105 protein-coding genes, 1 tRNA gene and 5 pseudogenes (1 of these 111 running past the window's edge) are annotated in these 113,948 nt (G+C 64.8%); 53 read left to right on the top strand and 58 right to left on the bottom strand.

Going from position 1 to position 113,948, the window contains the following annotated elements; all coding sequences use genetic code 11:
• A protein-coding gene (locus tag ACWPWO_RS03545) for an RrF2 family transcriptional regulator (protein ID WP_454004454.1) crosses the window boundary here: on the top strand, positions 1-230 show its 3' end. It extends 235 nt beyond the left edge of the window; 230 of the gene's 465 nt are visible here — the last part of the coding sequence; its start codon lies beyond the left edge, outside the window; it ends in the stop codon at positions 228-230.
• A gap of 37 nt (positions 231-267) precedes the next feature.
• Here the strand turns inward: ACWPWO_RS03545 and serA are convergent, their stop codons facing one another.
• The 7 genes from serA to ACWPWO_RS03510 form a co-directional block, all read right to left on the bottom strand.
• Entirely contained in the window at positions 268-1,476 is a 1,209-nt protein-coding gene (gene serA, locus ACWPWO_RS03540; protein ID WP_454004452.1) for a phosphoglycerate dehydrogenase, read from the bottom strand.
• A gap of 148 nt (positions 1,477-1,624) precedes the next feature.
• Positions 1,625-2,626, bottom strand: coding sequence for a cytochrome-c peroxidase (locus ACWPWO_RS03535; protein ID WP_394064132.1), 1,002 nt, complete (start codon positions 2,624-2,626; stop codon positions 1,625-1,627).
• Between the two features lie 261 nt (positions 2,627-2,887).
• Complete coding sequence (locus ACWPWO_RS03530; RefSeq protein WP_454004450.1) at positions 2,888-3,592, bottom strand: ABC transporter ATP-binding protein; 705 nt, start codon at positions 3,590-3,592, stop codon at positions 2,888-2,890.
• A gap of 6 nt (positions 3,593-3,598) precedes the next feature.
• Complete coding sequence (locus ACWPWO_RS03525) at positions 3,599-4,393, bottom strand: ABC transporter ATP-binding protein (RefSeq protein WP_454006261.1); 795 nt, start codon at positions 4,391-4,393, stop codon at positions 3,599-3,601.
• A gap of 5 nt (positions 4,394-4,398) precedes the next feature.
• Positions 4,399-5,370: a branched-chain amino acid ABC transporter permease gene (locus ACWPWO_RS03520; RefSeq protein ID WP_454004448.1), complete on the bottom strand. Its 972-nt coding sequence runs from the start codon at positions 5,368-5,370 to the stop codon at positions 4,399-4,401.
• Positions 5,371-5,374: 4 nt separating this feature from the next.
• On the bottom strand, positions 5,375-6,295 hold the full coding sequence (locus tag ACWPWO_RS03515) for a branched-chain amino acid ABC transporter permease (protein ID WP_394064126.1): 921 nt from the start codon (positions 6,293-6,295) through the stop codon (positions 5,375-5,377).
• A gap of 18 nt (positions 6,296-6,313) precedes the next feature.
• The gene (locus tag ACWPWO_RS03510) at positions 6,314-7,483 is read right to left on the bottom strand and encodes an ABC transporter substrate-binding protein (RefSeq protein ID WP_454004445.1); all 1,170 of its coding nucleotides are present in this window, start codon (positions 7,481-7,483) and stop codon (positions 6,314-6,316) included.
• A 326-nt stretch (positions 7,484-7,809) separates the two neighbouring features.
• Between ACWPWO_RS03510 and ACWPWO_RS03505 the strand changes: the two genes are divergently transcribed.
• The 4 genes from ACWPWO_RS03505 (at position 7,810) to ACWPWO_RS03490 (ending at position 10,369) form a co-directional block, all read left to right on the top strand.
• Positions 7,810-8,247 carry an Ivy family c-type lysozyme inhibitor gene (locus ACWPWO_RS03505; RefSeq protein WP_454004444.1) on the top strand — a complete coding sequence of 146 codons (438 nt, stop codon included), beginning with the start codon at positions 7,810-7,812 and terminating at the stop codon, positions 8,245-8,247.
• Between the two features lie 142 nt (positions 8,248-8,389).
• Entirely contained in the window at positions 8,390-9,475 is a 1,086-nt protein-coding gene (locus ACWPWO_RS03500) for a helix-turn-helix transcriptional regulator (protein ID WP_454004442.1), read from the top strand.
• 71 nt (positions 9,476-9,546) lie between these two features.
• Positions 9,547-9,741 (top strand): heavy-metal-associated domain-containing protein, encoded by a 195-nt coding sequence (locus tag ACWPWO_RS03495; protein ID WP_394064119.1) that lies wholly within the window; start codon positions 9,547-9,549, stop codon positions 9,739-9,741.
• A gap of 100 nt (positions 9,742-9,841) precedes the next feature.
• On the top strand, positions 9,842-10,369 hold the full coding sequence (locus ACWPWO_RS03490; RefSeq protein WP_454004439.1) for an ureidoglycolate lyase: 528 nt from the start codon (positions 9,842-9,844) through the stop codon (positions 10,367-10,369).
• An 8-nt stretch (positions 10,370-10,377) separates the two neighbouring features.
• On the opposite strand, the gene cynR is transcribed toward ACWPWO_RS03490, so the two are convergent.
• Positions 10,378-11,265: a transcriptional regulator CynR gene (gene cynR / locus ACWPWO_RS03485; protein ID WP_454004437.1), complete on the bottom strand. Its 888-nt coding sequence runs from the start codon at positions 11,263-11,265 to the stop codon at positions 10,378-10,380.
• A 108-nt stretch (positions 11,266-11,373) separates the two neighbouring features.
• Here cynR and ACWPWO_RS03480 point away from each other — a divergent pair, with 108 nt between their 5' ends.
• The 4 genes from ACWPWO_RS03480 (at position 11,374) to ACWPWO_RS03465 (ending at position 15,459) form a co-directional block, all read left to right on the top strand.
• Positions 11,374-12,021 (top strand): carbonic anhydrase, encoded by a 648-nt coding sequence (locus ACWPWO_RS03480; protein ID WP_454004435.1) that lies wholly within the window; start codon positions 11,374-11,376, stop codon positions 12,019-12,021.
• A gap of 568 nt (positions 12,022-12,589) precedes the next feature.
• Entirely contained in the window at positions 12,590-13,840 is a 1,251-nt protein-coding gene (locus tag ACWPWO_RS03475) for an SGNH/GDSL hydrolase family protein (RefSeq protein WP_454004433.1), read from the top strand.
• Positions 13,803-14,387: an autotransporter domain-containing protein gene (locus ACWPWO_RS03470; protein ID WP_454004431.1), complete on the top strand. Its 585-nt coding sequence runs from the start codon at positions 13,803-13,805 to the stop codon at positions 14,385-14,387. The genes ACWPWO_RS03475 and ACWPWO_RS03470 overlap by 38 nt, the downstream gene beginning before the upstream one ends.
• A gap of 151 nt (positions 14,388-14,538) precedes the next feature.
• Entirely contained in the window at positions 14,539-15,459 is a 921-nt protein-coding gene (locus ACWPWO_RS03465; protein WP_454004429.1) for a LysR family transcriptional regulator, read from the top strand.
• 28 nt (positions 15,460-15,487) lie between these two features.
• On the opposite strand, the gene ACWPWO_RS03460 is transcribed toward ACWPWO_RS03465, so the two are convergent.
• From ACWPWO_RS03460 to ACWPWO_RS03440, 5 genes are all read right to left on the bottom strand, one after another.
• Positions 15,488-16,447, bottom strand: coding sequence for a tripartite tricarboxylate transporter substrate binding protein (locus tag ACWPWO_RS03460; RefSeq protein ID WP_454004427.1), 960 nt, complete (start codon positions 16,445-16,447; stop codon positions 15,488-15,490).
• Positions 16,444-17,325, bottom strand: a complete 882-nt coding sequence (locus tag ACWPWO_RS03455) for a dihydrodipicolinate synthase family protein (RefSeq protein WP_454004425.1) — start codon at positions 17,323-17,325, stop codon at positions 16,444-16,446. The genes ACWPWO_RS03460 and ACWPWO_RS03455 overlap by 4 nt, the downstream gene beginning before the upstream one ends.
• Positions 17,326-17,402: 77 nt before the next feature.
• Positions 17,403-18,263 (bottom strand): GntR family transcriptional regulator, encoded by an 861-nt coding sequence (locus ACWPWO_RS03450; protein WP_454004423.1) that lies wholly within the window; start codon positions 18,261-18,263, stop codon positions 17,403-17,405.
• 42 nt (positions 18,264-18,305) lie between these two features.
• Positions 18,306-19,388, bottom strand: coding sequence for a Bug family tripartite tricarboxylate transporter substrate binding protein (locus ACWPWO_RS03445; protein ID WP_454004421.1), 1,083 nt, complete (start codon positions 19,386-19,388; stop codon positions 18,306-18,308).
• Between the two features lie 113 nt (positions 19,389-19,501).
• Entirely contained in the window at positions 19,502-19,948 is a 447-nt protein-coding gene (locus ACWPWO_RS03440; protein WP_454004419.1) for a cupin domain-containing protein, read from the bottom strand.
• A gap of 255 nt (positions 19,949-20,203) precedes the next feature.
• Here ACWPWO_RS03440 and ACWPWO_RS03435 point away from each other — a divergent pair.
• A pseudogene (locus ACWPWO_RS03435) lies at positions 20,204-21,330 on the top strand (cupin domain-containing protein).
• Between the two features lie 215 nt (positions 21,331-21,545).
• Positions 21,546-22,568 carry an AraC family transcriptional regulator gene (locus tag ACWPWO_RS03430; RefSeq protein ID WP_454004417.1) on the top strand — a complete coding sequence of 341 codons (1,023 nt, stop codon included), beginning with the start codon at positions 21,546-21,548 and terminating at the stop codon, positions 22,566-22,568.
• Positions 22,569-22,685: 117 nt separating this feature from the next.
• Here the strand turns inward: ACWPWO_RS03430 and bla are convergent, their stop codons facing one another.
• From bla to ACWPWO_RS03375, 11 genes are all read right to left on the bottom strand, one after another.
• Positions 22,686-23,612 (bottom strand): class A beta-lactamase, encoded by a 927-nt coding sequence (gene bla / locus ACWPWO_RS03425; RefSeq protein WP_454004415.1) that lies wholly within the window; start codon positions 23,610-23,612, stop codon positions 22,686-22,688.
• A gap of 202 nt (positions 23,613-23,814) precedes the next feature.
• Positions 23,815-23,970: a DUF711 family protein gene (locus ACWPWO_RS03420; protein WP_454006259.1), complete on the bottom strand. Its 156-nt coding sequence runs from the start codon at positions 23,968-23,970 to the stop codon at positions 23,815-23,817.
• 81 nt (positions 23,971-24,051) lie between these two features.
• Positions 24,052-25,143, bottom strand: a complete 1,092-nt coding sequence (gene ychF / locus ACWPWO_RS03415; protein WP_454004413.1) for a redox-regulated ATPase YchF — start codon at positions 25,141-25,143, stop codon at positions 24,052-24,054.
• A 175-nt stretch (positions 25,144-25,318) separates the two neighbouring features.
• On the bottom strand, positions 25,319-26,137 hold the full coding sequence (locus tag ACWPWO_RS03410; protein ID WP_454004411.1) for a CPBP family glutamic-type intramembrane protease: 819 nt from the start codon (positions 26,135-26,137) through the stop codon (positions 25,319-25,321).
• 3 nt (positions 26,138-26,140) lie between these two features.
• A complete protein-coding gene (gene pth, locus ACWPWO_RS03405; RefSeq protein WP_394064100.1) occupies positions 26,141-26,737 on the bottom strand; it encodes an aminoacyl-tRNA hydrolase in 597 nt (198 codons plus the stop codon).
• 107 nt (positions 26,738-26,844) lie between these two features.
• The gene (locus ACWPWO_RS03400) at positions 26,845-27,432 is read right to left on the bottom strand and encodes a 50S ribosomal protein L25/general stress protein Ctc (protein WP_454004408.1); all 588 of its coding nucleotides are present in this window, start codon (positions 27,430-27,432) and stop codon (positions 26,845-26,847) included.
• 91 nt (positions 27,433-27,523) lie between these two features.
• Positions 27,524-28,474, bottom strand: coding sequence for a ribose-phosphate pyrophosphokinase (locus tag ACWPWO_RS03395; protein ID WP_454004406.1), 951 nt, complete (start codon positions 28,472-28,474; stop codon positions 27,524-27,526).
• 105 nt (positions 28,475-28,579) lie between these two features.
• Positions 28,580-28,656: transfer RNA gene (locus tag ACWPWO_RS03390), tRNA-Gln, on the bottom strand.
• 5 nt (positions 28,657-28,661) lie between these two features.
• Positions 28,662-29,606 carry a 4-(cytidine 5'-diphospho)-2-C-methyl-D-erythritol kinase gene (ispE, locus tag ACWPWO_RS03385; protein WP_454004404.1) on the bottom strand — a complete coding sequence of 315 codons (945 nt, stop codon included), beginning with the start codon at positions 29,604-29,606 and terminating at the stop codon, positions 28,662-28,664.
• A gap of 21 nt (positions 29,607-29,627) precedes the next feature.
• A complete protein-coding gene (locus ACWPWO_RS03380) occupies positions 29,628-30,227 on the bottom strand; it encodes an outer membrane lipoprotein LolB (RefSeq protein WP_454004402.1) in 600 nt (199 codons plus the stop codon).
• Positions 30,224-32,005 carry a tetratricopeptide repeat protein gene (locus ACWPWO_RS03375; RefSeq protein WP_454004400.1) on the bottom strand — a complete coding sequence of 594 codons (1,782 nt, stop codon included), beginning with the start codon at positions 32,003-32,005 and terminating at the stop codon, positions 30,224-30,226. Before ACWPWO_RS03375 ends, ACWPWO_RS03380 begins: the two co-directional genes overlap by 4 nt.
• Positions 32,006-32,091: 86 nt before the next feature.
• Here ACWPWO_RS03375 and mutM point away from each other — a divergent pair, with 86 nt between their 5' ends.
• The 6 genes and pseudogenes from mutM to fahA all read left to right on the top strand — a co-directional run bounded on the left by mutM (position 32,092) and on the right by fahA (position 38,576).
• On the top strand, positions 32,092-32,919 hold the full coding sequence (gene mutM / locus ACWPWO_RS03370; RefSeq protein ID WP_454004398.1) for a bifunctional DNA-formamidopyrimidine glycosylase/DNA-(apurinic or apyrimidinic site) lyase: 828 nt from the start codon (positions 32,092-32,094) through the stop codon (positions 32,917-32,919).
• A gap of 163 nt (positions 32,920-33,082) precedes the next feature.
• Positions 33,083-34,039 carry an MBL fold metallo-hydrolase gene (locus ACWPWO_RS03365; protein ID WP_394064086.1) on the top strand — a complete coding sequence of 319 codons (957 nt, stop codon included), beginning with the start codon at positions 33,083-33,085 and terminating at the stop codon, positions 34,037-34,039.
• A 24-nt stretch (positions 34,040-34,063) separates the two neighbouring features.
• Positions 34,064-35,735: pseudogene (locus ACWPWO_RS03360) on the top strand (FAD-dependent oxidoreductase).
• Positions 35,723-35,932: a DUF2783 domain-containing protein gene (locus ACWPWO_RS03355; RefSeq protein WP_394064082.1), complete on the top strand. Its 210-nt coding sequence runs from the start codon at positions 35,723-35,725 to the stop codon at positions 35,930-35,932. The pseudogene ACWPWO_RS03360 and the gene ACWPWO_RS03355 overlap by 13 nt, the downstream one beginning before the upstream one ends.
• Positions 35,933-35,949: 17 nt before the next feature.
• Positions 35,950-37,254: a homogentisate 1,2-dioxygenase gene (hmgA, locus tag ACWPWO_RS03350; RefSeq protein WP_454004395.1), complete on the top strand. Its 1,305-nt coding sequence runs from the start codon at positions 35,950-35,952 to the stop codon at positions 37,252-37,254.
• Positions 37,251-38,576 (top strand): fumarylacetoacetase, encoded by a 1,326-nt coding sequence (fahA, locus tag ACWPWO_RS03345; protein ID WP_454004393.1) that lies wholly within the window; start codon positions 37,251-37,253, stop codon positions 38,574-38,576. Before hmgA ends, fahA begins: the two co-directional genes overlap by 4 nt.
• An 81-nt stretch (positions 38,577-38,657) precedes the next feature.
• Here fahA and ACWPWO_RS03340 read toward each other — a convergent pair whose 3' ends face one another.
• Together ACWPWO_RS03340 and ACWPWO_RS03335 are read right to left on the bottom strand one after the other, a co-directional pair.
• Entirely contained in the window at positions 38,658-39,344 is a 687-nt protein-coding gene (locus ACWPWO_RS03340; RefSeq protein ID WP_454004391.1) for a phosphatase PAP2 family protein, read from the bottom strand.
• A 17-nt stretch (positions 39,345-39,361) separates the two neighbouring features.
• Entirely contained in the window at positions 39,362-40,777 is a 1,416-nt protein-coding gene (locus tag ACWPWO_RS03335) for an FAD-binding oxidoreductase (protein WP_454004389.1), read from the bottom strand.
• A 126-nt stretch (positions 40,778-40,903) separates the two neighbouring features.
• On the opposite strand from ACWPWO_RS03335, the gene ACWPWO_RS03330 reads away from it, so the two are divergent.
• From ACWPWO_RS03330 to ACWPWO_RS03320, 3 genes and pseudogenes are all read left to right on the top strand, one after another.
• Positions 40,904-42,292, top strand: a complete 1,389-nt coding sequence (locus tag ACWPWO_RS03330; protein ID WP_454004387.1) for a phosphomannomutase/phosphoglucomutase — start codon at positions 40,904-40,906, stop codon at positions 42,290-42,292.
• 71 nt (positions 42,293-42,363) lie between these two features.
• Positions 42,364-42,540 (top strand): annotated as a pseudogene (locus ACWPWO_RS03325) (type II toxin-antitoxin system HigB family toxin); the annotation flags it as partial.
• A gap of 3 nt (positions 42,541-42,543) precedes the next feature.
• Positions 42,544-42,915: a helix-turn-helix domain-containing protein gene (locus ACWPWO_RS03320; protein WP_454004385.1), complete on the top strand. Its 372-nt coding sequence runs from the start codon at positions 42,544-42,546 to the stop codon at positions 42,913-42,915.
• Between the two features lie 240 nt (positions 42,916-43,155).
• On the opposite strand, the gene ACWPWO_RS03315 is transcribed toward ACWPWO_RS03320, so the two are convergent.
• The 9 genes and pseudogenes from ACWPWO_RS03315 to ACWPWO_RS03275 all read right to left on the bottom strand — a co-directional run bounded on the left by ACWPWO_RS03315 (position 43,156) and on the right by ACWPWO_RS03275 (position 53,835).
• Positions 43,156-44,265, bottom strand: a complete 1,110-nt coding sequence (locus tag ACWPWO_RS03315) for a glycosyltransferase family 4 protein (RefSeq protein WP_454006257.1) — start codon at positions 44,263-44,265, stop codon at positions 43,156-43,158.
• Between the two features lie 219 nt (positions 44,266-44,484).
• Positions 44,485-45,510: pseudogene (locus ACWPWO_RS03310) on the bottom strand (glycosyltransferase); the annotation flags it as partial.
• Positions 45,507-46,634, bottom strand: coding sequence for a glycosyltransferase family 4 protein (locus tag ACWPWO_RS03305; RefSeq protein ID WP_454004383.1), 1,128 nt, complete (start codon positions 46,632-46,634; stop codon positions 45,507-45,509). The gene ACWPWO_RS03305 and the pseudogene ACWPWO_RS03310, both read right to left, overlap by 4 nt.
• A 48-nt stretch (positions 46,635-46,682) precedes the next feature.
• Entirely contained in the window at positions 46,683-47,789 is a 1,107-nt protein-coding gene (locus ACWPWO_RS03300) for a glycosyltransferase family 4 protein (protein WP_454004381.1), read from the bottom strand.
• 39 nt (positions 47,790-47,828) lie between these two features.
• Positions 47,829-49,127 (bottom strand): murein biosynthesis integral membrane protein MurJ, encoded by a 1,299-nt coding sequence (gene murJ, locus ACWPWO_RS03295; protein ID WP_454006255.1) that lies wholly within the window; start codon positions 49,125-49,127, stop codon positions 47,829-47,831.
• A 59-nt stretch (positions 49,128-49,186) separates the two neighbouring features.
• A complete protein-coding gene (locus ACWPWO_RS03290; protein ID WP_454004379.1) occupies positions 49,187-50,212 on the bottom strand; it encodes an SDR family oxidoreductase in 1,026 nt (341 codons plus the stop codon).
• 12 nt (positions 50,213-50,224) lie between these two features.
• The gene (gene tviB / locus ACWPWO_RS03285) at positions 50,225-51,499 is read right to left on the bottom strand and encodes a Vi polysaccharide biosynthesis UDP-N-acetylglucosamine C-6 dehydrogenase TviB (protein WP_454006253.1); all 1,275 of its coding nucleotides are present in this window, start codon (positions 51,497-51,499) and stop codon (positions 50,225-50,227) included.
• Positions 51,500-51,552: 53 nt separating this feature from the next.
• Complete coding sequence (locus tag ACWPWO_RS03280) at positions 51,553-52,677, bottom strand: MraY family glycosyltransferase (protein WP_394065768.1); 1,125 nt, start codon at positions 52,675-52,677, stop codon at positions 51,553-51,555.
• Between the two features lie 201 nt (positions 52,678-52,878).
• A complete protein-coding gene (locus ACWPWO_RS03275) occupies positions 52,879-53,835 on the bottom strand; it encodes a LysR family transcriptional regulator (RefSeq protein ID WP_454004377.1) in 957 nt (318 codons plus the stop codon).
• Between the two features lie 294 nt (positions 53,836-54,129).
• Between ACWPWO_RS03275 and uraD the strand changes: the two genes are divergently transcribed.
• The 6 genes from uraD (at position 54,130) to ACWPWO_RS03245 (ending at position 59,377) form a co-directional block, all read left to right on the top strand.
• Positions 54,130-54,657, top strand: coding sequence for a 2-oxo-4-hydroxy-4-carboxy-5-ureidoimidazoline decarboxylase (gene uraD / locus ACWPWO_RS03270; RefSeq protein ID WP_394064063.1), 528 nt, complete (start codon positions 54,130-54,132; stop codon positions 54,655-54,657).
• Positions 54,658-54,811: 154 nt separating this feature from the next.
• Positions 54,812-55,324: an ureidoglycolate lyase gene (locus ACWPWO_RS03265; protein ID WP_394064061.1), complete on the top strand. Its 513-nt coding sequence runs from the start codon at positions 54,812-54,814 to the stop codon at positions 55,322-55,324.
• Complete coding sequence (locus ACWPWO_RS03260; RefSeq protein ID WP_454004374.1) at positions 55,321-56,112, top strand: class II aldolase/adducin family protein; 792 nt, start codon at positions 55,321-55,323, stop codon at positions 56,110-56,112. The genes ACWPWO_RS03265 and ACWPWO_RS03260 overlap by 4 nt, the downstream gene beginning before the upstream one ends.
• Before the next feature lie 31 nt (positions 56,113-56,143).
• A complete protein-coding gene (locus ACWPWO_RS03255) occupies positions 56,144-56,329 on the top strand; it encodes a 4-oxalocrotonate tautomerase (protein ID WP_394064057.1) in 186 nt (61 codons plus the stop codon).
• Positions 56,330-56,833: 504 nt separating this feature from the next.
• Positions 56,834-58,306, top strand: coding sequence for a nucleobase:cation symporter-2 family protein (locus ACWPWO_RS03250; RefSeq protein ID WP_454004372.1), 1,473 nt, complete (start codon positions 56,834-56,836; stop codon positions 58,304-58,306).
• 195 nt (positions 58,307-58,501) lie between these two features.
• Positions 58,502-59,377: a hypothetical protein gene (locus tag ACWPWO_RS03245; protein ID WP_454004371.1), complete on the top strand. Its 876-nt coding sequence runs from the start codon at positions 58,502-58,504 to the stop codon at positions 59,375-59,377.
• 66 nt (positions 59,378-59,443) lie between these two features.
• Here ACWPWO_RS03245 and ACWPWO_RS03240 read toward each other — a convergent pair whose 3' ends face one another.
• Positions 59,444-60,361, bottom strand: a complete 918-nt coding sequence (locus tag ACWPWO_RS03240; protein WP_394064051.1) for a LysR family transcriptional regulator — start codon at positions 60,359-60,361, stop codon at positions 59,444-59,446.
• 110 nt (positions 60,362-60,471) lie between these two features.
• On the opposite strand from ACWPWO_RS03240, the gene gcl reads away from it, so the two are divergent.
• From gcl to pyk, 6 genes are all read left to right on the top strand, one after another.
• Complete coding sequence (gcl, locus tag ACWPWO_RS03235; protein ID WP_454004370.1) at positions 60,472-62,247, top strand: glyoxylate carboligase; 1,776 nt, start codon at positions 60,472-60,474, stop codon at positions 62,245-62,247.
• Positions 62,248-62,273: 26 nt separating this feature from the next.
• Entirely contained in the window at positions 62,274-63,053 is a 780-nt protein-coding gene (hyi, locus tag ACWPWO_RS03230) for a hydroxypyruvate isomerase (RefSeq protein WP_454004369.1), read from the top strand.
• A gap of 41 nt (positions 63,054-63,094) precedes the next feature.
• A complete protein-coding gene (locus ACWPWO_RS03225) occupies positions 63,095-63,979 on the top strand; it encodes a 2-hydroxy-3-oxopropionate reductase (RefSeq protein WP_454004368.1) in 885 nt (294 codons plus the stop codon).
• 310 nt (positions 63,980-64,289) lie between these two features.
• The gene (locus ACWPWO_RS03220; RefSeq protein ID WP_454004366.1) at positions 64,290-65,567 is read left to right on the top strand and encodes a glycerate kinase type-2 family protein; all 1,278 of its coding nucleotides are present in this window, start codon (positions 64,290-64,292) and stop codon (positions 65,565-65,567) included.
• Positions 65,568-65,589: 22 nt separating this feature from the next.
• Positions 65,590-65,991 carry a GlcG/HbpS family heme-binding protein gene (locus ACWPWO_RS03215; RefSeq protein WP_394064041.1) on the top strand — a complete coding sequence of 134 codons (402 nt, stop codon included), beginning with the start codon at positions 65,590-65,592 and terminating at the stop codon, positions 65,989-65,991.
• An 18-nt stretch (positions 65,992-66,009) separates the two neighbouring features.
• Positions 66,010-67,437, top strand: a complete 1,428-nt coding sequence (pyk, locus tag ACWPWO_RS03210; RefSeq protein ID WP_454004365.1) for a pyruvate kinase — start codon at positions 66,010-66,012, stop codon at positions 67,435-67,437.
• 1,337 nt (positions 67,438-68,774) lie between these two features.
• Here the strand turns inward: pyk and coq7 are convergent.
• Genes coq7 through ACWPWO_RS03180 form a run of 6 tightly spaced genes read right to left on the bottom strand, consistent with a single transcriptional unit; the run spans position 68,775 to position 73,673 of the window.
• A complete protein-coding gene (coq7, locus tag ACWPWO_RS03205; RefSeq protein WP_454004363.1) occupies positions 68,775-69,443 on the bottom strand; it encodes a 2-polyprenyl-3-methyl-6-methoxy-1,4-benzoquinone monooxygenase in 669 nt (222 codons plus the stop codon).
• A 32-nt stretch (positions 69,444-69,475) separates the two neighbouring features.
• The gene (locus tag ACWPWO_RS03200; RefSeq protein ID WP_394064035.1) at positions 69,476-70,114 is read right to left on the bottom strand and encodes a hypothetical protein; all 639 of its coding nucleotides are present in this window, start codon (positions 70,112-70,114) and stop codon (positions 69,476-69,478) included.
• Complete coding sequence (locus ACWPWO_RS03195; protein ID WP_454004362.1) at positions 70,111-70,743, bottom strand: SCO family protein; 633 nt, start codon at positions 70,741-70,743, stop codon at positions 70,111-70,113. The genes ACWPWO_RS03200 and ACWPWO_RS03195 overlap by 4 nt, the downstream gene beginning before the upstream one ends.
• Positions 70,744-70,764: 21 nt before the next feature.
• Positions 70,765-71,364: a c-type cytochrome gene (locus ACWPWO_RS03190; RefSeq protein WP_454004360.1), complete on the bottom strand. Its 600-nt coding sequence runs from the start codon at positions 71,362-71,364 to the stop codon at positions 70,765-70,767.
• Positions 71,365-71,419: 55 nt separating this feature from the next.
• Positions 71,420-72,010: a cbb3-type cytochrome c oxidase subunit II gene (locus tag ACWPWO_RS03185; RefSeq protein WP_394064029.1), complete on the bottom strand. Its 591-nt coding sequence runs from the start codon at positions 72,008-72,010 to the stop codon at positions 71,420-71,422.
• Between the two features lie 7 nt (positions 72,011-72,017).
• Complete coding sequence (locus tag ACWPWO_RS03180) at positions 72,018-73,673, bottom strand: cbb3-type cytochrome c oxidase subunit I (RefSeq protein WP_454004358.1); 1,656 nt, start codon at positions 73,671-73,673, stop codon at positions 72,018-72,020.
• 550 nt (positions 73,674-74,223) lie between these two features.
• Between ACWPWO_RS03180 and ACWPWO_RS03175 the strand changes: the two genes are divergently transcribed.
• From ACWPWO_RS03175 to ACWPWO_RS03160, 4 genes are all read left to right on the top strand, one after another.
• Positions 74,224-74,646: an OsmC family protein gene (locus tag ACWPWO_RS03175; RefSeq protein WP_394064025.1), complete on the top strand. Its 423-nt coding sequence runs from the start codon at positions 74,224-74,226 to the stop codon at positions 74,644-74,646.
• A 7-nt stretch (positions 74,647-74,653) separates the two neighbouring features.
• The gene (locus ACWPWO_RS03170) at positions 74,654-75,454 is read left to right on the top strand and encodes a thymidylate synthase (protein WP_454004356.1); all 801 of its coding nucleotides are present in this window, start codon (positions 74,654-74,656) and stop codon (positions 75,452-75,454) included.
• Complete coding sequence (locus tag ACWPWO_RS03165; protein ID WP_454004354.1) at positions 75,451-75,945, top strand: dihydrofolate reductase; 495 nt, start codon at positions 75,451-75,453, stop codon at positions 75,943-75,945. The genes ACWPWO_RS03170 and ACWPWO_RS03165 overlap by 4 nt, the downstream gene beginning before the upstream one ends.
• A gap of 134 nt (positions 75,946-76,079) precedes the next feature.
• Complete coding sequence (locus ACWPWO_RS03160; protein ID WP_454004353.1) at positions 76,080-77,405, top strand: aminotransferase class III-fold pyridoxal phosphate-dependent enzyme; 1,326 nt, start codon at positions 76,080-76,082, stop codon at positions 77,403-77,405.
• Between the two features lie 264 nt (positions 77,406-77,669).
• Here the strand turns inward: ACWPWO_RS03160 and gcvH are convergent, their stop codons facing one another.
• From gcvH to apbC, 8 genes are all read right to left on the bottom strand, one after another.
• Positions 77,670-78,044: a glycine cleavage system protein GcvH gene (gcvH, locus tag ACWPWO_RS03155; RefSeq protein ID WP_454004351.1), complete on the bottom strand. Its 375-nt coding sequence runs from the start codon at positions 78,042-78,044 to the stop codon at positions 77,670-77,672.
• Positions 78,045-78,082: 38 nt separating this feature from the next.
• Complete coding sequence (locus ACWPWO_RS03150; protein WP_454004349.1) at positions 78,083-79,315, bottom strand: NAD(P)/FAD-dependent oxidoreductase; 1,233 nt, start codon at positions 79,313-79,315, stop codon at positions 78,083-78,085.
• Positions 79,316-79,321: 6 nt separating this feature from the next.
• Positions 79,322-81,595 (bottom strand): Orn/Lys/Arg family decarboxylase, encoded by a 2,274-nt coding sequence (locus tag ACWPWO_RS03145; RefSeq protein ID WP_394064014.1) that lies wholly within the window; start codon positions 81,593-81,595, stop codon positions 79,322-79,324.
• A 10-nt stretch (positions 81,596-81,605) separates the two neighbouring features.
• A complete protein-coding gene (gene dcd, locus ACWPWO_RS03140) occupies positions 81,606-82,169 on the bottom strand; it encodes a dCTP deaminase (protein WP_454004346.1) in 564 nt (187 codons plus the stop codon).
• Positions 82,170-82,313: 144 nt separating this feature from the next.
• A complete protein-coding gene (locus ACWPWO_RS03135; RefSeq protein WP_454006251.1) occupies positions 82,314-83,621 on the bottom strand; it encodes a translocation/assembly module TamB domain-containing protein in 1,308 nt (435 codons plus the stop codon).
• Between the two features lie 800 nt (positions 83,622-84,421).
• Positions 84,422-86,194 (bottom strand): hypothetical protein, encoded by a 1,773-nt coding sequence (locus tag ACWPWO_RS03130; RefSeq protein ID WP_454004344.1) that lies wholly within the window; start codon positions 86,192-86,194, stop codon positions 84,422-84,424.
• Positions 86,194-87,969 (bottom strand): autotransporter assembly complex protein TamA, encoded by a 1,776-nt coding sequence (locus ACWPWO_RS03125; protein WP_454004342.1) that lies wholly within the window; start codon positions 87,967-87,969, stop codon positions 86,194-86,196. The genes ACWPWO_RS03130 and ACWPWO_RS03125 overlap by 1 nt, the downstream gene beginning before the upstream one ends.
• Positions 87,970-87,975: 6 nt before the next feature.
• Positions 87,976-89,061: an iron-sulfur cluster carrier protein ApbC gene (apbC, locus tag ACWPWO_RS03120; RefSeq protein ID WP_394064006.1), complete on the bottom strand. Its 1,086-nt coding sequence runs from the start codon at positions 89,059-89,061 to the stop codon at positions 87,976-87,978.
• Between the two features lie 102 nt (positions 89,062-89,163).
• Between apbC and ACWPWO_RS03115 the strand changes: the two genes are divergently transcribed.
• Entirely contained in the window at positions 89,164-89,430 is a 267-nt protein-coding gene (locus ACWPWO_RS03115; RefSeq protein ID WP_454004340.1) for a hypothetical protein, read from the top strand.
• A 223-nt stretch (positions 89,431-89,653) separates the two neighbouring features.
• Positions 89,654-91,723 carry a methionine--tRNA ligase gene (gene metG, locus ACWPWO_RS03110; RefSeq protein WP_454004339.1) on the top strand — a complete coding sequence of 690 codons (2,070 nt, stop codon included), beginning with the start codon at positions 89,654-89,656 and terminating at the stop codon, positions 91,721-91,723.
• 94 nt (positions 91,724-91,817) lie between these two features.
• Here the strand turns inward: metG and rlmD are convergent, their stop codons facing one another.
• Positions 91,818-93,164, bottom strand: a complete 1,347-nt coding sequence (rlmD, locus tag ACWPWO_RS03105; protein ID WP_454006249.1) for a 23S rRNA (uracil(1939)-C(5))-methyltransferase RlmD — start codon at positions 93,162-93,164, stop codon at positions 91,818-91,820.
• Positions 93,165-93,190: 26 nt separating this feature from the next.
• On the bottom strand, positions 93,191-94,312 hold the full coding sequence (locus ACWPWO_RS03100) for a mechanosensitive ion channel family protein (RefSeq protein WP_454004337.1): 1,122 nt from the start codon (positions 94,310-94,312) through the stop codon (positions 93,191-93,193).
• A gap of 186 nt (positions 94,313-94,498) precedes the next feature.
• Between ACWPWO_RS03100 and ACWPWO_RS03095 the strand changes: the two genes are divergently transcribed.
• Genes ACWPWO_RS03095 through ACWPWO_RS03085 form a run of 3 tightly spaced genes read left to right on the top strand, consistent with a single transcriptional unit; the run spans position 94,499 to position 97,362 of the window.
• The gene (locus tag ACWPWO_RS03095) at positions 94,499-95,410 is read left to right on the top strand and encodes a cation diffusion facilitator family transporter (RefSeq protein ID WP_454004335.1); all 912 of its coding nucleotides are present in this window, start codon (positions 94,499-94,501) and stop codon (positions 95,408-95,410) included.
• A 52-nt stretch (positions 95,411-95,462) separates the two neighbouring features.
• Positions 95,463-96,317, top strand: a complete 855-nt coding sequence (locus tag ACWPWO_RS03090) for a class I SAM-dependent methyltransferase (RefSeq protein WP_454004333.1) — start codon at positions 95,463-95,465, stop codon at positions 96,315-96,317.
• A 13-nt stretch (positions 96,318-96,330) separates the two neighbouring features.
• A complete protein-coding gene (locus ACWPWO_RS03085) occupies positions 96,331-97,362 on the top strand; it encodes a MerR family transcriptional regulator (RefSeq protein ID WP_454004331.1) in 1,032 nt (343 codons plus the stop codon).
• Here ACWPWO_RS03085 and ACWPWO_RS03080 read toward each other — a convergent pair.
• A complete protein-coding gene (locus tag ACWPWO_RS03080; protein ID WP_454004329.1) occupies positions 97,351-98,253 on the bottom strand; it encodes a LysR family transcriptional regulator in 903 nt (300 codons plus the stop codon). The two genes, ACWPWO_RS03085 and ACWPWO_RS03080, sit on opposite strands and share 12 nt — an antisense overlap.
• Positions 98,254-98,619: 366 nt before the next feature.
• On the opposite strand from ACWPWO_RS03080, the gene ACWPWO_RS03075 reads away from it, so the two are divergent.
• Complete coding sequence (locus ACWPWO_RS03075; protein WP_454004327.1) at positions 98,620-99,456, top strand: bifunctional allantoicase/(S)-ureidoglycine aminohydrolase; 837 nt, start codon at positions 98,620-98,622, stop codon at positions 99,454-99,456.
• A gap of 61 nt (positions 99,457-99,517) precedes the next feature.
• Here ACWPWO_RS03075 and ACWPWO_RS03070 read toward each other — a convergent pair whose 3' ends face one another.
• Together ACWPWO_RS03070 and ACWPWO_RS03065 are read right to left on the bottom strand one after the other, a co-directional pair.
• Positions 99,518-100,285: an aspartate/glutamate racemase family protein gene (locus tag ACWPWO_RS03070; RefSeq protein ID WP_454004325.1), complete on the bottom strand. Its 768-nt coding sequence runs from the start codon at positions 100,283-100,285 to the stop codon at positions 99,518-99,520.
• Positions 100,286-101,074: a GntR family transcriptional regulator gene (locus ACWPWO_RS03065; RefSeq protein WP_394063982.1), complete on the bottom strand. Its 789-nt coding sequence runs from the start codon at positions 101,072-101,074 to the stop codon at positions 100,286-100,288. It lies immediately after the preceding gene.
• A 444-nt stretch (positions 101,075-101,518) separates the two neighbouring features.
• Between ACWPWO_RS03065 and ACWPWO_RS03060 the strand changes: the two genes are divergently transcribed.
• The 6 genes from ACWPWO_RS03060 (at position 101,519) to ACWPWO_RS03035 (ending at position 106,101) form a co-directional block, all read left to right on the top strand.
• The gene (locus tag ACWPWO_RS03060) at positions 101,519-101,647 is read left to right on the top strand and encodes a hypothetical protein (protein WP_394063980.1); all 129 of its coding nucleotides are present in this window, start codon (positions 101,519-101,521) and stop codon (positions 101,645-101,647) included.
• Between the two features lie 2 nt (positions 101,648-101,649).
• Entirely contained in the window at positions 101,650-103,083 is a 1,434-nt protein-coding gene (locus ACWPWO_RS03055) for a sodium:solute symporter family transporter (protein ID WP_454004322.1), read from the top strand.
• 18 nt (positions 103,084-103,101) lie between these two features.
• Complete coding sequence (locus ACWPWO_RS03050; protein WP_394063976.1) at positions 103,102-103,239, top strand: hypothetical protein; 138 nt, start codon at positions 103,102-103,104, stop codon at positions 103,237-103,239.
• 15 nt (positions 103,240-103,254) lie between these two features.
• Entirely contained in the window at positions 103,255-103,740 is a 486-nt protein-coding gene (locus tag ACWPWO_RS03045) for a nucleoside deaminase (RefSeq protein ID WP_394063974.1), read from the top strand.
• A gap of 177 nt (positions 103,741-103,917) precedes the next feature.
• Complete coding sequence (locus tag ACWPWO_RS03040; RefSeq protein ID WP_454004320.1) at positions 103,918-104,121, top strand: hypothetical protein; 204 nt, start codon at positions 103,918-103,920, stop codon at positions 104,119-104,121.
• Positions 104,122-106,101, top strand: coding sequence for a TonB-dependent siderophore receptor (locus ACWPWO_RS03035; protein WP_454006248.1), 1,980 nt, complete (start codon positions 104,122-104,124; stop codon positions 106,099-106,101). It begins immediately after the preceding gene.
• 281 nt (positions 106,102-106,382) lie between these two features.
• Here the strand turns inward: ACWPWO_RS03035 and ACWPWO_RS03030 are convergent, their stop codons facing one another.
• Positions 106,383-107,282: a LysR substrate-binding domain-containing protein gene (locus tag ACWPWO_RS03030; protein WP_454004318.1), complete on the bottom strand. Its 900-nt coding sequence runs from the start codon at positions 107,280-107,282 to the stop codon at positions 106,383-106,385.
• A 117-nt stretch (positions 107,283-107,399) separates the two neighbouring features.
• Between ACWPWO_RS03030 and ACWPWO_RS03025 the strand changes: the two genes are divergently transcribed.
• Together ACWPWO_RS03025 and ACWPWO_RS03020 are read left to right on the top strand one after the other, a co-directional pair.
• On the top strand, positions 107,400-108,581 hold the full coding sequence (locus ACWPWO_RS03025) for an MFS transporter (protein WP_454004316.1): 1,182 nt from the start codon (positions 107,400-107,402) through the stop codon (positions 108,579-108,581).
• Between the two features lie 215 nt (positions 108,582-108,796).
• A complete protein-coding gene (locus tag ACWPWO_RS03020; RefSeq protein WP_454004314.1) occupies positions 108,797-110,176 on the top strand; it encodes a GNAT family N-acetyltransferase in 1,380 nt (459 codons plus the stop codon).
• 343 nt (positions 110,177-110,519) lie between these two features.
• Here the strand turns inward: ACWPWO_RS03020 and ACWPWO_RS03015 are convergent, their stop codons facing one another.
• Complete coding sequence (locus ACWPWO_RS03015) at positions 110,520-111,125, bottom strand: GNAT family N-acetyltransferase (protein WP_454004312.1); 606 nt, start codon at positions 111,123-111,125, stop codon at positions 110,520-110,522.
• Positions 111,126-111,414: 289 nt separating this feature from the next.
• On the opposite strand from ACWPWO_RS03015, the gene ACWPWO_RS03010 reads away from it, so the two are divergent.
• From ACWPWO_RS03010 to ACWPWO_RS03000, 3 genes are all read left to right on the top strand, one after another.
• Entirely contained in the window at positions 111,415-111,759 is a 345-nt protein-coding gene (locus ACWPWO_RS03010) for a hypothetical protein (RefSeq protein ID WP_394063962.1), read from the top strand.
• A gap of 350 nt (positions 111,760-112,109) precedes the next feature.
• Complete coding sequence (locus ACWPWO_RS03005; protein ID WP_454004309.1) at positions 112,110-112,427, top strand: MatE family transporter; 318 nt, start codon at positions 112,110-112,112, stop codon at positions 112,425-112,427.
• The gene (locus ACWPWO_RS03000) at positions 112,357-112,728 is read left to right on the top strand and encodes an alpha-amylase family glycosyl hydrolase (RefSeq protein ID WP_454004307.1); all 372 of its coding nucleotides are present in this window, start codon (positions 112,357-112,359) and stop codon (positions 112,726-112,728) included. Before ACWPWO_RS03005 ends, ACWPWO_RS03000 begins: the two co-directional genes overlap by 71 nt.
• A 285-nt stretch (positions 112,729-113,013) precedes the next feature.
• Here ACWPWO_RS03000 and ACWPWO_RS02995 read toward each other — a convergent pair.
• Positions 113,014-113,546: pseudogene (locus ACWPWO_RS02995) on the bottom strand (recombinase family protein).
• Between the last annotated feature and the right edge of the window lie 402 nt (positions 113,547-113,948).

The following is a 113,948-nucleotide window of genomic DNA, read 5'->3' as shown; positions in this document are numbered from 1 at the left end:
TGCGCTACACCGAAAACGACCTGGCCGTCGTGGAATGCCTGGGCAGCGGCAGCCATTGCGTGATCAGCGGGCGCTGCGGCCTGAGCGGCATCCTGAACCAGGCCCTGGCCCGATTCCTGTCCCACCTGGACGGCTACACGCTGAAAGACATTCTGCCCCCCGTCCCCGGGCATGAGCAGGCCGTGCGCTGGTCCACCGCCAGCCGCCCGGCGTTCACCGGGACGCCATGAAGAAAACCGGGCGCAGGCCCGGTTTTCTTTGGAGTTGTCACTGCGCCAGGATCAATTCGCAACGCAATGTGGCTGTATGGGCCCGGACGGCCTCCAGGACCTCTTCGTCCGGCACGCGGTCCAGATCGGTCAGGGCATAGCCGAGCTCGCCTTGGGTCTGCAACTGCTGCCGGCTGATGTTCAGTCCGTGTCCGGCCAGAATGTTGTTCAGGCCTCCCATCGCGCCGGGGATGTTGCGATGCACATGAAGCAGGCGGCATGCGCCGTGGATGTCGTGGTAGGAGACCTCCGGGAAATTCACCGCGCCCTTGGTCGCGCCGCTGCGCAGGAAGCTGACCAGTTTCTCGGCAACCTCGCGGCCTATGTTCTCCTGCGATTCCTGCGTGCTGCCGCCGATATGCGGCGTGAGGATCACGTTGGGCATGCCGATGAGCGGGCTTTTGAGGGGCTCATCGACGCTCTTGGGCTCCACCGGAAACACGTCCAGGGCGGCGCCGGCCAGATGGCCCGACACCAGCGCCTGGTGCAGGGCGGCTATATCCACCACCGTGCCCCGCGAGGCGTTGATCAGGATGGCGCCGGGCTTCATGGCGGCCAATGTGTCCGCATTGATGATGTTCTGCGTGGACTGGCCGCCCGGCACGTGCAGGGTGACCACATCGGATTCGGCCAGCATCTGCTTCAGGTTGCCATAGACTCGCGCATTGCTCAGCGGCAGCTTGGATTCCACGTCGTGATAGAGCACGCGCATGCCCAGGGCCTCGGCCAGGGTGCCGACCTGCGAACCGATATTGCCGTAGCCGATCACGCCCAGGGTCTTGCCGCGGATCTCGTAGGCGCCCTCCGCGCTCTTGTCCCAGAAGCCCTGGTGCACGCGCAGGTTTTTTTCAGGGATGCGGCGCAGCAGCAGAATGGCTTCGCCCAGCACCAGTTCGGCCACCGAGCGCGTGTTGGAGAACGGCGCGTTGAACACCGGCACGCCGCGGCGCTCGGCTTCGCCCAGATCGACCTGGTTGGTGCCTATGCAAAAGCAGCCCAGCACCTTGAGCTGGTCCGCCTGTTCCAGCACGCTGCTGTCGAACTGCGTGCGGGAGCGTATGCCCACCACCTGGGCGCCCTTCACGGCATCCAGCAATTCCTGGCCCGACAGGGCCCCCTTGTGGGTCTGGATGTCGGTGAATCCGGCGGCCTCGAAGACTTCACGGGCGCTGGGATGGATGTTCTCGAAAAGGACGATGCGACTCATGATGGTTCCCGTCGTTTATATAGTATCTAAATGGTACTATTTTTAAGCCGTTTCCGCAGCGCATCTACAATGCCGGCATGGGCATCTCCTCCGCCATGAGCGACGGCCCGCATGGCGGGCCGTCGCTCCAGTCGCGGGCTGCCGGAGATCAGGAACCGAAAGGTACCGGACGCGGCGTGTTGTCGCGCGAAGGCGGCAGGATGGGCAGGACGATTTCAGGCTGCTTGCCGGTCAAGGTCTTCAGGAAAGCCACGATCTGGGCGTTCTCCTGTTCGCTGAAGCTGCGGCCCAGTTGCAGGCGTCCCATGATATCCACGGCTTCGGTCAGGGTGTTGACCGCGCCGTCGTGGAAATAGGGATAGGTCAGTTCCACGTTGCGCAGCGTAGGCACCTTGAAGTTGAAGCGGTCGGCATCCTTGCCGGTGACAGCCGCGCGGCCTTCGGCAGGGTTGTCCGTCTTGTAGGGTTCGACCACGCCCATCTTCTGGAAGGACGTGCCGCCCAGGTTGGGACCATTGTGGCAGGCCACGCAACCGCTGGCCTTGAAGAGCTGATAACCGGCCAGTTCCTGGTCGGTGATGGCTTTCTTGTCGCCCTTGAGCCAAAGGTCGAAACGCGAATCCGGCGTGACCAGGGTTTCTTCGAAAGCGGCAATGGCCAGGGTGACTTCCTCGATGCCGAACTGATCCTTGCCGAACACCTGCTTGAACTCGTCCTTGTATTCGGGGATGGAGCTCAGGAATTCCAGCGCCAGTTCATGTGTGAAGGCCATCTCCTTGGGATTGGCGATGGGGCCGCCGGCCTGCTCTTTGAGATCGCTGGCGCGGCCGTCCCAGAACTGCGCCAGGTTCAGGCTGGAGTTCAGCACCGTAGGCGAATTGATGGGGCCTTCCTGCCAGCGGTCGCCGATGGAGGTGCGGATATTGTCCGTGCCGCCCATGCTCAGGTTATGGCAGGAGTTACAGGAGATGAAGCCCGAGCGGGACAGGCGAGGTTCGAAGAACAGTTTCTTGCCCAGTTCCACGCGCGCGGGATCGGTGACCTTGGCCTCGGGGATGACCTGAACAGGCTCGTAGGCGCTGGCGTGCGCGGCGGCGCCGGCGAACAGTGTGGCCGACAGGACAGAAAGAGCGAACAGGCGTACTTTCATGACGACTTCCTTGTGGGATGATAAAACTTCCTGCCAGTTGGATCCGGGCAGGACCCATAACCCTTCTGGCCTTAAGGTCATCGTAAGGAAAGGTCGGACATTACATATTGATACACCGCAAACAAACATGATTCCGTTCCCGCCGTAGGGAACTTTCACAACCCGGGAACGGCGGCGCTGGCCGACCATGAAAAACGCGCCGCAGATCGTAATCGACCTGCGGCGCGTTCCAGGCGCCGGCGCGGAAGGGTATCGGCTGCCCTACACGCCCAGATAGCGCGTCCAGAGCGACCGGTCAGCCCCCAGGGCGTCCGAATCGCCCTGCCAGACCAGCTTGCCGCGTTCCAGGATGATGTGGTGGTCGGCCAGCGCCATCAGCCGCTCCACGTACTTGTCGATCAGCAGGATGGTCTGCCCTTCCTCGCGCAGCACGGCCAGGCAGTTCCAGATCTCCTCGCGGATCTTGGGCGCCAGGCCCTCGGAGGCCTCGTCCAGGATCAGCAGCTTGGGATTGGTGACCAGGGCCCGGCCGATGGCCAGCATCTGCTGCGCGCCGCCCGAGAGCTGATTGCCCATATTGGAAGCCCGCTCCCGCAGGCGCGGGAAGAAGTCGTACACCCGCTCCGGCGTCCAGGCCTTGCTGGCCTTGGGATTGCGATTGCAGGCGAACGCCGTCAGGTGCTCGGCCACGGTGAGGCTGGGAAAGCACTGCCGCCCTTCCGGCACGATGGCGATCCCGGCGCGGGCGATGCGGTCGGGGTTCCATCCCGAAATGGACTGGCCGTCGAACTTCACGTCCCCGCCGCGCACCGGCAGCAGGCCCAGGATGGTGCGCAACAGCGTGGTCTTGCCCATGCCGTTGCGGCCCAGCACGGTGACGACCTGTCCGGCCTTGATGGACAGGTCCACGCCGAACAGCACCTGGCTGGAGCCGTAGCCGCTTTGTAATTGAGTCGTTTCCAGCATGACGTCCTACCTTGGTGTTACCGGCGTGTCATCGTCGCCCAGATAGGCTTGACGCACGGCCTCGTTGTCGCGGATCTCGGCGGCCGTGCCCGTGGCGATGATGTGGCCGGCCACCAGCACGGAAATCCGGTCCGCCAGGCGGAATACCGCCTCCATGTCATGTTCGACCAGCAGCATGGTGGCCTTGCCGCGCATGGATTCGATCAGCTCGGTCAGGCGCAGGGTCTCGTCGGGTCCCATGCCGGCCATGGGCTCGTCCAGCAGCAGGACCTGCGGACGGCTGGCCAGCGCCAGGGCGAACTCCACCTTGCGCTGCTCGCCGTGCGGCAGCACCCCCGCCTGGGTATGCAGCAGCTCGGCGGCTATGGCGCATTCGGCCGCCAGCGCCCGGGCCTGCTCGTAGAGCTGCGTCTCGTCGTGGCGGGCGCGCCAGAAGCGGAAGCTGCTGCCGCTGCAGGCCTGCAGGGCCAGCACCAGGTTGTCCAGCACCGTGTAGTTCTTGAAGATATTGGTGATCTGGAAGGACCGCGCCAGGCCCGCCGCCACGCGCTGGTTGCCCGACAGCGAAGTCACGTCGCGGCCGCCCAGCAGAAACTGCCCTTCGTCGGGAGTCAGCGTGCCCGACAGCAGGTGGATCAGGGTGGACTTGCCGGCCCCGTTGGGACCGATCAGGCCATGGATCTCGCCGGGCACCAGGCTCAGGGACACATCGTCCGTGGCCTTGAGGGCGCCGAAGCGCTTGACCAGGCCGCGCGCCTCCAGGGAGGCGGCATGGGTTGCTGCCGGCGCCGCCATCGTCATCGTGCTCATGCCTGCTCCTTGGCCAGTTTGGCGGTGCTTGCGGGATCGGCGGCGGAACGGATGCGCACCAGTCCGGCCAGGCCCTTGGGAGCGAAGAACACCACCACCAGCAACAGGATGCCCAGCGGCATGTGCCAGTACTCGGTCCAGTTGCGCAGGATCTCCTCCAGCACCAGCATCACGAAGGCGCCCAGCGCGCCGCCGTACAGCAGGCCTATGCCGCCGACCAGCACCATGATGATCAGGTCCGCCGACTGGGTCCAGTTCATCAGGCTGGGCGAGACGAACAGGTTGTGATTGGCCAGCAGCGCGCCGGCCAGGCCCATGACCGCGCCGCTGATCGTATAGGCGGTCAGGCGGATGCGGTAGACGGGATAGCCCAGCGACTGCATGCGGCTCTCGTTCTCGCGGGTGCCCATCAGGGCCTGCCCGAAGCGGGCGTTGACCAGCCGCTGGAACAGGAACAGCACCAGGACCAGCACGGCCAGGACCAGGTAATAGAAGACCAGGTCGTTGCTCAGGTCCACGCCGGGCAGTTGCGAGGTGCTGTACATGTTCAGCCCGTCCTCGCCGCCATACTGGCGCAGGGAGATGAACAGGTAATAGATCATCTGGGCGAACGCCAGGGTGATCATGATGAAGTACACCCCGCGGGTGCGCAGCGACACCGCGCCGGTCAGGAAGGCCAGCAGGCCGGAAACCAGCATGGCGGCGGGCCAGGCGATCAGGCCGCTGTCCACCCCTTCGGTGGCCAGGATGCCCACCGTGTAGGCGCCGGCGCCGAAGAATGCCGCATGGCCCAGGGCCACCAGGCCGCCGTAGCCCAGCACCAGGTTCAGGGCGCTGGCCGCCATCGCGTAGATGAAAATGCGCCGCACGAAGGAAATGTAGAACTCGAGCCCGTACAGGGGCGCCAGCAGCGGGAAAGCGATCAGCGCCGCCAGCACCAGGACGGTGAAAATACGCGAAGTACTCATGTCATCAACCTCGCGCCGGAAACAGGCCCGATGGACGGAAGACCAGGACGCCGGCCATCAGCACGTAGATCAGGATGGCGGCCAGGGTGGGCCCCACGCTGGAGGCCACGTCGGCCGGAAACACATTGCGCAGCAGCATGGGCAGGAAGGCGCGGCCCGCCGTGTCCACCATGCCCACCAGCAAGGCGCCCACGAAAGCGCCGCGGATCGAGCCGATGCCGCCGATCACGATGCACACCAGCACCAGGATGAGGATCTCCTCGCCCATGCCGATCTGCACGGCGGTGATGGGGCCCAGCAGGGCGCCGGCCAGGGCGGCCAGGGCCGCCCCGAGCGTGAACACGCCCAGGAACAGCACCGGCACCTTGACCCCCATCAATGTCGCCATCTGACGGTTCGAGGCCCCCGCCCGCACCAGCACGCCGGCGCGGGTCTTGGTCACGAAGGCGTACAGCGCCAGGGCCATGACCAGTCCCACCGCGATGATCATCAGGCGGAAGGCCGGATAGAGGAAATCGGGCAGGATCTCGACGGGGCCGGCCAGCAGGGCCGGCATGTTGAGCATCACGGGCGTAGGACCCCAGATCATCTTGACCAGGTCATTGGCGATCAGGATGACCGCGTAACTGCCCAGCACCTGCGCCAGGTGGTCGCGGGTAACCAGCTTGCGCATGATGAGGATTTCCAGGGCGATGCCCACGAGGGCCGTCACGCCCACCGCCACGATGATGGCGGCGGTGAACGAGCCGGTGCGCTGCATGGTTTCCGCGGCCACATAGGCTCCCGCCATATAGAGGGAGCCGTGGGCCAGGTTCATGATGTCCATGATGCCGAAGACCAGGGTCAGGCCCGCGGCGATCAGGAACAGCATCAAACCGAACTGCAAACCATTCAGCAGTTGCTCGGTTATCAGAATGAGCGACATGCTTCTACCACCTGAATCTTATTTGAGTTTGCAGTCTTTGACGTAGACGTCCTGGTGATTGTCGAACACCTTGCTGACCAGGCGGTTCACAAGGCGTCCGTCGGCGTCCTTCTCCACCTTGCGCAGGTAATACGCCTGGATGGGGAAATTGTTCGCGCCGTAGGTGAACTTGCCGCGCACGGAATCGTAGTCGGCGGCCTTCAGGGCCTTGAGCACGGCTTCGCGGTCCTTCACGTTGCCGTCCACCTGCTTGACGGCGGCGTCGATGGCCAGAATGACGTCATAGGCCTGGGCGGCGTACACGGAAGGATAGCGGCCGTTGTATTCCTTGCGGAAAGCGTCCACGAAGGTCTTGTTGGCCGGCACGTCCAGGTCCTGCGACCACTGGGCGGTGTTGTACATGCCCAGGATGGGTTCGCCCACGGCGGGAATGATGTCCTCGTCGCCCGAAAAAGCGGGGCCCAGCAGCACGATGTCCTTGTTCAGGCCGGCCGCCACGAATTGCTTGATGAAGTTGATGCCCATGGCGCCGGGCAGGAAGAAGTACACGGCCTGTGGCTTGGCGGCACGGATCTGCGCCAGTTCGGCGGCATAGTCGATCTGGCCGAGCTTGGTGTAGATCTCGTCGCTGACTTCCTTGCCGTAGCCGCGCTTGAAGCCGGTCAGGTGGTCCTTGCCGGCCGGATAGTCCGGCGCAATGATGAACATCTTGTCGTAGTTGCGGTCGGCGGCCACCTTGCCGGCGGCTTCGTCAAAGGCGTCGTTCTGGTAGGGCACGCCGAAGAAGTAGGCGTTGCAGCCTGCGCCGGCCAACTGGCTGGGGCCGGGGTTGCTGGTCAGGTAGGGCACCTTGGCCGAAAACAGGGCCGGGGCCACGGCCAGCGCCACGTTGGAGCCGACCGGGCCGGTGAAGAAGTCGATCTTGTCGCGCTGGACGAAACGATTCACCAGTTGGCGGGCCTGGTCGGGGTTGCCGGCCATGTCCTGCTGGATGAATTCGGCGGGCTGGCCGCCCAGCTTGCCGTCCAGCATCTTGATGGCCAGATTGAAGCCATCGCGCACCTCGCCTCCCACGGCCGCAAACGGGCCGGACGTATCCATGGCCATGCCCACCTTGATGGTGTCGGCATGGGCCAGCGAACCGCCAAAAGCCGTGGCCAGAGCCACCGACAATACGATACGTTTCATGCTATCTCCTCGCGCCACAGCGCTTAAAGGCTGTCGTTATTCAGGGTGTGTGACAGACCGGATCCAGGTTCCAACCACACCAACTATTTATTTATAAATAGTTTAGTTATGAACGAATTCTGATGACAAGCTGTGGTTTTTACCTAGAGAACGAGCTGCCGGATGCTACCTTACCGACTGGCGCAACCCCGCGCCAATGCGGCAGGCGGATAAGCACTATAACGACTGCGGCAATACGGGTTTATGCACGTTTTCCTTGATGCCGCCCGGCGAACGGGCGGCGCCGCGCTGCTAAACTGGGCCTACGCCCATCCTCAGGAGCTGTCATGCATACATCGAACAAGCTATGCCGCCTGCTGGCCGGCGCCGCCCTGTTCGCGGGCCTGCTGGCGAACTCGCAGGCCGCCGACCCCGTCTACCTGTCCGACCTGGCCGCCGCCAGCAAACCGGTCGCCGACCAGTACCGCGCGCTGATGCGGGACGTCTCCAAGCGCGCCAGCTGGGTGAACCAGTACGGCACCGCCTCGCCGGCCGAGGCCGTCACGGCGGACGGACGCAGCTACCAGCTCTTTCGCGCCTGCAAGCCGCACAATTGCCCCAGCGAAAGCTACGTAGTATTGCTGGACGCCCAGGACCAGACCATCAAATATGGCGCCTTCGTGGAAAACAAGACCTCCAGCTCCGGCCTGACCAGCAGCCGCATCCAGTGGCTGGGCAAGCCCGAGGACAGTCTGGCGCGCCAGATGGCCCCCTGGCTGTTCTAGCCGCGCACCATGCGGGGCCGGCGCAACGGCTCCGCTCCGTCCGCAGCAGGCATTTGCACAACATTCAGACACAATGTGTTAGCTTAGGCAAAATGGCGCGTGCCCGCCTTTGCCCTCACTGATCACGTCCAGAAAATAGATCATGCTGACACTGCAATCGCCTCCCCAAGGCGCGGCATTCGACGCCTTGCATGCCGTGAGCCTGGGCCAGGCCGGATGGAACGACGTCATGGCGGCCGCCAAACATCTGGTGGGGGCCGATTCAGCCACCATGCTGTGGCACAGCAAAAGCGCGCATGGCCTGGCGCACACGGAAACCGCCGACATTCCCGACCATACCCTGCAACTGTACGGCAGCCATTTCCACACCCGCGACCCCATGGCCCTGCGCCACTGGGGCTCGCCCGCCGGAACGCGCTTTTCCGGCGGCCAGGAGCTGGACAAGCAGGACAACATCAGCCGCAGTTTCTGGAACGACTTCATGCTGCCCTGCCGCATCCGCGAGATCCACGGCTGCGTGCTGACCAACGACACACAGTGGATCACCGCCATCAGCTTCCAGCGCAGCCGCCTGTACAAGCCCAGCACCGAGCTGCTGCGCACCGAACAGGCTTTCATGGCGCTGGCCGCCCAGGCCCTGCGGGAACAGCAGCAACGCAATGTTGCCGAACTCTCCCATCTGGGGCAGTTGCTGGGACCCCGGCACAACCTCTGGATGATCGTCAACAGCCGCGGCGAACTGATGAGCGACGTGCACCACCTGTTCCAGGAGCTGGACCACGACCGCGGCCTGCAATTGACGGACAACCAACTGCGCCACCAGGATCCTCGCTGGGACCGCCGCCTGGCGGCCGCGCTGCAGGAATGCGCGCAGGACCGCCGTCCCAGGCAACTGCACCTGCCCGACAATTGGGGCCGCTCCTACCGGCTGTACATAGGACCGGCCGAACCACGCTACAGCCAGGGCCTGCAAAGCATCCTGCAGCTACGGCTCGAATGCCGCCATATCTTTCACCTGCCCAGCGCCGAACTGATCGCCGAGTTCTTTTCCCTGACGCCCACCGAGGCGCAGCTATGCCATTGCCTGGCCAGCGGCCTGGCGGTCAAGGACGCCGCCCAGGTGCTGGGCATGGCGCCCGACACGGCGCGCAAGCACCTGGCCTCCATCATGAAAAAGACCGGCTGCCTCCGCCAGCCCGAACTGCTGCGCCTGATCACCTCGCTGTGAGCGGGCCTTGACCTTGCCCCCGTGGCAAGGCTTAAGCTGTCTGCATTGTTTCCATCAACAGGAGTCAGACGATGTCGACATTCTCCGTACCCGACATGAGCTGCGGCCATTGCGTGCGCAGCATCACCGAAGCCATCCACGCCATCGCCCCCCAGGCGACCGTCAACACGGACCTGGACAAGCACCACGTCACGGTCGAAGGCCTGGACGCCGACCAGGCCCTGAAGGCCATCGAAGAAGCCGGCTACACGCCCGCCAGGCTCTGAGGCCCGGGCGGCCCTGGCCCGCGCAGCCGGGGCCGCTCTTCCCTTCTCGCGCAGCCAGCCTACAATGCCCCCCACTCATGACTGATCACGGAGCGCATCCATGTCCTCGTTTCTCGTCCCCCAGCCCCTGACGCCCGACGCCTTCGCCCCTTATGGCTGGATGCTGGGCAAGGGCCTGAGCCACGCGCCCGCCGGGGCCGCCTTCAGCAACGCCGCCACCGACTTCTGGCGCGAGCACGCTTTCGACTCCGGGGAAGGCGGCGGCACGGAAGTACTGTGGGTCAATTACCGTATACGTGATCCGCAGGTCGCCGCCCTGGAACAGCACCTGCTGACCCAGCAGGCACTGGTGCCGCTGACCGGCGAAGTGGTGCATGTCGTGGCCGCCAGCGACGCGCAGGGCGGGCCCGACCTGGCCACCTTGAAGGCCGTCGTGCTCGCGCCGGGTCAGGGCGTATGCATGCGTCCGGGCTGCTGGCACAGCAGCCGCGTGCGCGACGGAGAAGTCGCCTGCCTGATGCTGACGCGCGTGTCGACCACCCTGGACCTGGTCGCCCACCTGACCACAGGCGCGCCCACCAAGGAAAGCGAGATCCGCTCCATAGCCCCCGTCACGCTCGCCCTGTAGCGCCGGCATCAGAAGGTGGAAGCGGCCCCATATTTCAGGGCCAGTTCGATGAAGGCGCGCATGGCGGCCGACTGATAGGCGCCCTTGCGCTGCATCAGGATGGCGCGCCGCTGCGGAGGCGCCGGCTCCAGCCCCACCGCCACCAGATATTCGCTGTTGCCGGCAATGGCGGCCGGCAGCAGGGTGGCCAGGCCGGTGCGCCGTACGATCTCGATGACGGCGTTCAGGGAATTGGACTCCATCAGTACATGCAGATCCAGGTCATGCTGGCGGCAATGGCGCTCGATCTGTCCGCGGGTGGCGAACTCCGGCGTCAGCAGCACCAGGGATTCGCGCATCAAGGTGTCGCGGTCTATGCTGCGGCGCTCCGCCAGCGAATGCGTGCGGCCCACCACCAGCGCCAGCGTCTCCACCAGCAGGGGCTGGAACTCGACAGCGGCGGAAGTGGGTTTTTCGAACGCGATGCCTATGTCCAGCTCGTCCTCCACCAACTGGGTCTCGACCCGTTCCTGCAGCATTTCCTGCATGACCAGGCGCACATTGGGATAGCGACGGTGGAAGGCCTCGACCAGGGGCCCGATCAGATAGGATGTGAAGGTGGGCGCCACGGCCACGCGCAGCGAGCCGCGACTGAGATCGCCCACGTCGTGGATGGCGCGCCGCCCCTCCTCCAGGTCCTGCAGGGCCTGGCGGGCATAGCGCCGATAGACCTCGCCGGCGTCGGTCAGGCGCACGACGCGCCCGTTGCGGTCGAACAATTGCGCGCCCAAGTGATCTTCCAACTGACGGATCTGCTGCGACAAGGCGGGCTGGGACACATGCAGGGCGTGCGCCGCGCGAGTGAAGCTCTGATACTGGGCAACCGCCAGGAAGTAATTGAGATGACGCAAGAGCACGCCGGCCACTCCTATAAGCAATGCCAATGAACTGTATCAGAAAACAGTATTTTACCTTATGACTAAGGAAGAGTAATCTTCAACCTGACCTAGACTACAAGGACAAGGATGAAAGATATCATTGAAGGTTTTCTGAAGTTTCATCGGGAAGCCTACCCCAAGCGCGCCAAGCTGTTCAAAAACCTGGCCACGCACCAGAACCCACGCGCATTGTTCATCTCCTGTTCCGACAGCCGCCTGGTCCCCGAGCTGGTCACCCAGCGTGAACCGGGGGACCTTTTCGTGATCCGCAACGCCGGCAACATCGTTCCGTCCTATGGACCGGAACCCGGCGGCGTCACGGCGTCGGTCGAATACGCCGTCTCCGCCCTGCGCGTCTCGGACATCGTCATCTGCGGCCACTCCGATTGCGGCGCCATGACCGCCATCGCCACCTGCCAATGCCTGGATCACATGCCGGCCGTGGATCATTGGCTGCGCTACGCCGATTCGGCCCGCCTCGTCAATGAAGCCCGCGAACACGCCAACGAGCACGAACGCATCGCCTCCATGGTGCGCGAAAATGTGATCGCCCAACTGGCGAACATCCAGACCCACCCCTCGGTGCGCCTGGCCATGTCCGAAGGCCGGCTGACCCTGCACGGCTGGGTCTACGACATCGAATCGGGCACCATCGAAGCCTACGACGGCGGCGCCATGAAGTTCGTCCCCCTGGTTGAAAACCCCACCGTGCGGGCGGCCCCCAACAGCCGCTGAAGTCTCGCAGACTGCCGTCCCATGCCAGCAAACGCCATGCCCGCAAGCATGGCGTTTTTGCATTCAAGAACGCAATCCATCGTTGAGCCCGGCCATGATGAACAGGCCGGCCGGCGCCGCGTTGATGGACGCCGCCGACCTGCATCGCCCTGCTTTGCGCCTTCTTGAACGGCCACGTTCAGCTCACAACACGATCTCCCGCTTCAGCCGTTTTCTCCGTTGCAAGACCCGTCCCGGCAGAGGTCCGGCAACAGCCTGCTTTCGTTCAGATATGGAACCATATTGAAAACAACGCAAACCAATAGGCAAGAAAAAAGAGCATCCTGACGCGCAGGAGAGGCGCGGCCGTCAAGGCTTGCGTTGGACGGCTCCTTTTCTCCGCAGAGCTTGATCCCCTCAAGCTCCGACCGTGATGAATCCAGGTCTGCCCGAGTTCCTGATCGGACTCTAGAACCCGATTGAATCGTGAACCCGATTGAAATTGGAAAAGCCTGAAGACGGGAACCAAGAATTCCGCTGTTTTCCTGGAACATCGATCAAAAAACCCTTCTTGTCGACTGGCTCAATCATGAAAAAATCATGTCTCGCCCTGGCACTGGCCATTCTGGGTGCAAACGCCCAGGCTCAATCCTTCTCCCGCATCTACTTCATCGGCGACAGCCTGAGCGACAGCGGTCAGTTCGGCTCGCGCTTCACCACCAATCCGGGCCAGGTATGGGCTCAGGATCTGGCAAGCCGCTTGGGAAACGAAGCGCTGCCCAGCACCCAGGGCGGCAGCGACTATGCGGCAGGCGGCGCCCGAGTCGTGGTGGATGACAAAGCCGATCCCACCAAACCCGTCGGCCCTACCAACCCCGTCCTGCCTTCCATGACCACCCAGGCCCGGCATATGCTGGCCATGCAGGGCGGACGCCTTGACGGCCAGGCCCTTTACAGCGTCTGGGGCGGCCCCAACGATTTGTTCGCCGCCGCCCTGGACCCGTTTCACGCGAACGAGATCATTGCGGAATCCCTGATCGGCCAGGCCACGCTGATCAATCAACTGTCGCAGGCCGGCGCGCGCTACATACTGGTCCCCAACATCCCCGATCTGGGCATGGCGCCGGCATTCGCCGGCTCTCCCTGGCTGGCCGCCCTCGCCAGCCGGATGAGCAACAGCTACAACCAGAACCTGGACCTGCTGCTGAGCCGCAGCCCCGCCAACATCATTCCCTTGAACGTCTCCAACCTGCTGCACGAAGTGATGGCCGAACCCGCCGCCTATGGGTTCTCCAATGTGAAGGACACAGCCTGCGGCTCGGTCTCTTCACGCCTTTGCACGCCGGCCGACCTGGTCGAGCCCAACGCCGACCAGACCTATCTGTTCGCCGACGGCGTGCATCCCACGACGGCCGGCCACCGCATGGTCGCCGACTATGCGCAGTCCGTGTTGAACGCACCGGCTCGGATGGCCGTACTGGCGCCCGCCGCCAACACGGCCGGCCTGATGCAGATGCAACATATAGACCGCCGCCTGCAGGAAGCCGGACGGCAGCAGAACAGCGCGCTGTCCGTCTGGGCCCAGGGCGCGGCAGTCACCGGCAGCGGTCATGGCGTCAACACCCGCCTGGACGGCACCGGCGGCAGCTGGCTCGTCGGGGTGGACCAGTACCTGGACGCCTGGACCATCGGCGCCTACCTGTCTTACGACAATCTGGACGGCAAGCGGAAGATCGCCACACCTATGCGCAAAAGCGCCAGGGGGCGGGGTATACGGCCGCTGGCAGTCCGCGGACCTGTGGGTGAACGCGCAGCTCTACTATGCCAGCCTGGACAATGACACCCGGCGCCGGATCCCCCTGGGCGCCGCCAGCCGCGAACATCGAGCCAGCGCCGGCGGACAGCAGCTCGGCGGCAAGATATCGGCCGGCTTTCAATGGCGGGCCAGCGCGTTCACCCATGGTCCGGTCGCGGGCCTGAGCGTGCAGAAAGCCAGGATCAAGCGCCTGGACGAGGACGGCAAGGGCCTGTCCACCTCCATGAGCTTCAATGCCCAGGATCAGACCTCCGTGCAAAGCAGCCTGGGCTATCAGGTGACCGTGCCCCTGAACCCGCAATGGACCGTACATGCATCCGCGCAATGGCTGCACGAATTCAAGAAGCCCGCCCAGGAAATGGGCGCCCGCCTGCAGGACGGCGTGCACGACAACCGTACCTTCTACTTGCCCACCGACCAGGAACGGGCCCGCAACAGCGGCCTGCTGGAGCTGAACGCCGCCGCCCAGTTGAACCGGAACTGGAACCTGGGCGCCGGCGTCAGCGCCCAGGTCGGCAAGGCGCCCAATGCCCAGACGGTGGTTTACCTGAATACCGCGTATCGCTTCTGAGCCACCCGGCCGCGCCGGCTGACCGGCCGGTGCGCGCAGCGGCGCTCGATACGCTCCATGTACGGAGCAGGCTCGCTCAGGTTTACAGCCGCGACACGCGCCCGCCCCATTCTGCTACGATGCATGGCACACAATATCAAGCCTGGATCGCATGGACTTCAGACAGCTGCGTCAATTTGTCGTGCTCGCCACCGAACTGAACTATCGGAAGGCGGCCGAGCGCCTGCATATGACCCAGCCGCCTCTGAGCATCGCCATCAAGCGACTGGAAGAGGACGTCGGGGTCCAGCTCTTCGAACGGGACCGACAAGGCGTACGCCTGACCATGGCGGGAGGCACCTTCCTGCGCGAGGTGCGCCACCTGTTGGAGAGCGCGGAAGCCGCCGTCAAAATCACCCAGGATGCCGAGCGGGGCCGCATCGGCACCTTGCGCATCAGCTCGGTACCCAGCGCCGCCCTGCAAATCCTGCCCCGGATCCTGCAGCCGTTCACGGCCAGATTCCCATCCGTCCGGCTGCACCTGAGCAGCGGCAGTTCCATGGACACGCTGGGGGAGCTGCAAAGAGGCGAACTGGACATCGCGCTACTGGTACCGCCCAGCCATGGCATCCCCGGCCTTGTCTGGCATCCCTTGTGCGTGCAGCGGCTCAAGCTCGCCGTTCCCGCCAACCATAAGGCAAGCCGGCAGCGCTGTCTGCAACTGAACGAGCTGCGCGACGAGACACTCATCGCACTGGCCCACTCGGACAGCCCGGGTTTTGCGGGCGCAATCATGTCATTGTGTCAGCACAACGGCTTTCAACCCCACGCATTGCAGGAGTCCTCGCACGCGCTGATCACTCTGCCATTGATCGCGGCGGGCCTGGGAGTTGCGATCATCCCCGAGGCTTTGTCACGCATCGTCATAGAACACGTCGCCTATCTGGACCTGGCCGACGCGAATGGGCAGCCCCTGACCTACCAGCTGGCCCTGGCCACCCAGAGCCAGAGCATCAATCCGGCCGTGCCTGGCTTTCTCCAGACCGCAATTGAGGCGCTGTCGCATTGCGCGCCCCAGGACGCGCCTTGCTGACGTCTTCCAACGCGGCCCGTGCGGCGCCTCAACCGCCCAGCAACTGCGCCCATTTCTTTCTTTCCTGCCGGATGCGTTGCTGAAAGGCGTCCTGCGACGAGTCCACGGCCTGGCTACCGCGGGCGTAGATTTTCTCCCGGGCCAGATCGCTGCCTGCCACAGCGGCGATCGCCCTGTTCAAACGTTCGACGATCTCGACCGGCGTTCCTGCCGGCGCCGCAATGCCGGACAAGGAACCAGCTTCCAGATCCTGGCCCAGCACCTCCTTGACGGTAGGAATCTGCGGCAGATTCTCCAGGCGCCCCCCCGACGTGACGGCGAAGGCGCGGACTTGGCCCGACTCGATGAAGCTAGCGCCCGTTACCGCCGAGATGGCTGTGGCGTCCACGGTGCTGCTGAGTACGGCGGTCAGGGAATCCGCGCCGCTCTTGAAAGGCACGTGCATCATGCGCACGCCCGTCGCCTGCTGGAGCAGTTGCAAGACCTGATAGTTATCCGACCCCGCCCCGGCCGTGGAAAAGCTGAGCTTGTCGTCTTCCGTGGCTGCGACCGCCAGCAGCTCTTTCAGTGATGAGTACGGACTGCCCGAGCCGACGGCCAGGACAGTGGGCGTATTGGCCAGCATCGCGATGTAGACGAAGTCTTTGTCAGGGTCATAGGCAAGCTGTGGATAGATCCAGGGGTTGACTGCATACATGCCATTGGTGATCACCAACAAGGTGTAGCCATCGGCAGGCGCCTTCGAGACAAAACCCGCCGCAATGCCGCCTCCCGCCCCTGCCCGGTTTTCCACCACCACAGGCTGCCCCAACTCGCGGGTCAAGCCCTCGGCGAACACGCGCGCTGTGGCATCGGTCACGCCTCCGGCGCCAAAGGGCACGATCAGGCGGATGGGTTTGGCCGGGTAGACGCCCTGCGCCTGCGCCAAAGGCATCGCCAGAGCGAACAACAAGGCGGCGCCCAAGTGAATGCAGATACGTTTGATCATTGCACTATCTCCATCTTCTTCAAGATACGATTCAAGACTTCCCGCAGGCCGGGCTCCAGCGGCGCCAACGGCGCCCGGAGATGGCCGCAGGGAATGCCGCGCATGTCCAGGCCTGCCGCCACCGTGCGCGGCAAGCCATGATCCATCAAGAAATTCAGCAGTTCGCTCTGCCGCTCGAACCATTGGGTCGCCTGTACCGCGTCGCCTGCCAAAGCGCAGCGGTACAGGTTGAGCACATGGGAGGCGCAGAGATTGGGCGCGGCGGTGCACCAGCCCGCCGCGCCCTCGCACAAGCCCTGCAGAGCCATGCGGTTCAGCCCGACATAGATCTGCACGTGCTCAGGGCAGACTCGCCGCAGCTGTGCAAACTTCTGCGGATTCGGGCTGGCTTCCTTGATCAGCGTGACGTTCGGAATCTGTGTCAGGCGGCTCAGGAAAGGCACAGGCATGTCCAGGCCCGTGGTGAACGGATTGTTATAGATCATCACCGGGATGGAAACCGCCTCCGCCACCCGGCGGTAGTAGGTAAAAATCTCTTCCTCGGTCAGGGACCAGTACGTACTGGGCAAGACCTGGATGGCGCTGGCGCCTGCCTGCTCAGCATACCGCGCGTGGCGGATCGTCTGCGCTGTGCTCAGACTGGACACCCCTGCCAGAACCGGCACGCGGCCGGCAACGGCTGCCACGGTGCTGCGGACGACTGCGTCGCGCTCGTCATCCGTCAGATAAGGCAGGCAGCCGACGCTGCCCAGCGGCGCCACCCCGTGAACGCCTTCAGAAATCAAATGCTCCACATGACGGGCCAGAAGACCGTGATCGACGCGTCCCTGCCCGTCGCAGGGGGTCAGCAGATAGCCGACGATGCCTGTAATGCGCATAACTGGAAACTCCTCCTTGGTGACTGCTCAGTCTATGGAGGGCCGCCAGAATCGTCTAATTTAAAATTTATAGGCATCTAATATATAGCGCACGTGCCGCGCGACCTCTGCAGCCACTGCACGACGAACTCGCCGGACTCCATGACATGCCGGCGCATGGCCGAGCGCGCCGCCTGAGGATCCCTCCTTGACAGAGCCTGCACGATCGCCTGGTGATGCTCGATGCTTCTGCGCGCACGCGACTCGATCATGCCCGAGGCCGTCATGCCGAGCACGTTCCTGGTATAGTCGACGTGCAGGTCCTTGATGATGCGCTGCAGCGCCGTATTGCCTGCCGCCCTGTAGATCAAGGAATGGAATTCGTCATTCCAGCCCACCCATTGCCGCAGGCACGCCTCAATCCCCGAGGGCGCCCCCGCCTGCTCGGAAGTAACTGCGGCCAGCAAGGCGAGCACGGCCTGGACGCCTTGCGCGTGCACGCCGTGCAGCTTGACTAGATCGGCCGGCATCATCGCGCAGGCCGCCCTTTCCGCGGCCATGCCTTCCAGTTCCGCGCGCAGCCAATAATTCGCCGCGATATCCTCCGGGGTCGGCGCCACGACGGTCGCGCCGTAGCGCCACTGCTGGATGACCAGCCCTTTTATTTCCAGCTGCCGCAAGGCCTCGCGGATCGGAGTCCGGCTGACGTCATACTCCTCGGCCAGCACTTCCTGTCGCAGCTTTTTCCCATGGGGGTAGGTGCCATCGAAAATCTTCCTGGTCATGGTCTCGACAAGACTCTTCAGCAAGTCTGTTTCGTGAAGAGCTCCGGCCGTACCGCCCGAACTGCTTCGCCACGATGCAGGGTCGCCTTCAGGGTCGCTTTCATCAAGCCCCGCCATGCCTGGCCAGGAACGGCCTGCCTGACGCGAAGGCGCGTGTTCATTCTTCTCCGCCATCTCCATCCCTCCTTCTTGTCATCCCCCGAACCGGCCCGGACCTCAGGACGGTGCGAACACCGCTTTCCATTTCGAGGCTTCTTCCATCATTTTCTGCCTGAACGGAATGGCCCCATGCTCCATGGCCTGGCTGCCTTGCGCATACAGATTCTGCATGTCCGCACTCTGCAGCACGCGCTCCATCGCCTTTTCCAGTTTCTCCAGGCGCTCGGCCGGCGTGCCGCGCGGCGCCACCAAGCCCGATATAGAGCCTACGTCAAAATCCACGTCGAGCAGTTCCGCGACGGTCGGAATGTCCGCCAGCCCGCCCACTCGCCGGCTGGACGTCACCCCGAGCGCACGCATCTTGCCCGACTCGACAAAGCTGTTGACCACCACGGTTTCCACCGCACTGACCTGCACAGTTCCGGACAATACGGCCGTGACGGCCTCGGCGCCGCTCTTGTAGGGAACGTGCATGAACGCCGTATCGGTTTGGTGCTGCAGCAGCGCGAGCACTTGGTGAATGGAAGTACCTATGCCCGATGACGCGAAGGCCATGCTGTCGGGTTCGCGTAAGGCATGGCCGAGCAAGTCCCGCAGATGGCCAATGGGCGACTTATCGGGGACGACCAGCACCAAGGGCGTATTGGCAATCATAGAGACATAGTCGAAGTCCTGGAAGGCATCGTAGTTCAAGCTTTGATGGATCAGGGGATTGACCGCAATCATGCCATTCGTGATGATCATCAGCGTATATCCATCCGGCTTGGCTCTGGCCAGCGCGCTGGCGGCAATGCTGCCGCCCGCCCCGGGCCGGTTCTCCACGATGACGCTCTGCCCCAGCTCCTGCTGCAGGATTTTGGCGACGGTGCGGGCCGTCAGATCGGTGACGCCCCCCGCCCCGAAAGGAACGATTAACGTAATGGGCTTGTCAGGCCAATCCGAGCTCGCCCGCGCCAAGCCTGAAAAACAAAACAACAACACGACGCCTGCCAGCAAGTATCGGAAAGAGAATGCGAAGAAATCCCGTATTGCGGCTGAGTCTTCGTGATGATGCTGAGGCGCTTTCAGCACCGTACCGGTAGAGTCTCGATTGGCTTCGCCGGCCAGGGCGAAGCGAACGCCAAGCTGCATTTTCAGCATATTATGTCCCCAATTATTTTTTTATTCCCGACGAACTTGCCGCCGTGCATACGAGTTCCGGCTTTTATTTTCCTGGCAAGGCAAATCCGTTCGGGAATCAGGATTTACTGAGATCAGCGTTCCAGATCCGCATCCGTCAGTTCCGGCACTTCGCCTTTGATATTCATGCGGCCTTCGTAAACCGGAAAGGCTCGGGTAGTGGGCCCCTGATACTGGACAAAGAAAATCGTTCCACCGGTCTCAGTCACCAGTTCTTCTTCGATATGCGGATCCGGATGAAATACCACTGTTCCCGGCCCGAACGCTTTGCCCCCCATTTTGAATTCGCCTTCGATCACGTACCAAACCTGAGCGAAGTCATGCTTGTGCAACTTGAATCCGGCACCAGGTTCGTAATTCAAGAGACCCGCATTGGGTTCGGTAGGACGTTCGTCACGAGTATGAAAAAGAAATTTGGTCCTATTCTTGAATCGGCCCATCTCCCATTCCATATCCTCGGGCCGGCGGTACTCCGGCATGTGATGGCGAATATCGCTCTTCGGCATATCATCGAAACTCATGGTCAGCTCCAAAAAAGTAGTTCCAGGCCATTCTATAGACCATCCGGAATAAATACTGGATACAAAAATCAGCCGTAAAACCAGGCTGGCTGCTGACGTTCTAACGTTATTTCTCGGCCGTTTCTGGACAGTGTTTGTCCAGTCGCGGATAGCGCGGCGACCGCCTCGTTCGCTACCTTATGAACATGCGCCGCCACCGCGGAGCTTCGCCCCCCGGCTGCTCCCGCACTGCGGCACGATACCAAGGAGAAGACGATGAATACGGTTGCCTACGATGCCTTCCGCGAAGACGTGCTCGGCCGCGCGAACGTGGCCGACACCCCTGAACTGCTGTCCTACTACAAGAATCTGGAGCGCTTGGGCGCCGCCGCCCTTGGACGGTCGCCAACAAGATCGAGCCCTGGCAGCCCAAGTCCCAGTCCGTACCCATGCTGTGGCGCTATCGCGACCTGCGCGCACATGTGCTGCAGTCGGTCGCGCTGGTTTCTCCCGAAAAGGCCGGGCGGCGCGTGATCTATTTCGAGAATCCCGGCCGCAAGGACGTGGCCGCCGCGGTGGGCTGGCTCTACTCCGGCCTGCAGGTCATGCATCCCGGCGAATGCGCCTCGGCCCACTGGCACTCCTCGTCGGCCTTGCGCTTCATCATGGAAGGACGCGGCGCCTACACCATCGTGAACGGGCACAAGATGACGCTGGGCGCCAACGACTTCGTCATCACCCCCAACGGCTGCTGGCACGAGCACGGCGTGGACGAGGACGGCCTGCCCTGCATCTGGCAGGACGGACTGGACATCCCCCTGGCCAACGCCATGGAGGCCGGCTTCTTCGGCGTGCACCCCGACCTGCACCAGGCGGTGGGCTTTCCGGTGGACGACGCGGTGGGCATCTGGGGCGCTCCGGGACTGCGCCCGGAAGACGTCAAGTGGAACCAGTCCTATTCGCCGCTGTTCAAGTACCAGTGGGAGCCCACCTACGAGGCCTTGCTGCGCTACGCCAAGGCGGCCGAAGGCAATCCCTACGACTGCCTGCTGATGAACTACACCAACCCGGCCACCGGCGGCCACGTCATGGCCACGATGGGCGCCAGCATGCAGCTGCTGCGGCCCGGTTTCGCGGGCAAGGCGCACCGCCACACCGGCAGCTTCCTGTACCAGGTCGCCAAGGGCAGCGGCTATTCCATCATCAACGGCCAGCGTCTGGACTGGCAGGAACACGACGTATTCTGCGTGCCCTCCTGGGCCTGGCATGAACACGCCAATGCCTCCCAGACCGAGGACGCCTGCCTGTTCTGCTTCAACGACCTGCCCGTCATCCAGAACATGGGCTTCTACCGCGAAGAGGCGCTGGCGGACAACGGCGGCCACCAGCCCGTGCTTGCCTGAGCCTGCGGCAGGAGGAGCCCGTCCGCGGCCCGCCGGCTCCATCATCAGCGTGAGCATGGCGCCCCGCATGGGGCGCTTTTCTCGCGGCGGGCAGCGCTATACTGAGCGGAGAAAAACTCATGATGAAGGCCGCCTTCACCAGGCAGGCCAAATGCACAAGGGCGATCCCGGCGCGAGCAAGGCGGCGGCGCGCCCTGGCCCGAGCGGAGGCAGACATGTTCCCTACCATGACGGGATGGACCCAGGCTCTTCTGGGTCGTCACACGCTTCTCGTGTCGCACGACGTCGAAGAAGTGCGGTCCCGCATTGCCGCTCTGCTCAACGATCACGAACTGACGCCGCACGGCTCCACCCTGACGGCGCGCCTGCATGGCGTGCAGGCGGACGCGCTGAGCCTGTGGCGGCTGGAGTACGGCGACGCCGTCACGGTCGAGGAGACCCGGCCCGGCGGCGAATTCCTGCTGGTGCAGATGCCCTTGTCAGGCTCGGTGGAAATCCAGTGCGACGAAGGCCATTGGTCGGTCAGCACGGGTTCGGGCCTGATCATGCCGTCCAACAAGCCTCACCGCCTGCTCTGGGAGGCCGGCGCGGCGCAGATCATCCTGAAGGTGCCGCTGAGCCGGCTGCAGTTCGAATACCAGCGCCTGACGGGCCGGCATGCACGCGGGCCGCTGGCCTTCGACCGGCAGATCAGGCTGGAAGCCAGCGACGGCGAGCAATGGAGCGCCCTGCTGCGTTACTTCTGCGAGCAACTGGCCCATCCGTCCGCATTGAGCGCGATCAAGGCCAGGATGGCCGAAGAAGCCCTGATCCGCCATCTGCTGGTAGCCCAATCCGTGACGCTGCGCGAGCACATCCTGGGCGAACACGGCCTGCATGTGCCGCAAAGCCTGCAGCGCGCCCGGGACTACATGCAGGCTCACCTGCACGAGGACATCAGCCTGGACGACATCGCCCGCCACAGCGGCGCCAGCGCCCGCAATCTGTCGCGCCTGTGCCAGCAGCAATACGGGGTCAGCCCCATGCAGATGCTGCGCGATCTGCGACTGGACCGCATACGCCAGGACCTGCTCCAGGCATCCGCAGACCGTTCCGTATCGGAAATCGCCCTGCGCTGGGGCTACAGCCACCTGGGTCGTTTCGCGGCGGCCTACCGCCAACGCTTCGGACAGGCCCCGCATGAAACGCTGCGCTTCGGGCGGCCAGCTGAATCGCAGCCCGGGCCGCATATCGGCTAACTACCGGCAAGCGCATCACACAGCCGATGTCGTCGCCGCCCCTGGAGCCAGGAAGCGAGCAAATCCAGTCTTGCGCTGAAAATACGCCAACGTCATGGCGCGCTCAAAGCCTGATGCTCAGGCGTATCCCAGCGTCTGCAGGCTCATGCGGGCAGCCTGGGCCAGCACGGCATCGCGCTGCTCGTCCGTTCCTCCGCGAGCGTCCGTGAAATACGCAACGATGTAGATGGCCGTGCCCTCCGGCGTCCAGATGACGCCGATGTCATTGTGCGTGTTCCGGTCTCCGGTCCCCGTCTTGTGCCCCAGGCGGCAGCCCGGCGGCAAGGCCGCCTTGAGCCGTCCCGCACCGGTAGGCGTGCCGATCAGCCATTCTTCCAACTGGCCGCGCTGCGGCGGCGCCAGCACCTTGCCGCCCAGCACAACCTGCATGTCGGCCACGTACTGGGCCGGCGTGGTGGTGTCGCGCGGGTCGCCGGGCAACGCCGTGTTCAACTCGGTCTCGTAGCGATCCGCCCGCGTCACCGTGTCGCCGATGGAGCGGTACCAGTTCCGCAGCGTCTCCAGCCCGCCTATCTCCCGCAGCAGGATGTTGGCAGCCGGATTGTCGCTGAGCTGCACGGTCGCCTTGCACAACTGCGCCACCGTCAAGGCGGACCCTACCGCCTCCCCGGTGACGGGCGCGTGGGCGACCATATCGTCTTTCGTGATGGCGACAGGCCTGTCCAGCCGCTCCAGGCCCTCCTGGACGCGCTGCAAGACGCAAGCCGCCAGGAACAGCTTGAAGGTGGAGCAATAGGCGAAGCGCTCATCGGAGCGCCAGTCCACCCGGCGCCGGCCGTCCGTGGCGCAAAGGCCCAGCCGCCCGCCGTACCGGGCCTCCAGGGCGGACAGGTCCAGGCCGGTGGCCTTGGCGGCCAAGGCCTGGAACGGCATGGCCTGCAGGACGCCCATCGCTCCCAGACCCAACAGAAAGGTCCGGCGATCCAGAGAAAGCCGTATCGCGGAACAAGAAGCATCCGGGACGAAGATGGGCGATTTTTTCATGCAAACTCCTGGGCAGCCTGGGTGAAACGGCCCGGCGTCCTGCTGCCGACGCGCCGGGCCCAAAGGAAAAGACCCGAAGACAACAGCCCTTCAAGCCATTTTTAGAGCAGATTTCTATAGCAAAGCGCAGCGCCTGACAAGCCATTCGCTGCAGCCGGCCCAGCATCGCGCCGGACTGCAAGGCGCTGCCCAGCCAGCGCTTTCAAGGCAAGGCCATGACAGCGCAATTGCACAGGTCCGCGCTTTCAAACTCAGTCACCTCGCCCGCCTGCAAGCCAGGCACAGGAAACAGGCGCACCGTCAGGGGCTTGTTCAGCCGGAACGCCGTGGTGCCGGTATCTCGCATGATGCTTTCCAGTTTTCGGCGCTGACACGCAAAAACCCCCGCCTGGGCGGGGGTTGTGCCGACGCGGCAGGAAAGGAAATTGAGCCGATGCGCTCAGACGTTGAACAGGAAGTTCAGCACGTCGCCGTCCTTGACCACGTATTCCTTGCCTTCGGCGCGCATCTTGCCGGCTTCCTTGGCGCCCTGTTCGCCTTTGCAGGCGATGTAGTCGTCGAAGGAGATGGTCTGGGCGCGGATGAAGCCGCGCTCGAAGTCGGTGTGGATGACGCCGGCGGCCTGGGGTGCGGTGTCGCCTACGCGGATGGTCCAGGCGCGCACTTCCTTCGCGCCGGCGGTGAAGTAGGTCTGCAGGCCCAGCAGGCTATAGGCGGCCCGGATGACGCGATTCAGGCCGGGTTCGTCCATGCCCAGGTCGGCCAGGAACTCAACTTTGTCGGCGTCGTCCAGTTCCGCGATCTCCGCCTCCACAGCGGCGCAGACAGCGACCACGGGCGCGCCGTCAGCGGCGGCGTACTTCTGTACGGCTTCCAGGTGCGGGTTGTTGGTGAAGCCGTCTTCCTTGACGTTGGCCACGTACATGGTGGGCTTGGCCGTAATGAAGCCATAGGACTTGATCTGGTGCAGTTCCTCAGCGTCCAGCCTCAAGGAGCGTACAGACTTGCCTTCACCCAGCGCTTGCTGGATGCGTTCCAGCAAAGCGACCAGCTTGGCGGCGTCCTTGTCGCCGGAGCGAGCCAGCTTCTGGTTGCGCTGTACGGCTTTCTCGACCACGGACAGGTCGGCCAGAGCCAGCTCGGTGTTGATGATCTCGATATCAGCCAAGGGATCCACTTTGCCAGCTACGTGGATCACGTTGTCATCGGCAAAGCAACGCACAACGTGCACGGTCGCATCGGTTTCGCGGATATTGGCCAGGAACTGGTTGCCCAGGCCCTCGCCCTTGGATGCGCCCGCCACCAGGCCGGCGATGTCCACGAACTCCACCACGGCGGGCAGGATGCGCTCGGGCTTGACGATGTCGGCCAGCGCCTGCAGGCGATTGTCGGGCACTTCCACCACGCCCACGTTGGGCCCGATGGTGCAGACGGGGTAGTTTTCGGCCGCAATGCCGGCTTTGGTCAGTGCGTTGAACAGAGTGGATTTACCAACGTTGGGCAAGCCAACGATGCCGCATTGCAGTGCCATGAGTATCCTAAAAAACAAAGAGTTATAAAACGATGCGCTATTGTAGCGCCCCTGCGCCGCCGGGGTGAAACCGGCTTGAAGCCGGTTCATGGTCCTGCCAGGATTCCGGCGGTCTCGCCGACGCAGTGGATCCAGGGCGCGAACCGCAACCGGACCGGCCGTCCGGCGTGGATTGCTAGAGTTCCAGCCCGCCGAACAGCTTGAGCAGGCCCATGATGAGCAGCACCGGCCCGCCATTGAAGATCGCATGCAGGACGATAGATGCGCCGATTCCGCGCCGCACCCGCAGCCAGGCCAGCACCAGGCCGGTGACGCATTGCGGCAACACCAGCAGGGGCAGCAGGAACCAGCTCATGTGGTTGAGCTGGAAGTTGTACAGATGCAATGCGCCGAAAGCCAGGGTCAGGGCGTAGAACACCCAGGGAAAGGCCCGCCGGTAGCGCCGCATGGCGCCCAAGCGCCAGGGTCGACCCTGCAAGGCGCCCCACAGGCGCGAGGACCAGCCCGCGCCCGCCGGCAGCGGCGTGCGCGGAAAACCGGTTCGGCGGCTGATCCAGATCGCCAGGCACAGCACCAGCAAGGCCTGCATGGCCCAGGTGGGTCCCTTGAACATGCAGACCAGGGCCAGCGGCACCACTGTCAGCCATTGGGACGGACGGCGCAGGATGAAGCGGAACACCAGTTCCTCGACGACCGGCGCCCAGAATATGGCCTGCGCCCAGGGGATGCGGGTCGGGTCCAGCCTGTGCTGGGCGCCGCCCATGCCGGCGACGGACACCGCGATCGGGCCGAACACCAGCACGTTGACCAGCCACAGCAGGACCGCCCACTGCAGCAGCCGCTTCCAGGGCAAGGGCGCGAACCAGTCCAGCCACCAGCCCTGCCCCATGGGTCGTCCAGGAAAGCGCCGCCCCGCGCGCGGATGGCGCAGGAAGCGGAGGAAATCCCTCAGTTCGTCCCGGAAGCGCAGGCCTGCGATGGCTGGAGGCTTCATTGCTCAGGCCTTCTGGGTGGCGTGCAACTGACGGGTGGCCTGTTCGACATCGCCGCGCAGCAGGGCGGGCATCACGGCCCGGCAGCGCGTGATCACGTCCTCGATGTCCCGCAGCTCGTCCTGGCGCGGATTGTTCAGCACGAAGGCCGCAACCTGCTGGGCCAGGCCCAGGCTGCGCGGATGGCCTATCCCTATGCGCATGCGCCAGAAGTCCGGGCTGCCGAAGGCCGCCTGGATGTCGCGCAGGCCATTATGGCCGGCATGGCCGCCGCCCTTCTTGATCTTGACCTGGCCCGGCAGCAGGTCCAGCTCGTCGTGCAGCACCAGGACCTGCTCGGGCTGCAGCTTGTAGAAGCGCATCAGGGCTCCGGCCGCCTGGCCCGACTTGTTCATGTAGGTGATCGGCTTGGCCAGGATGACGTTCTCGCCCTCGAAGCGCGCCTTGGCCACCCAGGCAAAGAAAGCCTTTTCCAGGTTGAACGTGGCGCGCAGGTCGTCCGCCAGATGGTCGGCCAGCCAGAAGCCGGCGTTGTGGCGGGTGGTTTCATATTCCGGGCCGGGGTTGCCCAGGCCGATGATCAGACGTATGGGAGCAGACATGAAGGAGACAGAAATGAGCGGGCACAAAAAACAAACCCCCGCCAGCATACGCTGACAGGGGTTGGTTCGCCAAGTTCAGGGCCGGCGCAGCCGGCCCGAACCCAGGCTTACTCGGCGGCTTCTTCAGCAGCGGCGCCACTGCCCACGGGCAGGGCTGCTGCCAGCAGGGGGTTGGCTTCGTGGCCGGCGTACTGCAAGCCCAGAGGCAGCTTGATGTTTTCCAGGTGCAGGTTGGCGTTGGCGGTCAGGCCGCCCAGGTCCACGGTGATGGAGGCTGGCAGGCTGCCTGGCAGGCAGGTGATTTCCAGCTCGGTCAGGATGTGGCTGATGACCTGGCCGCTCAGCTTGACGGCAGGAGCGGTATCGCCATTGATGAAGTTCAGGGGAACCTTGGTGGTGATGGCCTGGGAAGCCAGGACGCGCTGGAAGTCCACGTGCAGCACTTGCTGCTTGTAGGGGTGCCATTGCACGGCGCGCAGCAGAACGCTTTCGGTCTTGCCGTCCAGTTCCATGGACAGGATGGAGGCGTGGAAGGCTTCCTTGCGCAGGTTGTGGTAGATCTCGTTGTGATCCAGAGCGATCACGACGGGTTCGGCTTCGCCACCGTAGACGATGGCGGGCACTTGACCGGCGCGACGCAGGCGGCGGCTCGCACCCGAACCCTGTACATCACGCGAAGTAGCGGTGAATTTCATGAGGAACTCCATAGTGCAGGACCGGGTCCTGCGTAAAGCGGTAGCGGACTACCTGGTTGACGCGCGCCGCGACCAGCGCGCGCGAAAAAACTCAATCGGTGAACAGCGAGCTGACCGATTCGGCGTTCGAGATGCGCAGAATAGTCTCGCCCAGCAGCGCCGCACAGGACAGCTGGCGGATCTTGCTGCATTCGCGGGCCTTGGCCGACAGCGGAATGGAGTCGGTCACGACCAGCTCGTTCAACTGGGAATTGGTGATGCGCTCGACGGCTTCGCCGGACAGCACGGGGTGCGTGCAGTAGGCATAGACGGCCTTGGCGCCGCGGTCCTTAAGGGCCTCGGCGGCCTTGCACAGCGTGCCGGCGGTATCGACCATGTCATCCATGATGATGCAGGTGCGGCCGCTGACATCGCCGATGATGTTCATGACTTCGGACACGTTGGCGCGCGGACGGCGCTTGTCGATGATGGCCAGGTCCACTTCCAGCTGCTTGGCCAGGGCGCGGGCCCGCACCACCCCGCCGATGTCGGGGGACACGACCACCAGGTCCTGGTAGTTGCAGCGCCAGATGTCGCCCAGCAGAATGGGCGAGGCGTAGATGTTGTCCACGGGGATGTCGAAGAAGCCCTGGATCTGGTCGGCGTGCAGGTCCATCATCATGACGCGGTCCACGCCCACCACTTGCAGCATGTTGGCCACGACCTTCGCGGAAATGGACACGCGGGCCGAACGCGGACGGCGGTCCTGGCGGGCATAGCCGAAATACGGAATGGCGGCGGTGATGCGGCCGGCGGAGGCGCGGCGCAGGGCATCCACCATGACCATGATTTCCATCAGGTTGTCGTTGGTGGGCGCGCAGGTGGGCTGGAGAACGAAGACATCGCGACCGCGGACGTTTTCGTTGATTTCGACCATTACTTCTCCGTCGGAGAAGCGACCTACTGTCATCTTCCCGAGCGACATGTCAAGGTGGTTGACGACGTCGACAGCAAGGCGAGGATTAGCCGTGCCGGTGAAGATCATGAATCGGTCTTGTGCCATGATATGGAGATAGATTTTGACGCAGGAAAAGCAAAGCTGTTGATCGAAACCCCGTCAAGGAAACGACTCAACAGCTTTACATTATCGCAGGCTAGGCCTGAAAGGTGGCTGGGGAAGAAGGATTCGAACCTTCGCATGCCGGAATCAAAATCCGGTGCCTTAACCAGCTTGGCGATTCCCCAAAAACTCAATCTATCCAGTAGCGTAGTGGATGATCCTGCAATCCCGAACAAACCCAGGTTTGTTCCATCAGCGATGCATCACTATTCGCCGCGCTACCAGCATGATGTATTTTACTGCCGATCCGGCCAATTTCAGCTTGGTGAACCAGGGCTTTACGCTTGTCTTTGCTGCCTCTGCATTCAACAAAGAAGCATGAACCAGAGCCTGTCATTCTAGCATTGAATCCTGAACTGTGCAAGCTATTTTTTAACTTCCGCAGGTTTGGATACAAGTCCAAGGCTACTGATTCCAAGTTGTTCTTGCCAAACAAAGGAATGTTTTCCCCTGCCTGCCAAAAGCGTTCTTGCCAATCAGCAAAGAACGTTATTGTGATGGGTTTTTCGTCCCGCGTCAAGCCCTTTGAGGTAAATATTTCTGCGGTCGAAATGAACTGGGGCGGACGGATGATGACATAGTCGCGCTCGGGCAGCTGGATGGCCTGCAGCTGCTCCCCCACGCCCTGCGCCACTGCGGCCTGCCCGATAACGAAGACGGGCACGTCGGCGCCCAGGGGCAAGGCGATGTCCATCAGGGCTTGGCGGCTCAGTCCCAGGGACCAGAGGCGATTGAGGGCGATCAGCGTGGTGGCGGCATCGCTGGAGCCGCCGCCCATGCCCGCGCCTGACGGGATATGCTTGATGCAGGAAATATCCACGCCCTTGCGGGTTCCGGTCGCCTGCTGCAAGGCCCGCGCCGCCCGCACCACCAGGTCCTGTTCCGGATCCAGGCCGGCCAGTGTGCTGTGCACGCGGCGCACCTGCCCGTCGTCCCTGGGGACGAAGCTCAGGTAGTCGTTCAGATCCACGAAGCGGAATGCCGTCTGCAGGAAGTGATAGCCATCTGGGCGGCGGCCGGTGACATGCAGGAACAGGTTGATCTTGGCCGGAGCCGGTACATCGTAAAGCGCCATGGAGCAGGTCCGTCGGTCGACTTACTGGTCCACGACCAGGCGCACGCTGATGGAGCGGCTGGCCTCGTGGCGGTTGAGCTGCAGCAGGCGCGGGCCTAGCTCGTCGTAGCGGGACAGGCCCACGCGCCAGCCCGTCTGTTCAAAACTGCTCAGGTGCTGTTGTTCGTCCAGGCGCTGCTGCCGGGCCGGGGCGGCGCCGCTGCGGCCGTGCAGCCAGTCGCGCAGGCCCGCCACCGGCACGGGGCTGCCCAGCCCCTGTTCCACCAGCGCATCCGGATGGGACGCGCTTTCCCGGGTGCCGTCGCTGCGCTCCAGGATGGCGCGATCAGGCAGCACCCAGACCCGGGCCAGCGTATTGCCCAGGGGGTTGGTCAGGTCCAGTATCAACTGCCGGCCGTCGTCACGCCAGGCGAATCCGCCCTGCACGGCTTCCACCTGGCCGTTGCCATGCGTGACGCTCAGGGCGAAACGGCCCGCGCGCGACAGGGCCGTGTCGGCCTGTACCTGGCCCGTCTGCGTCGGGACGTCGATTTTCTGGGGAGTGGCGCAAGCGGCCAGCAAGGCCGTCAGGGCCAGGGCGCCCAGGCCGGGCCAACGGCGCAACGGGAATGAAGCAATCACGGCAAAACGACTCCGAGACGTTTGATGGTTTCCAGCAGGGTGCGGTTCTGCGCGTCCTTGGCCAGTCCGGCGCGGAACACCAGCATGGCGTCGTTGCGGCGGCCCTTCGCCCAGAGCACTTCACCCAGGTGGGCGGCCACATCGGCCTCGGGCAGTTTCTCGTAAGAGCGTTGCAGATACTCCAGCGCCGCCTGCAGATCGCCGATGCGAAACAGGTACCAGCCCACGCTGTCCAGTATGTATGGATTGTCGGGCTCCAGTTCCATGGCGCGCTCGAGCAGATCCTGAGCCTCTTCGAGGTTGCGGTTCTGGTCGGCGAAGGTATAGCCCAAGGCATTGTAGGCATTGGCGTTGTCGGGCCGCAGTTCGATCACGCGCCGCATCAGGGTTTCGAACTGATCGGTCTTGGCACGCTGCTCGTACAGCATGGCCAGGTTGTACTTGATCTCGGCGCTGTCGGGCAGTTCGCGGTCGGCGCGCTCCAGGGTTTCCAGCGCCTGGTCGGTACGCCCGCTGTCCTGGTAGATGGAAGAATAGGTCAAGGCGACCACGACCTGGTCGTTGCGGTCGCGCGGACGGGAGGTTTCCAGCGTGCGCCGCGCCTGCGGCAAGTTGCCCTGCCGCGCCTGCAGCACGGCCTTGTGGACCTGGGCCTGGAAGCGCAAGCCGGGTTCTTCGATCAGGTCCAGTTGCCGGATGGCTTCGTTCAGGTCGCCCTGGGCCTCGGCGATCTGCACGAGCGACAGGCGCGCCTCGGAAATGCTGGCCAGCGCGGTGCTGGCGTCATCGTGCAGGGACTGGCGGCGTTGCTGCTGGACATTGATATATTCTTCAAGCAGACGCCGCGCGTCGTCGTACTGCTTGGCGCGGGTATGAATCTCCGCCTGCGTGTACAGCAAGTCGAAATCCTCGGGCGCCGCGCGCTGCAGATCGGCGACGATGGCCAGGGCCTCGTCGAACTGCTGGCGCTCCACCAGGCGGTTGGCCAGCAGCAACTGCAGCTTGCGGCTGTCTGGGTTGTCGCGCACGAAGCGGCGGGCGCTGTCCAGGGCCGCTGATGGATTGACCTTGATGCCGTATTCGAGCACGCGCTGGGCGGCCGCTTCCAGGTGCGGGTCCAGGCGCAGGGCCTCGCGGGCCTCGCGCTCGGCGCGCACCGGGTCTTCCGCGTTCCAGGCCGTATCGGCCAGGGCCAGGTGAGCGATGGGCAGCTTGCGCACCGGCTCGCGCAAAGCCTTGTCCAGGACCTCCAGCGCGAGGCGGCGGTCCACCATCTTGCTGACGATGCCCATGGCCTGCACGATGGCCTGCTCCTTGTCCTGGGCGCGGGAGATGCGGATCCACAAGGCGTCCGCCAGGCCTTCGGTCTGGCCGTTGGATGCTTCCAGCGCCAGGGCCGTGGCCTTGGCCTCGGGATCCTGGGGCGCCAGCAGGGCCCATTCCTTGGCGGCGCGCAAGGCGCGCGGCAGGTTGCGGTCGGCCATGGAATACTGGAAGGCGCTCTGGGCGAAGCGGGGGTCGCTGGTGTCGCGCGCCAGCCCCAGGAAGGTCTGGCTGGCCACGTCGAATTCGCCGCGCGAAGCGGCCACTTCGGCCACCAGGATGCGATACAAAATGTCGGGTGTCAGCCCGACCAGGGGCAGTTGCCCGCTGCGCAGGCGGATGGTGTCGGCAGGCGGCTCCGCCTTGATGATAGGAAGCGATTTCTGTGCTTGCGCCGGAACCGCTGCAAGCAACGACGTCAGGCCCAACAAAAGTGTTAAGGTCAGAGCATTCATCCAGAAAAACCCGCGCCCTTGCGCGCGTGACAAGACGCCCGATGGCACAATAAAGGAATCAGATTTGTTGATGGTATCACCCCCCCATGCCTGAACTGCCAGAAGTTGAAACAACCCGTCGCGGAATTGCGACGGTCGTCAACGGAAAAATCGTCCGACAATTCCTGATTCACGAACCTCGCCTGCGCTGGCCGGTTCCCGGCCAGTTGCCGCAATGGATACAGGGCCGGGCCGTGCTGGGTTGCGAGCGCCGCGGCAAATACCTGTTGCTGCGCTTCGAGCAGGGCGTGCAGATCGTCCACCTGGGCATGTCCGGCTCGCTGCGTCGCGTGGCCCTGGACGAGCCTCGGCGCAAGCACGACCATGCGGAATGGCTGTTCGACGATGCACGCTTCCTGCTGCACGATCCGCGGCGTTTTGGAGCCATATTATGGCATGAGCATGCCAGCGGCCCCCTGGAAGAGCACCCGCTGATCCGTACCCTGGGCATGGAGCCGTTCGATCCGCTCTTCACTCCCGCCTACCTGCATCGTCACCTGCAGGGCCGGCGCATGGCCATCAAGCAGGCACTGCTCGGGGGCAAGATCGTCGTCGGAGTGGGCAACATTTATGCATCCGAATCCCTGTTCCTGGCCGGCATCCACCCGGAGACGCCCGCCGGCGACCTGTCCCTGCACCGCTGCGAGAAACTGCACGCCGCCATCCTGGTCACCTTGCAAGCGGCGCTGGACTCGGGCGGCAGCACGCTGCGCGACTACGTGAACGCCAACGGCGCGCCCGGCGCGTACTTCGACATACACGCCAATGTGTACGAGCGCGCCGGCCAGGCCTGCCCGCGCTGCCGCCAGCCCATCAAACGCATCGTCCAGGGCCAGCGCGCCACCTACTATTGCTCGCGCTGCCAGCGGCGCTAGGCAAGCCTCCCCTCACATCCACCCTCATGCCGTCCGCCCGGCAGGTCGGCGCGCGCCCAGCCTGCCGGCGTCCCGTCCGTGGACATTCAGGTATTCACCTATATCGAATCAATTAACCATAAACTAATCTAAGGACATCCTCTCTTACTGTGGAGTCCTCTTCATGAGCAAGTCCTTCGCCTCGCACAACGACCTGGAAGACAAGGTCGTCTCCTTCGAGAAACTGTCCGACAACGCCTACGCCTACACGGCCGAGGGCGACCCCAACACCGGCATCATCATCGGCGACGAAGCCATCATGGTGATAGACACGCAGGCCACCCCGGTGATGGCCCAGGACGTGATCCGACGCATCCGCGAAGTCAGCGACAAGCCCATCCGCTACATCCTGCTGTCCCACTACCATGCCGTGCGCGTGCTGGGCGCCTCCGCCTACGATGCCCAGGAGATCCTGGCCAGCCGCGACACCTACGACCTGATCGTGGAGCGCGGCGAACAGGACAAGGCCAGCGAGATCGGCCGCTTTCCGCGCCTGTTCCGCAACGTCGAATCCATCCCGCCCGGCCTGACCTGGCCCACCATGACATTCCAGGGCCACATGACGGTGGACCTGGGCAATCTGGAGGTGCACCTGATGCAGGTGGGCCGCGGCCACACCAAGGGCGACACCATCGCCTGGCTGCCCGAACAGCGCATCCTGTTCGCCGGCGACCTGGTCGAATACCAGTCCACGCCCTACGCCGGGGACTGCTACTTCCGCGAATGGCCCCGAACGCTGGATCGCCTGGCCGAATTCAAGGCCGAGAAGATGGTGCCCGGACGCGGCCCGGCCCTCAAGAATGCCGGCGAAGTGCGCCAGGCCCTGGCCGGCACCCGCGCCTTTCTGACCGACCTGTATTCCTGCGTCTACCAGGGCGTGACGGCCGGCAAGGACCTCAAGACCATCTACCGTGAAACCTACGACTTCATGAAGCCGCGCTACGCAGACTGGGTCATCTTCGACCACTGCATGCCTTTTGACGTGGCCCGCGCCTACGACGAAGTCAATGGCCACGAGCACCCGCAGATCTGGACCGCCGAACGCGACCTGGAGATGTGGAAGCAGCTCGAAGGCCAGTAAGGCGCGCCGCCAGGGAGAATGGATATGGGAGACATCGATTACCAGACCCTGGAGCTCGCGCAGGCCGCCCGGCCCGACGCCCACATGCGACACGAGATCGTGGTGGTCGGCGCCGGCCCGGTGGGCCTCACGCTGGCCCTGGACCTGGCGGACAAGGGGCATCGCGTGCTCATCCTGGACGATGACACCAGCCTGTCCAAGGGTTCGCGCGCCATCTGCTTTGCTAAACGCACGCTGGACATCTGGGACCGGCTGGGCGTGGGCGCGCGCATGATGGCCAAAGGCGTGTCCTGGAACGTAGGCAAGGTCTTCTTCCGCGACCAGGAAGTGGAGCTTCAACCTGCGCCCCGAAGAAGGGCACCAGCGGCCGGCTTTCATCAATCTGCAGCAATACTATTGCGAAGGCTATCTGTACGAGGCCGTGCGCGAGCAGCCCCTGATCGAGCTGCGTTCCGGCCACAAGGTCACGGACCTGCAGAACCGCCCCGACGGCGTGCAGCTGACCGTGCAGACGGCCGACGGCGACTACACCCTGGAAGCCGACTGGCTGCTCGCCTGCGACGGCTCGCGCTCGAGCATGCGCCGCAGCCTGGGCCTGACCAGCAGCGGGCGCATCTTCAAGGACCGGTTCCTGATCGCCGACGTGCGCATGCAGGCGGACTTCCCGGCCGAACGCTGGTTCTGGTTCGATCCGCCCTTCCACCCCAACCAGTCCGTGCTGCTGCACAGCCAGCCGGACAATGTCTGGCGCATCGACTTCCAGCTGGGCTGGGACGCCGACCCGGTGGAGGCCGTCAAGCCGGAGAACGTGATTCCCCGCATCCAGGCCCTGCTGGGCGCCGACACGGCGTTCGAACTGGAGTGGGTCAGCATCTACACCTTCGCCTGCGAGCGCATGGAGCGCTTCCGCCATGGGCGCGTCCTGTTCGCCGGCGACTCGGCCCACCGGGTCTCGCCTTTCGGGGCGCGGGGCGCCAACAGCGGGATCCAGGACGCGGACAACCTGGCCTGGAAACTGGACCTGGTGCTGAACGGCCAAGCTCCGGAAGGATTGCTGGACAGTTACGCAGAGGAGCGCGAGTCCGCCGCTGACGAGAACATCCGCCACTCCAGCCGCTCCACCGACTTCATCACGCCCAAGAGCGAGATCAGCCGCCTGTTCCGCGATGCCGTCCTGATCCTGGCGCGCCGCCACGCCTTCGCGCGCGCCCTGGTGAACAGCGGCCGCCTGTCCCTGCCCAGCGCCTACCTGGACAGCCGACTCAATACGCCCGACCAGGATACCTTTGCCGCCACGGCGCCCCCGCCCGGAGCCTGCGTGCCCGACGCCCCCGTACAGCACCTGGGACGCGAGGCCTGGTGGCTGCCGCACCTGGGACCGGGCTTCACGCTGGTGGAGTTCGCGCCGGCCGAGGCGCGCAACGAAACGCTGCTGGACGAGTTGATCGCGCAGGGACTGCTGACCCGCCTGCGTGTCTGGCCGGCCGGCACGCCGCCCGAACAGGCCGGCTCCGACCTGATCGACGCACAGGACCTGCTGCGCCGACGCTACGACGCCGTCCCCGGCACCTGCTACCTGGTCCGGCCCGACCAGCATTTGTGCGCCCGCTGGCGCGCCCTGGACGGCGCCGCGGTACTGGCCGCCCTGCGCAAAGCCTGCGGCCATCTCCTGGAGACACCCGAATGCCTGCACTGAACACCACCCAGCCCATGGACCGGGCCGACGATTTCTATGAACGGCTCATCGACGCCCACCAGGGGCTGAGCACGGCGCAGAGCCATGCCATGAATGCCGCCCTGGTCCTTTTGCTGTGCAATCATATTGGTTCGATGGACGTGATCGCCCAGGCCCTGGACGCGGCCCGCCAGGCCTGCCTGGAACAGACCGCCTGAACCCCGGAGACCCCGAAATGAGCTCATTGAATTACCAGATCGGTTTTGGCAACGCCTTCGCCACCGAAGCCCTGCCCGGCGCCCTGCCCGTGGGGCGCAATTCTCCGCAACGCTGCCCCTACGGCCTGTATGCCGAACAATTGTCGGGCACGGCCTTCACCAGCCCGCGCGCCGAGAACCGCCGCTCCTGGCTGTACCGCATCCGCCCCAGCGCGCGCCAGGGCGCTTTCACCGCCTTCGAAGGCGCGCCGCGCTGGACGGAAGACTTCGGCCAAGGTCCGACCAATCCCAACCGGCTGCGCTGGAATCCCTTGCCGCTGCCCGCCGGCCCCACGGACTTCCTGGCCGGCGTACACACCTGGGCCGGCAACGGCGGCAGCGGCGAACAAAGCGGCATAGGCATACACCTGTACGCCATCAACCAGTCCATGGGACGGCGCGTGTTCTACAACGCTGATGCCGAAATGCTCTTCGTGCCCGAGCAGGGCCGCCTGCGCCTGGTCAGCGAGCTGGGCATCATGGAGATCGAGCCCTGCGAGATCGCCGTCATGCCGCGCGGCGTGCGTTTCAAAGTGGAGATCCTGGACGAGGCGGCGCGCGGCTACCTGCTGGAGAACTTCGGCGCGCCGCTGCGCCTGCCCGAACTGGGCCCCATCGGCTCCAACGGGCTGGCCAATGCACGCGACTTCAAGACGCCCGTGGCCTGGTACGAGGACGTGTCCGAACCGCACGAGCTGGTGGCCAAGTTCACCGGCGGCTTCTGGGTCGCCCAGCTGTCGCACTCCCCGCTGGATGTGGTGGCCTGGCACGGCACGCACGCCCCCTACAAGTACGATCTGCGCGACTTCAATGTGATCGGCTCCATCAGCTACGACCACCCCGATCCCTGCATCTTCACGGTGCTGACCTCGCCGTCGGACACCCCCGGCACCGCCAATCTGGACTTCGCCATCTTCCCGCCGCGCATCCTGGCCATGGAGAACACTTTCCGTCCGCCCTGGTTCCACCGCAACTTCGCCAGCGAGTTCATGGGCCTGATACAAGGGGTGTACGATGCCAAGGCGGACGGCTTTGCGCCCGGCGGCGCCAGCCTGCACAATTGCATGAGCCCCCACGGCCCGGACGCCGGCACCTTCGAGAAGGACAGCCAGGCGGACCTGAGCCGGGCGGACTACCTGCGCAACACCATGGCCTTCATGTTCGAGACGCGCAAGGTGATCCGCCCCACTCGCCAGGCCCTGGAAAGCGGCAGCCTGCAGGCCAACTATGACGCCGTCTGGGACGGACTGGAAAAACACTTCTCTACGGAACACAAGGCATGACGAGCACTTTGCTGAACGACACCCACGATCCGGCGCTGCAAAGCTGGGCGCCGGGCGCCCACGACCCCGACAACGGCCTCCCCATCCAGAACCTGCCCTTCGCCGTGGCGCGCCGCCGCGGCAGCCAGGAGGACTTCCGCGTCATGACGGCCATCGGCCCCTATGCGCTGGACCTGGGCCTGCTGGCCTGCGACACGCCCTGGCACGGGCTGGCCGCGCAGGCCCTGGCGGCCTGCGCCAATCCCGCCCTCAATCCCCTGATGGCGCTGGGCCACGAACACTGGAGCGCGCTGCGCGCCGCCCTTTCGCACGACCTGCGCAGCGGCGCGGCGGCCGAATCGCGTCTGCGCGCCCTGCTGATCGAACGCGACCACCTGGAATACAAGCTGCCGGCGCAGATCGGCGACTACACCGACTTCTACATTTCCATCCACCACGCCACGGCCGTGGGCAAGCAGTTCCGCCCCGACGCTCCGCTGCTGCCCAACTACAAGTGGGTGCCCATCGGCTACCACGGCCGCGCCTCCAGCCTGGCCGTATCGGGCCAGCAGTTCCCTCGTCCGCTGGGCCAGACGCGCCCGCCCGAAGGCCAGGCCGAGCCCGGCTTCGGTCCGTGCCAGCGACTGGACTTCGAGCTGGAAATGGGCATTTTCATCGGCCAGGGCAATCCCTCCGGCCACCGCATCCCCATCTCGCAGGCGGACAAGCATGTGTTTGGCCTGTGCCTGCTGAACGACTGGTCGGCGCGCGACCTGCAAGCCTGGGAATACCAGCCGCTGGGCCCCTTCCTGGCCAAGAACTTCGCCTCCACGATTTCCCCGTGGGTGGTCACCCTGGAGGCCCTGGCGCCGTTCCGGCGCGGTTTCAGCCGCCCCGACACCGATCCGCAACCCTTGTCCTACCTGCAGGACGAGGCCAACCAGCGCAGCGGCGTGCTGGACGTGGAGCTGGAGGCCTACCTGAGCACCGAGCAGTCCCGCCAGCAAGGCCGCGAGCCCGCCCTGCTGTCGCGCAGCAACTTCAAGGAAGCCTACTGGACGGTGTCGCAACTGGTCGCGCACCACACCGTCAACGGCTGCAACCTGCAGACCGGCGACCTGCTGGGCACCGGCACCCTGTCGGGGCCGGACAAAGGCCAGGAAGGCTCGCTGCTGGAAATGAACCAGGGAGGCAAGCATCCCATCTCCCTGCCCTGGGGCGAGCAGCGCACCTTCCTCCAGGACCAGGACGAGATCATCCTGAAAGCGCAATGCCGCAAGCAAGGCTACCCCACCCTGTCCTTCGGCGAATGCGCCGGCCGGGTGCTGCCCGCCCTGCTCTGACTGCGCGGACCGCACAATGAAAAAAACCGCTCGATTCCCATCGAGCGGTTTTTTCATGCCTGGCTGGCGGCGCAGCGGCTTTCAGTGCGCCAGGCGCCTATGAAGGGCCCACCGGTGCAGGCCATAGAACAAGGCGCAGCCATACAGGCCCAGCACCGCGCAGGAAGCGATGACCTGGCTCAGGAAATGGTAGCCCTGCACGATGCGCAGGAAACCGAACAGCAGGCCGGCGCACAGGCCCAGGACCAGGCCCGTCCAGGCCAGCCCTTTGCGCCCCAGCATGCTGCCCACGAAAAACAAGGCCAGCAAAGCAAAGCCCGACGCTGCATGCGCGCTGGGCAAGGCATTGCCCGCCTGGGCCAGCGAATGCGTCCAGAAATACGGCGGCATGACCTCGGTCCCGTTGAACATGTCCAGGTTCAAAGGCCTGGGCATAGCCGTCAAATGCTTGAATACGCCGGCCAGCAAAGGCCCGCTGCCCATGAACAACGCCGCTCCCGCCCAGGCCACGCGGCGCTGCGAGCGCGCCGGCTGCTTCCATGCCACCAGGGCCAGGAGCGCCGCTCCGCCAAAGGGCACGAACCACACGAGGCGGCGCCCGAAGAAATCAATGAAGGGCTGATGCTGCAAGGGGAACGCGCGCGCATGCGCATCATAGAAATGCGCGCTCAGCGCCAGGTCCGGCGTGGAGTACAGCAACATCCAGGCCACGACGGCCACGATGGCGAACAGGCCGGCGCTCCAGCCCACGTAACGATGAAACTTCATGACTTCGACCTGCTTGTTCAGTCCGGCAAGACCTTGCCGGGGTTCATGATGCCCAGCGGATCCAGGGCGGTCTTGATGCGTTGCATCAGCGCCAGCTCCACCGGATCCTTGTAGCGCGGCAGGAGATTGCGCTTGAGCTGTCCCACGCCGTGCTCGGCGCTGATGGAACCGTGAAAGCGATGCACGCTGTCGTGCACCAGCGTATAGATGTCGTCCTGGCGCTGCAGCAATTGCTCCTCCGTGAACGCCGTGCCGCGCGCCACGTTGTAATGCAGATTGCCGTCGCCCAGGTGACCGAACGTCACATTCTCGATGCCCGGGAAAGCGGCCTGCAGCGCCGCGTTGGTATCGTTGACGAATTGCGCCATCAGGGACACGGGTATGGAGACATCATGCTTGATGCTCTTGCCATAGGCTTTCTCCGCCAGCGGAATGCTCTCGCGCAGATGCCACAAGGCCTTGCTCTGCGCCAGGCTCTCGGCGATGACGGCATCCTGCACCAGCCCAAGTTCCAGTGCTTCGCCGATCACGCTTTCGAACCGCTCGCGGGCGTGCTCCAGGCTTTCGCTATCCGACAGCTCCAGCAGGGCGTACCAGGGAGCCTGGGCCGATTCGCCTTGGAATGGCATGCGCTGGTCCGGGTAGCAGGCGACCACCGCTTGCAGGCAATTGCCGGCGATCAGCTCGAAGCCCGTCAGCGAGGCGGCCAGGCCGCCTCGCGCCAGCGACAGCACCTTGACCGCGTCCTCGATGGACTCCAGCGCCAGCAGCGCCGTGCAGCCGGCCACGGGCAGGGGATACAGCTTCAGCGTGGCGGCCGTGATGATGCCCAGCGTGCCTTCACTGCCGATGAACAGATTGCGCAGGTCGTAGCCGGTATTGTCCTTGCGCAGGCCGTGCAGGCCGTGCAGGATGTCGCCCTGCGCCGTCACGACCTCCAGCCCCAGGGCCAGGTCGCGCGCATTGCCGTAGCGCAGCACCTGCGTGCCGCCGGCATTGGTCGCCAGATTGCCGCCTATCGTGCAGCTGCCTTCGGCGGCCAGGCTCAAGGGGAAGAGACGGTCATGGTCGCGCGCCGTCTGCTGCACGTTCTGCAGGATGCAGCCGGCCTCGACGACCATAGTGTCATTGTCCGTGTCCACGCTGCGAATCGCGTTCAGGCGTTCCAGCGACAGCACCAGGGCGGCGCCGCTGGCGTCCGGAGTGGCGCCGCCGCACAGGCCGGTGTTGCCGCCTTGCGGGACGATGGGCACGCGATGCCGCGCGCACAGGCGCACCACCCGGGCCACTTCCTCGGTGTCGCCCGGCCGCGCCACGGCCAGCGCGGCGCCCTTGTAGCGCCCGCGCCAGTCTTCCAGATACTGTTGCATGGCCTCGCCGGTCAGCACGTGCCGCTCGCCGATGTTGCTCTGGAGTTCCTGTAGAAAAGTCATGACCCTGACCACTCTGAAAAAAACGGGGATGCACGCTGCAGGCAGCGCTTGAGGCACTAATGGTAACTCACGGAGCCGCAGGCATTCAGGCTAAACTGTTTCTTTCTCATTCACCGAGGATCTGACGTGACCCTGCATTCCGCTCTGCCCGACGCCGTCTTCAAAGCCTACGATATCCGCGGCACCGTCCCCGAGCAGCTCAACCCCGATTTCGCCCGGCTGCTGGGCCTGGCCCTGGCGGCCAGCGCGCGCGAGCAGGGCGTGGGTGCCCTGGTGGTGGGCTATGACGGCCGCCACAGCAGTCCGGCCCTGTCGGCCGCGCTGCAGGATGGCATCAACGCAGGCGGCATAGCCACGGTGGACCTGGGCATGGTGCCCACCCCGGTGGTCTACTTCGCGGCCAATGTGCTGCGGACCGGCTCGGGCGTGGCCATCACCGGCAGCCACAATCCGCCCAATTACAACGGCTTCAAGATGATGATGGCCGGCAGGACCCTGCATGGCGCGGATATCCAGGCCCTCAAGAAACGCATCCAGGCCGGCGTGCAGCCCGCCGCCCAGCCCGGCGCGCGCGAAGCCCGCGACCTGCTGGACCAGTACGTGGCCGCCATCGCCGAACGCGTCAAGCTGGCCCGCCCCATGAGGATCGCCCTGGACTGCGGCAACGGCGTGGGCGGCGTGGTGGCCGAGCGCCTGTTCAAGGCCTTGGGCTGCGACGTGGACGTACTGTTCGGTGAAGTCGACGGCAGCTTCCCCAACCACCACCCTGATCCGGCCGAGCCCCACAACCTGGAAGACTTGATCCGCCACGTGCAGAACACGGACTGCGAGCTGGGCCTGGCCTTCGACGGCGACGCGGACCGCCTGGGCGTGGTCACCCGCTCGGGCCAGATCATCTGGCCCGACCGCCAGCTGATCCTCTACGCGCGCGACATCCTGCAGCGCGAGCCCGGCGCCACCATCATCTTCGACGTGAAGTGCAGCCGCCACGTGGCGCTGGAGATCGCCAAGGCCGGCGGCCAGCCGCTGATGTGGCAGACCGGCCATTCGCTGATCAAGGCCAAGCTGGCCGAAACGGGCGCCCCGCTGGCCGGCGAGATGAGCGGCCACGTCTTCTTCAAGGAACGCTGGTACGGTTTCGATGACGGCCTGCACACCGGCGCGCGCCTGCTGGAGATCCTCTCGCGCAGCGACACCCCTCCGGCCGAGCTGGAAGCCCTGCCACAGGACCAGTCCACGCCCGAACTGAAGCTGCCGCTGGCCGAAGGCGAACCCCACGCCCTGATCGCCCGCCTGCAACAGGACGGCCGCTTCCCCACGTCGCAGAGCATCAACACCATCGACGGCGTGCGGGCGGAATACGCCGACGGCTTCGGCCTGGCCCGCGCCTCCAACACCACGCCTGTCATCGTGCTGCGCTTCGAAGCCCAATCCGCGGAAGCCCTGCAGCGCATCCAGGGCGAATTCCGCGCCGCCCTGCTGGCGCTCAAGCCCGACGCCGCGCTGCCGTTCTGAATGGCTGCGATGAAGGTGCAGCCCTGCTCCCCCATCAAAAAATCCATCAATAATCAGGACAGGGCTCTTAAGCGCAGTACCGCAGCGCCAATGTGCTGAAAAATCGGCGCGTCGTATTCAACATCAAGGGCAATGACTACCGCCTGATCGTTGCCGTTGCCTACAAACTGAGCATCGTCTATATCAAGTTCATTGGAACCCATGCTGAATACGACAAGATAGACGCCGAAACTGTAGAAATGGAGTGAACCATGGAGATCCGTCCAATCCGCACTGAAGCAGACTACAAGGCTGCGCTCAAGATAATCTCCCACCTCATGGAGAACGACCCCGACGTCGGCACGCCTGACGGAGACCACCTGGACGTTCTGGTTACACTCGTACAAGCCTATGAAGCCAAGAACTTCCCAATCGACCTTCCTGATCCTGTCGAAGCCATCAAGTTCAGGATGGATCAAGCAGGTCTGACTGCGAAAGACTTGGAACCCATGATCGGTCAACGCAACAGGGTATATGAAATACTCAACCGCAAACGGTCACTCACGCTCCCAATGATCTGGAAGCTGCATAAGAGCCTTGGGATTCCTGCTGACAATCTAATCCAACCGCCAGTCCACGCTTGACCAGACGTGCCTAGTTGATCGGTTCATCCCCGCTTGCGCGGGGAACACAGTACAACGTCAATTGTCGTGTAGAGCACCAGCGGTTCATCCCCGCTTGCGCGGGGAACACTCTAAACACAAGCCTTTGTTTTATATAATAAAAACAAGAGAATAAAAACCTACCGAGCCAAGCGCACCTTTTTAAATGAAATCTCTCCCCCCATTGATCAGCATTTCCTGCCTATCAAATTCCAGTGATTTCTAACGACTCAATTCCTGGTACAGGTCCAGGTGCGCCTCGGTGATGCGCTGTATGTCGAAAGCCTGCTCGGCCAGACGCCGACCCTGGGCCCCCATGGCGCGCCGACGGGCGGGATCGTCCGCCAGTTCCTGCACCGCCCTGGCCAGGGCCTGGGCGTCGCGCACCGGCACCAGCAGGCCGGTGACGCCCGGCTCGATGGCGTCGCGGCAGCCGGGCACGTCCGTCGTCACCACGGCGCGTCCGCACGCGGCCGCCTCCACCAATGATTTGGGCAGCCCTTCCCGATACGATGGCAGCACCGCAATGTGCGACCGGGCATACAGCTGCGCCACGTCGCGGCGCTCGCCCAGACACTGCACCACGCCCTCCTGCCGCCAGCTCTCCCACTCCTGCTGGGTAATGCTGGCCGGATTGCCGGGGTCGGGGCTGCCGGCCAGCACCCACTGCACCTGGCTGCCCTGGCGGCTCGCCATGCGAGCGGCCTCCACGAACTCGCGCACCCCCTTGTCCACCAGCAGGCGGGCCAGCATGAAGGCCACGGGCGGGCCGTCAGGCTCGGGCTGGTCGCGGAACAGATCCAGATCCACGCCCGAACCCCTGATCATGACGCACTGCTCGCGGCGGACCACGCCGGCCTGCAGCAGCATGTCCCTGTCGTTGCCGTTCTGGAAGATGACGCGGCTGCGGCGATGCCCCAGAGCCAGGCGGTACAGTTGCACCGCCACCCAGCGTACGGGGTCGAAGCCCTTGTCGCGGCTGGTGAAGACATACCCCAGCCCCGAGATGGCGGCCAGAAAGCCGTGCACGCCCGCCAGCCGGGCCGCGATCCCGCCATACAGGACGGGCTTGATGGTCACGGCGTGCACCACGTCGGGGCGCTCGCGCCGGAACAGGCTCCACAGCGCCCGTATCGTGCGCGCTTCCTGCAGGGGATTGGTGCCGCTGCGCGTCATGGGCAGCACATGATGGGCCAGGCCGTGCTGCTCGATGATGCTGACGGCCTCGCCGTCCATGGTGGCGACATGCACCTCGTAGCCGTCCCGTTGCGCCGCCAGGGCCAGCGGCAGGCGATGCGACAGGAAAAAGGCGGGGTTGTTGACCACGATCATCAGCTTGCGCGCGTCCTTGCCGCCCGATGCCGCCGGATCTGCCGACGCCCGCGCGCGGCGGGCGCGCTTGCGCTTGGGCGGATGCTCGGCCGCCAGGGCGCGCCAGGCCTGGGTGTAGTTGTTGACCATACCTTGCAGCGAGAACAGCCGGGCCACCCGCTCGCGGGCATGTTCGTGGCGCGCCTGCCAGGAAGGCGATCCCAGTTCGTCCACGGCGCTGTTGATGGCGCCGGACAGGGCCTCCGCATGGCTGGGCGGCACGATCCAGCCTTCGTTGCCCACGATCAGGGCCGCATCGCCGACATCGGTCACCACGTTGGACACGCCTGCGGCCATGGCCTCGCACACCACATTGGGAAAGCCCTCGGCCGAGCTGGACAGCACGTGCACGTCCAGGGCGTTCATCAGGCGCGGCACATCGCTGCGCCGGCCCATCAGGATGACGGATTCATGCAGCTGATGCTGGTCCAGCAGACGCATCAGGGCTTCATTGCCGCTGTCCATGCCGTCGCCGATCAGCAGGCAGCGCAGCTCGGGATGGCGGCGCAGGCTGCGCGCCAGGGCCGCCAGCAGATTGGGATGGTCCTTGAGCGGATTCCAGCGCGCCACGCTGCCGATCACGGGCGTGTCCTGCGCCAGGCCCAACTCCCGGCGCACGTCCTCGCGCGCCTGCGGATCCGGGTGCCAGCGGCTCAGGTCATAGCCGTTGGGGATGACTTTCATGATGTCGGCGCGATAGCCCCATTGCTTGTGCCGCCGCGCGGCATTTTCCGCGCAGGACACGATGAGGTTGGGGATGGCGCGCGAGACCCGGGCGCACAGCCAGGCCACCAGGCGCGCCTTGGGGCTGCCCTGATACAGATTGGCGCCCGAATTGCGTATGCCCCAGGACACGGCCGGCAGCCCGGCGATGCGCGCCGCCGCGCCGCCGATCAGGTCCGAGTGGTACATCCAGGTCTGGACCACGTCGGGCTGAATGTCGTCCAGCAGATGCACCAGGGCGCGCAGGCCTTTCAGAAAGCGCAGGGGCGACTTCATGTGCAGGCAGTGCAGCTCGATGCCCGCTTCGCGCAGTTGCGGGCCGAACACGTCTTCATCGCCCAGCGACACCACGATATGCTCGGTATCCTGCCCCGGCGCGGTCACCAGCCGGAACAGCACGGTCTCGGCGCCGCCCTGCCCCAGGCCGGAAATGATATGCACCACTCGCAATGGCGTAGAACCCGCAGGCCGCGATGCGCTCATGCTTCTGCTCCCTCTTGCCCGCCGCTGCGTGCGGCTTTGAAAATCTCGTCCCAGGCCAGCAGGACCTGCGACAGTTGATAACGCTGGCGCACGGCCGCCGCGGCGCGCCGCCCCAGCACGCCGCGAAATACGCCGTCGCCCATGAGTTCGGACAGGGCGGCCGTCAGCGCGCCCTCGTCGCCCACCGGCACGAGCATGGCGTCGCGGCCGTCGGAGGTGATTTCGCGCGGGCCGCTGGGACAGTCCACCGTGACGGCGGGCAGGCCCATGGCCATGGCCTCCAGCAGGACATTGGGAAAGCCTTCGACTTCCGAAGTCATGACGAAGGCGTGGGCGCGCGCCATCTCGCGCCAGGGCTCGGCCGTCTTGCCGGGCAGCTGGATGCGCTCGCCCATGCCCAGCACGGCGATCTGCTGGGCCAGCGCCGCGCGCTGCGGCCCGTCGCCCCAGATCACCAGTTTCCATTCCGGATGGGCCGCCGCCAAACCGGCGAAGACGCGGATCAGCACGTCAAAGCGCTTGGACGGCACCATGCGGCCCATGGCCAGCAAGGTGCAGTGGCGGTTCTCCTCCACGCGCACTTCACGCTCCACGGCGTCCAGCGCCTGCGGCAGGGGATTGGGCACCACGGCCACCTGTTTCATGCCGGGCACCATGGCCTGGAAAGCGGCGATGCTGGCCTGGGTCTGCACCGTCGCCACCTGCGCATTGGGATACAGGCGGCGGCGCAAAGCCTGCAAGATCTTGCCGGCGCTGCTGCTGAATGCCGGATTGGTGCGCTCGCCCACCACGATGGGCACGCCCATGCCGGACAGGCCGAGCAGCACATTGACATTGACGTTGGTCAGGAACGAAACAATGACATCGGGCTGTTTCTCGCGCACCAGCTTGCGCATGGCGGCCAGCTTGGCCAAAGGCCGGGGCAGCCAACTGCCGCGCATGCGATGCGCGAGCCAGACCACCTCGACCTTGGAGTCGATTTCATAGAAGGCGGTGCCGCCCCCGCTGAAGGAGGGCGCCAGTGTCACCTGATCGCCGCGCCTGCCCCAGGCATTGGCCAGCGTCGAGGCGACGCGCTCGGCTCCGCCGGAATTCAGGGAACTGACGAAAAACAGAATTTTCACTGGGCCTCCATGGGCTCTTGGAATGGGGCAATCACGCAAAACGCCATTCTAAGACCGGCGCAGGCACTGTTCCAGCAATTGCTGCCACATGGCGAGCACGCGGGCCGAGGAGAAGCGGTCGCGCACGTCGATGGCGCGCCGCGCCAGGCGCTGGCGCTTGTCGGCATTGGCCATCAGATCGGACAGATGCGCGGCCAGGGCCTCCACGTCGGAGACGGGCCGCACCAGCACCCCGTCGATATTGGCGCGTATGATCTCGCGCGGCCCGGTGTCGCAATCATAGGCCACGGCCGTCAGGCCGCTGGCCATGGCTTCCAGCAGGCTGTTGGACAGGCCTTCCATGCGGGAGCTGAGCACATACAGATCGGACTGGCTGTACCAGTCCGCCATATTGCCGACTCGGCCGGGCATCTGTATGCGTTCCTGCAGCTCCAGCTCGGCGATGCGCGCCTCCAGCGGTTCGCGCTGCTCCCCTTCGCCCAGAATGACCAGATCCCAGGTCGGGAAATAATTGGACAGCATGGCAAAGGCTTCGATCAGGGTGTCGAAGCCCTTGACCGGATGCAGGCGCCCCACCGCCAGCAGGCGCTTGCGTCCTTCCCGCTCCGGCGCCGCCACGACGGGTTCGCCGTTGTCCATGGGCCAGCGCACGGCGTTGGGAATGACTTGGACCTGGCTGCCCGGCACATTCTCCCGCAGCCAGGCGGCGGTGCCCGCGGTCAGGGCCACCACGGCCTGCGCCTGGGGGTAGGTGCGCAGCCGCGCCTTCTGCCAGAACGTCGACAGCGACTGGGAGGGCGGATGCGTGTGCTCGGTGGCGATCACTTTGCAGGGCAAGCCCCTGGCGGCGGAGATCGCCAGCACGGACGAGGTGGTCATCATGCCCAGCACCACGGCCGGCTTGTGGCGACGCATCAGCGCGCGCAGGCGGCTCACCCGCCGCCAGTTGTTCCACAAGGCATGCAGGCGGCCGCGGCTGTTGCCCGCAGTGCCCAGTACATGGCGCTCCACGCCGGGAGCCAGCGCGTAGGCGTCCTTGTCCGTTCCCGCCTGGGTGACCAGCGACACCCGATACCCGCGCGCCGTCCAGGCGGCGCTCAAGTCCGCCGCGACGCGTTCGGCCCCTCCCCCGCCCAGCGAGTGGATGACCAGCATGACATACGGCCGGGATCCTGATTGACTATGCACGTTTTCCTATTCCTGCGAGCCGGTCGCCACGGCGCCGGCCGGCTTCAAAGCCAAGATGAAATAACACGTGAAGGAAGCGGCATACATCAGGCTGGTGGCGAGCATGATGCCCGCCGGGCCCATGCGGGCCGCCAGCACCGGATTCAAGGCCGCCTTCACCAGAAAATTGACCACGGCGATCGCCGCCATGGACTTGTAGCGGTTCTGGCTGGCCAGCAACTGGACCAGGATCAGAACCCCGAAATAAAACGGCAGTTGCACCAGCCCCCAGCGCATGACATGCGCGACGGCGGCCGTATTGTCCGGCGTGAAGGCGCCGCGCTCGTAGAGCAGCGCCACGCCCCACGGCGCGAGCGCGATGCCCGCCCCCGCGGCCGCCGCCCCGGCCAGCAGCATCAGCGCCGACCATTTCAGGGCCATCGAGCGGGCGCGATGCTGGTCGCCCCGGCTCTGGATGTCGGCCAGTACCGGCAGGGCGGCCCGGCCCACCGAGGCGGCGCCCACGCCCAGCAGCAGGGAAATGAGACGGCTGGCGTAACCCAGCGTGGCGTTGGCATTGGCGCCCAGGTTGGCTGCCGTGTATTGGTCTATGGGCCCGACAAAGCTCATGGCCACCTGTCCGACCAGCATGATGGTCGCCGCCTTGAGCAAGTTGGGCCATTGGCCCGAACGAAGCGTCGGGCTGGGCCGGGCCCAGACCTGGTCGGCGCGCGAGGCCAGCACCAGCAGCCAGACGGCCTGGATGATCAGGCCCAGCAGCGTGCCCCACAACAGGGGGCCTATGCCCGGGTCCGCGCCGGCCGCCAGCACCATCACCAGGATGACGAAGGCCGGTACGCTCTCGAGCAAGGTGTTGATGTGCCGTTCATGGGCGCGCAGCCGCGCCGCGCTCAGGCCTATCATCAAGGTCAGCACGGCGGCGGGCGCGAAGGCGAACAGCAGTTCCTGGCTCATGCGGCGGGCCTGATCGTTCAGGCCCTTGCCCGCCCACTCCAGCACCCAGGGCCAGGCGATCCAGATCAGCGCGCCCAGCACGCAGCCCAGCACCACGCACCAGGCCTTGATCTCTCCCAGGAACTGGCGCCGCTGCGCCGGTTCGAGCCGGCGCAGGCGCACCAGCACGGGGATCAGCACCACGGACATGGAGCCCACCAGGGTGAGCGGCAGCCAGTTGGCCATGACCATGGTGAACTGATAGGCGTCGACCGCATCGCTCACGCCGTAGCGGTAGGCCACGGCCATTTCCTTGAATGCGCCCGCGGCCTTGCCCAGCAGCAGAAAAAACGCCACCCGCATCGCGCCCATAGCGATGCGGCGGTGGTCGGCATGCAGGCCGGAGAGGCGTTTTTTCAGGCTGGTCCGGGTCAACTCAGGAACGCCACATACCAGGGCATGGCCGCGTCCAGACCCTGCTGGATGGTGTGACTGGGCTCGTAGCCCAACTGTTCACGGGCCTTGGAGATGTCCGCCTGCGAATGGCGCACGTCTCCGGCGCGAAAATCCGCATGCACGGGCTCGCGCGTATAGGTCACGCCGTTGGCCGCCAGCGCCGTCCGCAGGTACTGGAACAACTGGTTCAGGCTGGTGCGGGCGTTCACGGCCACATTGTAGACTTCGGCCGAGCCCGGCTTCTGGTTCAGCGCGGCCAGGATGTTCATCTGCACCACGTTCTCGATGAAGCAGAAGTCGCGGCTGGTCTCGCCGTCGCCATTGATCTGCAGGGTCTGGTCCTGGATCATGGCCGACACCCATTTGGGAATCACGGCGGCATAGGCGCCGTTGGGATCCTGGCGCTTGCCGAATACATTGAAATAGCGCAGGCCCACGCTGGAAAAGCCGTAGGCGCGGGCGAACACGTCCGCATACAGCTCGTTCACGAACTTGGTCACCGCATAAGGCGAGAGCGGCCGGCCGATGCAATCCTCGACCTTGGGCAAGCCGGGATGGTCGCCGTAGGTGGAGCTGGAGGCCGCGTAGACGAATGCCTGCACCTTGGCGTCACGGGCCGCCACCATCATGTTCAGCGCGCCGCTCACGTTGACCTCGTTGGAGGTCAGCGGATCGTCCAGCGAGCGCGGCACCGAGCCCAGCGCGGCCTGGTGCAGCACATAGTCCACGCTATCGACCGCCTGGCGGCAGACGTCCAGGTTGCGGATGTCGCCCTCGATGAAGCGAAAGCGCGCCCAGCGCTCGGGGCCGACCTGATCGCGCACCTCGTCCAGGTTGTACTGGTGGCCGGTGGCGAAATTGTCCAGGCCCACCACCTGCTGGTCGAGCATCAGCAAGGTTTCCAGCAGGTTGGAGCCGATGAAGCCGGCGCAGCCGGTGACCAGCCAGGTCCGTGGCTGGTCGCGCAACTGCTGCTTGGCCTTTTCGAATGCAGAACTCATGGCAGTATCCATTTAGAGGCGCAGGTCCGATTCTTCGCGGTCGAACACGTCCTTCAGGTCGTACAGCACATGCTCGGGCTTGCCCCACTGGCGCACGCCCTGCACGCCCAGCTCCTGGAACTGGCGATGGGCCACGGCCACCACGATGCCGTCGTAGGCGCCGGCCTGCGGATCCGCGACCGGGGTGATGCCGTATTCGTGCTCGGCTTCCTTGGGGTCGACCCAGGGATCGTAGACATCCACGTGCACGTCGTACTGCTTGAGCTCGTGCACGATGTCCACGACGCGGGTATTGCGCAGGTCCGGGCAGTTTTCCTTGAAGGTCAGGCCCAGCAGCAGCACGCGCGAACCTTGCACCTGGATGCGGCGCTTGGTCATGGCCTTGACCAGCTGGGACGCCACGTAGGCGCCCATGGAGTCGTTCAGGCGGCGGCCGGCCAGGATGATTTCAGGATGATAGCCGATGGCCTGGGCCTTGTGCGTCAGGTAGTAGGGGTCCACGCCGATGCAGTGCCCGCCCACCAGGCCGGGCCGGAAAGGCAGGAAGTTCCACTTGGTGCCGGCGGCCTGCAGCACGTCCAGCGTATCGATGCCCATGCGGTTGAAGATCAGGGCCAGCTCGTTGATCAGGGCGATGTTGACGTCGCGCTGGGTGTTCTCGATGACCTTGGCGGCTTCGGCCACGCGGATGGAGCTGGCCTTGAAGGTCCCCACCACGATGATCTCGCGGTACAGCGCATCGACCAGCTCGGCCACTTCGGGCGTGGAGCCGGAGGTCACCTTCTTGATGGTGGAGACGCGGTGCTCCTTGTCGCCCGGATTGATGCGCTCGGGGCTGTAGCCGGCGTAGAAATCCTCGTTGTAGCGCAGGCCCGAGACCTGCTCCAGCACGGGCACGCAGACCTCTTCGGTGGCGCCGGGGTACACCGTGGATTCATAGATGACGATGTCGCCGCGCTTGAGCACCTTGCCGATGGTCTCGGAGGCGCGCACCAGCGGGGTCAGGTCGGGCTGCTTGAACTGGTCGATGGGCGTGGGCACGGTCACGATGAACACATTGGCCCGGGCCAGCTCGTCGGCCTCGCAGGAATAGCTCAGCCCCTTGGCCTGCGCCAGCTCTTCGGACTCGACTTCCAGCGTGCGGTCCACGCCTTCCTTCAATTCGGCCACGCGGCGGGCATTGATGTCAAAACCGATGACGGAGCGCTTCTTGCCGAATTCAACCGCCAGAGGCAAACCGACATAACCCAGGCCGACCACGGCCAATTTCACATTCTCAAGTTGCAACTTCATTCTCCAATAGGCGGGATGCGCAAGGATTTATCACGAGGGCCGGAAATTCAGTCCCGGTCCGCCCGCCTGCGGACCGAAGGCAGCAGCAACCAGGACGGCCGCCGCCAGGAGACCAGGCGGGAATACAGCCAGATATAAACCAATGAGAAGGCCAGCATGCTGGCGCACAACGCCCAGGTATTGTCCCACCAGATCGTGGCTGGAACCAAACCGATCAAGGCGAGCACCCACAGGTAAGGCGAAGTCATGGCATTGCAGAAGGCCGGCAACGAACCGGTGCTGTCGCGGCTGAAGGTGGCGCGCACCAGGCGGCGGAACACCAGCTGGTGCAGGTGCAGCGCATCGGGCTGGTCCACGGGCACGCCGCGCTTGAAGCGGCGGCGCCAGATCGAGAACATGGTCTCGAACACCGGGTAGAACAGCACGGCCAGGGCATAGAACGGCGATACGCTGGGATTGCGCACCACCAGCTGGACGGCCAGCTCGGCCAGCATGAATCCCAGGAAATAGGCGCCGCCGTCGCCCAGGAACACGCGTCCGAACGGGAAGTTCCACACCAGGAAGCCCAGCGTGGCCGAGGCCAGCGAGGCGGCGATCAGAAAGATGGGGTAGTCCTGCACCTGCAGCGCCACCAGGGCCAGGGACAGGGCCATGAGGGTGGCGATCATGCCGGCCAGGCCGTTCATGCCGTCGATGATGTTCAGCGCGTGCGTGCAGCCGCCCACCGCGATCATGGTGAACAGCAGGGAGATGGGCCAGAAGCCCAGCACCCAGTCAGCCCAGCTCACGCCCACGCGAGACACCCCGCCCAGCAGCCACCAGGCGATGGCCGCGGACAGGAACGCCGCCAGCAGGCGCTTGAGCGAACCCACGTCCTTGGTGATGTCCTCCACCAGGCCGGCCACGAACACGGGCATGGCCGCCAGGAACAGGACGGGCCACAGCCAGGTCAGCGTCATGTTGCTGGGGCCCAGCACCAGCAGGCCGGCCAGACTGCCCGCCACCACGGCCAGGCCGCCGACGCGGGGAGTGGGGCGGGAATGGGAGGCCTGGGGCTTGCTGAGGTCGCTGTCGCCGGTCAGCCTGCCGTGCCAGCGCTCGGAGGCCACGATGAGCCCGCCGACCATGAAGGCCACGACGCAGATATACAACCAGGTAAACGATTCCCCCATCTGAGGTAAGGACACTGCGGGACACCCTGAACGTTAGGACTGCATTATTATCAACCTGCCGCTAAGCTTCTGTCCGTGACCAGTCGCTTTAAATGCAACAAAATCTGTGCAAATCAGCACGATCGGAACTGCGGCCCCCATGAAATCGGCAGCCCGCTAATTTGCCCGAGCGCGCTGCCGAAGTCAGGCGTTGTACGAGGCTTAGGGATTGGCCTGCACCAGTTCTTCGGTGGGGGTCAGCTCGTTGCCGCACTCGGTCAGCAGGCGGCGCAGCCAACGGTGACTGGGCGAGTGCCGGTTGCGCTCGTGCCAGAGCTGGTAGAAGCGCATGGGCGGGAACTCCACCGGCGCCTCCAGGATCGCCAGCGGCAGCAGCTTGCAGTAGCACTCCGCGAAGTGGCGCGCGGTGGTGAACACCAGGTCGGTGTTCTGCAGCAGGTAGGGCGCCGCCGAAAAGGACTGCACGATCACGCTCTCGTCGCGCTGGATGCGCAGCGCGGACAGCGTGGTGTCGATGACGCCGCGCTGGTTGATCGAATACGGCATGGGCACGACGTGGCGGGCGCGCAGATAGTCGTCCATGGTCAGGCCCTTGCGGGCCAGCGGATGCGTGGCCGCCACCAGGCAGACGATCTGGTCCTCCAGCAGCACCGACAGGTGCATGCGATCCGGCGGCTCGGGCCAGTTGCCGATGACCACGTCCAGGTCGCCCTCGGCCAGGGAGCGTTCGAAGTCGAAATTGGCGTCCAGCGCGTGCAGGTTCAGCCGCGCCTCGGGCGCTTCGCGGCGCATGCGCTCGACCACGCTGCCGATGAACATGGGCGCCAGGTAGTCCGGCGCGCCGATGTGGAGTTCGCTGCGGCTGACCTGCGGAGCGAAATTGCCCGGCGCATTGACCATGCAGTCGATCTCGGCCAGGGCGCCCTTGGCATGCGCCAGCAGGGCGATCGCCCGCTCGGTGGGCACCATGCCGCCCTTTTCCCGCACCAGCAGCGGGTCGCCGATGATGTCGCGCAAACGCCGCAGCGCCGCGCTGATGGCGGGCTGCGACTGGTTCATCTTGAACGCGGTCCGTGAAACGCTGCGTTCGGTCACTAGCAAGCAAAATACCCTCAACAGGTAGGTATCGAGCGGGTTATCCCCACGCCGGGCGGCCATCAAGGTCTCTCCTTCTCACGAGTTTTCCTGCCACGATATTGGCACATGCGCGGAATACGTCATGGCATATATCATTTATAAGTCTAATTCTATTTTATTTATGATCAGAAATCTTAAACTGGTCGCACATAAAAAGACCATAGGCTGGAGACCCTCCTATATAAGCGCCCCGGAACCGCAAGCTCGGCCCCTTCCGCTCCATCACCACCGATACGTTGCAGACGGCCCTTTCCATGCACTTGCCCGCGGACGTTTTCGCTAGCTATAAATACTCCTAGAAAATCGGACTGAACCATGACCCAAACCCTTACTCCCGACACCGCCCTGGCCGAACTGTCCAGCCTGGATCAGGCCCAGTTTGTGAACAAGCTGGAAGGCATCTTCGAACACTCTCCCTGGGTGGCAGAGCGCACCTGGAGCAAGCGCCCCTTCCACAGCGTGGACGAGCTGCACGCCACCATGGTGGACGTCATGAACAGCGCCTCGTACGAAGAAAAGAAGAACCTGATCTGCGCCCACCCCGAGCTGGCCGGCAAGGAAGCCGAAGAAGGCACCCTGACCACCGCCTCCACGGGCGAGCAGCGCGGCGCCGGCCTGGATCAGTGCTCGGCCGAGGAACTGGCCCGCCTGCGCGGCCTGAACGCCAGCTACCGCGACCGCTTCGGCTTTCCGTTCGTGATCGCCGTCAAGGGCTTGACGCGTTACCAAATCATGGACACAGTGGATGCTCGCCTGAACAACGACGTCGACACCGAATTCCAGGCCTGCCTGCGCGAAATCGGCAAGATCGCCCGTTTCCGCCTGGACGCCCTGTTTGCTTGACGGCGGCGCGATCAGCGCCTGAACGGCAGAGCCCACGCACAAGCGGGACCGCAAGCAGGCAACTGCCACGCTGCGGTCCCGTTTTTCATTTCCTCAACCCGGCCCGGCGCAGCGCGGCTCCCGAACCCTGCTCCGGCCATTACCAGGACACGCCATGACCATCACCCTGAAACTGGAAACCCTCACCGCCGACGCCTTCGCTCCCTTTGGCGACGTCATCGAGGCCTCCGACGCCGTGAACCACTTCACCATCAATGAAGGCAATACCGAGCGCTACCACGACCTGGCCAACATCGACCCAGGCGCCGACGGCCGCGCCATCGTGTCCATCTTCCGCGGCCAGCCTCGCAGCCTGCCGTTCAAGGTCGAAATGATGGAACGCCACCCCAAGGGCAGCCAGGCCTTCATTCCCCAGTCGGGCCAGCCTTACCTGGTGATCGTGGCGCCCGCCGGCGACGCGCCCAAGGCCGCCGACCTGCGTCTGTTCCTGGCGCGCGGCGACCAGGGCGTCAACTATGCCACCGGCGTCTGGCACCACCCCCTGATGGCCCTGAACCAGGTGGCCGACTTCATCGTGATCGACCGCAAGGGTCCCGGCGACAACTGCGACGTCATCCAGCTCGAAGAGCACGCCGTCATCGCCGAACTGGAAACGGCCCAGGCATGAGCGAGTCCTGTCCGATCACTCCGGACATCCAGGCGATCTACGCCGGACGTCCGGACGGCGTGGATCAGGCCGAATGGCGCGCCCGGGTCAATCTGGCCGCATGCTACCGCCTGGCGGCCCGGCAAGGCTGGGACGACATCATCTACACGCACATCTCGCTGCGCCTGCCGGGCCGCGACGACGTCTTTCTCATCAACCCCTTCGGCCTGCGCTTTGACGAGATCCGCGCCTCCAACCTGCTGCTGATCGACACGCAAGGACGAGTGGCGGACGGCACCGACCGCAAGGCCAACCCCAGCGGCTTCGCCATCCATGGCGCGGTGCACCGCGCCCGCGAAGACGCGCACTGCGTCATCCACCTGCACACCGACGCCACCATCGCGGTCTCGGCGCTGCAATGCGGGCTGCTGCCCCTGTCCCAGCACGCCATGCGCTTCTGGAACGACATCGCCTACCACGACTACGCCGGCCTGGCCTTCCCGGCGCAGGAGCAGGAGCTCCTGGTTCAGGAACTGGGCCGGCATCCCGCCATGCTGCTGCGCAACCATGGCGGCCTGACCTGCGGGCGCACCGTGGCCGAAGCCTACATCCTCATGGATACGCTGGAGCGCGCCTGCCGCATCCAACTGTCGGCCATGGCCGCAAGCACGGATCTGCACATGCCTCCGCGCGACATCCTGGATCTGACGCATCGCCAGCTATTGCCCGGCTCCCAGCCCGAAGGCTTGCTAGAATGGCCTGCCCTGCTGCGCAAGCTGCACCAGTCCGAACCGGACTTCTGCCTGTAGCAGCCCATTCCAATCCCAATACGGAGCAACCATGCCTACCATCAACGTACAACTGTTCGAGGGCCGTCCCGTGGAAACCAAGCGCGCCCTGGCCGAAGCGCTGACCAACGAAGCCTGCCGCGTGCTGGGCTGCGGCCCCGAGGCCGTGGACGTGGTCTTCACCGACGTCAAGCGCGAAAACTGGGCGACCGCCGGCGTGCTGTGGTCGGATAAATAAGCCGTTCCGCGCGCCTTCGCCAAGCGGCCCTGCGGGCCGCTTTTTTCATGCCCGCATCTTCAGGCGCGCAATGCGGATCGGCCCTGGCCATACCTTGAAATTTCAACTAGCATAGTTTCTTTGAGCTTGCTAGGTGGGCAATACCCCTATACTCCTGAAACCAGCGTGAAATATGACAAATTGATGTCAAAACCGTTACCTCAGGCCCCGTTTCAAGGGGCTTATCTGAAAACGGCACCTGACAGTTCAACGCTATAAGCATTTGCATATTCCACTTATCAAGCAGCACCTTCTTCCAGTGATATCCCCCATCCGATACCTTTATGCGTGCGCTGCCAGACATCGCCGCGCAAGCAGGCAATGGTCGTGCCGCATCGCCAGACTGGCCGGTGCCCCTCGATCACCTACCCACACCCGCCTGACCGACGCCGTCGTGCCGCACCCTCACCCGAGTCTTGCTGCGTCACCCTGGACGTCAACAACGTATCACTAAGGAGACCCCTGATGTCTGCGAACCCTCAAGTTAGCCAGCCCGACGATTGCGGCGGCGTGGACGAACGCCTGCCCATGGGCAGACTGGCGACCCTTGGTCTTCAACACGTAATGGTGATGTACGCCGGCGCGGTGGCCGTGCCCCTGATCATCGGCGAAGCCCTGGGCCTGACCAAAGACCAGATCGCCCTGCTGATCAACGCCGACCTGCTGTGCTGTGGCCTGATCACCATCATCCAGGCTCGCGGCGCCGGCATCTTCGGCATCCGCCTGCCCGTGATGATGGGCGTGTCCTTCGCCGCGGTCAGCCCCATGATCGCCATCGGCCTGGATCCCAACCTGGGACTGACCGGCATCTTCGGCGCCACCATCCTGGCCGGCCTCTTCAGCATCCTGATCGCCCCGGTCTTCAGCCGCCTGATGGGCCTGTTCCCGCCCGTGGTCACCGGCATCATCATCACCGTCATCGGCGTAACCCTGATGCGCGTGGGCCTGAACTGGGTCGGCGGCGGCCAGCCCACCATCCTGGACCCCGCCACCGGAATGCGCATCGCCAACCCCGAATATGGCTCGCTGGAGAACCTGGCCATCGCCATGATCGTGCTGGCCGTCATCCTGGCGATCACCAAGTTCGCTCGGGGCTTCCTGGCCAACGTGGCCGTGCTGATCGGCCTGCTGGTCGGCTTCTTCATCTCCCTGGCGATGGGCCGCATCAGCTTCGCCGGCCTGGAGCAGACCAGCTGGTTCGCCGTGGTCACGCCCTTCGAGTTCGGCGTGCCCACCTTCAGCTGGGGCCTGCTGGGCGCCGCCGCCGTGCTGTCGCTGATCATGGTGGTGATCATGGTCGAATCGCTGGGCATGTTCCTGGCCCTGGGTTCGATCTGCGGCCGCCCGCCAAGCCGCGAGGACCTGGTGCGCGGCCTGCGCACGGACGGCCTGGGCACCCTGGTCGGCGGCATCATGAACACCTTCCCGCACAGCTCCTTCTCGCAGAACGTGGGCCTGGTCAGCGTGACCGGCGTGCGCAGCCGCTGGGTCTGCGTCATGGGCGGCGTGGTGCTGATGATCCTGGGCCTGTTCCCCAAGATGGCCTTCGTGGTCGCCTCCATCCCCAACTACGTCCTGGGCGGCGCCGGCATCGTGATGTTCGGCATGGTGGCCGCCACCGGCATCAAGATCCTGATGTCGGCCAACCTGAACCGCAACCGCTACAACCCCTACATCATTGCCATCAGCCTGGGCTTCGGCATGATCCCCCTGGTTGCCGAGCACCTGCTGGACAAGATGCCCGCCGCCCTGGCCCCCCTGCTGCACAGCGGCATCCTGCTGGCCGCCGTATCCGCCATCGTACTGAACCTGTTCTTCAACGGTATCGAAAAATTCGCCAGCCACAGCCACGAAGTGGAATCCACCTCGGCTGAAGCCAGGAAACAGGAGAACGTCCAATCCGCCCAGGACAATCAGCAGCTGGCTTCCCAGCACTGACGCAACGGGCCTCAAGGCCGCCTTGCCCGAGGCGGCCTTCTTCTTTATCCCCTTGAGCAGTCCCATCCGAAAAGTATCGACTAATTTACATGTAAACAAAAAAGACAAGACACTACAGGAATTATCAACCATGCGTTCCGATGCAAAGGGCAAAGACCCCGGACGCCATACCAAGCAAATCGAAGAGGAGACTTCATGAAACACCTGCGCCCCACCCTGCTGACCTGCGCCGCGCTGGCCGCCGCCACGCTGGCTTCCCAGGCGCACGCCGCCACCTGGAGCGATACATTCCTGGGCTACCGCTACAGCTCGGCCTACACCGAGCCGATGAACGACCGCGACATCGAAAAGCACATCCTGAGCCTGACGCATGTCAGCGGCTACAGCCTGGGCCAGAACTTCTTCAATCTGGACATCCTGCAGTCGGATCGCCACGATCCTTCCAACGGCAGCAAGAACAACGGCGCCACCGAGTTCTACGCCACCTATCGCCACCAACTGTCGCTGGGCAAGGTCTTCGACAAGAACCTGGCCTTCGGTCCCGTCAAGGACGTGGCCCTGACGGCCGGCTTCGACCTGAACACCAAGAACACCGCCTTCGCGCCGCGCAAGCGCCTGCTGGTCGTGGGCCCCACCTTCAAGTTCGACGTGCCCAAGGGCTTCGTGGACCTGAGCCTGCTGTACGGCAAGGAGTGGAACCACTGCGGCCTGGGCGCGCCCGCCTGCCCGCAGAGCAAGATCTCCTTCGATCCCCAGTTCATGGCCAGCCTGACCTGGAACATCCCTTTCGATGCAGGCGCGCTGCCGCTGAAGTTCCAGGGCTTTGCCAACTACAACGGACCCAAGGGCGAGGACTACGCCGGCATCAGCACCAAATCCGAAGTGCTGGTGCGCACCTCGCTGATGGCCGACGTGGGCAAGCTGGCCTTCGACAAGAAAAACACCCTGTGGGTGGGCGTGGGCTACGAGTACTGGTACAACAAGTTCGGCAACCGCTACATGGCCAACGGCGACCTGAAGCCCGGCATCAAGACCAGCGCCCCGACCATCCAGGTCGAATGGCACTTCTGATCGCGCCGCATAACCAGAAAAAAACCGCTCCTTGGAGCGGTTTTTTTTTGGAGCGGCCCGGGACAGTCAGAACTGCACTTCCCCGTCCCAATAGCCCGGCGTGTTGTAGATGGCGCGCAGATAGTCGATGAAGCGCCGCACCTTGGCAGGCAGGTAGCGCTGTTGCTGGTAGACGGCCTGGATGTCGTAGCTGGGCATCTCGAAGTCGTCCAGCACCGTGACCAGCTCGCCGCGCTTGAGTTCGGGCTGGATTTCCCAAGTGGAGCGCCAGCCTATGCCCCAACCCTGCTTGACCCAGTTGAACAGCAGCTCGCCGTCGTTGCAGTCCAGGTCGCCGTCCACCCGCACGGCGAAGGGCTTGCCGTCGCGCATGAAGGTCCAACCGCGCTGCTGGCCGCCCTGCAGGTTGAAGGCCAGGCAGTTGTGGCGCACCAGATCCTCGGGCACGCGCGGCACGCCGTAGCGCTCGAAATACTCGGGCGTGCCGCACACCACGCGGCGGTTCGGATACAGGCGCACCGCCACGTAATTGGGATCGGTGACCTCGCCGATGCGCAGGGCCATGTCATAGCCTTCGCGCACCAGATCCACCACGCTGTCGGTGAAATTGAAGGACAGCTTCAGCTCCGGGTAGCGCTTCTTGAAGGCGATGGCGTGCGGAGCGACGTGTCGACGCCCGAAGGCGGCCGGCGCCGACACCACCAGGTGTCCGCGGACCACCTTGCGCTGAGCGCTGATGCTGGCCTCGGCCTCGTCGAAGTCCTTCAGTATCTGTTTGCACTGCTCCAGGAACTGTTCGCCCAGGTCGGTCAGGGTCAGGCCGCGCGTCGAGCGGTGCATCAAGCGTACGCCAAGCCGCTGTTCAAGCGCATCCAGGCGCCTTCCCATGACGACGGGGGTGACTCCTTCCACGACGGAAGCCGCCGCAAAACTGCCTTTTTCGGCCACCAGGGCGAAGCTTCTGATCTCGGTATAACGACTCATTCAATACTCCAGGTATCGATAGAAACAATCGTACCATCAATTCAAAGCCCTGCCCCCACTCCTTATTATCGTGTTGTGTATTTCGTCAACCGATGATCTAGGAGACATCAATGGCTCGAATGAGAGCAGTGGACGCCGCCGCCGCGATTCTGCGCAAAGAAGGCGTGAGCACCGTATTCGGCGTGCCCGGCGCCGCCATCAACCCCTTCTACTCCGCTCTGCGCAAGGAAGGCGGCTTTGATCACATTCTCGCCCGCCACGTGGAAGGTGCTTCCCACATGGCCGAAGGTTACACCCGCGCTGCTCCGGGCAACATCGGCGTATGCATCGGCACCTCCGGCCCCGCCGGCACCGACATTATCACCGGCCTGTACTCCGCTTCGGCCGACTCGATCCCGATCCTGTGCATCACCGGCCAGGCTCCCCGCGCCCGCCTGTACAAGGAAGACTTCCAGGCCGTGGACATCGAGTCCATCGCCAAGCCCGTCACCAAGTGGGCCGTCACCGTCCGCGAACCCGACCTGATCCCGCGCGTGTTCCAGCAGGCTTTCCACATCATGCGCTCCGGCCGTCCCGGCCCCGTGCTGATCGACATGCCCATCGACGTGCAACTGGCCGAAATCGAATTCGACCTGGATACCTACTCCCCGCTGAGCGCCTACAAGCCCGCGGCCACCCGCGCCCAGGCTGAAAAAGCCATCGAACTGCTGAACGCCTCCGAGCGTCCGCTGATCGTGTCCGGCGGCGGCGTCATCAACGCCGACGCATCGGCCCTGCTGCAGGAATTCGCCGAGCTGGTCAACGTGCCCGTGATCCCGACCCTGATGGGCTGGGGCTCCATCCCCGACGACCTCCCCCTGATGGCCGGCATGGTCGGTCTGCAGACCGCGCACCGCTACGGCAACCAGACCCTGCTGGCATCGGACTTCGTGTTCGGCATCGGCAACCGCTGGGCCAACCGCCACACCGGCTCGGTGGACGTCTACACCGAAGGCCGCAAGTTCGTGCACGTGGACATCGAACCCACGCAGATCGGCCGCGTGTTCGGTCCTGACCTGGGCATCGCCTCGGACGCCGGCGCCGCCCTGGAACTGTTCATCGAAGTGGCCAAGGAATACAAGGCCGCCGGCAAGCTGCGCGATCGCGCCCAATGGGTTGCCGACTGCCAGAAGCGCAAGGCCACGCTGCAGCGCAAGACCAACTTCGACAACGTGCCTCTGAAGCCCCAGCGCGTCTACGAAGAAATGAACCGCGCTTTCGGTCCCTCGACCCGCTACGTGACCACCATCGGCCTGTCGCAGATCGCCGCCGCGCAGTTCCTGCACGTCTACCAGCCCCGCAACTGGATCAACTGCGGCCAGGCCGGTCCTCTGGGCTGGACCATCCCCGCCGCCCTGGGCGTGGTCGCCGCCGACCCATCGCGCGAAGTGGTCGCCATCTCGGGCGACTACGACTTCCAGTTCATGATCGAGGAACTGGCCGTGGGCGCGCAGTTCAAGCTGCCTTACCTGCATATCCTCGTCAATAATGCCTACCTGGGCCTGATTCGCCAGGCGCAGCGCGGCTTCGACATGGATTACTGCGTGCAGCTGGCCTTTGATAACATCAATGCGCCCGAGACCAACGGCTACGGCGTGGATCACATTGCCGTCGTAGAAGGCCTGGGTTGCAAGGCCATCCGCGTGCACAAGCCCGAAGAGATCCAGCCCGCCATCGAGAAGGCCCGCGCCCTGATGAAGGAATTCAGCGTGCCCGTCGTGATCGAACTGATCCTGGAGCGCGTCACCAACATCGCCATGGGCACGGAGCTGCACAACGTGACCGAATTCGAAGCCCTGGCCGAATCCGGTATCGATGCGCCCACCGCCATCTCGCTGATGGACTGATTGTTGATTTGAAACGGAGTACCGAAATGCCAAAATTTGCTGCCAACCTGACCATGCTGTTCAACGAGCACGACTTCCTGGACCGTTTCCAGGCAGCGGCCGACGCCGGCTTCAAGGGAGTGGAATACCTGTTCCCCTACGCCTACGACAAACAGCAGCTGGCTGAACAATTGCAGAAACACGGCCTGACCCAGGTCCTGCACAACCTGCCGGCCGGCAACTGGGACGGCGGCGAACGCGGCATCGCGGTGCTCCCCGAGCGCGTGAGCGAATTCCAGGACGGCGTCGGCCGCGCCATCGAATACGCCACGGCCCTGGGCTGCAAGCAGGTCAACTGCCTGGCCGGCAAAGTGCCGGCCGGCCTGGACGCCGACACCGCTCACAAGACCTTCGTCGACAACCTTCAGTTCGCCGCCGGCAAGCTGAAGGACGCCGGCATCCGCCTGCTCGTCGAACCCATCAACACCTACGACATTCCAGGCTTCTACCTGAACCGCACCGAACAGGCCGCAGCCCTGCTGCAGGACGTCGGTTCCGACAATCTGTTCATCCAGTACGACATCTACCACGCCCAGCGTCAGGAAGGCGAACTGGCCAACACCATCAAGAAGCACCTGGATAGAATCGCGCACATCCAGCTGGCCGACAACCCCGGCCGCAACGAGCCGGGCACGGGCGAGATCAACTACGCCTGGCTGTTCAAGTACATCGACGGCACCGGCTACGACGGCTGGATCGGCTGCGAATACAAGCCCGCCGGCGTCACCAAGGACGGCCTGGGCTGGATCCAGGCCCTGACCGCCTGATCGGTCGGCTCACTGCGCACCAACAACTAGGAGATTACAAAATGGCAAAAATCGGTTTTATCGGTCTGGGCATCATGGGCGCCCCCATGGCAGTCAACCTGATCAAGGGCGGCCACGAGCTGTTCACCTTCACCCGCGGCCCATTCCCCAAGAGCGTCAGCGAAGCCGGCGCCACCGTATGCGAGAACAGTGCTGACGTCGCCCGCCAGGCCGACATCATCATCACCATGGTTCCTGACACCCCTCACGTCGAAGACGCCCTGTTCGGCGAGAACGGCGTGGCCGCCGGCCTGTCCAAAGGCAAGATCGTGGTGGACATGAGCTCCATCTCCCCCGTGGCCACCAAGGAATTCGCCAAGCGCATCGCCGAACTGGGCGGCGAGTACCTGGACGCTCCCGTGTCCGGCGGCGAAGTCGGCGCCAAGGCCGCCTCCCTGACCATCATGGTCGGCGGCAAGCAGGAAGTCTTCGACAAGGTCAAGCCCCTGTTCGAACTGATGGGCAAGAACGTCACCCTGGTGGGCGGCGTGGGCGACGGCCAGAGCACCAAGGTGGCCAACCAGATCATCGTGGCCCTGACCATCGAAGCCGTGGGCGAGGCCCTGCTGCTGGCCTCCAAGGCCGGCGCCGACGCCGCCAAGGTGCGTGAAGCCCTGATGGGCGGTTTCGCCAACTCCCGCATCCTGGAAGTGCGCGGGGAGCGCATGGTCAAGCGCACCTTCGATCCCGGCTTCCGCATCGAGCTGCACCAGAAGGACCTGAACCTGGCCCTGACCACCGCCCGCCAATTGGGCGTAGCCCTGCCCAGCACCGCCATCGCCCAGGAGCTGTTCAACACCTGCGCCGCCCACGGCGGCTCCGGCCAGGACCACTCCGCGCTGGTCCGCGCCCTGGAAATCATGGCCAACCACGAGATCGGTCAATAAGACCGGGCTCCAGGGCGAGTCGACTTGCCGACGCCATTCGCAACAGCAGGGCATCAAAAGTCGATTCGTCCTGAAAGCGGGCTGCGGCCCGCTTTTTTACCGCCGGGCCGCCCCGAGGCACAATGCCTCCTTTGGAGGTGCAGCAAGCCAGAGGCGCCGCGGGGATGTTTTTCAGCGCTGCACCGGGGCCTCCCTCTTTGCTGCGCTTGTTCTTTTCGTCTAGATGGGCGCCTTGCCATTTCTGCAGATGCGCCCATATCGCGCAGCGGCCAGTGACCGACGCCGCCATAGCCCTGCGCCAGGAATGCCCATGAAAATCGAGCCACAAGACTTACTCAGCAAAATGTTCCAGGCTGCCGTCAATGCGGCTCAGCCCGAACACTGTATTCCTCCCTACCTGCCTGAAGCGCCCAAGGGCCGCACCATCGTCATCGGCGCCGGCAAGGCCTCCGCCGCTATGGCTCAGGCGCTGGAACGGCACTGGAACAAGGGCCCCATCAGCGGCGTCGTGGTGACGCGCTATGGCTACAGCGTGCCCTGCGACCACATCAAGATTCTTGAGGCTGCCCACCCCGTCCCCGATCAGGCCGGCGAAGACGCCGCGCACGAGATCCTGCGCACGGTCAGCAAGCTGAGCGAAGACGACCTGGTGATCTGCCTGATCTCGGGCGGCGGATCCTCCCTGCTGCCGCTGGCCGGCGAAGGCATCACCCTGGCCGACAAGCAGGCCATCAACAAAGCCCTGCTGAAATCCGGCGCGTCGATCGGCGAAATGAACTGCGTGCGCCGCCACCTGTCCGCCATCAAAGGCGGCCGGCTGGCCGCCGCCTGCGCTCCCGCCCGCGTGCTGAACCTGCTGATCTCCGACGTACCCGGCGACAATCCCATGGACATCGCCTCCGGCCCCACCGTGGCCGATCCGACCACCTGCGAGCAGGCCCTGGAAATCATCCGCCGCTACGGCATCGACATTCCCGACGCCGCCCGCAGCCTGCTGGAGACCGGCGCCGGCGAAACCATCAAGCCCGACGATCCGCGCCTGGCGCGCGTCACGACCCACTTGGTGGCCACGCCCCAGCTGGCCCTGCAGGCCGCCGCCCGCGTGGCCGAAGCCGTGGGCGTGCAGCCCGTGCTGCTGGGCGACAGCATCGAGGGCGAAGCCCGCGACGTCGGCAAGGTCATGGCCGGCATCGCGCTGAGCGTGGCCCAGCACGGCCAGCCGGCCGCGGCGCCCTGCGTGCTCCTGTCCGGCGGCGAGACCACGGTGACCATACGCGGCAAAGGCCGCGGCGGACGCAATGTGGAATTCCTGCTGTCCACCGCCGTGGCCCTGGACGGGGCGCCCGGCATCTACGGCCTGGCCGGCGACACCGACGGCGTGGACGGCCAGGAAGAAATCGCGGGCGCCTCCTGCAGCCCCGACACGCTGGAGCGCGCCTGGAAACTGGGCATACGGCCGCGCGACAGCCTGGACAACAACGACGGCCATGGCTTCTTCGAAGCCCTGGACGACTCGCTGGTCACCGGCCCCACCCTGACCAATGTCAACGATTTCCGCGCCATCTTGGTTTTACCCCACAGCGAATAACGCATTTCATAAAGGACTGGACATGAGAGACACGAAGGCCCTGACACTGGACGACGCCAAACGCATCGCCGCCGCCGCGGAAGCCGAAGCCCGCAACAACAACTGGGCCGTCAGCATTGCGATCTGCGACGCCGGCGGTCACTCCCTCTGGCTGCAGCGCATGGACGGCGCTCCCCTGATGAGCGCCAGCGTCGCCCCCGAGAAGGCCCGTACCTGCGTGCTGAGCGGCAAGCCCAGCAAAGTCTACGAAGACATGGTGAACAATGGCCGCATCGCCGCCCTGGCCATGCCCGTGGTGCCTCTGGAAGGCGGCGAGCCCGTGGTGGTGGACGGCCAGGTGATCGGCGCCGTGGGCGTGTCCGGCGTGAAAGCCGGCGAAGACGCCCAGGTCGCCCGCGCCGGCGTCGCCGCCCTGACCGCCTGACTCAGCAAGGACAACACCATGAAACGTCAACGTCAATCCCGCATTCTGGCCACGCTGGGCCCTGCCAGCTCCACGCCGGAACGCATCCGCGAGCTGTTCGAGGCCGGCGCCGATGTATTCCGCCTGAACTTCAGCCACGGCACCCATGAAGACCACGCCGCCCGCTACCACGCGATCCGCCAGATCGAAAAGGAAACGGGCCGCAGCATCGGCATCCTGATGGACCTGCAGGGGCCCAAGCTGCGCGTGGGCAAGATGAAGGACGGCCGCGTGCAGCTGCAGACCGGCCAGAAGTTCCGACTGGACCTGGATCCGGCCGAAGGCGACGGCGCCCGCGCCCACCTGCCGCATCCCGAGATCTTCGCCGCCCTGGAGAACGGCACCGACCTGCTGCTGGACGACGGCAAGCTGCGCCTGCGCGTGGACAGCTTCGGCCCTGATTTCGCCGAGACCACCGTCATGGTCGGCGGCCCCTTGTCCGACCGCAAGGGCGTGAACGTGCCCGGCGTGGTCCTGCCCATTTCGCCCCTGACCGAAAAAGACCTGGCCGACCTGAAATTCGGCCTGGAGCTGGCCGTGGACTGGGTGGCCCTGTCCTTCGTGCAGCGTCCCGGCGACATTCGCGAAGCTCGCGAGATCATCGGCGACAAGGCCTGGATCATGGCCAAGCTGGAGAAACCGCAGGCGCTCGAGCACCTGGAGGAGATCGTCCATCTGTGCGACGGCGTGATGGTCGCTCGCGGCGACCTGGGCGTGGAAGTTCCCCCGCAGCGCGTGCCCGTGCTGCAGCGCCAGATCGTGCGCACGGCGCGCGCCGCCGGCCGCCCCGTGGTCGTGGCCACCCAGATGCTGGAATCCATGATCACCTCCCCCGTGCCCACGCGCGCCGAAGCGTCGGACGTGGCCACCGCCATCTACTCGGGCGCGGACGCCGTCATGCTGTCGGCCGAATCGGCCTCGGGCCAATTCCCGCTCGAAGCTGTTTCCATCATGGACAGCATCATCAAGGAGATCGAGAACGACCCTAGCTGGCGCACCATTCTGGAGGCCAACCACAGCACGGCCGAAGCCACCACCGCGGACGCCATCTGCTGCGCCTTGCGCCGCGTGGCCGCCATCCTGGAGCCGGCCACCACCGTGGCCTACACCACGACCGGCTTCAGCGCCCTGCGCGCCAGCCGCGAGCGTCCCACCGCGCCCATCCTGGCCCTGACCCCCAAGCTGGAAACCGCCCGCCGCCTGGCCCTGGCCTGGGGCGTGCACGCCATTCCTTGCGAAGACGTGAGCGACCTGAGCGAAATGATTGATCACGCCACCGACGTGGCCGTCAGCAATGACTTTGCGAGTGCAGGCGACACCATCGTCATGATCGCAGGCGTGCCTTTCGGCAACAGCGGCAAGACCAATCTGCTGCATGTGGCCACCGTGCCCGGCGCCAAGGCCTGACACTCCCGGCCCCGTCCTGAGCAACACACTGCCCGCCTCGAGCGGGCAGTGTGCTTTTTACGCCCTCCCCGCTCCGACTCTCTCGTGAGCTTTCCGGACAATGCCGACGCCCTCAGGCGAGGGGCGGAGCCAGCAAGGCTCGAGCAGGCACCCAATGGCGGGGCTCATCGCTAGCCGCGGGCAAAAAAAAACCCGAGATCAAGAGATCTCGGGCAAATCCACCAAAGGAGGAGGGTGGAGGAGACAACCGTGGCATGTCGGGCTGCTAGATGATTCATCGAGCCAGAAAGCTAGGGTAATTACCGTTGTTTTTCCCGCTTTCTTTTCGACATCCGATAACTGAAGTTTATCCATAAAATTTGTGCGATGCAAGATAAATACGCTCGAGACCGCATAAACCAAGAACTTGTGGCGTTAATGCCTCATTTCCTAGCGCAAAACAGGCCGCAGGTATCTAGTCGTTATCCCTAAGCCCCAAAACCATCACCCGCTGAACGGTCACAGCCGGCAAAACGCCCTCTTTGCGACGCTTCGATGCAGGAAAAAAGGTTCTTTAAGGAATTCCGGGGATTCCTCCGTGTTTGGCGAGCCGTTTGGGCCAAGCAGAAAGAAGCTCGGATTCTCGCAAGGCCGGCCGGGGCGGGCCGGCTTGGCTGGGTCCTTCGCCCGCGCTGCGCGCGGGTTCCCTGGTCAGGATACGAGGGCGGGCGGAGCGTAAACTCGCAGGGTGATTCGTCCACTGGACGAATCACAAGCGCCCTGCTCGAACAGCACGCCCCTTGCCTCCCGCCCCCGCATCCCGCCTGCGGCGAAGGCCCTGACTCGCCCGCCGGCCCGCCCCGGCCGGCCTCGCGAGAACGGCGCCGCTGTATTGGCCCAAACGGCGGGACGTCCGCGCAAGTCGTATGAGGCGTCAACCTCACATCCGCTGAGCCTTCTGTTTGATGAATGATGTCGATGGCCGGGTCGATGCCATCGGCATATTGAGCCGTTCAAGGCGCGGGAAGATCGGACGGGGCGGGTCGGATGGCTTGCCGCAGGTGGGGTGCGGGGACGGGGTGCAAGCGTCGTTCTGTTCGACGGCGGCGCTTGTTGCTCGCCTGGGAGGCGAGCAACCCGCCGGAGTTAACGACGCGCCCGGCCATGCGCCCCAACTAGGGCACCGGCGCGCCGCGCCGGCAAGCCATCAGCGCCGTACGATCTTCCCGCGTCTTGAATGGCGTCTTCAAAAAAACAGTTCGGCATCGACTTGGCAAATTGGCTCTTGGAATTCCTCGAAGAACCCAAAAAAAAGCCGCTCCGAGAGCGGCCTTCCGACACAAAGCGCAAGCAAGACTCTACAAGCGATAGGCCGTAGTGGTCATGATCTTGGACATCATGCGCATGGCCGCCTTGATGGGCGGCGGCAGGATCGCGGCGCCGTTATGTTCGGCCGTGCGGCGATGCTCGATCTCGTCGTCGCGCATCTGCTCGACCACGCGCCGCGAGCGCGCGTCGGCCTGGGGCAGCGACTCGAGGTGGCTGTCCAGATGCTGTTCGACCTGGCGTTCGGTTTCGGCCATGAAACCCAGGTTGTAGGAGACGCCGGCTCGGCTGGCGATCAAGCCCAGCGCAAACGAACCTGCATACCAGAATGGATTGAAGATGCTGGGCCGGCTGTCCAGTTCGCGCAACCGGTCGTCGCACCAGGCCAGGTGGTCCACCTCTTCCTGGGCGGCGTGCAGCAATACGTTGGTGACCTGTGGATCCTTGCACAGCATGGCCTGGCTGCGATAGAGCGCCTGCGCGCAGATCTCGCCCACGTGATTGACGCGCATCAGGCCGGCGGCATGGCGCGCTTCCTCGGGCGTGATGTCCGACACTTCCTTGCCGGCTGGATTCGGGCGCGAAGCGCGCGCCGACCGGCCCAGCACGTCCAGTGCCCGGTTGGCCTCGGTCAGGAATGGATCGAACAGGCCGGTGCGTCTGTGCAGCCGGTAAGCGCCGGCCGGAAGGGAACGGTTCATGGGAGCCACCTGAAAAACAGAATCAATCGCTATTATTGCCGCAAAAAGGCCAGGATGGCCTTGATCTCGGCCAAGAGCCAGAGCAAGGGAAGCACACAGGCCATGACCACCAGCCCGATGCCGGCGATTTCCTGATCCGACTGCAGATAGAAGTTGCACAGGCGCATGGGGTTATCCTGGTAAAGAATGCCCACGATGGCCATCATCCAGCAGAAGTTGCCCAGAAAGAACAGGCGGAACACCAGGTGGGCGCGCCGCCAGGACTCCATGAACAGCATGCCCATCAGCACCAGGCCGACATACTTGCCCAGCGCCATGGAGGAAGACACCAGCACGTCGTCCAGCGCCTTGGGCACCATCCAGTAGGCAGCCGCGAAGCTGACCAGGATCAGTCCCGGCAGGCCGTACTCGTTCAAGGCGTAATAGGGCCGCAGAACCGCCTGCATGGCGCGGCTGCGCCCCGCACCCTGGAAGCTCAGAGCCAATTGCAGGACAACGCCGGAAAGCACCAGCAAGGGGATGTGCACCAGCATGTGCAGGCTCATCTGGGCGGTCAGCGGCCGGTCCCAGTACGCCGCGGCGGCGAACAGCACGGCGGCCAGCAGGGCCAGGATGCTGCCCAGGTAAGGACGGATGCGGCGCGGCGCCGGAGAGGTTCGCAACTGGATCATGGGGCCGCCTTCCGGACGCGCTCCAGGGCCTGGCGCGCGTGCGACAGGGCCAGGATGGGTTCGCCGTAGTCCACGATGCGCCGCAGCCGCGGCTCGGCCGTCACCACGTGGGAGGCGGCATTGTGCTCGTATTCGTCGAACGGCGCGGGAATGACGATGATGCCGAAGTCATCCAGGACGCGCTGGCGCTCGTCGCCCGGCATCATGGTGACGAATTGCCAGACCGCGGGATCCGCCTTCATCATGTGGCTGTAGCGCTGCAGGCGATCGGCCGAATCCGTGGGATCGAAGCTGATGCTCAGCAGGCGCACCTTGTCCTGCAGGCCCTCGTCCAGGATGGCCTGCTGCAACTGCTGGTATTCGGAACCCATGGCCAGGCACAGCGTGACGCAGCGGGTATAGATGAAGTTGACGATGGCCACGCGCCCGTCTTGGTGCAGGACATCGTGCAGGCTGCGTATGGCGTTGGAGGGAGTCAGGACCGACACATCGGAGATGGGCCGGGGAGAGGCGGCCACGTCGTTGCGACGGGCCGTCTCGGAGGTCAGGGCCGAGAACCCCTGGGTCAGGTGGGCCAGCGCCCCTATGCCCAGGGCGCAGACCAGCAGGAGACTTGCCAGGAGTTTCATTCCCGGCCCTTCAGTACGGCATCACTGTTCCATGGGCGCCAGGTCGGCGTCGCCATTCCAGTGGTCGGTCTTGTCAGCGGTTTTTTCACGTTCAGCTTTGACAAAGGCCTCATCCACGGGGTCGGCGCTGTTGTCACCCAATTCAGTACGCAGGTAGTTTACTACCGCCGCCATTTCCGCGTCATTGAACTTCTCGCGGAATTCGGGCATGGCGCCATTGTACTTGTTGCCCTTGACCGTGATTTCGCCGGTGATGCCGTGCAGCAGGATCTGGACCAGCACCTCGGGCTTGCGCAGCACCCATTCGGAGCCGACCAGCGGAGGGAACACGCCCGGGATGCCGGCGCCCGTGGCCTGGTGACAGGCCGCGCACTGCGCCACGAACAGCTGGTGGCCGTCGATCTTGCCGCCTTCGGCGCCTTCGGGAGCCTTGAAGTCGGCGGCGATGCGGTTGTCCCCCACCGTGGAGTCGTAGCTCATGTTGCTGCTGAATATATAGTAGATGCCCCACAGGAACAGGCCTGCGATGACGAGCAGCACCACCCATGGCACCGGCTCCGCCTTCTCGTGCGGATCGGCGTTCTCGCGCAGCTGCGCGTCGTACTTGTGATTGTCAGTCATTCAAATTCTCCGATGCGCCCCGACACGCGGGGCGCACTAGCTCGACGGTATCTGTTTATTTGAGAACGCTGGCGGGCGATACGGGATACGTACGGTCCAGGGCCAACAGATACTGAACCAGGTCCAGGGCTTCAGGCTTGGCCACGACCACCTTTCCTTCCGGAGCGAAGGCGCCGGGCAGATTGACGACCTTGTCGCCGGCCTCGGCCTTGTCCTTCAGCTCGAACATGAAGGGGTAGGCAGGCATGTTGCTGCCGGGCGTGTAGGCGCGAGGCTGGTACAGGTGGCCCAGGTGCCAGTCCACGCTGGGCTGGCGGGCGCCGATGTTCATCAGGTCCGGACCGGTGCGCATGGTGCCCAGCAGGTGGGGCGTGTCGTAGTAGTAGTCGCCGGCCACGGAAGCGCGGCCCCAGCCGCGCTGGAAGTCGGGCGCTTGGTTCTGGCTGCGCGGCTGCTGCGAGTGGCAGTAGACGCAACCCATGTTGATGTACTGCTGGCGGCCGCGCAGCTCGACGCTGGTGTAAGGCTTCAGGCCTTCGGGCGGCTCCACCTTCTCGACTTGCAGATAAGGGATGACGACCAGGGCCGAGATGGCCAGGGCGAGCGTCACCATGGCGCCGCCCAAGAGTTTGTATTCGCTTTCCATGACTAAATCAGGCCTCCACTACATTGCGAGTTGCCGAGCGCTGGTGAAACAGGGCTGGACCAATACGACGGCTGCCATAGCGCAGAGCCATTGCCACAAAGTGGAAGGCAAACACGAGGTGGCCCAGGGTCATCAGGGCGCCACCCAGAGAACGCGATTTCAGGTAAGGCATCGTGACAAAAACGGATTCCATGAAGGCTTTGGCCGGATCCAGCATGGCCAGACCTTGCAGCCAGCCGCCAATGCTCAGGCCCACGGCGTAGATGCCGAAGCCGATCACCACCAGCCAGAAGTGCAGGGAGATCAGCTTGGGGTATGGCCATTCCCAGGACATGACGCGGGGCATCACGTAATAGATCGCGCCGAACATCACCACGGTGAAGAAGCCGTACAGGCCGATGTGGGCGTGGGCGACCGTGAAGTGGGTGAAGTGGGTGATCGTGTTGATGCTGCGCAGAGCTTCAAAGGAGCCCTGGATGGAGCTGACGGTGTACATCATGCCGCCCAGCACGATGAAGCGCAGGGTGGGCGAGTGGATCAGGGTGCGGAAGTGACCCTTCATGGTGTAGTGCTGGTTGATGGAGAAGGCCAGCACGGGAATGATCATCATCATGCTCTGCACGATGGACAGGGTGATCATCCACTGGGGCACGGGACCGCCCACCAGGTGGTGGCCGCCGACCTGGCCGTAGAAGAACGCCAGGCCCCAGAAACCCACCAGGGACAGGTTGTAGGACGCGATAGGCTGGCCGATGATCTTGGGCAGGAAATAGTACACCGAAGCCAGGGCCATGGGGGTGTAGAACAGGCCCAGCACGTTGTGGCCGAACCACCAGTTCATCGTGGCCTGCTCGACGCCCACGTGCACGGCGGGCAGGTTGCCGACCAGGAACAGGATGGGGAACCAGAACAGGGCCGCGCCCATGTACCACACGGACACGTACAGGTGATGGGTGCGGCGGTTCTGCAGGGTGAACACCAGTGGCAGGGCCGCCAGGGCGCCGCCGATCACCAGGAGGATGTCGATCTGCCAGGGCATTTCCAGCCATTCCATGCCGTCGGTGATGCCCACGGCGATGCTGCCCAGGCCCGCGATCAGGCCGGCGTTCCACAGCGCGCCGCCCAGGATGGCGAAACGCGCGCCCATCAGGGGCGTCTTGAACAGGCGAGGCAGCATCCACATGGCCACGCCGAAGGCCGCCATGGGCGCCCAGCCGTAGGCGACGGCGTTCAGGTGCAGCGTGCGCATGCGGCCGAAGGTCATCCAGGCATACTGGGTCAGGAAGTCGGGTTCGTGCAGCTTGATCGAGCTGATCAGACCGGCCGTGGAGGCCACGATCAGCCAGACAATGGCACAGGACAGAAACATGAACGTGACGTAGGCCGAGGAGCGGTCGGCTTCCACGCGCTCGGCCAGCTCCACGCTCAGGGCGCGGTGCGCGTCGGCGGAAATGGCGGTCTCGCCCATTTCCTTCTGCAGGGCCAGGCGCTGCTCAGGCGTGGCGGAGGGATCGTCGACCTGACCGATTTCGCCTTGGGAGAAGATCTCCTTGGCGGCGGCCGGGCTGTCGTCGAAGAAGTTGCGGCGTAACGACCAGATGAAGACGAAAAGTCCGGTTGCGGACGATATGAGAGCTAAAAGCAGTATTGAAACGGTATTCACAATGATCCAGGCCTGGTTAATGTGAAGCTGCCAAGCAGCTCAGCGGCACTTGACGCGTCGCAGATCAAAAGAGAGTGGACGCAAGAAATCTGCGACTGCCTAGGTCGCGAGAGCCGCCATGTTAAAACAACCGTCTGTTACGCCTTGATAAAGCCCCCAGGCAACGCGGGGTTTATTGAGACAGAACAAATACGGACACGACTTTTTTTGGTATATGGGCAGCGGCCATTATAGGCGAGGGTAAACCCTCGTGACATGGCTGTTTCAATTTCTCCCTTACCTGGCCTGCAGTTTATCCTAGGACAAACAACAAAACCACCCATGTCCTCACATTTTGTCTGCGTTCCTGTCCGTAGCTGTCATAGCAGATCGGATATATCCTCGTCACAATTTCGCCACATTCATATAAGCTGATAGCGCCTATAAAAATCAGGACCAGTCCCTTCGCCGGCCGGGGAGATGCGCGTGCACGCTCAGCGGTCGAGAAAGTACAATCGAGCGAAGACTCACACCGACCGGGCTCGCCCCGGACCGAATCAAGGACACCACTATGGAATGCACAATCGACTGGGGCGGCTCCGAAGGCATGCTCTTTGTCGCCCGCACTGGCAGCGGCCACGTGACCGCCATGGACGGCGCGCCCGAAGGCGGCGGCAACAACCTCGCCCCCCGCCCCATGGAGATGCTGCTGACCGGGGCAGGCGGCTGCGCCGCCTACGACGTCGTGCTCATCCTGAAGCGCGGCCGGCACGCCATCACCGGCTGCCAGGTCAAGCTCACGGCCGAACGGGCCGACACCGACCCCAAGGTCTTCACCCGCATCCACTTCACTTTCGTGGTGACCGGCAAGGACCTGCCCCGCACGGCCGTGGAACGCGCCGTGCAGCTCTCGCACGACAAGTACTGCTCGGCCTCCGCCATGCTGGGCAAGACCGCCGAGATCACCTATTCCATCGACATCCAGCAAGCCTGAGACCGCCATGTCCGCACATCCCTACGAAGACCTGCTGCGCCTGGTCTACACCCAAGGCACTCCCAAGACCGACCGCACCGGCACGGGCACCCGTTCGGTGTTCGGCCACCAGATGCGCTTCGATCTTTCGCAGGGCTTTCCCCTGATCACCACCAAGAAGCTGCATACCCGCAGCATCTTCATCGAGCTGCTGTGGTTCCTGCGCGGGGATTCCAACGTGCGCTGGCTGCAGGAACGCGGCGTCACCATCTGGGACGAATGGGCGGATGCGGACGGCAATCTGGGGCCGGTCTACGGCGTGCAGTGGCGCTCCTGGCCCGCGCCGGACGGGCGCCACATCGACCAGATCAGCCAGGTCGTGGAACAGATCCGCCGCAACCCCGACTCCCGCCGCCTGATCGTATCCGCCTGGAACGTGGCCGACGTCGGCCAGATGGCCCTGCCGCCCTGCCACGCCCTGTTCCAGTTCTACGTGGCCGACGGCAAGCTGTCCTGCCAGCTCTACCAGCGCAGCGCGGACATTTTCCTGGGCGTGCCCTTCAACATCGCCAGCTACGCCCTGCTGACGCACATGGTGGCCCAGCAATGCGACCTGGACGTGGGCGACTTCATCTGGACCGGCGGCGACTGCCACCTGTATTCGAATCACTTCGAGCAGGCCGAGCTGCAGCTCGCGCGCGAGCCCCGCCCCTACCCCACGCTGACCATCAAGCGCAAGCCCGCCAGCCTGTTCGACTACGAATTCGAAGACTTCGAGATCACCGGCTACGAACCCCACCCCCACATCAAGGCTCCCGTCGCCGTATGACTACGCTTCCCGCCATCCGCCTGGTCGTGGCCTACTCGGCCAACCGCTGCATCGGCAAGGACAACGCCCTGCCCTGGCGCCTGCCCTCCGACCTGCAGCACTTCAAGCGCGCCACCATGGGCCTGCCCATCATCATGGGCCGCAAGACCTGGGAATCCCTGGGCCGTCCCCTGCCGGGGCGCCCCAACCTGGTCATCAGCCGCAACGCGAACTACCCGGCGCCCGGCGCCCAGGTATTCGCCGACCTGGAACAGGCCCTGCGCGCCTGCCCCGATGCCGGGACAGTTTGCGTGATCGGCGGAGAGCAGCTCTTCCGGCTGGCCCTGCCCCTCGCTCAGGAATTGGTCGCCACGGAAATCCACGCCTTTGTGGCCGGCGACACCTTCTTCCCCGAGCTGTCCGCCAGCCAGTGGAAGGAAGTCGAGCGCCTGCCCCAGCCCGCCGAGAACGGCCTGAAGTTCGACTTCGTCACCTACCGGCGCGCCACCTGAAGCTGGCAGGGCCTCCCTCCTAGGGGTTTTTGCCAAGACGGCGGCGCTTTGCAGCGCAGCAAGGACGCGAGACAATACAGATGCACGGTCAGCAGACCGTCAGGTTTCGTGTGTCCTCCTTCCTGGAATGCGCCATGATCCGTCCCCCCGCCAGCCCCGACCTGTCTTCTCTCTGGATGCCGTTCACGGCCAATCGCCAGTTCAAGCAGAACCCCAAGCTGCTGGCCCGCGCCAAAGGCATGCACTATTACACGGCGGACGGACGCCCCATCCTGGACGGCACGGCGGGCCTGTGGTGCGTGAACGCCGGACACGGCCGCGCCCACATCATCGAGGCGCTGACGCGCCAGACCATGAACCTGGACTACGCGCCCAGCTTCCAGCTCGGCCACGAGGACGCCTTTCGCGCCGCCCAGGCGGTGGCCGGCCTCATGCCCGAAGGGCTGGACCGCATCTTCTTCACCAATTCCGGCTCGGAGTCCGTGGACACCGCGCTGAAGATCGCCCTGGCCTACCATCGGGCCCGCGGACAAGGGCAGCGCACGCGCTTCATCGGCCGCGAACGCAGCTACCACGGCGTGGGCATGGGCGGCATCTCGGTGGGCGGCATCACCGCCAACCGCCGGGCCTTCTCGCCCATCCTGATTCCCGGCGTGGACCACCTGCCCCACACGCACAGCCTGGAACACAATGCGTTTACCCAGGGGCAGCCGGCCTGGGGCGCGCATCTGGCCGACCACCTGGAAGGGCTCATCGCCCTGCATGACGCCAGCAACATCGCCGCCGTGATCGTGGAGCCGCTGGCCGGATCGACCGGCGTGCTGGTCCCCCCCCAGGGCTATCTGGAGCGCCTGCGCCAGATCACGAGCAAGCACGGCATCCTGCTCATTTTCGACGAAGTCATCACCGCGTTCGGCCGCCTGGGGGACAACACCGCCAGCCAGTACTTCCACGTCACGCCCGACCTGATCACGCTCGCCAAGGGCATCAGCAATGCCGCTGTGCCCGCCGGGGCGGTGGCCGTGCGGCGCGAGATTCACGATGCCATCCTGGACGCCAGCCAAGGCGAAATCGAATTCTTTCACGGCTACACCTATTCCGCCCACCCGCTTGCCACGGCCGCCATCCTGGCCACCCTGGAGATCTACCAGGACGAGGCGCTGTTCCAGCGCGCCCGGCGCCTGAGCCCCTACTTCGAACAGGCGGCCCACTCCTTGCGCGGCAGCCCGCACATCATCGACATCCGCAATCTGGGGCTGGTGGCCGGCATCGAACTGGCCAGCCGCGCGGGCGCGCCCGGCGCGCGCGCCGCCGAAGTCTTCAACGCCTGTTTCGAGCAAGGGGTGCTGGTGCGCTACACCGGCGACACCATCGCCATTTCTCCGCCGCTGATCGTGGAGCAGGAACAGATCGATCAGATATTCGGCACCATTCGGACAGCCTTGAAGAACGTGCGCTAGGTTTTTCGTGATTCTTCAGAAGTTCCCCAGAGGTGGACGGGCAGGCCGATAACAGACTGGTCTTGGTGGCGACTCCGCCCGGGAAAAGACGGGGCCGGTCCGGGCTCACGGCTTGCCGGCGCCCCTGGCCGGCAGCAGGCGCCGGGCGCCCCTTGAGCTTGCCGCGTGGTTTACACCGAACCCCTGGCCCGCTTTCACAACAGACAAAACAATGCCTCCCGAAGGAGGCATTGCGTACGGCATGACGCGCCCGAGACCGGTTGTTTACTCGGCCACGGCCTCGTAGCCGGGGCCGTCCAGCAGGCCGTCCAGGTCGGCGGGATTGTCGGCCTTGAGCTTGAAGATCCAGGTATCGAACGCCGCCTCGTTGATCAGGTTGGGCGAATCGGACAGCGCTTCGTTGAACTCCACCAGTTCGCCCGCGACGGGCGCATAGATGTCCGACGCGGCCTTGACCGACTCGACCACGCCGGCCGTCTGGCCGGCTTCCAGGCGCGTGCCGGGCGTGAACTCGCCCACGAACACCAGATCGCCCAGTTGGTCCTGGGCAAAGTCGGTGATGCCCACCAGCACCACATCGCCGTCTGCCTTGGCCCACTCGTGGGTGGCCACATATTTTCTATCGTCAGGTAGCTGCATGCGCCCCCCTTAAAAACAAAAAGTGCTTGTTGCCTAAACTATAAACCACGCCCGGGATCAGCGCTGAGCGAGCGCGCGCAAGCCGCCGCCGACGCCCATGCCCACTGGAAATTGTAGCCGCCCAGCCAGCCGGTCACGTCGACCGCCTCGCCGATGAAGTACAGGCCGGGCACCTTGCGGGCCTCCATGTTCTTCTGATTCAGCTCGCGCGTGTCCACTCCGCCGCTCATGACCTCGGCCTTCTTGTAGCCGGCCGTGCCGCTGGGCTTGAGCTGCCAGGCATTGATGACCTGCCCGACCGTGCGCAGCACGCGGTCCGGCAGGTCCGCCAGGCGCTGCTGGCCCACGCCCCTGGGCAGCAGGTCCGAGGTATCCAGCCACTGCTCCACCAGGCGGCGCGGCCACAGGCTCGAGAGGACCGTGACCAGGAGCTGGCGATTGCCGGGCTTGGCGTCCAGCAATTGCTGGCCTATGTCCTGGCCGGGAGCCAGGTCCACGGTGATCCCCTCGCCCGACTTCCAGTAGCTGGAAATCTGCAGGATGGCCGGACCGGACAGGCCGCGGTGCGTGAACAGCAGATCCTCCAGGAAGGCCTGGCGCTGCTTGCCGGCGCCCGTGCTGACTTCCACTTCCAGCGCCATGCCGCTCAGCGAGGAAAACGGACGCCAGTCCCGGCCGTCGAAAGTCAGCGGAACCAGGGCCGGGTGCGGCTCGATGACCTTGAGGCCGAAGTGCCGGGCCACGCGCAGCGCATAATCCGTGGAGCCCAGTTGCGGGATGGCCATGCCGCCGGTGGCGATGACCACCTGGCGCGCCTGCAGGTCGCCCTGGCTGGTGCGCAGCACGAAGCCGGCCTCGATGCGGCCTATGGATTGCACCGAACAGGGCATGCGCCAGGACACCTGCCCTTTCAGGCATTCCTGGCGCAGCATCTGGATGATGGACTCGCTGGAATCGTCGCAGAACAGCTGGCCCTTGTGCTTTTCGTGGTAGCCGATGCGGTAGTCGCGCACCAGCCGCAGAAAATCCTGCGGCGTATAGGCCGCCAGGGCGGAACGACAGAAGTGCGGATTCTGCGAAATGAAGTTTTCCGGAGAGGTCCCGGTGTTGGTGAAATTGCAGCGGCCGCCGCCGGAGATGCGTATCTTCTCGGCGAGCTTTTCCGCGTGATCGATCAGCACGACCCGAAGGCCGCGCTGGCCGGCCATGCCGGCGGCCAGCATGCCGGCCGCTCCTGCGCCAATGACGGCGACGTCGAAGAATGGTGTCACGCTGTTTTACTCGCCCGCCTCGGATTCGCGGATGCAATCCACGTAGTAGCGCGGCAGGCCATCCGGACCGATGTCCTGGGCCAGGCCGTGCACGTAGGTTTCAAAGCCGGGGAAGCGGGCGTTGAACTCGCGTGCGAACTGCAGGTATTCCACGATGCGCGAATTGAAGCGCTCGCCGGGGATCAGCAGCGGGATGCCGGGCGGGTACGGCGTGAGCAGCACGCCGGTGACGCGGCCTTCCAGTTCGTCGATGCCCACGCGCTCGATCTCGCGGTGCGCCATCTTGGCGTAGGCGTCGGACGGCTTCATGGCCGGCACCATGTCGCTCAGGTAGACCTCGGTGGTCAGGCGCGCCAGGTCGTACTTGCGGTAGGCTTCGTGGATCTGCTGGCACAGGTCGCGCAGGCCCATGCGCTCGTAAGTGGGCTGGGCCTTGCAGAAGTCCGGCAGGATGCGCCACATGGGCTGGTTGCGATCGTAGTCGTCCTTGAACTGCTGCAGGGCCGTCAGCAGCGTGTTCCAGCGGCCCTTGGTGATGCCGATGGTGAACAGGATGAAAAAGGAATACAGGCCGGTCTTCTCCACCACCACGCCGTGCTCGGCCAGGTACTTGGACACCAGGGCGGCCGGAATGCCGTGGTCGGCAAAGGTGCCGGAGATGTCCAGGCCGGGGGTGATGACCGTGGCCTTGACCGGGTCCAGCATGTTGAAGTCGGTCGGCAGCTTGCCAAAGCCGTGCCATTCGGCGCCCGAACGCAGGATCCAGTCCTCGCGGTTGCCTATGCCTTCCTCGGGCAGGCGGTCCGGACCCCAGACCCTGAACCACCAGTCATCCTCGCCGTACTCGCCGGACACCTTGCGCATGGCGCGACGAAAATCCATGGCCTCGCGGATGCTTTCTTCCACCAGGGCCGTGCCGCCGGGCGGCTCCATCATGGCCGCGGCCACGTCGCAGGACGCAATGATGGCGTACTGCGGGCTGGTGCTGGTGTGCATCAGGTAGGCTTCATTGAAGACGTTGCGGTCCAGTTGGCGGTTTTCCGCGTCCTGCACCGTGATCTGCGAGGCCTGCGACAGGCCCGCCAGCATCTTGTGCGTGGAGTGCGTGGCGTAGATCATGGTGTCCTTGCTGCGCGGACGATCGGCGCCAATGGCATGCATGTCGTGATAGAAGTCGTGGAAGGCGGCGTGCGGCAGCCAGGCTTCGTCGAAATGCAGCGTGTCGATTTCCGAATCCAGCGTTTCCTTGATCATCTCGACGTTGTAGATGACCCCGTCGTAGGTGGACTGGGTCAGCGTCAGGATGCGGGGCTTCTTGTTCTTGGCGTTGCGCGCGAAGGGGTTGGCCTCGATCTTGCGGCGGATGTTCTCAGGCTGGAATTCTTCCTGCGGGATGGGGCCGATGATGCCCAGGTGGTTGCGCGTCGGGCGCAGGAACACCGGGATGGCGCCCGTCATGGTGATGGCGTGCAGGATGGACTTGTGGCAGTTGCGGTCCACCACCACCACGTCGTCGTTGGCCACGTTGGCATGCCAGACGATCTTGTTGGAGGTGGACGTGCCGTTGGTCACGAAGAAGCAGTGATCCGCGTGGAAGATGCGCGCGGCATTGCGCTCGGCCTCGGCCACCGGACCGGTGTGGTCCAGCAGCTGGCCCAGCTCGTCCACGGCATTACAGACGTCGGCGCGCAGCATGTTCTCGCCGAAGAACTGGTGGAACATCTGGCCCACCGGGCTTTTTAGGAAGGCGACCCCGCCCGAATGCCCCGGGCAATGCCAGGAGTAGGAACCGTCCGAGGCATAGTTCACCAGCTCGCGAAAGAACGGCGGCGCCAGGCTGTCCAGGTAGGAGCGCGCTTCGCGTATGATGTGCCGGGCCACGAACTCGGGCGTGTCCTCGAACATGTGGATGAAGCCGTGCAGTTCACGCAGGATGTCGTTGGGGATGTGCTGCGACGTGCGCGTCTCCCCGTACAGGTAGATGGGGATGTCCTCGTTGCGAAAGCGCAGCTCGCCGATGAAGGAGCGCAAATTCATGATCGCGTTGGCGACATCCTCGGGGGAGTCCACGTCGAATTCCTCATCGTCGATCGACAGGATGAAGGCGCTCGCGCGGCTTTGCTGCTGCGCAAAAGAACTAAGGTCACCATAGCTGGTGACCCCGAGAACTTCAACGCCTTCGGCCTCTATCGCGGCGGCCAGGGCTCGGATGCCCAGGCCTGACGCGTTTTCGGAACGGTAGTCTTCGTCGATGATGACGATGGGAAAACGAAACTTCATTCCAGAACTCCTAGGTACGGGGCAAGGTGACGCCCAGCTGACCCTGATATGTGCCGCCGCGGTCGCGGTACGACACTTCGCAGATTTCGTCGCTTTCGAAGAACAGCATCTGCGCGCAGCCCTCGCCGGCGTAGATCTTGGCCGGCAGCGGGGTGGTGTTGGAAAACTCCAGCGTCACGTGGCCTTCCCATTCGGGCTCCAGCGGCGTGACGTTGACGATGATGCCGCAGCGGGCGTAGGTGCTCTTGCCCAGACACATGGTGAGCACGCTGCGCGGGATGCGGAAATATTCGACCGTGCGGGCCAGCGCGAAGGAATTGGGCGGGATGATGCACACGTCGCCCACGAAATCCACGAAGGACTTCTCGTCGAAGGCCTTGGGGTCCACGATGGTCGAATTGATGTTGGTGAAGATCTTGAATTCGTTGGCGCAACGCACGTCGTAGCCGTAGCTGCTGGTGCCGTAGCTGACGATGCGCTGCCCGTCCACGCTGCGCACCTGGCCGGCCTCGAAGGGTTCGATCATGCCTTCGGCAGCAGCCCGCCGAATCCAACGGTCGCTTTTGATACTCATAGGAAATTAGCCGCCTTAAATCAGTAACCGGGTATTTTATCGTTTACATGCAAGCTTGACCCACACGACGCGCAAAAACGACATTCATGCGGCTTGCGCGCCCGTTTCCCGGCGGGCGCGCTTTCTTGGAACCTGTGCATGGTCCTAGTCCTGGGAGAACCAGCGGTAGATCAGGGCCAGGCCGTTGACCGTGCCGGCGCTCAGTTCCGCCGTCAGGCCGCGCGCCAGGCGGTAGCTGGCGCGCCCCACCGTCCCGGTGTCGGCCATGGCCTGCTGCAGGCTGATCGTGATGTCGGACGTAAGCCCCTTGGAGATCGCCAGGAACTTGCGCTCCACGTCGCTGGTGCCGCTGTTCAGGGATTTGACCACACTTTCCACCGGCAGGATGCTGCCCGGGCTGCCCAGGTCGCCCGAACGCATGGCGACCTCGTCGATGCCGCACTTGCGGTAGAACGGTTCGCCGTCGCCCAGGAAGGAGGTGCCCACGCTCAGCAGCAAGGCAATGTCCCCGCCCGAGTCGTCGGGTCCGTGCCCCAGCAGCAGCCAGGACAGCTTCTCCACTTCGCTCACTTCCGGATAGGACACCAGGTCGATGCGCGGCCGGCGCGCCGTGCCGGCCACCTTGACGCCGGCCTGCACGGCCTGGTCGGTGCGCAGGGCCTCGATGTCCAGGATGGGCGAGGTGATGTCGCCCTGGAAGGTCACGGTACCGCGCCTGAGCAGCAGCTTCTGCCCGTACAGTTCGATGCGCCCGCCGCGGGTGCGCAGCGCGCCTATGCCCGTCAGCTTGCCGCCTATCATGGTGATCTTCAGGTCCCCCACCAGGCCGGAGTTCACGCCGTAGCCGGTCAGGTAGAAGCGCGGCCCCAGATCCACGTCGATCTCCATCGTCATGTCCGTGGTGCCCTCGACTTCCTGGTCCTGCAGCGTCTGGCCGGCGCGCAGCACCACCACGTCGCTGTCCACGGTCGGGATGCCGCCCAGCATGTCCAGGTTGAACCAGCCCGCGTCCGCCACCACTTTGCCCTGGATGGCGATGCGCGGCAGGTCCATGTCCAGGTCCAGCCGGCCGGTCATCATGGCGTAGCGGTCGGCGCGCTGCACGATGGGAAAGCGCAGGATGTCCACCGCAAAGGTCCCCTGCTGGTTCACCAGGTTCCATTGGCCCGAGACCGTCAGCTTGCCGCCCTTGGCGTCGGGGCTTTCCTTCAGCCAGGTCGCCGTGCGCCACTCCTGGGGTTCCACGCGCGGCGTGGCCGGGAAGGTCAGGCTTTCCAGGCGGAAGACGTCGCCGTCGAAACGTGCGTCCAGGCTGCCGTCCAGCAAGCGTATGCCGTCGTCCAGCCGCGTGAAGCGCAGGTCTCGGCCGGTCACCGTGCCGCGGCTGGTCCAGGCCCACTTGGCGCCCACATCGATGTTCACATCGGCGTTCAGGCGCCCCCCCAGTTCCATGGCATCGCCCAGGAACAGGCTGGTCCAGCCCAGGTCGTCGATGTTGGCCTTGACGTTGATCTTCTTGGCATCGCCGTCACGCAGGGCGATCCCGCCGCCCGGCGTGGCATGCACCACTGTTTCCGCCGTGGCGGTCAGGTAGCCCATGCGCTGCGTGCGCACGTCCAGCAAGGCGTCCAGGCGGCTGCGCCCGCCCGAACCGGGCGTGGCCTTGAGCGTCAGGCTCATGTCCTGCAGGCCCAGCGGAAACGGCGGTTCGGCCGGCACCTGCACGTCGCCGCTGACGCGCTGGATGCGCGCCTGCCCCGTCAGGGCCCCGGCAAAACTCAGGTTCCAATCGGCCTTGACTTCGATCTCGTCCGGACGGGTGTTCTTGCGCGAGGCGACTTTCACGCCGCCTTTCTTTTCCTGGGCCTGTTCCTCAACGCCCAGCTTGCGCATCAGCCGCTCGATGCGCGGCTGGGACAGGACGAGGTCCGTCAAGGCGCCCTGGCTGGCCCACTGGCCAGCCTGGTAACGGGACTCCTGGTGCCGCAAGGCCACCCAGGACTGGCCGTCCATGGTGGTGGCGATCGTCGTTGCGCCGATCCGCAGCGACCAGGGCGTCGCAAGGGCCTGTTGCGCGGCGGTGGAGGCCGGCGGCGCTTCGCCGGCCGCCGGGACGCCCGCCGCCGGAGCGCCGGCCGCCGGTGTTTCGGCCGGGCTTTCCGGCGTCGACGCTTGAGCGGACGAGGCAGACTCCTGGACGGGCAATTCCCGGCCGAGCTCCTGCAGGCGCTCGGGCTCGGGCTCGGGCGGCGTCAGTGCCGCGGTGAACAGCACGGGCATGGCGGACTGCAGCTTGGCGCCCAGGCCGGCGTGATCAGCCGCCAGGCGTGTGACGCGGCCGTCCCAGAATGCCGCCTTGCCTTGCCCGGCGAAATTCCAGCTGCCTTCCAGAGCCAGGTCGGCCTGCGCCAGACCCTGCCCCAACTGGTCGCGCTTCGTGCCGCCCAGGTCATACCGCGCCTTGAGCTCCAGCCCGTGCCGCGCGATCGCCCCCTGAGCTTGCCTTCGGCCGACACCGTGCCCAGTTCCAGGCCCGGCCACAGTTGCCCGGCCCGCGGCACCTGGACCTGCAGGTCCAGCATGCTGTCAGGCTCGCCAAACCCGCCTTTCAGGGCGATGCGGTTGTCGCCCACCTTCAGGTCCGTCAGGGCTTCGGACACCGTCAGGCCGCGCCACCAGTCCGCGCTGCCGGGCTGGGCGGGCGAGGCCACGTGCGCCTTGATCTGTCCGGCGGCCGGCTGCCGATTCCAGCGACTGCCCTGCAGCAGCTGCACGTCCACATCGGCCGTCACCAGCTGAGCCTTGTCCACCAGCAGCACATCGAAGCGGCCTTGCCCGTTGATGAGGGCGTCAGGCAGCACATCGCCCAGCAGGGCGTGCAGATCCAGCCTGTCGCTGCGGAACTGCCCCTTGAAATGATCCTTGATGTGTCCCTCGTCCTGCTGGGCGTCCCAGGCAAAATCGGCATCGAGCTTCGATTGGTCGGGCAGTTGCAAGGCCACGGTCGCCTGGCGCACGGGCACGGCGGCCAAGGGCGTCAAGTCCGCCCGGGCATCCAGATGATAGCCCTGGCCGCTGCCCTGCAGCGTCAGCGCCGCCTGCTCCAGCGAACCGTCCAGCGTCAACTGCGCATTGATGACGCAGTCGGGAAGCGGTTCGGGCTCCGGCACGGCCACGGGCTCAGTGATGCGCTCCTCGCCGCTGGCGGCGGGCGCGCCGGCCTCAGACGCGGCTGCTTCGGATTGCACAGCGTCGGGAACGCCTGTCTTGCCGTCCGGTTTGGACGCGGCGGGAGTCCCGCCCTGGCGCGCCGCCGGCGCCGCCTCCTTCGGGGCGTAGCCGGGCAGGTATTGTCGGGCGCATACGGGCGATTCAGGCGTCAGGCCCCGCGCGATGATCTGCACATCGGCCCGGGCCGGGAACGGCGCTTCGAAACGGGCCAGGTCGACCTCGCCCTGCAGCCCAGCGCGCATGAACTCGTTGGCCAGCATCAGATCGTACAGGCGCAGCTGTCCGCCCTCCGTTCCCACCGACAGCGCCGCCGACAGATCGGCGACGGCCAGCGGCAGAGGCGCGCCGTCCTGCGTCAGCATGAATTGGCCCAGTGCCAGCTTGTCCACCGCGATATGGACGGGCAGCTCGGGCATCTGGAACGGTTCGTCCGGCTTGGGCTCGGCCGGCGTGGTCAGTGCGACGTCCACTTTCTGCGCGCTCAGCTCCACCACATGCAGGCGGCGTTCCAGCAGCTCTTTCCAGTTGGCCTGCAGGCGCAGACGCTCGATGTCCACGCGCGTGTCCGGCAGGTCCAGCACCAGGTGATCGATGCTCAGGCCGTCCCACACCGAACCGCGTACGCCCTGGGCGCTGCCGTTGGCATGGGGCAGGGCGGTGCGCAGCGCCCAGCGCGTGCCGGCCTCGCTGGCCAGGACCCAGTACGCGAAGCCGCAGACCAACAGCAGGGCCATGACCACGAAGGGTATGCCCCACAAGGCAAAACGACGGAACCAGCGCCGCAGAAAAGCCATCAGAATGCGATTCCCAAAGAAAAACTCAGGCGCAGGCGCTTGTCCCGCTGCCCGTACGCCACGTCGATATTGAACGGACCGGCCGGCGTGCGCACCACGGCGCCCAGGCCATAGCCCCAGGCCAGCTTCATGTCGCTAAAGCTAGGGGCTGCGTCGCCCACATCCACGAAAGCGCGCATGCCGTACATGCTGGTGAAGAAATGCGTGTATTCCACGCTGGCCACGGCCAGGGTCGGCGCGCCCACCACGGCGTCATTCAACTGCAGGCCTATGCTCTGGAACTTGTAGCCGCGAATGCTGCGCGCACCGCCGGTCCGATACCCGAAGTCCGGCGGAGTGCGGTCGGTCATGCGCCAGACCTTGCCGATCTCGCCGCGCACCGACAGCACGTCCCATTCGCCGATGGGCCACCATTGCTGCAGGCGCAGATTGGCGCGATAGAACGGCTCGCCCCGGTCCAGCGTGATGCCCGCGCCCAGTCCCAGGTCCACCAGATTGCCTTCGCGCGGATCGTATTTCTTGTCCACGTCGCGCCGCAGCCACTGCCAGGTCGCGATGGCCGACGGCACCTCCCGCGTGGGCAGGCCGGCGATCTTGGTCTTGTCCCAGGCGCCCAGCAGGCCCCATTCGGTTTCGTATTCGACCCGGCTCTTGCCGGCGGCCTTGCGTTCCTGGCGCAGCTTCCAGCCGAACGCCGCGCGGGCCGTATCCAGCCCTTCGACATCGGAACGATCATAGAGCAGCCCCAGGCTGTTCTTGTAGCCGCTGCGGGTGGGCGGCAGGTGCACATCATAGAAGGCGCGCTGGCGCTTCTTGTCCACGCCTATGCCGGCCTCGGTCCAGATGGGCAGGCCGAACACGATGTTCTGGCGGTAAAGGCCCTCCACACGCACGCCGTGGTCGCTGTCCACGCCCAGGGAGCCGGTGAAGCGCTTGGCGGGCGCTTCGGTCACGCGCACCAGCACGGGCAGCTCCACTTCGCCGTCCGCGCGCACTTTCTGCAGGCTGGATTCGTCGTCCAGGGTGACGAAGGCGCCGCGAAAGAACGAGGTGGAGGCCAGCGATTGCTGCCACTCGTCCAGTTTGTCCTGGTCGTAGGGGTCGCCGGGTTCATAGCGCACATAGTGTTCGACCAGCGATTGCGGCACCCGCTTCAGGCCCGAGGTGACAAGCTGGCCCATGCGCACGCGCGGCCCGCTCTTGACCTTCAGCGACAGGTCGGCCACGCCTTCGTCGGCCAGGACCACGGCGCGCGTGCTGTCATAGCGCGCGTAATAGAAGTCCTGGCGCTGCACGCTCTCCAGCAGATCCGCCTTGGCCGACGACCAGACCTTGTTCAGGAACGGATCGTCCGGCTTGAGGGGGAAGTCGGCCTTGATGCCTTCCAGCCGCACCTCGAACTCCGGCTGGGTGATCTGCCCCTTGAAGTCCAGGTCGACCTTGCGCACCCGGGTAAGTTCGCCCGGCTCGATGATGATGTCCCAGGTTTCTCCGCCTATGTCCTCGCCCACCTCCAGCGTCACCACCGAATCGAAATAGCCCTGGGTTTCCAGGGCCGAGACGGTCGCATCGTGCGCCCGGCGGCGCAGGCGCGAGACTTCCCCCACGTCCTGGTCTTCAGCCAGGCGCGTGATGGCGCTGACGGCGCGCTGGATTTCCTTCAGGGCCTCGGGCGGCACGCCGCCCGGATCGATGACGACTTCGGGGACCGAGGCGGCCCAGGCCGGCCGGCTCAGGGCCAGCAGCAACAACAGGCAGAGGCCGGGTTTCAGCATAGGCACTCAGAGCGGACGAGGGACAACCTTGGGTCGCTGCGCCGACGTGTCGGGCGGCAGCTGGGAAAGATTGGCTGAAACCCGGTTGGCGATCTCCTGATAGAGGCGGGCCTCGGCGCTGTCGGCCGCGGCGATGACGGTGGGGGTGCCCGAATCGGTCTGGGCGCGGATGCTCATGGCCAGCGGCAGGGCTCCCAGCCAGGGCACGTTGAACTGGGCCGCCATGTCCCGCCCGCCATGCTGGCCGAAGACCGGGTCGGCATGGCCGCAATTGGAACAGATGTGCACGGACATGTTCTCCACGATGCCCAGCACCGGCACGTTGACCTTCTGGAACATGGACAGGCCGCGCTTGGCGTCGGCCAGGGCCAGGTCCTGCGGCGTGGTGACGATCACGGCGCCGGTGAGCGGCACCTTCTGCGACAGGGTCAGGGCGATGTCGCCCGTGCCGGGCGGCATGTCGATGATCAGGTAATCCAGGTCGTCCCAGCGGGTCTGGGTCAGCAGCTGCGTCAGGGCCTGGGTGGCCATGGGGCCGCGCCAGATGGCCGGCGCGTCCTCGTCCAGCAGAAAGCCGATGGAATTGGCCTGCAGGCCGTGGCCGATGAGCGGCTCCATCATCTTGCCGTCGGCGCTGCGCGGGCGCTCGTGCAGACCCAGCATGATGGGCACGCTGGGACCGTAGATGTCGGCATCGAGCAGGCCGACGCGCGCGCCCTGCATGTGCAGCGCCAGGGCCAGGTTCACGGACGTGGTGCTCTTGCCCACTCCGCCCTTGCCGGAGGCAACCGCAATGATGTTGCGGATGTTGGGCATGGGGCGCAGGCCCTGCTGCACGGCATGGGTGCCGATGCGCGGGCTCAGGTGCAGCTGGGCCAGCTGCGCGCCCACGCCGGCCAGCGCCTGGACGATGCGCTCGCGCAATTGCCCCTGGATGTCGTAGGCCGTGTAGGGCAGATGCAAAGTGAGCGATACCTGGTCGTTTTCAATGCTGATTTCACACTTGCCCGCATCCACCGACAGCTTCTTAAACGTGTTGGGGTCGGTCACCCCAGCCAGGGCCTGCAGTACACGTTCGGAACTTACAGTCATTTGTCCAAAACCTTGCTATAAAGAAACATCACCATACCTTTAAACCAGAAGAATAGCGGATCAAAGGGAATTTTTTTGTACAGATAGTGTCATACTAACCCTATGAATACATTTAACCAGATTATCCGCACAGCCCTCTTTGTCTTGCTGACAATTTTCGGTGCAATCATGGCGTTTATTTTCATGGTTTCCACCGCGATTGCCATCGGCATCCTGTACATCGTGGCCCGCATCAGCGGCCGGCCCTTCGGGGTCAAGGCCTATTGGGACCAGCGCCGCCGTCCGGCCGCCCCCGCGATGCGTCCCGATGCGCCGCGCGCGCCCCGCGCACAGGACGTCACCGACATAGAAATGCGCGAAATCCCCTGACAGCCCCGCCCGGGGCGGGCGTGCGCCCGTCCCGGTCCGGCATGCGCCCCGCGGCCCGTGCAGCCGCGGGGCGCCTGATTGCGTTCCCGCTTCCTTCGCCCACCGGCCCGTCCTGTCGCACCTGCGCGACCGCGTCCCCGCCGGCTGATCCTCATTGCCAGCAGAAGAGCGCAATTCGACATAAAATCGCACCTTCCCTTTTACACTTTTTTTCCTTTACGTCATGTCACGAACGATATTTGTCACGACCGCCCTGCCGTACGCCCACGGCTCGTTCCACATCGGCCACCTCAAGGAGTACATCCAGGCCGATATCTGGGTCCGGTCGATGCGAATGTCGGGACATACGCTGCACTTCGTCGGCGCGGACGACGCGCACGGCGCGCCCATCATGCTCAAGGCCGAGAGCGCCGGCATCACGCCCGCCCAGCTGGTGGACCGCATCGCCGCCGAGCGTCCGACCTACCTGAACGGCTTTCACATCCAGTTCGACCACTGGCACCGCACCGACTCCCAGGAGAACATCGCGCTGGCGCAGGACATCTACCGCTCGCTGAAGTCGGCCGGTTTCATCGACACGCGCACCATCGAGCAGTTCTATGATCCCGTCAAGGGCATGTTCCTGCCCGACCGCTACATCAAGGGCGAATGCCCCAAGTGCCACGCCAAGGACCAGTACGGCGACAGTTGCGAAGTGTGCGGCGCCGTCTATGCGCCCACCGAGCTGATCGAGCCCTACTCCACGCTGACCCGCGCGCGCCCCGTGCTCAAGACGTCCGAGCACTTCTTCTTCCGCCTGTCGGACCCGCGCTGCGTGACCTTTTTGCAGGAATGGACCACGGGCACGAACGCCCAGGGCAAGCCGCGCCTGCAATCCGAAGTGTTGGGCAAGACCCGCGAATGGCTGGGCACGGGCGAAGGCGCCGAAGCCTCCCTGAACGATTGGGACATCTCCCGCGACGAGCCCTACTACGGCATCCCCATCCCCGACGCCCCCGGCAAGTACTTCTACGTGTGGCTGGATGCGCCCGTGGGCTACCTGGCCTCCCTGAAGGCCTATTGCGCCAAGCAAGGCCTGGATTTCGACGCGCTGCTCGATCCCGAAGGCAATACCGAGCAGATCCACTTCATCGGCAAGGACATCGTGTACTTCCACGCCCTGTTCTGGCCCGCCATGCTGAAGTTCTCCGGCCGCAAGGTGCCCGACGCGCTGAACGTGCACGGCTTCATCACCGTCAGCGGCGAAAAGATGTCCAAGAGCCGCGGCACCGGCATCTCGCCGCTGCGCTACCTGGAGCTGGGCATGGACGCCGAATGGATGCGCTATTACATGGCCGCCAAGCTCAACTCGCACGTCGAGGACATGGACTTCAACCCGGAGGACTTCGTCGCCCGCGTCAACAGCGACCTGATCGGCAAGTACGTCAACATCGCCAGCCGGGCCGCCAACTTCATCAGCAAGCATTTCGACGGCCAGCTCGCCTATCAGGGCGATACGGCCGAGATGCAGGCCGAGCTGCAGGCCGTGGCCGAGAAGGTGCGCGCGGACCTGGAGAACCGCGAGTACGGCCGCGCCGTGCGCCAGATCATGGCCCACGCCGACGTCATCAACCAGGCCTTCGATACGGCGCAGCCCTGGGTCATGGCCAAGGGCATAGGCACGGCCGAGCAGGCCCAGAAGGACGCGCTGCAGGACATCTGCTCGCGCACGCTGGCCGGCTTCAAGGGCCTGTCCGTGATGCTGGCCGCCATTCTGCCCGCCCTGACCGATCGCGTCGCCCGCGAGCTGTTCGGCATGAACCGCAGCTTCGTCTGGAGCGACGCGGCCGAACTGCCCAGTCACATCGCCCCGTTCAAGCACTTGATGCAGCGCGTGGACGCCAAGCTGGTGGACGAGCTGCTGGCCCCGCCGCCCGCGCCCGTCGTGGTGCCCGGCGGCGAGCCCATCGCCGACACCATAGCCATCCAGGACTTCGCCAAGGTGGACCTGCGCATCGCCAAGATCGTGGCCTGCGAGCCCGTGGACGGTTCGGACAAGCTGCTGCGCCTGAGCCTGGACGTGGGCGAAGGCCGCCTGCGCCAGGTGTTCTCCGGCATCAAGTCGGCCTACCAGCCTGAAGACCTGGTCGGCAAGCTGACCGTGCTGGTCGCCAACCTGGCCCCGCGCAAGATGCGCTTCGGCGTGTCCGAAGGCATGGTCCTGGCCGCCAGCCACGCCGACGAATCCGTGGACAGCGGCATCTACGTGCTGGAACCCTTCCCAGGCGCCCAGCCCGGCATGCGCATCCACTGACGCCGCCGCCTGCCCGATAAAAAACCTCGCCCGCGGGCGAGGTTTTTTATTGCGCGCCAGACTGGCTCCGAAACGACCGGGGCGCCGCGCCGGCTCAGGCTGGCTCGAACACCGCCATGGACTCCACGTGGCCGGTATGGGGAAACAGGTTCAGCACGCCGGCGGCGCGCAGACGGTAGCGTCCCTGGTGCGCCAGGATGGCGGCGTCGCGGGCCAGGGTCAGCGGTTCGCAGGAAACGTACACGATGCGTTGCGGACGGCGCTCGTCGGGCAGGCGGGCCAGGACTTCGGCAACGGCGCGAGCCCCTTCGCGCGGAGGATCCATCAAGACCTTGTCGACACGTCCCAGGCCGTCCCACCAGTTGCGGTCCGCCTCGAACAGATTGCGCTGCGCGAAATCGGTCCGGTCCAGCAGGCCGTGGGCGCGGGCGGCGTCGCGGGCGCGCTCCAGCAGGGCGGCGCTGCCCTCGACGCCGGTCACGAAGGCGGTCCGGCGCGCCAGCGGCAAGGTGAAGTTGCCCAGGCCGCAGAACAGGTCCAGCACGCGATCCTGCTTTCCCGGCGCCAACAGCGCCAGGGCCTGAGACACCAGGCTGCGGTTGCTGGCAGGATTGACCTGGGTGAAATCCGTCGGCCGATAGGCAAAGCGCACGTCGAACTCAGGCAAGGCGTAAGCCAGTTCTTGTGCTGGCGGCACGGGATCCAGAGGCAGCGCCGAATCGGGCCCGCCCGCCTGCGTCCACCACTGCACGCCGTGTTCGCGTCCGAAGGACCGCAGGCTGTCCTGGTCTTGCGGCGTCAAGGGCAGCAGATGCCGCAAGACCAGGACGCAGGCCGAATCCCCCATGGCCAGCTCGATCTGCGGAATGCGGTGGGGAATCGACAGGCCCGCGATCAGTTCCCGCAAGGCCGGCAGCAGCGCCGATACCGGCGCGGGCAGGACAAGGCACTGGCGCAGGTCGGCCACGTGCGTGCTGCCGCGCTCCCGAAAGCCGATGCGCAGCCCCTCCCCGTCCACCCGATAGACGGACAGGCGAGCGCGCTGCCGATAGGCCCAATACGGGCCATGGACCGGCGCCAGAAGGCGCTCGGGGCGCAGGCCGCCGACCCGTTGCAGGCTGTCTTCCAGGTGACGCTGCTTGACGGCCACCTGGGCGGAGGGCTCCAGATGCTGCATGACGCAGCCGCCGCAGACGCCGAAGTGCGGACAGGGCGGCTGGACGCGCTGGCTGCTGGCCTGCAGGATGTCCTGCAGTTCCCAGACCTGGTGGCGGCGGCCCCCTGCCGGGTTCGCCACGCGCACTCGTTCGCCGGGCAGGGCGCCGTCCACGAAATGCGTGCAGCCGTCCTGTTGCGCAACGCCGCGCCCTTCCATATCCAGGGCTTCGATATCCAGTTCCATCATGTCCTGCCGGCGCTCCTTGGCCGTCCCGTTTGCCAGGCTGACATTGTAAAAGCGAAACCCGCTCAGACGGGCGCGGGCTGGCGCGGAGCAGGCATGGCCTCGAACAGGCCGTCCGGCGCATACACCGTCGCGACCGGCTCGGCCAGTTGCGCGCCATGGCGCCGCACGATATCCGCGATGCGCAGCAGGATGTCTTCCTTCACGTTCATGAACTCGTTGTAGTCCGTGCTGACCGTGAACGCATACAGGGACAGCTGCAATGAGCGTTCACCGCAGCTGTCGAAATTGAAAGCGAAGAAATCCTGCTGTATGCCCTTGTGTTCGCGCAGCATCTGCCGACACTCCTCCACGATGCGCGACATCACGCCCATGTCCATGTAGCGCGGGTGCAGGGTTTCCATGATGCGCCGCGCCGTCATGCGGGAATGGTTGATGATGGGCTGCGTGTTGAACATGGAGTTGGGCACATAGAAGGGCTTGCAGTCGAAGCCGATCAGGCGCGTGGCGCGCCAGCCTATGTGCTCCACCCCGCCGGCCAGTTCAGTGCCGGGAATGATGATGTATTCGCCTACCTTGAAAGGCCGGCTGGCGAAGATGGTCAGCCCGCCCAGCAGGTTGGCCACCAGGCTCTGGGCGGCGAAACCGATGGCGACGCCGCCCACTCCGCCGAAGGCCAGCACGCCCGCGATCGCGTAACCCAGGGCCTGCATCACTGTCAGCGCGGCGGTCAGCACGATGGAAGCCCGCACCAGCTTGCCGATGGCGTCCGTGGCCGTGGGATCCAGCTCATGGCGGCGCGCGCGGGCGCGCGCCACCAGATTCTCCTGGACCTGGGTGCAGACTTTCAGGAAATACCAGGTCACGACGGCGATCACCGCCACCATGGGAGCGGTGGGCAGGACGGCCGCCAGCATGGACGAAACATCATGCTCCACCAGCAGGCGCGCGGCCCCCGCCAGGCCCAGCACCCAGATCAGCGTCTTGAGCGGACCGGACGCGCCGGCCAGGAAACCATGCACCCAGACGTGGCGCGTCGGATCGGTGCGCTGCGCCAGGCGCGCCATCACCCGGCTCGCCACCATGCCGGCCAGCAAGGCGAACAGGATGATCATGAATACGGCCAAGACGTCGCCCCACTGCTCCAGCACGGCGGCGACTCTCTGATACAAGGAATGTTCTTCCACGGTCAGTCGCTCCAGTTGTCGTGAGTGATCAGCGGACCGCTCCGCGGTCCGCCACCTGCGTCTTTTACGGTAACAGCCGCGCGCCCGCCGCTTCAAGTCGCCGTCGGGCCCCAAAGCCCGATACACTCTCGATCAGGCAGGCCCTTCGCAGACGACCCGCCCCACGCATTCTGAAGGAATCCCGGCATGGAAAAAGTGACCCCCGCCGACCTGGACCGGCACCGCAGCGCCCAACTCTCCACCTGGGTCAGCGTGGCCGTGAACATAGGCTTGAGCCTGCTGCAGATCGCCATCGGCCTGTACGCCAATTCGCGCGCCCTGATCGCGGACGCAGTCCATTCGCTGTCGGACCTTCTGTCGGATTTCGTGGTGCTGTTCGCCAACCGCCACAGCCGCAAAGGGCCGGATGCGGACCACCCCTACGGCCACCTGCGCTATGAGACCGCCGCCACCCTGGCCATCGGCGTGCTGCTGATCCTCGTGGGCCTGGGCATGGTGTGGAACGCCGTCACCGCGCTGCAGGACCCGGGCAGCATCGCGCCTGTCCACCCCGCCGCCCTGCTGGTCGCCTTCATCGCCCTGTGCGGCAAGGAACTGCTGTTCCGCTACATGCTGCGCGTGGCCAAGCGGGTGCGCTCCACCATGCTGGTGGCCAACGCCTGGCACGCGCGCTCGGACGCGGCCTCCTCGCTGGTGGTCAGCCTGGGCGTGCTGGCCAATCTGGCCGGCCTGCCGCTGGCCGACCCGCTGGCCGCCAGCATCGTGGGGTTGATGATTCTGCGCATGGGCTGGAAGTTTTCCATCGGCGCCTTCCACGACCTGACCGACCGCGCCGTGGACCACGACACCGAACAGCGCATCGCCGCCCTGCTGCGCGAGACGCCCGGCGTGCAGGGCATCCACGAGCTGCGCACGCGCAAGCTGGGCGACATGATCTGGGTGGAAGTGGACCTGGAGATGGACGGCTCCCTGACCATTGCGCAGGGCCACGCCATCGCGGTGCTGGCCCGCGAACGAGTCATGCAGGCCGAGCCCGTGCTGGATGTCATGACGCACTTCGATCCGGTCGAGCCCAAGCCTCCCTCGGCCGGCGCTTGACCCTCACGCCGCGTCAGTCTTCATCATGCCGTTCTTTGACCTGGAGAACGGCATGACCTCTCGTACCGAACCTCGCACTCCCACCCGGACCGCCCTGCGCATGGCCCTGCAGCGCGCCGCCCACCAATTGCTGGACGAGCCGCGCGTGCTGGACGACCCCTACGCGCTGCGCATCCTGGGGCCGGAAGCGCTGGACATGGCGGCCGACCCCTACCGCTACAACGATCCCATGAGCCGCCCCCTGCGCGCCGCCATCGTCGGCCGCAGCCGCTGGGCCGAGGACGCGCTGGAACAGGCCGTCGCCCATGGCCTGCAGCGCGCCGTCCTGCTGGGCGCCGGACTGGAGACCTATTGCCTGCGCGCCCCCCCCGGGCTGCAACTGCTGGAGATCGACCACCCCGCCACCCAGGACTGGAAGCGCCGCCAGCTGGAACTGGCCGGATTGTCGCTGCCGGCCGGCGCCGTGCTGCAGCCCTGCGATCTGTCCCGCCAGGACCTGGGCGGCTGCCTGGCCAGCGCAGGCGTGCTCCCGGACGAGCCCGTCTGCTTCGTCGCCCTGGGCCTGACCCCATATCTGCACGCGGATCGCATACGCGACCTGCTGGCCTGCGGGGCGCGCTATCCCGCCGGCAGCAGCATCCTGTTCGACTTCCGGGTCGATCCCGCCGCGCTGGACCCCATCGAACGGATGCTGGACGGCGCGATGGCTCAGCAATGCGCAGCCGCCGGCGAACCCTGGCTCAGCGCCTATCATCCGCAGGACATGGATGGTTTGCTGGCCCGCCTCGGCTTTCGCTGCCGTACACTGTGGGGTACGGAAGAACTCAACGCCCGCTACTTCCACCGCCGCCGCGACGGGCTGCAAAGCGCAGGCGGCGGACTGCGCCTGATGCGGGCCGACGTCTGACCTCGACCACATCATGACCCCAGCCTCTCCCCCGGCGCTGCTGCGCGTCGGCGAACTGGCCCGCCGCGTCCATATGACCTTGCGCGCCCTGCACCATTACGACGACATCGGCCTGTTGCGGCCGCGCCATCGCAGCGCCGCGGGCTATCGCCTGTGCGCCCGGGAAGACATCGCCCGCCTGCAGCACATCCAGGCGCTGCGCTCGCTGGGCCTGGGGCTGGCGCAGATAGGCCGCCTGCTCGATGAGCAGCCTCAGGACATCGCTCCCCTGCTGCGGCGCCACATCCAGCAACTGGACCAGGAGATCGAGCGCCAGCGGCAGATGCGCGACGGCCTGTCCAGCCTGCTTGATACGACGGGTACGTCCTCCGATTGGCACGGGCGTCTGGAACTGATCGCCCTGTGCAATCGCTACCTGGCTCCGCAGGACAAGCAGGCCCCGCCCTTGCTGGAAGCGGACGGACGCTTGCGCGCGCCATGGAGGCGGCGGCTGCAGGGCCTGGAGCGCCTGCGTCTGAGCGGCGTACCCGCCGACCATCCCCGCGCGCGCCGCGCCGCGCGTCAATGGATGATTGCGCTGGAAGAGGAAACCCGGCGCGACCCCGCCCTGTTCCAGCAACTGCGGCGCATGTTCAAGGACGAACCCGCCCTGGGCCGGCGTACCGGCTTGAGCCCGGAGCTGGATCAGTATCTGCTGCGGGCCTATGCCCATCACCGCCTGACCCTGTTCCAGTCCTACCTGAGCCCGGAGGCCTTCGCCTACCTCAGCGCCCACTACCCCGATGCGCTGCCGCTGTGGCCGGATCTCATGGCGGACCTGCTGAACGCCGTGCAGCGCGGCGATGCGCCCGCCCACCCCCGGACCCAGGCCTTGCTGGATCGCTGGCTGGCCCTGCAGCAACGCTATACCCTGGATGCAGCCGCCGCCAAGAGCCTGCGTCTGGCGCAGGACACCGAGCCCGGACTGCAGGAAGGCACATGGCTGCCGCCGGCCGTGCTTCAGTTGCTGAAAGACGCGCTGGCGCTCCGCTCCCTAGATGTCTAGCTGAAGCCGGGGCCGGCGCTCGGGCGCCAGCATGTCCACCAGCACACGCGCCAGCGCCTTGACCATATCGTCGGCGTTGGGCCTGTGCAGGATCGCCAGCTCAAAGGCGTCGATCACCGGCAGACCCTGGGCCCGCCCCAGTTCGACATGGTCGCTGGTGACGGCCCGGCGCGGCAGCAGGCTGATGCCCATGCCATCGGCCACGGCGCCCTGGATGCCGCTCAGGCTGGAGCTGGTGAAGCTGATGCGCCAGCGGCGTCCCAACGACTCCACCGCGCTGATGATCTCCTCCCGGTACACGCCGCGGCGCGGGAAGGTCACCAGGGGAATGGGATCCAGGTGGAACACCGGATGGGCCGCGCTGTCCACCCAGGCGGTCATCTCCGGCATGCAGGCCACGGCTTCGCGCGTATTGTGGCGCTGCTTGACCAGCACCAGGTCCAGTTCGCCCTCGTCGTAGGCCGCCATCAAGTCGCTGCTCAAGCCGCTGGTGACCTCCAGCTTGACCTGGGGAAAGCGCCGGTTGAAGCCCGCCAGGGCCTGCGTCGTGCGGCCGCTGGTGAAATCCTCCGGCACGCCCAGGCGCACTGTCACCGTGACGAAGGCGCCGGACAGGGCCTCGGACAACTGGTCGTTCAAGGCCAGCATCTGGCGTGCGTACCCCATCAGGGTCTGGCCCGCTTCCGTCGTGCTGACCCCGCGGCTGCCGCGCTCCAGCAGCCGGTGTCCCACCATGTCCTCCAGCCGCCGCACCTTCTGGCTGATGGTCGACTGGGTGGAATGCAGCCGCGCGGCCGCCGTGGTGAAACTGCCGCAATCGACCACGGTGAGCAGGGCGCGCAGCAGGTCCAGGTCATACAGAGGCCTATTTGCTTTTTCGATGGAAATCATGACAACATTTGCTTTCCTAATGATCTTCTGGACTTTTAGCATCCGTCCGCCGCTTGCACAAGCGCGTCGCCGCCGCTTGCCGGCGGCGACACGTTCAGGCACATTCTCATTCCTGACAAGGTTTTACCCTTGCCCAAGGCTCCAGAATTCCAGACTTGCCCTTTCGAGCAGCGGCATAAAAACTAGCATTTGAAAAGCAAATACTTGGAATTAATACATTTAATTTGTACATATGGCCGCACATCGCTATCGTGTACCTGTCCCCGCGCATTGAAACGACGGCGTGCCTCTTCCGCCAGGAGGCCGGCACCGTCCGCGCCGTGCAGCGCGACAGGCGTTTCTAACTGAATCTCCATCGGAATCGTTATGTCCAAAGTCAATTACTACGCCCCTCCCGGCGGTCACCCACCCCAGACGCAACTGCTGACCGACCGCGCCATGTTCACCGAAGCCTACGCCGTGCTGCCCAAGGGCGTGCTGCAGGACATCGTGACCAGCTTCCTGCCCGGCTGGGAAAAAACCCGCCTGTGGGTTCTGGCCCGCCCCCTGTCCGGCTTTGCCGAGACCTTCTCCCAGTACATCGTCGAAGTCAGCCCCAACGGCGGCAGCAACAACCCTGAAGCCGACCCTGAAGCCGAAGGCGTGATCTTCGTGGTCAAGGGCCAGCTGGAACTGGTCCTGAACGGCACCAAGCACATCCTGGAAGAAGGCGGCTACGCATTCCTGCCTCCCTCGACCAACTGGACGCTGCACAACCGCTCCAACGACCTGGCCAACTTCCACTGGATCCGCAAACGCTACCAGCGCGTGGACGGCCTGGACGCCCCCGAAGCCTTCGTGACCAACGAAAAGGACATTACGCCCCTCGTGATGCCTGACACCGAAGGCCGCTGGAGCACCACCCGCTTCGTGGACATGTCCGACATGCGCCACGACATGCACGTGAACATCGTGAACTTCGAACCCGGCGGCGTGATCCCGTTCGCCGAAACCCACGTGATGGAACACGGCCTGTACGTGCTGGAAGGCAAGGCCGTCTACCGCCTGAACCAGGACTGGGTGGAAGTGGAAGCCGGCGACTTCATGTGGCTGCGCGCTTTCTGCCCGCAAGCCTGCTACGCCGGCGGCCCAAGCCGTTTCCGCTACCTGCTGTACAAAGACGTGAACCGCCACGCCAACCTGACGATCGGCGGCGCCCGCTGATCATCGGCGCCACGCAAGAAACCCGCTGCCTTGCAGCGGGTTTTTTTTATTGTCCGGTCCTTTACACCCTGGCCCGTGCGCCAGCCTCGTGCTGCGCATGCGACAGATAGGCGAACTCCCCCGTGAACGCCTTGCTGACGGGAAAGGCCAGGTCGCCGTGCTTGCTGGTCTGCGCGCCCAGGCCCACCAGCGCCTCGGCCAGCTTGACCGCGGCGGCCACCCCTTCGACGATGGGCAGGCCCACTTCATGGGAGATCTGTTCGGTCAGGTCCGCCATGCCGCCGCAACCGAGCACGATGGCGCCCACGCCGTCCTGGTCGCGAGCGCGCTTGCATTCGGCGATGATGGCCTCCAGCGCCAGGCCCGGCTGCTCCTCCAGTTCCAGGACCGGGATTTCCGCTGCGCGCACGCGCTTGCAATGCCCCTGGAAGCCATACATCTGCAGCAGATGCTCGGCGATGACGCAGGTGCGGGTCAGCGTGGTGACGATGGAAAAGCGCGTACTGATGAAACTGGCCGCATGGAATGCCGCTTCGGCGATGCCGATGACGGGCGCGCGCGTCAGTTCGCGCGCCGCAAGCAGGCCCGGGTCACCGAAACAGGCAATGATGTAGGCGTCGGCCCCGCCCTGCTGCTGGGCCTGGCGGATCTCTTCCAGCACGCCGACCGCACTGATGGCCTCGTCGAAATGGGACTCGATCGACACCGGCCCGCTGCGCGGATTGCTGGCGCTGATGCGCGTGCCGGCGGCGGCCACTCTGCGGGCCGCCTGCTCGATCTTGTGCGTCATGGACGCGGTCGTGTTGGGATTGATCAGCCGAATCTGCATTCAAGGTCTCCGTTTTTTCTGTGTCATGGTCTTGCCTGCCGGGAACAGGGATTGATACGCCCGGGAATCGAACTGGCTCAGCACGGACTTCAGGTCGAACGGCTCGGCGGCGCTGGGCTCCTGCACCACACTGCGTTCGACGTCCTTCAGATGGGTTTCCATCCAGACGCGCGCCTCGTCGCCGCGCTGTTCGCGCAGCAAGGGCAGGATCTCGGCATGCTTGCTGGGCGGGCATCCGCAGCTATGCGGCGCGCCGAAGGTGGCGATGACCAGGGAGGTGCGCGCCACCAGATCGCCCAGGAAATGGCTGATGATTTCGTTGTCCGCCAGGCGCGCCAGGGCCAGGTGAAACTGACCCGACAGATAGATGGCGCGGCGCCGGTCGCCTTCGCTTTCGGCCTGGCTTTCCTGCTCCAGAAAGGCTTCCAGCTCCGCCAGCCGCTCCGGCGTGGCTTTGGGGACGATGTAGGCGATGGCGCCACACTCGACGATCTGGCGCGACGCGAACAGGTCGCGGGCGTCCTTCAAGGTGGGCTGGGCCACGCTGGCGCCGTGGTTCATGCGTACGTCCACCAATCCCTTGTGCGCCAGCTTCTGCAGCACCTTGCGGATGCTGGTGCGGCTGACTCCGTAGGTTTCGGCCAAGGTATCCTCGGGCAGCTTGGTGCCCGGTTCAAGCTGCAGCCCCACGATGGCCGCGTAGAGATGAGCGAAAATGCCGTCATCCTTGGTCTGGCGGGATTCGTCCGCCGCATTCAGCACAGGTTCATGAGATATTTTCTTGCTCATCTTGTATCCAATAAATAGATAAATTCGTACCCAATATTAGAGAATTTACGGACACTATATATCAGCCAAACGAGAATGTCAGCCAAACCTCAGCAAGAAAAGCTCACATCCAGACCAATACTCCCCGGCCTGGCCAAGGCATAGAAGACAAGGCTTAAGGGAAAACGCTAGTACCGCGGTATTGTTTTACGCCTATAATTTGTTCCCAAGTTGTATACATTACTGAAGAAAAAATTCGACAATCTGATGTCGCATCATCAGACCCCAGCCGCTTCGGAACGCCGACAACAATAACGCAGAATGGGCACGCCGGAGAGACAAGAACGTGACGCCCGGCCGGCATGCGCCGGCGGGCCACGCTGACGCGCATCCCCGCCCCGGCGGGGCGCGCACTTTCCGTGTGAACCAAGACAACACGCCGACACAGGCGTGGAGGAGACGGCTATGTCCGAATACGGCCTGGCAATTTTCATTTTTGCCCTAGGGGCGGGAACCTCGCTGCTGCTGGTGGGGTACATCATGCGCAACTACTTCCGCTACAAGCAGGAAGACGACCTCGCCAAGGAGCAATGACCATGGCAACGACCTTCATTTCTCCCGGCATGGCCTTGGCCATCATCGGCCTGATGTCCGCGCTGATCCTGGGCTTTGGCGTCTACGTGAGCAAGCGCCATGTCAAGAATGCCAATGACTTCCTGTACGCGGGCCGCAACGTGGGCCTGGCCCTGGGCACCGCCACTCTGGTGGCGGCCTGGATCACCGGCAACACCACCATGGCGGCGCCCGAACTGGCCTACAACGTGGGGCTGATCGGCTCTCTGGCCATCAGCACCATGGGGCTGTCCCTGGCCATGTTCGCCCCGCTTGCCAGCCGCATCAAGCGACTCATGCCCCAAGGCTATTCCAGCGGTGAATTCATCCGCCGCCGTTATGGCTCGCTGGCCTGGAAGCTGTACCTGATCCTGGCCGTGTACTACTTCCTGGGCTTTCTGGTGACCCAGGCCATGGCCGGCGGCATCCTGCTGCAGGCGCTCTCGGGGGTGGACTACAAGATCGGCATGCTGACCATCATGGCCGTGTGCACCTACTACACGCTCAAGGGCGGGCTGAAGGCCATCCTGGCCACCGACTTCCTGCTCAGCCTGATCATCCTGGGCACATTGTTCGCCGTGGCGGCCTGGTCCTACTGGAACTTCGACCTGGGCCAGATCTACACTCGGACCTCCGAGCTGCGTCCCTCCACGCTGAACATCTTGACCGCGGCCGGCCTGATGTTCGTGGGCGGCAATTTCCTGTTCGGCTGCGGCGAGATCTTCCACAGCAACATCTGGTGGCAGCGCGTATATGCTTCCAGCGAACGCACCGCTTCGCGCTCCTTCGTGCTGGCCGGCCTGATCTGGTTCGCCGTGCCCATCGTGGCGGGCTCCCTGGCCTTCATCGCCATCAGCCAGAAATACAGCCTGCCCCAGGTGAACATGATCTTCCCCGTCGTGGTGTCGCAGATCATGGGCGCGGGCGGCGCGGTGCTGGTGCTGGTCATCATCTATGCGGCCCTGGCCTCCACCGGCAGTTCGCTGCTGACCGGCGCGGCGGGCCTGATCGTCAACGACATCTACCGCGGCGTGATCAATCCCCAGGCCACCGATGTCACCGTGCAACGCTACGTGCGCTACGCCATCATCGCCCTGGCCGCGCTGACCTCCGCCATCGCCTGGAACCCCTACGAATCCATGTACCTGGTGCTGCTCTTGACCGGCCCGGCGGTCGCCGCCATGATCTGGCCCATCGTCTTCGGCATCTACACCCGCGAGACCAACCAGGGCTCGGCCTTCTGGGCCATGCTGCTGGGCACCCTGGCAGGACTGGCAGCCTATTTCTGGATCTCGCCCTACGCCGCGGCCATCGTCTCGGCCGTGCTGTCGGGCCTGGTGGTCTACCTGAGCACCCTGATGAATCCGAACCGCGCCTTCCAATGGCGCCAGCTGGACCACGAGCCCGCGAGCCGCTGAGCCCGCCCGGAGACCGACATGACCGAACTCATCCTGAACTTCAACCAGTCCATTTTCAGCCTCATCATCATCGGCGCCATCGCAGGCGTCGGATGCACCCTGCTCTTTCTGGTCGGGATCTTGCTCAGCGAGATCCGCAAAGGGCAATTGTGGTAACCCAAGGAGTCAACCATGAACGATAAAGACTATCTGATGCAGTCGATCCGCATCGCGGAAGAAAACGTGGCGCGCGGCGGCCAGCCTTTCGGGGCGGTGCTGGTGCGCGACGGCCAGGTGCTGGCCGAAGGCGTGAATGAAACCTATGTCGACCACGATCCCACCGCCCACGCCGAGATCCAGGCGCTGCGCAACGCCAGCCGCAAATGGCGCGAGAGCAGCCACCCCGGCACCACCATGTACGCCAGCGGCATCCCCTGCGCCATGTGCATGTCGGCCATGATAGCCGCCGGGGTGGAACGCGTGGTCTACTGCGCCGGCGACGATGAAGGCGCGCCCTACGGCTGGTCCACGGCGCATCTGTATGAGCGCATGCAGCGCCAGTTCGGCGAACAGGGCATCACCGTGGAACACCTGCCGCTGCCCGAGAAACGCGCCGTGTTCGACGCCTGGAAGGAGCGCTTCGGCATGGGTCCGAACGACGGGCTCAGACTGGACTGACCCCGCACTCCAGCCCGCCGCCCGGCGGGCTTTTTTTTGAGCAGCCGTTCCAGCGTCTTTCCGACTGTTCCACTGCCGACGGTTTATTTACGTTTTCAGTCTTGCCTCCCTTCCCAAATTTTCTGATAATAAAAAACTAATGCGAATCATTATCATTAATATTTATGGGGATATTCTGTGCCTTCGCCGTCGCTATCATCCAAACAGGCTTGCGCCGCCATCGCCGTTGCTTCCGTCTTCACAACCGCCCAGGCGCAGAATGCGGGCGAGAGCGCCACCCTGGCGCCCATCACCGTCAAGAGCTCCGCCCAGGAAGAACCGGTCGGCTACGTCGCCCAGGACAGCGTCACGGCCACCAGGACCGATACGCCCCTCATCTAGATTCCCCAGTCCATTTCCGTCATCACCCAGGACCAGATGCGCGAACAAGGCGCGCAGACCCTGAACCAGGTGCTGCGCTACACCTCCGGCGTGGCGCCCGAGACGCGCGGCGCGGTCGCGTCCCGCCTGGACCAGTTCAATGTGCGGGGTTTCTCCGCCACCACCCTGCTGGACGGCATGCGCATCTTCGGCTCGCGCGACGCCCTGCCCCAGGTCGACGCGTACCGGCTGCAGCGCGTGGATGTGCTGAAAGGGCCTTCCTCGGTCATGTTCGGCCAGGGTGGCCCGGGCGGCGTGGTCAACCAGGTCAGCAAGCGCCCGACCCGCGAACGCCTGAACGAAGTCGAACTGCAGCTGGGCGATCACCGCTATCGCCGCACCAACATGGACTTCTCCGGGGCCGTTGACCAGGACGAACAGTGGCTCTATCGCCTGACGGGCTCGGTCTACAAGTCCGACGGCCAGATCGACGAAACCCGCGAGGAACGCTATTTCATCGCCCCGGCCCGGACCTGGCAGCCATCGGCCGACACCCGCCTGACCCTGCTCGCCAATTTCCAGCGCGATCCGCACATGGGGTCCTACGGCTCGGTGCCCGGCGTGCGCAGCGTGTTCGACGCGCCCGACGGCATACGCCTGGACCCCGGCTTCTACGACGGCGACGCCGGCTTCGAGACCAGCGACCGCCGCCACCACTCCATTGGCTACGAATTCGAGCACCGCTTCAATCCGGCCGTCACCGTGCGTTCGCAGGCGCGCTATCTGCATGCCGAGGGCGTCTACCGCAGCGTGTATTCCAACGGCTACCTGCCCGGCGCCAGCGACTATCGCTACCTGAAACGCAGCAAGGGCGGCACCGACGTCAACATGGACAGCTATACGCTGGACAACCATATACAGGGGCGTTTCTCCACCGGCGCGCTGGACCACACGCTGGTCGCCGGGGTGGACTTCGCCCACCTGCAGTCCGACACGCTGGCCAGCAGCTTCGACCCGGCGCCCCCTCTGGACATCTTCAATCCTGATTACCGCCAGCCCATAGGCCCGGTGAACTGGATCAGCGACACGCGCCAGCGCCAGTACCATACCGGCATCTACCTGCAGGACCAGATCCAGATCGACAAATGGTCCTTGCTGCTGGGCGGCCGCTACGACTGGTCCCGGACCGTCTCGGAAGCGCGCAGCCTGGCCACCGGCGCCATCACCCCTTCGGCGACGCGCGCCAAGGCCTTCACGGGCCGGGTCGGCGTCATCTACAACTTCGACAATGGCATCGCCCCTTACTTCAGCTATGCAGAATCCTTCGAGCCCCAGTCGGGCACCGACGCCCAGGACAGGCCTTTCGATCCCCTGCGCGGCGAGCAATTCGAAGTGGGCGTGAAGTACCAGCCGCCCGGCGCCCGCGCCCTGTATTCGGCCGCCCTGTTCGACATACGCCGCAAGAACCTGTTGACCACCATTCCGGGTTGCGTCGGTTCCAAGTGCCAGGAGCAGACCGGCGAAGTGCGCACGCAGGGCTTGGAACTGGAAGCCCGCAGCGAGTTCGCCAAGGGCCTGAGCCTGATCGCCAACTATTCCTACATCGCCAATGAATACACCAAGGACAATGCCACGCCCAGCCGAGCCAGCCTGGAAGGAATGACGCCCTACGGAATCCCCAAGCACCAGGCTTCCGTCTGGGCCCGCTACCAGTTGCAGTCCGGACCCCTGAGCGGCCTGGGCATGGCCGCCGGCCTGCGCTATCGCGGCACCAGCTACGGCGGCTCCTACAATGATTTCAAGGTGCCGGCCAGCACGCTGGTGGATATGGCCCTGGACTATGACCTGGGCCGGGCCAGCCCCGCCCTGAAAGGCATGGATGTGACGCTGAACGTCTCCAACCTGTTCGACAAGCGCAACATCAGCTCGTGCACCTCGGAAGAATGGTGCTGGTACGGCTACCAGCGCTCCGTCAAGGCCACCCTGCGCTATCGCTGGTGATGACGGGATCAGGCCGGCTCGAACGTCTTCATCGAAGGGGCGCAAGACGCGCCCGCCTCGCCACTGTGCAACACAAGAAAAGGAAAACCATGACTTCGCCACGTGCAGCTTCGCTGAAACTGATCCTCACATCCGTACTGGGCGCCGCGCCTTTGCGGTGGGCCTGAACACGCGCACCCACACCCTGTACGTCGGCAACACCCTGGACGGCTCGCTGACCGCGCTGGACAGCGTGCTGCGCATCGACCTCAAGCAGCTCTGAGATTCCGGCCGGGCCTGGGTCACAGCTCCAGGCCCCGTTCGCGCACCTGCTGCGCCAGATAGTCCACGAAGGATGCGATCCGGGCGGCGATGGCCGTCTGGCGATAGTACACCGCATTGACGGGCTGGAAGACCGGCACGGTCTGGTCCTCCAGCACCTGCACCAGGCGGCCCTCGCGACGGTCCTGGCCGGTCATGAAATCGGACAGGCACACCAGGCCGTTGCCATCCAGCGCCAGCTGGCGCAGGGTCTCGCCGCTGGACGCGCGCAAGGTGGGCCGCACGTGCAGGCGCTTGTCGCCGTCCATCAAGGGCCATTCGTTCAGGGACTCAGGCTGGCTGAATCCCAGCAGGGCATGACAGTACAGGTCGCGCGCGCGTTGCGGGGCGCGATGCCGCGCCAAGTATTCCGGGCTGGCCAGCACACGCAGCCTGCTGCGCCCGATGGTCCGCGCATGCAGCGTGGAGTCCTTCAGTTCTCCGATGCGCAGCGCCACGTCCGTGCGACGCTCCAGCAGGTCGATGAATCCCTCGTTATTGCTCAGTTCCAGCTGCACGGCCGGATAGCGCTCCCGATAGCCCGCGATCAGGGGCACCACCACGTGCAGCATGAAGGGCGAAGCCGCATCCACCCGCAGCACGCCGGCCGGCTGCCCCTGGCGGGCAGCCATCTGCTCCTCCAGGCGCTCCACCGAGTCCAGGATGTCCCTGGCCTGGGCGCGGAACGCCATGCCTTCCTCGGTCAGCTCCAGACGCCGCGTGGTGCGCCGCAGCAGCGTGGTGGCCAGCTTGCTCTCCAGGCGGGACAGGCTGCGGCTGGCGCCGGAGGCCGTCTGGCCCAATTGCTCGGCCGCCGACGTCAGGGTGCCGCTGTCCACCACGGCCAGGAACACCTGCATTTCTTCCAGGGTGATCTTCATTGTTGATTTTTCGGCAAAGGAATTTTGTACCAGACCCCATTTTTAAGCAAAAATAGTCCGGGCACAATGCGTACCTGACTCAAACAGGCATTCCGCCCCGACACAGGATCGCGCACCATGAAAACTCCTTCCTCCGGACTGGCCCTGCTGGCCCTGGCGGTCGGCGCCTTCGGCATAGGCACCACCGAATTCTCGCCCATAGGCCTGCTGCCCGCCATCGCCCAGGGACTGGATGTGTCCATTCCTTCCGCCGGCATGCTGATCACCGCCTACGCCATCGGCGTGATGGTCGGCGCCCCGCTGATGACGCTGGCCCTGGCGCATTGGTCGCGCCGCCGCGCCCTGATCGTGCTGATGGCCATCTTCACGCTGGGCAATCTGCTGGCCGCCATGGCTCCGGGCTACTGGACGCTGCTGCTGGCGCGCCTGGTCACCAGCCTGAACCACGGCGCCTTCTTCGGCCTTGGCTCGCTGACCGCCGCCAGCCTGGTGCCCCGCCACAAGCAAGCCAGCGCCGTCGCCACCATGTTCCTGGGTCTGACCATCGCCAACATCGGCGGCGTGCCTGCCGCCACCTGGCTGGGCAACACCATAGGCTGGCGCCTGTCCTTCGCGGCCACGGCCGCGCTGGGCGTGCTTGCCATGGCCGCGCTGGCCTATGCCCTGCCTCGTGATCAAGCCGGCCGCCGCCCCGACATCCGCGCCGAGCTTGCCGTGCTGACCCAGAAGAACGTCGTGCTGGCCCTGGCCGCCACGGTGCTGGGCGCCGGCGCCATGTTCACCCTGTACACCTACGTGGCGCCCACACTGGTCGCCTTGACGCAGGCCTCGCCGGGCTTCATCACGGCCATGCTGGCGCTGATCGGGGTGGGCTTCTCCCTGGGCAATATCGCCGGCGGACGGCTGGCGGACCGCTCCCTGGACGGCTCGCTGATGCTGTTCCTGGGCCTGATCATCGTCAGCATGCTCAGCTTCCCGCTGCTGGCCCAGACCCATGCGGGCGCAGCCGCCGGCCTGCTGCTGTTCGGCTTCGCCACCTTCGCCGTGGTGCCGCCCCTGCAGATGCGCGTCATGCAGGCGGCCTCCCAGGCCCCTGGCCTGGCTTCCTCGGTCAATGTGGGCGCCTTCAACCTGGGCAACGCCATCGGTGCGGCCGCCGGCGCCGGCGTCCTCTCCGCGGGCCAGGGCTATCAGGCCGTGCCCCTGGCCGGCGCCGCGCTGGCGGCGGCCGGACTGGGCCTGGTGCTGCTGGCCCGACGCGCTCCGGCCCGGCCTTCCACCATGAGCTGCAAGGCCTGATCCCGGCTCTGCCGTGCAGCGGCTCGCGGGCGCATGGTGGTCTGCAGCAAACCGCAAAAGCGGAATGATCAATCCATCCACTTGCTCAATAGAATGCAGGCTTGGCTCTGGGCGCAGCGATTCCACTCCTGATCGCCGCGCCCGCCGGCCGCTCATTCAACCGCTTTCCGCTCCGCGCTCCCGGGCGGTTTCGGCTACTGCACATACAGGCCCCCATGTCCCAGCTCAATGAATTCCAGCAACCCGTAGGTCCGCTTCTTTCCCTGTGGCAAGCACGGCCCCGCCCGGGCCGGCGCGTGCTGACGGGACGCTACTGCCGCCTGGAGCCGGTCTCACCCGCCCTGCACGGCGACAGTCTGTACGACGCCTACCGCGCCGCTCCCGACGGCCGGGACTGGACCTATCTGTCCGTGGGCCCCTTCGTCACCCGACAGGACTTCGACCTGCACCTGGAACGCATCGCGCAGGCAACCGACGCCGTCCATTACGCCGTCGTGGACCTGGACGGCGGCCGCGCGCTGGGCACGCTGGCGCTGATGCGCATCGACCCGCAGCACGGTTGCATCGAAGTCGGCTTCGTCGCCTGGTCTCCCGCCCTGAAACAGACGCGACAAGCCACGGAAGCCCACTACCTGCTCATGCGCTACGCCATGGAAGAACTGGGCTACCGGCGCTACGAGTGGAAATGCGATTCCAACAACGCGCCCTCGCGGGCGGCCGCGGTCCGGCTGGGCTTCACCTTTGAAGGCGTGTTTCGCCAGGCCATGGTCTACAAGGGGCGCTCGCGCGACACTGCCTGGTTCTCCATCACCGATCAGGAATGGCCGGCGCGCAAGGCCGCCTTCCTGGCGTGGCTGTCTCCCGACAACTTCGACGAACAAGGTCGGCAACGGCGTCGCCTGGGCGACGGCGGGCAAGCGGGCGCGGCGGCGCAAGGCGCCGCAGCCCGCCGCCTGGAACGAATGCTGTCGCTGCAGCAGGAACTGAACGAACTTATCAACCCCCAGTGGCGCGATGCGCGCCAGCAATACTACCGGGCCGTGTGGATAGAATGCGCCGAGCTGGCGGGCCATCTGGATTGGAAATGGTGGCAGCGCCGCGAACGCAACCTGCCGCAGCTCCAGCTGGAACTGGTGGACATCCTGCACTTCGGCCTGTGCGATCTGCTGCTGCACAGCCCGGCCGCTCAGGCTGCGCCCCGCCAGGACGCCGCCGCCGCGCTCGATGAACTGGACCGAGCCAACGGCCAGGCCGCCGACTCCGCCGTCATCATGGAAGCCCTGGAGCACTTCGCCTTGCGCAGCCTGGAGACGCGCCGCTTCAACTTCGCCGCCTTCAGCCGCCTAGCCGTCCTTTGCGGCATGACGCTGGACCCCCTGTTCCGCTCCTACGTCGGCAAGAACGCCTTGAACCGGCTGCGCCAGATGCGCGGCTACCAGCATGGCGCCTACCAGAAGAACTGGAGCGGCCGGGAAGACAATCACTGGCTGGCCGAGCTGCAGGAGCGCCTTCCGTTCCAGGGCGAGGACTATCCCCAAGTCATGCTGCAGACCTTGTTGAACACCTACGACAGCATGTTTGCAGTGGAAAAGTAGCGCCGGCCGCCTATGGCGGGACGGCAGCCCTCACATTGTCAGAACAGAGGAAAGAGTCCCATGCGTCAAACCTGTTCCTGCCCCATCGGCACATGTCCAGATCCAGCCAGGGCCGAGCCCGCTCCTGCGGACGCCCGACGCGAACGCCTGCCGCCTGGCGCCCAGCCCCAGCCATACAAGGTGCAGCATCCCTGGTCGCGTTCACGCCGCCGCGAGCGAGCACGTCATCGCAATGGCTGAGAACAACGTTTCGGCCCCTTGAAAGCCGTCTTCGCACAAGCGCAGGCCTGTCTCGGGGATGTCGGAGCGTCCTGGTCGCGGGCCACGAGACCCAAGCAGCGGACTACGGCAGATGATGCAGGAGGTGGATATCCTCCGGGTCCAGCTCATACAGGCGCGGATCGGGTTCGGGCGCCAGGACAAAGCCTTGCGCCAGGTAGAAATCCACCGTACGGACCGATGGCGTGGCCGACACGTACAGCGCCTTGGCCCCCCGGATCCGTGCCTGCTGCTTTGCCTGATCCAGGAGCCAGCGTCCGAGGCACTCGCCGCGCATAGACTGGCTGACATGCAGGAAGAATAATTGCCGCCAATCGCCCTGCGGCCCCAGCGGCAGGCTGTCCAGGCCCACGGCGGCGACCAGCCTGTGCTCCTCGAACACGCCCAGAACCCAGGCCCCGCGTCCAAGGGCATCCTCGTGCTCGGGCTGGTATTTCTCCTGGTCGCCCTCGGGCCAGCCTTGCAGATCGATGTCCGCCGGCTGCAGGTTCAGGCGGCCATCGCGCAGCTCATACAGGCCCTTTATGTGTTCGCTGCGGTCTATCCCCCACAGCAAGCCTAGCTCGTCGGCGCCCAGAAGACGGACCTGGAACCGTCCGGCTTCTCCTGCCGTGGACGAAGAATCCGCGGCGGACGGCACAGAATGGGAAGAAAGATGAAAGGCATGCATGGGAAAACAGAAAAAGCCGATGAACCAGAAGATACCGCGCAAGCGGGCGCGACCAGCATACGCAAGGCGTCCGCATCTCACAAGCGTGAAGCGGAACAGTCGCCTCACCCAGGCATCCAGGTCTCCCTCAAACAGGCCGGTGGATACAGCGTACACACCTTGTAGCCTAATCTGCATGATTGACACGCCCGCCAGGTGCTATGGTGAGGTCCAGACGAAACTGGCCGGGCTACAGCCGCCGCATGAGCTGTTCGATGCAGGCTGAACGGTCCAGTTCAAGGAGAGCGACATGAACAAGAGCAAACAACTGATTCAAGCCATTCTGGCCGCCGTGCTGGCATTGGGCCTCAGCGCCACGGCCCTGGCCGACAAGCGGACGGAAAACACCCTGATCGGCGCGGGGCTGGGCGGAGTGGCCGGCGCGCTGCTGTCCGACAGCGACCCCTTGATCACCCTGGGCGGCGCCGCCGCCGGCGGGGTGCTGGGCAACGTGCTGACCGAGGACGACCGCGGTCGGCGCCATCGTCACTGGAAACAGGACAGAGGCCGCGACCACGGCTACCAGCGCGCCAACTATCGCGGCTACAAGGAGTACCGGGGCGACCGCCGCTGGCATCGACGCCACCACCGCTGAGCATAAGACCAAAAGCTTTGTCGAAGATTTCAGCGCCCAGGAGATCGTAAACCGCATCAATGACCGCAAGATCCTGGAACTTTCCGACGCCAAGAGCAAACCCAAGTAGTCCTTCTTCAGCTCCTGTCCCTCAAGCAGGTGCGCTGCCGCAGCGTCCTGCGCAGTTCTAGCCTGCCCTCCTCCCCTGAAGCAGACATTGCTCACAGAAGGACATATTGACTTACTGCCAATGCGTTGAGCCGCATACGCCGCGTTGCTAGTATGAATTCACAGGATAGGCGAGACATCGCCTCCAGGACCTGTCGCCCATCCATCATCAGGATACGCAGTCCCTTCCAGGAGCGCACACCATGACCAGAGACCAAGACAAGCAGAAGGAAATGCGGATCGCGGAACAAAAACGCGATTACAACGAAGAGGCCAGCCTGGTGAAGGAAGGCCTGACCCGTCCCCCCCTGGGTCCCAGCGATTCCAGCGATTCGGGAAGCGACCAGCCTCTCGCTGCGCCGGACACGGACAGCGACCGCTTCAATACCGGCGAGCGGGCGGACGTGGAGAACGATGGCGACGGCCCGATAGCCGACGACCTTCTTCCCGATGACATCGTGCCCGAGGACGAAGCCGGCCTGGCCCGAACCCCGCCCAGCCCGGAGCGCAACGGCGGCTGACGATCGTGGTTTTGTCGGCTGGCTCAACCCGATCTTCGATTCTCCGAACATCGATAACGGATACGACATCAACGATTACCGCCGCATCATGCGCGAAATGGGAACCATGACCGATTTCGACCATATGCTGAAGGAAATGCACAAGTGCGGGATCAAGCTCGTCCTGGACCTGGTGGTCAATCACACCAGCGATGAACACCCTTGGTTTCAGGAGGCCAGAAAAGCAAGGGACAATCCGTATCACGACTACTACCACTGGTGGCCGGAAGAAAAGGGACATCCGCCGCCCAGGTACAACTAGCAAGAACGGATCCGCCGCTCAGCCCAGGCCGCAGTTCGGCTGACGCCGGGACTCAGCCCTTGGCCATCAACGGTTTTCCACACTCCGCCGCAGGTACTGCCGCACAGCCGCGTCCCGATGCTGCGCCGGCTCAAGGAGGGGAGCCCGCCAGACAGACTTCGGACCGATCCTCGGCGGCGTGCGCCGGCGCCCGCTCCTTTGACTCGTCAGAAACGGTTCCTGGCAGCGCAGCCGCCTGCTCTTGCGTGCAATGTCGCTGGATCAGCCTGTTCAAGGTTCGCGTCGTCACCGCGAAGTGCTCGGCCACCGCCTGTTCCGGAACCCCTGCTCCAGCAAGGCCTGCGCTTCCAGGCATTGTTCTCGGGTCAGGGAAGGAAACCTTCCGACGTGTTTGCCTTGCGCCCGCGCGGCGGCCATTCCGGCCCGGGTGCGCTCGCTGATCAGCGCGCGCTCGAACTCGGCCAGGGCCGCCATCATGTGAAAGACCAGCCGCCCCCCGAAGAGCTGGTATCGATGTGCTCGCACAATGAGCGAAAACCAATCTCCCGCTCCCCCAGGTTGTCCAGCATCTGCACCAGATGCACCAGGGATCGACCCAGGCGATCCAGGCGCCAGACGACAAGCTTGTCCCCTGGCTGCAATTTGCGCATTGCCCGATTGAGTCCAGGCCGCGCACGCGCACCGCCTGAAATACCACTATCCGTATAGATGACATCGCAACCAACGCTCTTGAGCGCCTGAATCTGGAGCTCCAGGTTCTGTTCGTCCGTTGAAACTCGAGCATAGCCAATCCGCTTGCTCGTTCTGACTGCCTGCATGGGGTCCTCACCGAGGAATCACATATCGCCGCTGATGTGCCGGGATCTTCTGCGGTAAGTCTGGCGAACTCGAAAATTTTCCAGATGCCGACGACATTGATTCCAAAACTTGACAATAAGGGATCCCTTCGAACAAGGGATTACTTTTTTTGTTCAATCGCCGTTTTCAGGCTTGGCACTACATCTGTTTACATCAAATAACAGTTTCCCAAAACGGATCCCTTTTTGTTTCAACAAATAAATTAGGAAAAAGGAGCGATTGTATTTCGCTCAGCAGCCCGTCATGGGACGCGTATTGATTTTTGGTATTTTTCGCTTCCGAACCTGCAGCGCGGGCTCCTGCCAATTTCCATCGCGCTCGCCCGGCGCGCAGGCCCTCGACAAGGCGCGCAAATGCCACTT

The organism is Alcaligenes sp. Marseille-Q7550, assembly GCF_965112015.1.
Note: the sequence above shows the minus strand (reverse complement) of the source record. Positions and strands in the feature narration are given on the sequence as shown.

Coding starts and splice junctions, on each gene's coding strand:
- ACWPWO_RS03440 (WP_454004419.1), bottom strand. CDS start 19,948: ATGAGTTTCGATGATATGCCGAAGAGCGATATTCGCCATCACATGCCG.
- gcl (WP_454004370.1), top strand. CDS start 60,472: ATGGCTCGAATGAGAGCAGTGGACGCCGCCGCCGCGATTCTGCGCAAA.
- ACWPWO_RS03530 (WP_454004450.1), bottom strand. CDS start 3,592: ATGCTGGAAACGACTCAATTACAAAGCGGCTACGGCTCCAGCCAGGTG.
- ACWPWO_RS03220 (WP_454004366.1), top strand. CDS start 64,290: ATGAAAATCGAGCCACAAGACTTACTCAGCAAAATGTTCCAGGCTGCC.
- fahA (WP_454004393.1), top strand. CDS start 37,251: ATGACGAGCACTTTGCTGAACGACACCCACGATCCGGCGCTGCAAAGC.
- ACWPWO_RS03275 (WP_454004377.1), bottom strand. CDS start 53,835: ATGGCCGCCCGGCGTGGGGATAACCCGCTCGATACCTACCTGTTGAGG.
- ACWPWO_RS03410 (WP_454004411.1), bottom strand. CDS start 26,137: ATGAAGCCTCCAGCCATCGCAGGCCTGCGCTTCCGGGACGAACTGAGG.
- hyi (WP_454004369.1), top strand. CDS start 62,274: ATGCCAAAATTTGCTGCCAACCTGACCATGCTGTTCAACGAGCACGAC.
- ACWPWO_RS03430 (WP_454004417.1), top strand. CDS start 21,546: ATGTTCCCTACCATGACGGGATGGACCCAGGCTCTTCTGGGTCGTCAC.
- ACWPWO_RS03175 (WP_394064025.1), top strand. CDS start 74,224: ATGGAATGCACAATCGACTGGGGCGGCTCCGAAGGCATGCTCTTTGTC.
- mutM (WP_454004398.1), top strand. CDS start 32,092: ATGCCTGAACTGCCAGAAGTTGAAACAACCCGTCGCGGAATTGCGACG.
- ACWPWO_RS03465 (WP_454004429.1), top strand. CDS start 14,539: ATGGACTTCAGACAGCTGCGTCAATTTGTCGTGCTCGCCACCGAACTG.
- gcvH (WP_454004351.1), bottom strand. CDS start 78,044: ATGCAGCTACCTGACGATAGAAAATATGTGGCCACCCACGAGTGGGCC.
- ACWPWO_RS03135 (WP_454006251.1), bottom strand. CDS start 83,621: ATGGAACTGGGGGGGCGCCTGAACGCCGATGTGAACATCGATGTGGGC.
- ACWPWO_RS03245 (WP_454004371.1), top strand. CDS start 58,502: ATGAAACACCTGCGCCCCACCCTGCTGACCTGCGCCGCGCTGGCCGCC.
- ychF (WP_454004413.1), bottom strand. CDS start 25,143: ATGGCACTGCAATGCGGCATCGTTGGCTTGCCCAACGTTGGTAAATCC.
- ACWPWO_RS03215 (WP_394064041.1), top strand. CDS start 65,590: ATGAGAGACACGAAGGCCCTGACACTGGACGACGCCAAACGCATCGCC.
- ACWPWO_RS03335 (WP_454004389.1), bottom strand. CDS start 40,777: ATGACTTTTCTACAGGAACTCCAGAGCAACATCGGCGAGCGGCACGTG.
- ACWPWO_RS03010 (WP_394063962.1), top strand. CDS start 111,415: ATGAACAAGAGCAAACAACTGATTCAAGCCATTCTGGCCGCCGTGCTG.
- ispE (WP_454004404.1), bottom strand. CDS start 29,606: ATGGCGCTTTACGATGTACCGGCTCCGGCCAAGATCAACCTGTTCCTG.
- ACWPWO_RS03005 (WP_454004309.1), top strand. CDS start 112,110: ATGACCAGAGACCAAGACAAGCAGAAGGAAATGCGGATCGCGGAACAA.
- ACWPWO_RS03145 (WP_394064014.1), bottom strand. CDS start 81,595: ATGAAGTTTCGTTTTCCCATCGTCATCATCGACGAAGACTACCGTTCC.
- ACWPWO_RS03055 (WP_454004322.1), top strand. CDS start 101,650: ATGGCAACGACCTTCATTTCTCCCGGCATGGCCTTGGCCATCATCGGC.
- ACWPWO_RS03320 (WP_454004385.1), top strand. CDS start 42,544: ATGGAGATCCGTCCAATCCGCACTGAAGCAGACTACAAGGCTGCGCTC.
- ACWPWO_RS03400 (WP_454004408.1), bottom strand. CDS start 27,432: ATGAAATTCACCGCTACTTCGCGTGATGTACAGGGTTCGGGTGCGAGC.
- apbC (WP_394064006.1), bottom strand. CDS start 89,061: ATGACTGTAAGTTCCGAACGTGTACTGCAGGCCCTGGCTGGGGTGACC.
- ACWPWO_RS03475 (WP_454004433.1), top strand. CDS start 12,590: ATGAAAAAATCATGTCTCGCCCTGGCACTGGCCATTCTGGGTGCAAAC.
- coq7 (WP_454004363.1), bottom strand. CDS start 69,443: ATGAACCGTTCCCTTCCGGCCGGCGCTTACCGGCTGCACAGACGCACC.
- ACWPWO_RS03290 (WP_454004379.1), bottom strand. CDS start 50,212: ATGAGTTCTGCATTCGAAAAGGCCAAGCAGCAGTTGCGCGACCAGCCA.
- ACWPWO_RS03480 (WP_454004435.1), top strand. CDS start 11,374: ATGAAAGATATCATTGAAGGTTTTCTGAAGTTTCATCGGGAAGCCTAC.
- ACWPWO_RS03520 (WP_454004448.1), bottom strand. CDS start 5,370: ATGAGTACTTCGCGTATTTTCACCGTCCTGGTGCTGGCGGCGCTGATC.
- ACWPWO_RS03090 (WP_454004333.1), top strand. CDS start 95,463: ATGACCTCTCGTACCGAACCTCGCACTCCCACCCGGACCGCCCTGCGC.
- ACWPWO_RS03020 (WP_454004314.1), top strand. CDS start 108,797: ATGTCCCAGCTCAATGAATTCCAGCAACCCGTAGGTCCGCTTCTTTCC.
- ACWPWO_RS03395 (WP_454004406.1), bottom strand. CDS start 28,474: ATGGCACAAGACCGATTCATGATCTTCACCGGCACGGCTAATCCTCGC.
- ACWPWO_RS03300 (WP_454004381.1), bottom strand. CDS start 47,789: ATGCTGGTCATCCACTCGCTGGGCGGGGGAGGGGCCGAACGCGTCGCG.
- ACWPWO_RS03495 (WP_394064119.1), top strand. CDS start 9,547: ATGTCGACATTCTCCGTACCCGACATGAGCTGCGGCCATTGCGTGCGC.
- ACWPWO_RS03125 (WP_454004342.1), bottom strand. CDS start 87,969: ATGCTGAAACCCGGCCTCTGCCTGTTGTTGCTGCTGGCCCTGAGCCGG.
- ACWPWO_RS03525 (WP_454006261.1), bottom strand. CDS start 4,393: ATGACGATGGCGGCGCCGGCAGCAACCCATGCCGCCTCCCTGGAGGCG.
- ACWPWO_RS03225 (WP_454004368.1), top strand. CDS start 63,095: ATGGCAAAAATCGGTTTTATCGGTCTGGGCATCATGGGCGCCCCCATG.
- ACWPWO_RS03490 (WP_454004439.1), top strand. CDS start 9,842: ATGTCCTCGTTTCTCGTCCCCCAGCCCCTGACGCCCGACGCCTTCGCC.
- dcd (WP_454004346.1), bottom strand. CDS start 82,169: ATGAGTATCAAAAGCGACCGTTGGATTCGGCGGGCTGCTGCCGAAGGC.
- ACWPWO_RS03500 (WP_454004442.1), top strand. CDS start 8,390: ATGCTGACACTGCAATCGCCTCCCCAAGGCGCGGCATTCGACGCCTTG.
- hmgA (WP_454004395.1), top strand. CDS start 35,950: ATGAGCTCATTGAATTACCAGATCGGTTTTGGCAACGCCTTCGCCACC.
- ACWPWO_RS03165 (WP_454004354.1), top strand. CDS start 75,451: ATGACTACGCTTCCCGCCATCCGCCTGGTCGTGGCCTACTCGGCCAAC.
- ACWPWO_RS03025 (WP_454004316.1), top strand. CDS start 107,400: ATGAAAACTCCTTCCTCCGGACTGGCCCTGCTGGCCCTGGCGGTCGGC.
- ACWPWO_RS03355 (WP_394064082.1), top strand. CDS start 35,723: ATGCCTGCACTGAACACCACCCAGCCCATGGACCGGGCCGACGATTTC.
- ACWPWO_RS03315 (WP_454006257.1), bottom strand. CDS start 44,265: ATGATCGTGGTCAACAACCCCGCCTTTTTCCTGTCGCATCGCCTGCCG.
- pyk (WP_454004365.1), top strand. CDS start 66,010: ATGAAACGTCAACGTCAATCCCGCATTCTGGCCACGCTGGGCCCTGCC.
- ACWPWO_RS03085 (WP_454004331.1), top strand. CDS start 96,331: ATGACCCCAGCCTCTCCCCCGGCGCTGCTGCGCGTCGGCGAACTGGCC.
- ACWPWO_RS03455 (WP_454004425.1), bottom strand. CDS start 17,325: ATGCGCATTACAGGCATCGTCGGCTATCTGCTGACCCCCTGCGACGGG.
- bla (WP_454004415.1), bottom strand. CDS start 23,612: ATGAAAAAATCGCCCATCTTCGTCCCGGATGCTTCTTGTTCCGCGATA.
- ACWPWO_RS03265 (WP_394064061.1), top strand. CDS start 54,812: ATGACCATCACCCTGAAACTGGAAACCCTCACCGCCGACGCCTTCGCT.
- ACWPWO_RS03195 (WP_454004362.1), bottom strand. CDS start 70,743: ATGAAACTCCTGGCAAGTCTCCTGCTGGTCTGCGCCCTGGGCATAGGG.
- ACWPWO_RS03060 (WP_394063980.1), top strand. CDS start 101,519: ATGTCCGAATACGGCCTGGCAATTTTCATTTTTGCCCTAGGGGCGGGA.
- ACWPWO_RS03075 (WP_454004327.1), top strand. CDS start 98,620: ATGTCCAAAGTCAATTACTACGCCCCTCCCGGCGGTCACCCACCCCAG.
- pth (WP_394064100.1), bottom strand. CDS start 26,737: ATGTCTGCTCCCATACGTCTGATCATCGGCCTGGGCAACCCCGGCCCG.
- ACWPWO_RS03365 (WP_394064086.1), top strand. CDS start 33,083: ATGAGCAAGTCCTTCGCCTCGCACAACGACCTGGAAGACAAGGTCGTC.
- serA (WP_454004452.1), bottom strand. CDS start 1,476: ATGAGTCGCATCGTCCTTTTCGAGAACATCCATCCCAGCGCCCGTGAA.
- ACWPWO_RS03450 (WP_454004423.1), bottom strand. CDS start 18,263: ATGGCGGAGAAGAATGAACACGCGCCTTCGCGTCAGGCAGGCCGTTCC.
- metG (WP_454004339.1), top strand. CDS start 89,654: ATGTCACGAACGATATTTGTCACGACCGCCCTGCCGTACGCCCACGGC.
- ACWPWO_RS03115 (WP_454004340.1), top strand. CDS start 89,164: ATGAATACATTTAACCAGATTATCCGCACAGCCCTCTTTGTCTTGCTG.
- uraD (WP_394064063.1), top strand. CDS start 54,130: ATGACCCAAACCCTTACTCCCGACACCGCCCTGGCCGAACTGTCCAGC.
- ACWPWO_RS03015 (WP_454004312.1), bottom strand. CDS start 111,125: ATGCATGCCTTTCATCTTTCTTCCCATTCTGTGCCGTCCGCCGCGGAT.
- ACWPWO_RS03190 (WP_454004360.1), bottom strand. CDS start 71,364: ATGACTGACAATCACAAGTACGACGCGCAGCTGCGCGAGAACGCCGAT.
- murJ (WP_454006255.1), bottom strand. CDS start 49,127: ATGGGCGCGATGCGGGTGGCGTTTTTTCTGCTGCTGGGCAAGGCCGCG.
- ACWPWO_RS03505 (WP_454004444.1), top strand. CDS start 7,810: ATGCATACATCGAACAAGCTATGCCGCCTGCTGGCCGGCGCCGCCCTG.
- ACWPWO_RS03515 (WP_394064126.1), bottom strand. CDS start 6,295: ATGTCGCTCATTCTGATAACCGAGCAACTGCTGAATGGTTTGCAGTTC.
- ACWPWO_RS03000 (WP_454004307.1), top strand. CDS start 112,357: ATGACATCGTGCCCGAGGACGAAGCCGGCCTGGCCCGAACCCCGCCCA.
- ACWPWO_RS03510 (WP_454004445.1), bottom strand. CDS start 7,483: ATGAAACGTATCGTATTGTCGGTGGCTCTGGCCACGGCTTTTGGCGGT.
- ACWPWO_RS03045 (WP_394063974.1), top strand. CDS start 103,255: ATGAACGATAAAGACTATCTGATGCAGTCGATCCGCATCGCGGAAGAA.
- ACWPWO_RS03250 (WP_454004372.1), top strand. CDS start 56,834: ATGTCTGCGAACCCTCAAGTTAGCCAGCCCGACGATTGCGGCGGCGTG.
- ACWPWO_RS03185 (WP_394064029.1), bottom strand. CDS start 72,010: ATGGAAAGCGAATACAAACTCTTGGGCGGCGCCATGGTGACGCTCGCC.
- ACWPWO_RS03240 (WP_394064051.1), bottom strand. CDS start 60,361: ATGAGTCGTTATACCGAGATCAGAAGCTTCGCCCTGGTGGCCGAAAAA.
- ACWPWO_RS03170 (WP_454004356.1), top strand. CDS start 74,654: ATGTCCGCACATCCCTACGAAGACCTGCTGCGCCTGGTCTACACCCAA.
- ACWPWO_RS03445 (WP_454004421.1), bottom strand. CDS start 19,388: ATGCTGAAAATGCAGCTTGGCGTTCGCTTCGCCCTGGCCGGCGAAGCC.
- ACWPWO_RS03095 (WP_454004335.1), top strand. CDS start 94,499: ATGGAAAAAGTGACCCCCGCCGACCTGGACCGGCACCGCAGCGCCCAA.
- ACWPWO_RS03535 (WP_394064132.1), bottom strand. CDS start 2,626: ATGAAAGTACGCCTGTTCGCTCTTTCTGTCCTGTCGGCCACACTGTTC.
- ACWPWO_RS03160 (WP_454004353.1), top strand. CDS start 76,080: ATGATCCGTCCCCCCGCCAGCCCCGACCTGTCTTCTCTCTGGATGCCG.
- ACWPWO_RS03340 (WP_454004391.1), bottom strand. CDS start 39,344: ATGAAGTTTCATCGTTACGTGGGCTGGAGCGCCGGCCTGTTCGCCATC.
- ACWPWO_RS03030 (WP_454004318.1), bottom strand. CDS start 107,282: ATGAAGATCACCCTGGAAGAAATGCAGGTGTTCCTGGCCGTGGTGGAC.
- ACWPWO_RS03130 (WP_454004344.1), bottom strand. CDS start 86,194: ATGGCTTTTCTGCGGCGCTGGTTCCGTCGTTTTGCCTTGTGGGGCATA.
- ACWPWO_RS03375 (WP_454004400.1), bottom strand. CDS start 32,005: ATGAATGCTCTGACCTTAACACTTTTGTTGGGCCTGACGTCGTTGCTT.
- ACWPWO_RS03255 (WP_394064057.1), top strand. CDS start 56,144: ATGCCTACCATCAACGTACAACTGTTCGAGGGCCGTCCCGTGGAAACC.
- ACWPWO_RS03050 (WP_394063976.1), top strand. CDS start 103,102: ATGACCGAACTCATCCTGAACTTCAACCAGTCCATTTTCAGCCTCATC.
- ACWPWO_RS03460 (WP_454004427.1), bottom strand. CDS start 16,447: ATGATCAAACGTATCTGCATTCACTTGGGCGCCGCCTTGTTGTTCGCT.
- ACWPWO_RS03200 (WP_394064035.1), bottom strand. CDS start 70,114: ATGATCCAGTTGCGAACCTCTCCGGCGCCGCGCCGCATCCGTCCTTAC.
- ACWPWO_RS03260 (WP_454004374.1), top strand. CDS start 55,321: ATGAGCGAGTCCTGTCCGATCACTCCGGACATCCAGGCGATCTACGCC.
- ACWPWO_RS03280 (WP_394065768.1), bottom strand. CDS start 52,677: ATGGGGGAATCGTTTACCTGGTTGTATATCTGCGTCGTGGCCTTCATG.
- ACWPWO_RS03065 (WP_394063982.1), bottom strand. CDS start 101,074: ATGAGCAAGAAAATATCTCATGAACCTGTGCTGAATGCGGCGGACGAA.
- ACWPWO_RS03070 (WP_454004325.1), bottom strand. CDS start 100,285: ATGCAGATTCGGCTGATCAATCCCAACACGACCGCGTCCATGACGCAC.
- ACWPWO_RS03080 (WP_454004329.1), bottom strand. CDS start 98,253: ATGATTTCCATCGAAAAAGCAAATAGGCCTCTGTATGACCTGGACCTG.